Here is a 115,343-nt window from a genome sequence, read left to right on the forward strand (position 1 = left end):
GAAATCGAGCGTGACGAAGAGTTGATCAACATGATTTTTGAAGCCGAAAAGAACTTTTGGGAAAACAATGTGATGGCCGGTGTTGCCCCGAAACTGGACGGAAGTAGCGCAGCCGAGAAGTACCTGGCTGAAAAATATGCTAAATCGGATCCGGATAAAGAGATTGTTCTTCCCAAAGATTTTAATGCCTATTTGAAGGAATACTTGAAGATAAAGGAAAACGAGAAGCTCATCAAAACAGCTAAAACTGAGATCGAGAACAAAATCAAGGCTGAATTGAAGGATGCTGAAATCGGTCAGGTAAGTGATTACCTTGTCACTTGGAAAAAGCAGGTACAAAACCGGGTTGACTCCAAAGCGTTACGAGAAAAGTTCCCAGACATTTACCAGCAGGTTTTGAAAGAAACATCATTCCGCAAATTTGCGGTAAAGGAGGTTAAGTAATGGCTACAAATGCAGCACTAAAAAATCAAATTGCAAACAAACAGGAAGGAACAAAACAAGTATCTGCCCAGTCACTGGGGTTAAAGGCACTGCTGAATACCCCAACGATGCAGAAGAAATTCGAGCAGGTACTGGACAAGAAAGCGCCACAGTTTATGTCTTCACTGCTTAATCTTTACAACGGTGACCCAAACATTCAGGCCGCCGAACCAATGAGTATTATTTCAAGTGCCATGGTTGCAGCAAGCCTTGATTTGCCGGTGGACAAGAACCTGGGTTATGCATGGATCGTGCCATTCTATGATAGCAAGAAAGGCCATAAAGCAGCTCAGTTTCAACTTGGCTATAAAGGGTACATTCAGCTGGCTTTGAGGACAGGACAATATAAGGCAATAAACGTTATTGCAGTCCGAGAAGGCGAGCTTAAGAAATGGAATCGATTGACGGAAGAAATTGAACTGGATCTGGAAGGTGCCACAAGCGATAAGGTAGTCGGCTACTGCGGATATTTTAAGCTGATTAACGGATTTGAGAAGACAGTTTATTGGACCAAAGATGAGATCGAAGCGCACCGGATCCGGCACAACAAAATGAAAGACAAGAAAGCTCTTAATAACGTTTGGAAAAGCGATTATGACGCAATGGCCATGAAGACAGTTATCCGGAACATGCTCGGCAAATGGGGCATCCTGAGCGTTGAAATGCAGACTGCTGTTACTGAGGATGAACGAGAAACGCATGACATAACAGATGAAGTGGATGACGAGCCGGAAGTAATTGATTATCATCCAGAACCGGAAGAAAAGAAAGAAGAAGTTGGACCTGATCCGCAACCGGAAACAGAAAATGAAAAACAGTCAGTTAAGGAAATGAAAGACAACGAGTTTCCATTTTAATAAAAGCGTCCCCTCTTCTTTGAGGGGGCTGCCAATAAAAATAAGGTGGTGAAAACTTTGGCACGGCCAAAAAAAGAAGGAATGGACTATTTTCCGCATGATACAGATGCAGTAAATGATGAAAAAATTGAAGCTTTACGGTTGCTTTATGGGAACGATGGATATGCTTTTTATTTCATCCTGCTAGAAAGAATTTACCGCACCGCAGAATTTGAACTCGACATTTCTGACGCAGAAACTATTCAGATACTCAGCAGAAAAGTAGGGGTTTCTGCTGAGAAATTTGAACAAATGTTGGAAACATCACTCAAACGGAAATGTTTCGACCGAGAGGCATATGAGAACAGGAAAGTTTTGACATCCCCCGGGATAAAAAGCAGGGCGGGGGTGGTGATTGAAAAGCGAAAAAGATGCAGAAACGCTACCAACTATCAAAAAATGAAGTTTCTGCCCCTGTTTCTGATGAGTTTCTGCCGCAGAAACCAGACAGAAACGCCGCAGAAAGTACACAAAGTAAAGTAAAGCAAAGTAAAGTAAAGAAAAGTAAGTATGCTGCTATAGAATCCGCCTTTTTAAATCTTGGCGGAGGAATCATTCTTAATCCTGATGATATTGCTTGCATAAATAGAATGGCCGAATTGGATGTCGAAGTCGAGCAAATTATTTCATGGATGAAAACGAAACATGATGATTTCTACCGAAAAAATCCAAATGGGAAGATATCGTCTATTAAATACTATGAACCATATGTCAATGATATGTATCAAAAACTTAAAAGCAATGTTGTTCCATTTTCCGGATATAGGCCAAAAAAAGAAGAAACGCTGGAGGAACGATGGGAACGGATGAAACGAGAAGGAAAACTTTCTTTTCTTGAGGAGGGCAGTAAATGAACGCTGATCAGATCTTAAAAATATTAAAGACGATCAACTCTGCCTATTCGCGGTTTGACGTTACCGATGATCGGATTGCTTTATGGGGAGACATGCTCAAAGATATGGACTTTAACAAGGTAATGCACCGGCTAAAAGCCCATATCAAAGATAAGCCTTTCCCACCTTCCATATCCGAAATATCGGTCTATGAAACACCTAAAAACGAATTTTTAGAGAAATACAGAAGATGGCAACTCGAGGGGGCTGAACGCATTGCAAAACAACGAAGAGATGAACGTGGACAGTCTGAACAACAGCCTCGCTCCGACAAGTGAGACGCTAGAAGCCGAAAATATGGTTCTTGGGGCCGTGTTTTTGGAACCAGACCTGATAAATGAAATCGTTCTGGAGCCGGAACATCTGAACCATATGAAAAACCGGCTCATTTTGAAAGCAATGAAAGAGCTGCAAAGCGAGAATGTGGGAATTGACACTGCAACGGTTGTCAACAAGATCGGAAACAACTTAGAAAATGTCGGCGGGGTCTCCTACATAACAGAACTAGCTGTTTCATGTCCGTCCACTGCAAATATTGCATCCTATCAAAATATTGTGTTGGAGCAATACAAGACACGGAAACTGGCAGAAGCTGCGGCAAATTTCCTGAACAACAAAACCGATCAAACGGCAGATGACATTTATCGAACGTATGTGGAAATGCAGGAAATTGGGTTAAAAAAAGAAAGCAACAAACGAGAAACACTTATGGAAATCTATGCCGAGATGAACGAAGATCACGGCGAGCTTACCGGAATTGATACGGGTTTCAAAGATTTAAACGACATGACCGGTGGACTAAATGGCGGAGACTTAATCATAGTGGCGGCCAGGCCCTCAATGGGTAAAAACAGCCTTTGCCTTAAACTTGGCAATGAAATGCTGCGTGACTGGTGGTGTAGCAGATGTATTTTCTCTTGAGATGCCGGAAAAGCAGCTGACACAGCGCATGTTAAGTGCAATCGGAAATATTGAAGGTGCCAAGTGGAGAAACCCGTACCGGACATTTTCTGACGAAGATCGAAACAGGGCGATGAAAGCAATCGGAATATATGACAAGTGGCTTATGAACATCCATGATGAATCCACGCAAACCGTCGCAGAGATAAGGGCGGCCGTAAGAAAAACGCAGCGGAAGTACCCGGATCTGAAACACATTGTCGTGATAGATTACCTGCAGCTGATTACGACGCTCGGAAAATTTGACCGGCACGACCTGGCAATTGGCAGCATTACGCGAGAGTTAAAACAGATGGCAAGGCAGTTTAATGTACCTGTAGTGCTCTTATCGCAACTTTCCCGAGGCGTTGAGCAAAGACAGGACAAACACCCTATGATGAGTGATCTGCGCGACTCTGGCAGCATTGAGCAGGATGCAGATATGATTATGTTCTTATATCGCGAAGATTATTATGAACGCGATACAGACGCAAAGAACATTGTTGAAATCAATATTGCGAAGCAACGAAATGGCCCTGTCGGCACGGTACAGCTGGCATTCATGAAAGAATATAGCAAGTTCTTGCCACTAGAAAGGAGATATGAGGAATGAGCGCACAAGCTGTTTTTAAACAGATGCGTAATCACTTTCTGAAGACTGGTGAAATTATGCAAGGTGCTGAATTCACTAGGAAAATTGCAATGAGATATGATGTTGATTCCGTAATTGATGGGCTGTTGATGTTTAATCGGTATCTAGATGAACAGCGGAAGGAAGTGGGGTGAAAAAATGACCAATGCCACAATATCCGAGCTAAAGCGGAGCCACCTACTCCGCCAGCTCGAAAAAGTGAATATCACTGAATTTAATAATCAATCAATCTACAACCTATCTTATCATGATCTCTTGTACGCTTTAACCCTCCAAAAAATACAAATGGGTGAGTGATATGGCAAAGAATCCGGTTATCCAGCAGGCTTATGAGCGTGGCAAGCGTGAAGGAATCGAGATCGGCATGCAGATGGGCATTAGCAAAGCGATTGGATTTATGCAGGCAAGGCTAAACAAACTGGCTGAGACGCCCGGGATCGGGCCCAAGACGATAGAGAAATTCAAACAGGCTTTTGGAAAGGAGTATTTTAAGTGAACCTACAAAAATTATTTGAAGCGCAGGCGGAACTGGATAGGCACATTGTTGAAAAGAAAGGATTGCATGGCGTTAATTTGCTACCGAACTTAATCCTGGCTTTGCAAGTTGAACTTGGCGAATGTGCAAATGAATGGCGAGGGTTTAAGCATTGGAGCAATGATCAGGAACCGAGAACAGAAATACCGATTGATTGTCCGTATTGTTACGGTAAAGGTTACATGAACCACGATGAAGTTTTTGAAGGTGGAGAACCTTGGCCTTGTAAAAGGTGTGATGGATCAGGTGTTTACGGATACAAAAATCCTTTACTTGAAGAATTCGTCGATTGTCTGCATTTTATTTTGAGCATTGGAAACCGTCTTGGGTTGCAAGATATAAATCCTTGGTATTCCAGTGTTGCGGTCAGCTTTGGCGCCGATAAATTAACAATGCAATGGCAAGAAGTATTTGAATGTGCTTCAACTTTTAGACAATATACAGAAGATAGCAGAAAAGCATGGTATGAATTTCTTTTTTCAAACTTCCTTGGACTAGGTGAAATGCTCGGCTTTACCTGGGAACAGATTGAAGCTGCCTATTTCGAAAAGAATGCCGTAAATCATAGACGGCAGGAAAATGGATATTGAGGTGCAAACATGCAGGAACGAATGACAGCAAAAGAATACCGCAAGCAAACTAAAAAAACGAAGTATGGCTCAAAAAAAGTTGAATTGGATGGATATATCTTCGATAGCAAGATCGAGGCCAGATATTATGAACAGCTCAAATGGTTGCAAGCAAACGATCAAATCTTATTTTTTCGGTTACAGCCGCGGTACTTGCTTCAGGAAGCTTTCGAGAAAAACGGAAAAAAATACCGCAAGATTGAGTACATCGCAGATTTCGAGATCCACCATTTGGATGGATCCATCGAAGTTGTGGATGTAAAGGGCGTGGAAACTGAAGCGTTCAAGATAAAGAAAAAGCTGTTCGAACATAAATATCCCCATAAACTCAGCTTGGTTACATACAGCAAGAAGTGGGGCGGCTGGGTTGAGCTTGAAGAGCTGGAGAAGAAGCGGAAGGCAGTAAAGAAAATGGCACAGTTAGGGATTTAGTTTTCTAGCCTTCGTGTTGGCTCATATTCGTGTCTTAAAACTAAGCATGACTATTTATATATAAAACTCTCAAAGCGTCTTATAAACCAAAATAAACAGTTTAGGAGTGGTATGGATGACAGTAACTTACGTTCATGATCCTGAGGACAGATACAATCTCCGAACCAGCACCGGATGGAGAGCCAAACGCCCCGGCAAGGTTACAATCTGGTATCTAACTCCGGAACAGCTGGAGCGGGTAAGACGGGGCGAGCGCACAACGGATGTGATTGGCAATGGCAAGAAGGGTCGTTGAACATCGGGCCTTATCTAAGGACCGTGAAGAATTGGTAGTTATAACAGTCTATGAGGAAGGGTTGAACAAAGAACGGATACGGAAGGATAGCATCTTTAGCAAGAAACATGCCGTGCTGGTAAAACGCGGCGGAAAATATGACTGGAAGTGATGGAGACAATGTCGGTTGACCGGATGATCAAGCTTTTTGAAAAACTGCGATACAGGCACGATATGTTTACTGTCTTTGCGGATTTTCTTGAAATGTCGGCGATATCTATTTCAAACGCGGTGGATTTGCAACATATGAAAGAGCGTGAGGCACGGTACATGGAGATCGTGAAAAAGTATGACAAGAAGGAAATGGAAATATTTCCTCAAATCCTTGGTGAGCTGATTAACTCACTAGACAAGCATCCGTCAGATGTGCTGGGTGATATCTTTATGAAATTGGAACTTTCAAGTTCCTGGCATGGTCAGTTTTTTACACCGATGTCGCTTGCAAATATGTTTGCAGAACTGACAATTAGCGGATATGAGAAGCAAATTAAGAAGAAAGGTTACTTCACATTAAATGAGCCTGCTTGTGGTGGAGGAGCAACCATAATCGGCATGGTCAATGCATTGGAAAAACGAAAGTTAAATTATCAGGCCTGTATGCGGGTTGTGGCACAAGATATCGATGCAAAAGCAGTTCACATGTGTTATCTGCAGCTGAGCCTTCTTGGCGTGGATGCGGTCATTCTGCAGGGCGATACGCTTTCCTATAAATTTTCAGACGTATGGATGACGCCAAACCATATTTTGAAATGGGCACGCTCACGGAAACAGGTACCGGATCCAAAGCCACAATTTGAACAACTAAGCCTTGCGCTTTGAATGGATGTATAAAAAAAACCGGGTTCCCCCGGCGTGGTAAAGGTTGGTTACCTATATTTTACCATAGGGGGAATACCGGTGGAAGAATTAAACAAACAAATGGTCGCTCAAATAGATTTGATGGAAAATGCGGTTTATAGGGTCGTAGATGGCCAACTGATCAAGGTAACAAAGCCAGGGACAGGGTTCGGTGAGCAAATTATCACGTGGCAAAATAATAAGCCGACCCATTGCAAAATCACTTTTACGGAAAAGTAGAACAATGCTGCGATAGAAAGGGTGAGAGAATGGCTAAATCTTTATTATGGTTGATAGTCATCTTGGGGTTTTTATCTTTGGTAATTACTCATTCTAGTGGTGATCATATTGGGGCGTTCCCTCGAGTAATGTTGCTTTCATGCCTGGGAATATTGGCTTTATGCGAGTCGATTGAAAAGGTAAATAAGTAATTCACATTAGACCGAAACTACGCGGGAAGGAGAAACAGATAATTGCAAAGAATCTTAGACGCCTGTTGTGGCAGCAAAATGTTTTGGTTTGATAAGCAAAATGAAGATGTACTTTATATGGACAACCGGCAGCTGAACGATGTCTTGTGTGATGGAAGAACATTGAATATTAATCCAGATGTGATTGCCGATTTCCGGGATATGCCTTTTGCAGATGAATCGTTTTATTTAGTTGTTTTTGACCCACCACATCTTATTCATGCAGGCGTAGATTCCTGGTTGGCCAAAAAGTACGGCCTATTAGATGAATTATGGCAATTCGATATAAAGCAAGGATTTGAAGAATGCATGCGGGTTTTAAAAACAAACGGAACACTCATTTTTAAATGGAACGAGGATCAAGTGCCTTTGAAAGAAGTACTGCAAGCTATTGACCATAAACCTTTATTCGGCAACAGAAGAAGCAAAACGCACTGGCTTGTATTTATGAAGGATTGATCTCACGTACGGGCACCATTGCGGGGGAGTGATAAATCATTGAAAAAACATAAATTTTTTATGAATGTTTTGTATGTTTCTGGTGCTGCATTTGAAGAAATTGTTGAATTACCAGCTGATTTAACTGATGAAGAAGTTGAGGAAGAATTTAAAGAATGGATTTGGAATAACCTTGATGTTTACCGAGAAATAAAAGATTAGTTCGCAGTTAGACCATATTGTGCATAGAAGAAAGGTGATGAATTTGAAAATAAATCGTAGACGGAAAAGAGCAATTAAAAAGGCAGAAAGAGAAATGGAAATACTCGAAGATTGGAAGGAACGTGTGTTACTGGTCGGTGGTTCATTAAGAAAAGACAGAGACGGTAAATATTACGGAGTTGCATATTTCGATTAATTGGCCTGTCACTAGGCAGATTGACGTGGAAAAAATAAATATTGCTACTGGAACAACCAGGGCACTGATTAATCGCTATTATGGCGGTTATTCGGTGCCTTTTTTATTTTGTAAAAAGGGGTGTGGATGATGAAGCCAGATATTAAGGAACAGCTTAGGGAGTGGAAACAGCAGCACCGGGAAGCAACCGGCTACGGCAAGAAAAAGAAACGCCGGCAGAAGGCAGAAAAGGGAAAATCAGAGCGTTTAAGCGAACGTGAGATAAAAGACCTTATGGGATATTACGAGCCTGTATTTAAGCGCGGTAAAGGCGGAGCATGGAGGAATGGAAGATGAATAAAAAAGAGATTTCAGCTGCTTTAAAGGACTACCATTGGATGATTAATGAAATTCAAAGACAGCGCAAAATGTTGGAAAATCAAGTGGGGGGGAATCTTACAGCTCAATATGGTGAAGAGTCGGCTATGCCAAAAGCGAAAGGAGTGAATAGCGATCCGATCTTTCGCGAAGTGATCCGCCGTGAGAAAAAATCGAAATGGATTGCCAGGATTGAAAAGAAAGTGCTGTTTATCCAGGAGCATATTGACTGTGTGCAGGGAGAAAGGGAAAGGGCAGTTTTGGAATGTTTGCTTGATGGAATGAGTGTGATTGCGATAAGCCGGCATATGGGCTTATCTGAACGGAATATTTATAAGCTACGAGAAAATATAATTGAAATGATGATGCAAAATGCAGGAAATGCAGAAAATGCAGAGATTGCATGAAGTTTTTTGCTTCTAATTTTTTTCTGTACAATGGGAGGCAGGAACGGCGCGGCAGGTTGGTCGTGCCACTGTTCGTTGAAAACCTCATTTCACCTTGCAGTGAACAATACAAGAAAGCACTCAGTACGGATCGTTCGGGTGCTTTTTTATTTTGTGTCTAAAAAATATTCGGAGGTGGGGGAGTGATGTGAGATGGCAAAAGGTAAATACCAAGAATGGTTGACGCCTGAAGGCTTAACACTCCTAGAAGGCTGGGCTAGAGAAGGCCTTACTGATGAACAAATAGCCCATAATATGAGTATCTCACGTTCAACGTTAAATGAATGGAAAAAGAAGTATCCGGACATTTCGGACGCCTTAAAAAAGGGCAAGGAGGTTGTTGATCTCCAGGTTGAAAATGCTTTGCTGAAACGAGCATTAGGCTATGAATACACTGAGAAAAAATATGAAACAGTGGAAATGTCAGAGGAAGAATATTATGCGTGCCAAAAAGCTGCAGTAAGCCGTTTCAAATTAGAACATCCGGAAGCAACTTTTGAGGAAATTCAAGCTGTCGAGTTAGGTGTTCCACGCTATAAACCCGTTTTGACAGAAGAAAAAACAAAAGAGGTCGCTCCCGATGTCACGGCCCAAATCTTTTGGCTCAAGAACCGGAGGCCGGATAAATGGCGTGATAAACAGGATATTGAGCATAGCGGATCCATTAAAAATGAAATTGATATGTCCGGTCTGTCCCTCGAGGAGTTGAGACGACTTGCTAAAGACGATCACTCCTAAGATACGGAAAGCCATTGCACAGCAAGCCAAAAGGGAGTTGGCCAGGCGTTCCTATCGTGATTACGTTGAATATGTCCACCACGGCCATTACAGGCATTTTAGGCATACTGAATTGATTTGTGAACATCTGCAGCCGATCGCAGACGGCGAACAGCATTTTATCATGATCGAAATGCCCCCGCGGCACGGGAAGTCCATGACGGTGACGGAAACGTTCCCGTCTTATTTTATTGGCAAAAACCCTGATAAACGGGTTATAACCGCAGCATATTCAGATGGATTAGCAACAAAGTTTGGGCGGGTAAACCGGAATAAGTTCAATGAGTTTGCTCCTGAAATTTTCGGTGTGCAATTATCTGAATCTAATGCTGCTACAAAAGACTGGGGCGTTTCGGGGCATAACGGCGGCATGATTTCAACCGGTATCGGTGGCTCAATCACCGGCCAGGGCGCCGACTTAATGATCATTGATGACCCGATCAAGAACATGAAAGAAGCACAGTCCCAATTGATCCGCGATAACATCTGGGATGAATGGGAAGCGACACTGTCAACCCGTTTGCATGATGGCGCCAGCGTAATTGTCATTATGACTAGATGGCACGAAGATGATCTTATCGGCCGGCTTTTAGCCAGGAGCCCCCGGAAATGGGAACGGCTGAGGCTGCCAGCGATTGCAGAGGATGAAAACGATCTGCTTGGCCGGGAAATTGGCGAAGCTCTTTGCCCTGAACTCGGGTTTGATGAGCAATGGGCAGAAGAAAAGAAAACTGAAGTGGGGTCCCGGACATGGGCGGCACTTTATCAGCAAAGGCCATCCCCAGCCGGCGGCGGTATCTTCAAACGTAAATGTGGAAATTCTACGTACCGGATATTCAGACACGGAACAAGCTGAACCTGGGCGAAGATGTAGCGATTTTGCCGGCGCGGTTTGATGACAATTGCCAATCTTGGGACTGTACTTTCAAAGCAACAGACAAAAGTGACTTTGTTGCTGGCCATGTTTGGGCACGAGAAAAAGCAAACTTCTATTTGCTGGACCGTGAGCATGACCGTCTTGATTTTCCAAATACGATCAGAGCAATAAAGCGTACGTCATCCAAATGGCCACAGATCAATGCAAAGTACATTGAGGACAAGGCAAATGGCTCAGCAGTCATTCAGTCGCTTCAAAATGAGATTGTTGGTATCATTCCAGTCGAACCCGAGGGCGGGAAGGAAGCCAGGGCGAACGCTGTTTCTCCATTGGTTGAGGCGGGAAACGTTTACCTACCGCATCCAGCGTGGCGCCCATGGGTTAATGATCTGATTGAGGAAGCAACAGCCTTCCCAAATGGGGCCCATGATGATGACGTGGACGCTATGACGCAGGCCATCAATCAAATGAATAAGCCGAAAGAGTTTACGAGAATAATGCCGCCGATCTTTGGTGGCATATAAGGGGGGTGAGAACAATCAGTATTCTTGATAGTTTCCGAGCCTGGCAGAATAAGAGAAATGCAAAGAGATATCTTAGCAGTGTCCGTTCGGCAATCAATAGCCAGCTGACGGGCGGCCGGGAGACACTGGATAAATGGGAGCGACAGTTTAGGTGGTATGACGGCATTATTCGCCGGGAACAGCTACGCTCTAAAAACGTAATGGACTCATTAAAAATCATTCGAGACATCAACCCGGATGCAAGCATGGCAATCTGGAACTTCCTGCGGCTCTCCAACCAGGGCCATGAGCTGAATGCTTAAAGCCAACAGGCAGTCCGGATAAACAGGGGTTGGATTATTTAAATAGCCTAGCCGCGAGAGTAGGGAGGCTGTACGGCGGCGGTGCGGATCAATTGATCAATGTGCTTAATTTAACAGGATATACACAGGGAGCCATTGCGCTCGAAGTCGAACTGAATGAGCAGCTGAATGATGTTGTCGATTTTCATGCTGTGGACCCGGCTACGCTAGATTTTCGGAAGAATAAAGACACAGGAGAAATCGAATTGGTTCAGAAACAGCTGGATGGCACATACAGGGTCATGAATCCAAATCAAGTATTCTATCAACCTTTTGATCCGGACATTGGGGATCCATACGGCCGCAGTCCAATATTGCCGGTGCTGCAGATCGTTTTCTTCCAGGTGGAAGTGCTGAAAGATTTGAAGGCAGTCGCCCACCATCAGGGGCATGCCCGGTTTGATATTTCCGTCATGGAGGAATCAATTTTAAAAAACATCCCGCCGCAGGTGGCCGCACAGGGTGAGGATGCGGTACGAACGTTTGTTAAAAAATACATCGGTGACATTGAGAAAGCGTTCAAACAGTTGAAGCCGGACGATAATTTTTTTCACACGGATAGCGTGAAGGTGGACATGGCCGGGGGCACGCAAGGTAAGAGCATGGATGCTACGGCGCTTATTAATGTGATAAACCAGCAAGTGGTCACATCACTTAAACAACTGCCAATCCTGTTGGGCCGTAACGAGGGTACCACGGAAACGCATGGATCCATTCAGTGGCAAATTTATGTGGCAGGGATAGAAAGCATCCAGCGTGGCGTCAAGCGCATAATGGAGCGTGCATATAACGTTGCTTTGCAGGTGCAGGGACGGCAGAGTACCGCACGGCTGACGTTTAACAAGATTCGAACAACCGATAGGCAGGCAGAGGCTACAGCGGCCGCCACCGAAACCAATACACTTATTACCCAGGTTAATCAAGGGTGGGTTACAAATGATGAGGCGGCCATGCAGGCGGTCGGGCATAAGGCTGTTAGTGAGCCAGTATATCGGTTGTCTGCGCCGGCTGAAACCGAAGGAGATGAGGAAACAAACGATTCCCGAGCTGCCCGATTACTTAAAAAAAAAGTACCTTTAACGCGGGCTACTGAAGATGAATATGTCAAGGGTGTGGAAGCACAATGGGCAAGTGACATTGCAAAGGAAACGAGCAAAGCAACAGATGATTTCCATGGCTTTTTGCAAGAAGAAATGGATATCATTGTTGAAAATTTAAAAAACGCACCGGAAATGCCAACAAGATTGTTGGTTGAAATGTACTCTCGAGCAGATATCAACGAACCGATTAAAGCATTCATCGATTGGGTCAAAAAGTATATTTTGAAATCGAAAGACCGCAAGGAAAGCTGGGTAGATAAACTACTCGATTGGTTGAAACGTATAAGCACAAAAACCGGTGAAATCACGCTAGCGGAGTTAACCACGGATATTGAATTTAATGACAAGGATGAGAAACTGCTCCGGGCACTGCAGGAACGATCTTTACGCCAGGCTGAACTTATCCAGGGCGTTACCGATGAGGATGTCATAAAGACTTTGTGGGATGTTGTCATGGATGAAAAATACACCATCCAGAAGGCTACAGCTGCTTTGCAGGAGTCTTTTGCATTCAGCAAGTCCAGAGCACAGACAATAGCAAGAACAGAAATTTTGGGAGCAGCACGCACCGGACAGTTTTATGGAGACGTCCAATCCGGAATGGTAATTGGGAAAACTTGGCGGAGTGCTCACGACAGCAAGACCAGGCACGCTCATGCTGCAGCTGACGGCCAAACGGTTAAATTTGACCAAACATTTATAGTGGGTGGTGAGGAATTGATGTTCCCGGGCGATACGAGCCATGGCGCCAGTGCTAAGAACGTGATTCAGTGCCGGTGCTTCTACACAAGGGTACTGAAAGGCGAGGAAGATACGTTGGAAGAACTGATGAAAGGGGGTGATTAAGTGGGTGAAGAAGCAGAAATCTTACATTTCCCGGTCCGTGTGGCGCCGATTGCCACCAGTACAGATTCAGATCTGGAAAAGATCAACAGATTAACGTTGGAACCATTAGCTTCCGAAGATATTTTTACATTTTCGGGTATTTGTTCAAACGACAATATGGATTCTTATTTTACTCGGATGGATCCAAACACAACGTTAAAAAACTATGTTGAGGATCTTCGGTCCGGTGTAGCCCTGCAGGAAGGCCACAACATTTGGATTAATCCATACGGACGCAGCTATGATGGTCAAATGGAGGCAAATTCAGTTCGTGGTTTTTGGTACATTGTCCGTAATATGATGCTGAATGGCAATAACACTGATGATATGATACGGGCCATTCAAAGCGGTATTGTGAAAGATATGTCTGTTGGCTTTGGCGGAGATGATATCCAATATATTTGTTCAGTCGATGGACAAGACTTATATGATACACCGTATTGGCCGGGAGACCGGGGTCCGGACGGGGAGACAGTATTCTTTTGGATTAAGAATGCAAGATTAAGAGAAGTATCAACCGTTTATAAAGGATCTTGTCCAGGTGCTTATATTGATAAGGCGAGGGCATACGCACAACAAGGTGAATTGGATCCTAAAAAAATGCAACAATTAGAACGGCGCTACAACATCAGGCTGGATGATGGGAAGCGTCGTTTTTATATGCCAAAACCAAAGGGGGAAAACAGTGTGGGATTATTGGATGAAGTTAGAACAGCTATTCGCGAAAACAAAATTGAAAAGCGTGCCGTTTATGATGTATTGGCAGCAGAAGGGGAAACTTTCCGGCAACCGGATGACATTGCCATTCGGAATGAGCTCGGTGAGCAAGCCACCGTAGAAGGCGTGCGTGCGTTAAAAAAAGAAGCAGAGCAAGGGCGGGCATATGTTGCCGATTTGATTGACCAGGCGGTGCAAAGCCGGGTACGGGCCCAGGGTGACAAGTTTAATGCAGATGCCTACAAACAAATGCTGGCACGGTCCGGAGATATTGGCTTTATCAAAGACGAAATCAATTCCTATCAGGAAATGACAAAAGACCGGTTTACGCCTGGGCGCCAAACCAATCCGGATGACCCGGGAGCACGCGGCGCTGATGGCGGCGATACCGAAGATGTAGTGGTTTCAGAATATTTCAAGGGAGATGATGAATAATGCCATATATTAAGACAGGCGGCGTATTGCCGGATGATTATGGATGCTCTATTACAGTATTTGCAAGTCAAGCCACAACAGATGCGCCAATTAAGGCAGGGACGCTATTAAAATTTGATACCAGTGCACCATACACGGCCGTGAAATGTGCGGATGGGGATGCTATTCAAATGGTGGCAAAGCATGATGTACAAAGCCCAGAACAGCCACTTGGCGTATATTTGCTTGGATACAAACGCAATTACAAACTTCCGTATTCTGGTACACTTGCCATTGGTGATTCGGTCGTGGCAGATGGTAATGGCGGGGTTAAAAAAGCAGATGCCGCAAATGGTACGTTTGTTGCTCAAGTAAATTCTGACGGCACTGTAGAAGTATTCGAATAAGGGGAGGAATGCAGAATGAAAAAGATTAAAAACAAGCGTGGCGAAATCGTCGAGCTGAAAACAGGATCGGAGTTGCGCGCTGAGATGAAAAATATTGCTTTGAAAGACAAACGCCTGGCTGTGTCGGCTGATTCTCTTGTAAAAGGGAACAGCTCTTTTTTATATCGGTCATATCTTGACCAAAATGCGGTAACAGTGAGAGATGTAGCCCGGGCATTTGGCTATGACAACATCGGTATGGAGCAGGTCCGTACTTTATACGAGAACGACAACACGAAACCACTTTTCAATACGATCGTTGAAGATGGGATCCGTATTGGATATGCAAAACAGGGACGTGCTGCTCAATTGGTTGCCAAAACGGTTCCAATCGATCAGCAAACCTACCAATGGTATTACATCGATGATCCGGACAAGGATGAGCTGGACTTTTCGTATGTTGGCCAGGCCGCCCCAATCCCGACCGCGGTGATCAAGATCGATGGGAATCGCATTATTCGCGTATTTAAGCGCGGCGCTGGGGTAGAAATCACGGACGAAGCGCGCAGCATGAATATTGATATGCTTGCTTTACATGTACAACTGCGCGGCCAACGTTTAGGCCGAACAGATGAATACAGGGCTGTCGAACGGCTGCTGAATGGCTACTTTGATGATGGAGCAGATGCGGCCCCAACACTCGGCGTGAAAACGGCAAACGAATTAAAATTGACGGATGCCTGGTATGCAGCCCAATACATGCAGGACAAATTCGGGTTTACACCGAAAGTCGCTGTTATGAATCTTAAAACTGCTGAAATGTGGGCAAGCCAAAAAGAGGATTCCGGAAACTTAATCTTCTTACAAGAGGTCCGCAACGGCGATATGCCGGACTTTATTAATGCAGCCCCGTTCGTATCAGATCAAATGCCGGATAACCGAATTATGCTGGTTGATACCGACTATGCGCTTGTAAACTACCAATACAAGCCACTGAGCGTTGAAACTGACCGCAATGTGAAAACACAGGTAGAAGGCAGCTATGCAACTGTAACGGACGAATATGTTCCATTCCAGAAAAATGCCCGCCTAATCTTGACACTGGATCAAGCACGATAAGGAGTGGTCTAAATGGCAGAAGCAAAACAAAAAGCTAAAAAATATAAATTAAAAGACCCATCCACACAGTATGCGGAAGGGTCTTTTACTTTGTCTGGGAAACAGGAAAAAGAGTTGCCAGAACAGCCGTCACATCAACTCTTAAGACGCATCAAAGCCGGCTTTATTGTCGAGGCGAAATGACATGTACGCCACGGTAGATGACGTGAAAAAACGGTCTGCTTTTGCAGAGGTGAAAGCTTTGCCGGATGTAGACATCGACTCCTATCTTTTCAGGGCGGCGCGGTGGATATATTACTCTACGAAAGTAGATTACTCTGAAACGGCAGATCCCGGCATCTTGGAAGATTTAAAGACAGCATCCATCCATCTAGTAGATTTGTTGTGGTACCAGGATAACGTGGATGTGAAAGAAGCAGGCATGGCGAATCTGCAAAGTGAGAGAATTGGATCCTATTCCTACACTGCAATGGAAAAGGCAGCACCTGGGGGAAAAACTGGTATTACCGAATTGGACATGATTTTAGATGGGCTAAAGCCAACGCTTACCGGTTTCGGCTTTTTCAATGTATCAGGGCCGGGTGATTATCAATGAGATTTGAAAGCTTATTAATCCATCGGTGCACACTTGTAAAACATGTCCTTATTGGCAAAGACGACTACAATCAGGATATCTATGAGGATGTCCTGGTTGAAAACGTCCCCTGCCGAGTTGACCAGGTGAAAAAGTTTGTTTCCCGGGATGATAACGGTGAAAACTATATCACTCAAAATGTCTTATTTACCGGCTTCACGCAGGCACTGAACAATGATATGAGAGTGCGTGACATTAAAGACAAGCAGGGCAATATGGTTCTGGCCGGTGAATATACGCTCGAGAGTGCACAGCCGGTCTATGGTCGCGTCAGGCTCCATCACTACGAAGCAACTTTGAAAGGAAGTGAGTAGCTTGGGGGACATGAATTTTAATTTGAAGATAGACAAGAAAACAGCAAAATATTTTCAGAAGACAATGCCACACAAGTTGACGGAAGCGAAAAACCGCGCCGTTGAAGCAATGGGAAAGGTGTGGGCAGACGAAACGAAAGAATTAACTAGAAACGAAGGCCATATACAAACCGGTCTTTATGTCAATTCAATTGGATATAACACTGGTTCTCCTGCTTCTGATGGCGATGTTATTCATAAAATTGTTGATAAAAATGGGAAAACAATTCTTGAAACAGGTTCAAATGTCGCATATGCAGGATATTTGGAAAAGAAATATAACCTTATGGCCCGTGGACTTGATATATCAAGTGAACGGATGCAAAAGGTTGCAAAAACGCAAATCAAAGATACGCTGTTCGGATAGGGGGAGAACTAAATGATCGACTACGTGGATCCGGTTCCTCCTGTCCTAAAGTTTTTCGGGGTATACATGCCGGATGTTCCAACGTACGGTAATTCCATTCCCGCAACAGCTAAGCTACCCGTTCTGCTCGTTAGAAATGCGGGGGGTAGCGATTATACCAGATTACAGTTATTAGCCCGTGCTGACAGTCCTGTGCAGGCCACACAGGTACTTATTAGGGCAATGAATACATTAGAGCGATATGCCGGCAATATTCAGGGGCTAGCCGTTACTTGGTGCCAACATGAAAGCTCTCCAATCGCGGATATGGACGAGGATACCGGTAAGCCAGAAGCATGGTGTTATATGAAATTAAAAAATATCGAAGCATAGGAGGAAATGGCATGGCAAATTTTCAAAAGATTAATAGCAAACAGGCGTCCATTTATGGCGGCCCCGGCCGGCTGCTTGTGGCCCCGTTTGGAATGGCACGTCCAGAAAAGTTGTCTGATATCATCGACTTAACGACATATGAAGCAAAAGACGGATGGAAGGATCTTGGAGCGACCAACGATGGTATTGCTGTTTCTCGCGGATTTAAAGCTGACGACATCGAGGTTGACCAATCCACCGAACCGGTTGACCAAGTCATTACCGGGTTTACTAGCTCACTTTCTACCAAACTTGCGGAGCCAACGATTGACAACCGTCAACTAACTTGGATCGGCAGCCAAATCACAGATGTTCCGCCTGTGTTGGGTTCACCTACTACGCTATCAAATCCTGTTGCTGCTGGAGCTACAGTGCTGACCGTTGCTGCAGTTACCGGATTTACAGCTAATGGATACTTAAAACTTGGTGACGAAGTGAAAAAGATTGCTGCAGTAGATGCTGCAAATACAAAGATCACTTTAAAAGATCCTCTGACAGCAGATCACGAAGCTGGTGCAGAAGTATCACCAGTAACAGAATTGGGCTATAAAAAAATGAGTTACGGTGCACCTTCTGAGGTTCCAGCATTTATGGTTGCCTTGTTATCGCTCAAAAAAGACGGCACATTATATGGCATTGTTTTTTACAATTGCAAAGTAAGTGGGGACGACTCGGAAACTACCTTTGAAAAAGGGCAAAGATTATTACCTCTGCAGATGAATGCCCACACAGTAGACGATCTGCCGGAAGATCAAAATGTCATGATTGAATTTGAACAGGTGATCTAAGGGGGAAAATTAAATGGCAAAGAAAACAATTGAATCGTTGGATTTAGAACCAAAAATCATTGGATCCGTTGAGCTTAGTGACGGATCCTCTTTTAATATTCCGAAGCTGACTAACAAAAGACTGCTGCAGGCCGCCCGGTTTTTAGTAACGGACGGCATGGAAATTTATTCGGCTATTGGCGAAAACCTGGATAATATGTCCGAGGCAGCACTTGTTGTGCAGGCACTTGATGGGTTAGAAGACGAACAAATTATGAAGCTACTCACAATTATGTTTGATGTCCCAGCTGAGGAAGCACTGGAAATGAGTCCAATTGATACGATCTTAATTGTTACAAAATATCTGGAATTAGTAGATTTTAAAAAGGCTTTTACGGCGGTCCGGAAGCTGACGCAGATGTTCAAACCAGCAGCGTAAATTCCGGACAGGAAAATTCATTCTTTGACGATATAGAAATCTTTTTTCAAAACATGGTTGAAATGCTAGAAGTTGTCTCTTCACACTTCGGGTACACGGAAGAATACGTGCTTGACAGGACGCTACCGTGGCTGAAAAGAAAGTACCAGCAGGCCAGCAGAGAAAAGTATGAACAACGGCAGATCATGAGTGAGGAAACCATGCGGGGCGTTCTGGCCGCGGTAACTAACCTATTTGGCGGGAAAAATGTCGAAAAGATTTTGTTGCCGGCATATGAAGAGGAGACGAACGAAAATATAAAATCCACCGATGAATGGGTCACTACACAGTGGTGGAAACCAAAGCCTGCGAGTTAGGCTTTTTTATTTTGTTTTAGACGGGAGGTGGAACTATGGCAAATAATGTCGGCTCGGCTAATGTTGAGATCAGCGTGGATGACGGCAAGGCGAGAGGCAAGATAAAAAGCTTTTTCAGCTTTTTAAAAAGCACTACCAAAATTGCCAGTGGTGTGGCAGCGGGAATCGGTATTTTTGAAGGTATTTCTTCAGCAATTAAGGGCGCCAGTGAATCCACAATTGGTGCCAATGCTGACATGGAAACATACCTAAACACCCTTACTGTCGTCATGAAAAGCCATAAAAAGGCTGCTCAAACGTTAGCTTGGGCCAAAGACTTTGCTAACAAAACACCTTTCGAAACGGATGAAATTGTAGATGCTACGGCAAAACTGCAATCGTATGGCATGAACGCAAAGAAAATATTACCGCAGATTGGCGATATGTCGTCAGTAATGGGCAAGTCGCTTGATCAGGGTGTAGAAGCTATTGCAGATGCTCAAACTGGCGAGCTCGAGAGGTTGAAAGAATTCGGAATAACGAAGGATATGATCGTAAAACAGGCCCAGAAAATGCGTCTTGGGATGGTTGTGAACAACAAGGGACAAATTACCGATCAGAAGAAATTTAACCAGGCATTATTCGGATTAATGAAAGAGCGGTACAGTGGTGGCATGAAGATGCAGTCGCAGACATGGAAAGGGATGTTGTCCAACATCCGTGGCTTTATGTCCACAGCCATGCAGCAGCTGTCTCAACCGATCTTTCAAAAGTTGGAGAACGGATTGCGAAAGATCATGCCACTATTTGACGGGTTAACCGGTTTAATGAGTGGTGATACAAAAGCCTTTGCTGATTCTCTTAACAAAGTTTTCGGTGAAACCGCCGGTCAGAAAATATTTTCCTTTTTTGGATATGTCAAGCAGGGCGTTGACCAGGCCAGGCAAGTACTAGGGACATTTAAGAAATTTGTTTCCGGTGTTTTTGCTATTTTTACCGGCGACACTGGAAAGGGAGTATCAATTTTATCACGGCTCGGATTAACGCCGGATCAGATAGCTTTGGTCGTAAGTGCGGTAAATGTCATAAAATCTGCAATTTCTGGATTTATTGCTTTTACAATCGCAAGATTCCAGGCAGTAAAGTCTTTTATTATTGGACTGATTAGCTTTTTGATGCCGTACATTCAGCCGGCTCTAATGGCGGTATTTGGCTTTATCAAGTCCATAATTAGCCAAATACAAACGTTTTGGCAGCAAAACGGTGCTATGATCATGCAGGCCGTCCGAAATGTAATGACCGTTATTGTGGGCATTATCAAGTTTCTCATGCCGATAATCGCGGTAATCGTGCGGCAAGTCTGGGGCAATGTAAAAGGTGTCATCCAGGGCGCCTTAAATATAATCATGGGCTTGATTAAGATTTTCGCCGGTCTTTTTACCGGTAACTGGAAAAAGATGTGGGAAGGCGTCAAGCAGCTTGTCAAAGGCGCAGCACAGTTTATCTGGAACTTAATCAATCTAATGTTTGTGGGCCGGATAATCAAGACCGCCAAAGGATTTATAAACGGTTTCAAGGCTATCTTTTCCGGTGGATTAAATGCGGTTAAGGGATTCTTTTCCAATTTCAGGACGAATATTACTAATATAATAAGTAAGGCAATAAACTGGGTCGTAAGCTTTACAAAGAACGGCTTCACAAGAATGAAAAATGGTATAGGCTCGATCATGAGTGGAGCCAAAAACCTAGTCTCAAAAGCCTTTTCTAGCATGGTTAGTGGTGCCAAGGCTTTACCGGGGAAAATAGGATCCGGAATAAAGTCGATGGCCGGAAAAGCACTAAGCGGAATCAATCATTTGCGAAATAAAATGATTGACGGCTTGGCTTTTGGCGTTAATGGCGTCATTTCCGGGATCAACTGGGTTTTGGACAAAGTCGGTGTCAAAAAGAGACTGAAAAAATGGACACCACCTGCATATGCAAAAGGCACCGGCGGTCATCCAGGCGGCCCAGCAATCGTAGGAGACGGTGGAAAGAGGGAACTTATCCGTACACCAGATGGGAAGCTGATGCTGTCTCCTAATACAGACACGATGGTAAATCTCCCGAAAGGTTCGGAAGTATTGGATGGCAATACAACTGAAAAAGTATTGTCTGGAAAGCTTCCGTTCTACAAAAAAGGAATTGTCGGGAGCGCATTTTCTTGGATAAAAGACACAGCCCTGGATATTTGGGACTATGCATCGCACCCAGGTAAGTTGTTAAATAAGCTTTTGGATAAAGCGGGCGTAAAATTGCCGGATATTCCTGGTGCTTTCGGATCCATAATGAAAGGTGGATTTTCGCTCGTAAAAAATAAGGCTGCCAACTTTATTAAAAATAAGATGGCAGTCGCTGGTGATCCGCCGGGTAAAGGTGTAAAACGCTGGACAGCAACCGTTAAAAAGGCATTATCAATGAATGGATTGCCGACGACAGCGGAATATGTAAACGCATGGTTGCGGCAGATCCAAACCGAATCAGGTGGTAATGCTAAGGCTGTGCAGCACGGGTACACTGACATTAACACGCTAACTGGCAACCTTGCCCGTGGCCTCGTCCAGGTAATTCCGCCGACGTTCCGGGCTTTTAAATTTAAGGGGTTTGGCAACATCATGCGTGGGCTTGACAACCTGCTGGCAGGGATCAATTACGCGAAACACCGTTATGGTGTTAAAGGCATGTTGAGTGTCATCGGTAAAGGGCACGGCTATGCAAAGGGTACGAAAAACCACCCGGGTGGCGATGCTGTATTAGGAGACGATTATGAGTCTGAATTATATATGCTACCGGATGGAACGGTCGGATTGAGCCCGAACAGGCCGACATTGTTTAAACGGTTTCCGAAAGGTGCTAAGGTGCTCTCGGGAAGCAATACACTGAAATTCTTGAAGTCTATTCCGCAGTACGCTGCTGGAATTGGCACTATTCCGCAGGTAAAACTGCCGAGTGTTTCCGGCATACTTAGCTCAGCAACCGGACAATTAAAGAATTTAACGCAGCAAATTAATATCAATCTTAACGGTGACCAACATTTTTACTATGAATCTGATGTTGATAATTTCTCGAAGCAACTGGCTGATAGGGTTACGGCATCATTGTACCGGAAAGGAGAGAGAGCATGAGGATCCCCGAGTATCTCAGCAGCAACTTTAAGATTATTAGACTGGATGGGACAACCTACGACATGCGTGAATGTGGCATCCTGGTAAAATCCTTCATCGTTGACTCTCCTTCCCCGGTGCATAGTAGAGAGACGATCGAAGGACGCGACGGTTTTATTGACATGGGGACAACATACGACGGACGAACAGCACATGCCGAGCTGCAGTTGATGTCAGTCGATATCCCGGACTTTGCTTTATTCAGAAACGAGGTTTTCCGAATGTTTGACAGTCGGGAATATTTTTATCTGATATGTGACGCAGAGCCCGGGAAACGGTGGCGCTTTAAATATGACAGTAAATATTCAATAGAGCAGAAAGCAAAGAGCGGCACCTTTTCAATTGATTTCATAAGCGACTCTGCATATGCGGAGAGTGTTGGCCGGACAGACACGGACCCGGTTGACATGGACTCGGATGCATGGCAGGCGGTAGGCGGCGGTCTAGTAATGGACGAAGATCTTATCTATAAATGGTCGCAAAGCAGCTTTCGAATTTACAACGGCGGGGATGCTATTGTGGATCCGCGTCAATATGAGCTGATAATCAAATTTGAAGGTGCCTCAAGTGGCCTGCAGATTAAAAACACAACAACAGGAGAGACATTTAAATATAGCAAAAGCACGGCGGCCGGCGATATTCTTACAATAAACGGGCCGCGTGTACTGCTTAACGGTGTATCATCGCTAAGAAATTCCAACCGCCAGCTGTTAAGAATTGTCCCAGGATGGAATGACATACAAATAAGCGGAACCAGCGGATCCTTTACCATTACTTTTGGATTTCGCTGGCTTTATTTGTGAGGTGACTTTATGGATGCATTTGTACGTTCACTGACAACTGGACAGGAAGAAATGATCCTTGATGCAGAAATCACGCGGAAAAACACCGTTAACGGCGAGAAAACACTCGATGTCACGGCGCGACTAACGGAGAGGGGACAGGATGCATTTGCGCTGCTGATGAACGAGAATTACGTGATCTATGGAGATGACGAATATGTCATTAAAAATCTTACACAGTCAACAAAAGGCCGGCGGACAGTAAAGACGTTTACAGCTGAGCACCGTTTTTATGAGGATTTAATCGCGAATTACATTTATGACACGCTGACTGGAACCTATTCGCTGAAACAGCTTTGTGATTTTGCGTTAAAGGGGACAGGCTATTCGGTTGAAATTGATTCTACCGGACTTGATAAATCGGTTGAGGTCGAAAACTTTGGGGATAACAATTCTTCTGCGCTTTTTCAGGATGCAATAGAAAAATTTGCTTGCGAATACGAGATAAATGGCAAGGTATTTAAAATTGCAAAAGAACTGTCTCGACATACCGACAATCAATTTCGATACCGCATGAACGTCCAGGATCCGCAGATGCAAATCGACACGACGAACCTCTGCACGTATATCCGCGGGTTTGGTAAGCAAAATGATAACGGAAGCTACGTAACAACAGCGGAGTATACGAGTCCATTGGCCGCGACTTATGGCATTAGGCATGCAACTCCTATTAGGGATGATCGGTTTACGCAACACGACAGTCTACTGGCATATATAAAATCACAATTGACAGACTCCATACCAATTACTATCACATTGACTGCGCTGCAACTGGCTAGTCTTGGCGTGCAAGATGTCCGTAAGGGTGACTACTGCTTTGTAACAATTGAGCCGTTTGGTATTGATCTCGAACTAAGAATTACGGAGGTTGACGATTACAACAACCCGAATAAGTCCCCTGCCTATACATTTGGTACGCGGCAGAAAAAGGCAGAAGATGTGCTGGCCAAGCTGACAAAAACGGCGTCATCATTTGCCGGCGTAGAGAAAAAGGCATCTGAGGCGCTTACAATGGCAGGGGCTGTAAATGCAACAGCTGTAAGAATCGGAACCGTGGAAGGTGAAGTCAATGACTAATATCAGATCCCTGCAGGATCCTGATGGAAATACATTTTACCCACGTACGCACGCACAGGCAGTAAATGGGCTGTCTGACGCTGTGTCAGAGCAGATTAATTATCCGGTTACAAGCGTCAACGGGAAAACCGGTGATGTAATGGTAAATAAATCGGATGTTGGTTTGAATTATGTCGATAATACGGCAGATATGGACAAACCAATAAGCACAGCTATGCAAGCAGCACTAGACCAAAAGCAAGACAAAATTATAGTATCTCCAAACGGTAATAAATTTGTGCTTACTGTTGCTGATGATGGAACTTTATCAACTACACCATATGTGGAAAGTGGGGGCGAGGCATAATGCGATGGCCATATGAAAAAATTGGAGTCACGACAACAAGGGCATTTCGCAATTTATTAAACAAGATCCATGGAGATATTGCGGACGACATGCAAGAGCATAAAGACCGAGCAGATAACATCCAAGCCCAGGTGAATAATCTTGTCGCGGACGGCGACAGCAGCCCAGAGGCAGCACAGGCAAGGGTTGGGGCAGACGGGACAAATTACACGACTTTAAAGCAAAGGTTGGACGCAGAAAACCAAAGTGTTACCGCGCAGTTGGCGGAAACTGGGGTATATCCAAAAGAATTGGGGGCGGCCCTTGATGGGTCATCGAACGATACTGGTTATATCAATCAAGCAATTGCTTCTGGGAAAAAACTTTACGGAGTAGGCAAAGCAATTGTCACCAGTCTTGAAGCTCCATACGGTTTTGACTCTTCTGACACATTGAAAATAGTAAGACAGTCTGACGGTTATTTGTACAACTCATATGCCGACAAATATAATCGCCTAGTTTTTGGACAGGAATATTTATCTTATTACCATCGTAGGATAGCGTCCGGGAGTAGTACAAAAATCGTAATGACTGGGGATAGTACTACCGAAGGTATCGGCTTATTGAGCGGATATAAAATTACCGATTTAATCGCAACTTTGGCGAAAAACGATGGATTTTATAATGTCAGTGTTGTCAATCGCGGTCAATCTGGAAAGACATCGTGGAATTGGATAAATGATTACCTTAGTGATGATCTTGCTTTTGCTCCAGATTTGATGATCATTCGCTGGGGAATTAACGACCCAGCTATGGGCTCAGATTTAGATGATTACATGAAAAATATGAGGACTGGGCTACAAACGATCCGGAGCAATAAAACATATGCCCAAATGTCAGTTGTGCTAATGATGCCAAACTCTACAAGCGATACAGCACATGGTAGAGACGAGGTTTGGTATGAAAGCATGGTTAATGGGCTAAAAAGACTAGCAAGAGAATTTCAGTGTTGTTTTATCGATACTTATGCATACCTGCAGTCAAGTCGGAATGCTTTTGACTATATGGATAGCGCTTATGGTGGGTCAAGCAGCATCCATCCTAAAGAAATTATGAATATTTGGATCGCTGATATTATTTATGAAACTGTGTTCCCTAGAGCTTTGAAGTTGTTATATGCTCAACCAGAGCCCTCACCTCTTACAGGGAGTTTACAAAACGGATGGTCGGCCTTGAACGATTTCCGGACGCCTGGGTATTGGATAGAAAACGGCTCACTGAAACTTAGAGGCGTTATTACCGGTGGAACAACAACGCCAGGTACTCTTCTTTTCACACTTCCTATAACTTTAGCAACTGCAACATTTTTGCAAGTCGGAACTAGAGGGGGAGGAGGCGTACTTTTAATAGGGGTAGACGGGTCAGTAAAAGTCGAAAATCTGATCGCACCAGCTAGCGGGACCCAGTGGATTTCATTCGATGGATCTGAGGTAAAACTAAACAGAAATGTTATTACATTACCATAGGAGGATTAAAAATGGGCTTATTGAAACATAGCGTTGAACTCGAAAACGGGCTTGTCGCCGAGAATGTTTATTATAAAATCGAATCTTTTCAAGGTAACTCTGAATTCGTCCTGTATATTGTTAGTGCATACAGCTCTCAAGAAGCTGCTAACATCGGGAGTCCAGTCCTGTTCAAAAGGGCATATTCATTTCCGTACGTAGGGACTGATGTTTTTGCTAATGGTTATTCTCAGTTAAAAGCGATACATGAATTTTCTAATGCAGAAGACGTTTAAAGATATTAATAAAATAAACTTTTAAAATTTTTATTGAATTTTCCCCTGAAAACTGTATAATAACTATAGGATTTTATAAGGGGGGAATATTTTTGTGAATAAAGCTTTAAGTGTTATTATAGCTTTTTTAGTATGTATTTTAGCAATAGGTTTTGGATATGTTTATTACGATAATAAAATTACAAGCACAATAGCTGAAGCTTCAGATAAATATAATAATGAGCAACATTCTATTGAGAAAGAACTTGCAGACAATGAGTACAGAAGTGCGGTTGATTGGATAAATTACAGGGCATATAAAAACGGAGATACTGGTATCACTATGGCTGTTTTGGGTAGTAGCGTTACAAAAGGCGCCGGAGCTTCTACTGAAGAAAAAAATTGGAATGGGTTGTTGCAAACATACTTAGAAGGGAGAACAAGTACTCAAATTATACTAAAAAATCACGGATACGGCGGATATACAACAACTCGATTATTAAAGGAAAAGAAGGTAGACGCAATAGTTAAAGATAAACCGGATTTGGTTATTTTCGAGATTACGACTATAAATAACTTCGACCATGGTATATCAGCTTCGCAAACAGAAACGGAAAGTAAAGAAATTTATAATAAGATAAGAAAAGCATTACCAAATTCTTTAATAATTGTTCAAAACTCGCATGAAATCGAGAAGTTAGCATATCGAAATTATGATCAATATGCTTATGATGATTTCAATAGAAAAATTACAGACTACGCAAAAACACAGAATTGGAATTACGTTGATGTTTACGACACCTACAAATCAAAGGTGATGCAAGAAGGGTTGAATTATAAGAATTTGCTTTCGGATGGAATCCACCCTAACGACAATGGATATAACATATGGTTTAGCATATTGAAGTCGTATTTTTCTAATCAAAAAATTAAACAGTAGGATCAAACTGCGCGGTAACGTGACAATTAAAAATAGTATTTTAAGCACTCCCAATGGGGTGCTTTTTCTTATGCTCAAATTAAGGAGGCGGATCGAAAATCGATAGAGAAACAAAGAACGGGGGTGTGGATCCATTGGAGGCGGAGAAGGTTGATATCTGGAAAGAGACAATACAGAAAGATATTGATGCAATCAAGTCAGAACAAAATAACATGAAACTTGATCAAGAAAGAATTAAGGCGGATATATCAGAACTGAAAACGAATGATAAACTGCAAGATCAGCAAATCAGTAACATCCGTGATGACTTAAAAGAAATTAAAGGCGATACAAAATGGCTACGGCACACGATTACGGCGGCAATCATTGTTGCCTTCATTAGTGGGGCCGTGGCTATTTTTTATGCAGCAATACAATAAGAGGAGATGGTTAAAATGATGAAATATTTGTCAGATTCAGACTGGTGGAAGCAATTCTCAACAAATCTTGGTGGGGTGCTAACTGCTCTCATGGGGGCATTAGCCATCCTCAATATCCATTATAAATGGCTAACGGCCAATTCAATCAATGCTTATGTTACGGTTGTCATGGCCGTTGGTACTCTATTTGTTGGATCTTTTGCAACAATCGTGAATACTTATCTCACAAAACGGGCGAAGGAAAAAGCAACTGTGGTTGCTGTCGACTATGCCCAGGAACAGGCAACAAGCGAGGATGCAGAAAGGGAAAAGATTAAAGCTGTCGTAGCACAAGTATTGGCGGCACAAAATGCAGGTATTGCGTCTACAGAAGAAGAAACAAAATCGACAGCAACTACAAAATAAGGAGTGGTAAAGTTGAATAAGATCACGAAAACAATCGGCGCGCTGACCCTCTCTGCAGGGCTGGCGTTTTCTTTTGCGCCGAATACTTATGCCGCGACGCCGAGTGTGGATTTTATCGACGTCAGCCATCATAACGCAGAACAGGGCCTGCCGTTAAGTTTCTACCAGACAATGAAATCCGGAAAAATCAATGCAGTTGTCGTTAAAGTTAGCGAAGGACAGTCTTATGTGGATCCGGCAGCCAGCGTAAATATTGCCAACGCAAAGCAGGCGGGTATGGCTGTGCATGCTTATCATTACTTTAGAGCAAAAACCGTTGCTGACGCGAAGTTAGAGGCACGGTGGTTTGACAAGAAACTGAAATTGGTGGGATTTGACAAAACAAAGGATGGCTATGTTGTAGTTGACGTTGAAGACAGCTCGTTAAAAAGCCTTAGTGCTGCAGAACTAACCAAAGTTACAAATGCATTTGTTACCGAGATGAAATCACTTGGGTATAGCAAAATTGACTTGTACACGGGGTCATCCTTTTATAATACAGAACTGCAGCCATCAAATCTATCAATCTCGCAGCCGTGGTTAGCCAGGTATCCATTATACCCGGAAACTGGACAGCCGACACCAGCCTGGTACAATGGGCAAAAAGGGGCTTGGCAGTGGTCAAGCACTTACAAGTTTACTGGCATTCCCGGCTACTTTGACGTGAGCCAGGACTATGCCGGTAAGTACACAAACGTTGCTAAAGTCGACAACGCAACCAGCACAGGCGTGGTCAAAAAAATCGGGTCCTTAAGCCTGGTCGATTATCTAAAATCCAAGGGGAAGAGCTCAACGTTCAGCGCCCGAGTTAAGTTGGCCAAGCAGTACGGCATCAACAATTATTCAGGTACTGCAGCTCAAAATTTGGCACTATTAAGCAAGCTTAAATCTGGTGTTAAGCCGGCGAAAGTGAACACCACAAACAGCAAGCTGACGACATCCAGCAAGGTTCCAGCTAAAACGTACACGGTTAAGCGTGGAGATACGTTAAGCGGGATCGCGGCAAAATACGGCACAAGCGTCGCAACCCTGCAAAAATTAAACGGTATTAAAAATGCAAACAGGATTTACGTTGGACAAAAGATTAAGATTTCCGGATCCGTGGCTGTCGGAAGCACGAAATATGTAACCGTAAGAAGTGGGGATACTGTTTCGGAGTTGGCCGAAAAATATGGGTCCACAATCTCCAAGATAAAGGCCTGGAATAAGTTGAATAGCAAATATGTCATTTATCCTGGCCAAAAATTGCGTGTAAAATAAGCGTAATTTGGACAAGCTAATAGCTCACCAGGACAAAACAAAAGCCCTCGCATTTGCGGGGGCCTATCTTGTTTCCCAAGCATTAACTCTGCTGCTAGAGTTTTACACAAAAAAATAAAAAATCCCCAAAAATTTTTTTCAGGGGAGATATAGACGAAATAAGCCAATTTTCTTATAATTATGTCGCAGGCGCTTATTTCTAATTGTCCGATCATAATGCAGGAAATACCCCCCTATATTATGCCTGCAAAAAAGAGCAGGCTTTCACCTGCTCTTTTTTCTACTCAATACAGCTGGCTGGCTGTCATCTTTTGAGTTGTTGACGAATTGTTGACGAAATTCATCATTGTTGACCATTTTACTCCCCATAAAATCAGATAACTAATTTTTAAAATCCACTTATACCAATGGTTTTCGATTCATTTCCATCGAGTTCCTAAATTGCCTAACACCTTCCCAAGGTGTGGGTCGCGGGTTCGAGTCCCGTCTTCCGCTTCAAAGAGAAACGCTCAAAACCCTTTTTTATAAGAGGATTTTGAGCGTTTTTTATTTATCTGTAAATTGTTTTAACATCATGTACACTTCATTGTCTGTTAATGGGTGGTTGATGTTTAATCTAGTGGTGCAATTACCTTAGAAGCCCCCACCTGCAAAGCTAAAAAATCAGTGAACAAGAATGTTTGACTGCCGTCTGAAGGAGGATATTTTAACCAATTCCCATTTCTTCTGTATAATTATACAGAATTTTGTACAGTTGAGCCAATTGGAAAACAATTTTACAATGATAGATAGAGAGAAGGGAAGGGGGCAGTCAGATGGAGAAACATATTACAATAATGGGTGTTCCAATGGATCTTGGGCAGCGATATAAAGGGGTGGATCTGGGCCCGCAGGCGATCCGGTATGCAGGTGTGAAAGAAGGGCTCGAGAAACTCGGCTGCGCGGTTACCGATTTGGGTAATATTGAAATCGGCAGGGCGGAGCAGCTCCCTGATGATGAAGCCAATGCGAGAAATTTGAAATCGATTTCAAAAGCAAGCCAGTCCATTGCAGAGCATACAGATGAAATTGTAAAAAGCAACCGGTTTCCGCTTATTTTTGGTGGCGACCACAGTATTGCCATTGGCACAATTGCCGGCATCAGCAAGCATTACAGAAATCTCGGCGTCATTTGGTTTGACGCGCATGCGGATATGAACATTCCTGAGACAAGCCCTTCCGGAAATGTCCACGGCATGCCGCTTGCCGCCAGCCTCGGGCACGGGCATGCTTCTTTAACGGGCGTTTACGGCTATATTCCAAAACTGAAAGCGGAGCATGTTGTCCTGATCGGGCAGCGGGATTTGGACGAAGGGGAAAAGGATTTCATCCGTAATCTGGGCATAAAAATCTACACGATGGCTGAAATTGACCGGTTCGGGATGGAGAGTGTCATGACAGAAAGTATTAACTATTTAAAAGAAAGAACGGATGGCATTCATTTGTCGTTCGATTTAGATGCGCTCGATCCGCAAGAAGCCCCGGGTGTGGGAACGCCTGTATACGGCGGGATTCATTTCCGCGAAAGCAGGCTCGCCATGGAGATGCTGCACGATGCAGATGCCGTTGTTTCAGCCGAGGTTGTTGAAGTAAACCCGATCCTTGACAGCCGCAATCAAACGGCAGAAAAAGCTGTCCGCCTGATTGAAACATTGTTTGGAAAAAAACTTCTTTAAAAATAGCCCCTGCCGGCCGGTATCCGGCACTGCAAATAAAAAAACGGCAAATGATGTTTTGCCGTTTTTTTTATTTAAATCTATTCCATGGGTGTTCTGTTCACTTATCCCTGAAGTTTACTGCTTTTCAATTTGTTAAATTGATTGATGAGCTGGTCCAGATGCCTGCTTGCCTGTAAGACCTGGTCATCCCAGTATGCAGTGGTCGAAGCGAGCTGAATCATTTCACGTCTTTTTTCCTCAATTTCCAACATTAAGGCTCGGCTTTTCTGGTTCATCCCTGACTCCCCGTTCATATTCAAATTTGTAATATTTTATATCCATTTTACTAAAGATTTAAACATTTTTTCCATAACTTTGCTACAATAGACTTGAACATTTTTTTACTTTTTTTTGAAACCTTTTCAGGAGAAAACCGTAAAAATAACGTACCGCACAGGGCGGAGGGGGAAAATGGAAGCAACTGTAAACCGAAAAATTAAGCAGGTCATGAAGGGTGACCAAAATGCTTTTAATGATATCGTTGAATTATATAAAGATAAAGTATTCCAAATCTGTTTCCGCATGATCGGGAGCCGCACCGAAGCGGAGGATCTGGCGCAGGAAACATTTATCCGCGCCTATATCCATATTAAAAGTTTTAAGCAGGAACGGAAATTTTCATCGTGGTTGTACCGGATTGCTACTAATTTGTGTATTGACCGGATCCGCAAGAAGAAACCTGATTTTTATCTGGATGCGGAAATTTCCGGGACGGAAGGGCTGACCCTTTATTCAACCGTACCGGCGGAGGAAAAGCTGCCGGATATGCAGGTGGAGACACTTGAGATGCAGGAAATGATCCAGCGAGAAATTTTAAAATTGCCGGAAAAATACCGAATTATTATCGTTTTAAAGTATATTGAAGAATTATCTTTAAATGAAATCAGCGAAATGCTGGACATTCCGCTGGGAACGGTAAAAACAAGAATCCACCGCGGGCGTGAAGCGCTGCGAAAGCAATTGGGCAGGCTGTGAGGAGGGAAAAATATGGAGGCATGTTCTGAGAGAATTGTACTGTATATGCATGAATACTTAGATGAAGACATTCCGGAAGACCATAAAAAAATGCTCGAGTACCATTTGGAAACATGCCGCGCGTGCCGACAGCATTTTTATGAGCTGCAAAAAAGCATCTTTTACGTGCAAAGCCTTCCGAATGTCCAGGCGCCTCCCGGTTTTACAGGCCGCGTTATGAAAAATCTTCCAAGGGAGAAAAAGCGGGTCGGGGCGGGCCGCTGGTTGAAAATGCATCCGTTTCTCGCCTCCGCCGGCTTGTTCTTCATTTTAATGGCAGGCGCGATGTTTTCCGAGTGGCATAACCCGGACGAGTTTTCCGTAACGAAAAACAAAGACATCATTGTCCAGGGGCATACCGCAATTGTGCCGAAGGGAAAAGTGATTAAAGAGGACATTACGGTAACAAACGGCGATCTCCGGATTGAAGGGAAAGTGGAAGGGAATGTGACGGTGGTCCGGGGAAATGAATATATGGCCTCCGCGGGGGACGTTACCGGAAATGTGGAAGAAATTAATGAAGTTTTTGAATGGATTTGGTATAAAATAAAAGATACAGGACAGGATGCATGGAAGCATTTGAAATGAATATAAATATATTGGAGCGGGGCCGGATCCGGTTCCCGTTTCTTTTTCCAGATATACAAAAGCTGCTATTTCGCCGTGGGAAATGATATAATAGAACAGTTGAAGACAGAGGATATGAAGATTGATGAATTAATGGAGGCAGGGTCATGCATATTGCTGATTTCCCCATCTGGAGCTATCTCTCCAAAATTGTGGATATATTGGTCGTCTGGTATGTCATCTATAAATTATTAATGGTGATCCGCGGAACAAAAGCGGTCCAGCTTTTGAAAGGCATTTTTGTGATCATCATCGTCAGGAGTCTCAGCAGCTTGCTCGGGTTGCAGGCGCTGGCATGGATGATGGATCAGGCACTTACATACGGATTTCTGGTCGTGATTATTATCTTCCAGCCGGAGTTGCGGCGGGCCCTTGAGCAACTCGGCAGGGGAAAATTCTTTTCAAGAACGAACGGCCAGGAAGAAGATGAGCAGGCCCACCTCGTTGAAGCGATCGTCAAGGCGACCAGCTATATGGCGAAACGCAGAATCGGCGCCCTGATCTCGATTGAGCGCGGAACAGGATTAGGCGATTATATCGAAACCGGTATTCCGCTTGATTCTGTTGTGTCGGCTGAACTTTTGATTAATATCTTTATTCCGAACACCCCGCTTCATGATGGCGCCGTGATTATCCAGAAGCGGAAAGTGGCGGCAGCAGCCTGCTATTTGCCACTTTCCGAGAGCCCGTTTATTTCGAAGGAACTGGGGACAAGGCACAGGGCCGCGGTCGGGATCAGTGAGGTAACAGACTGTTTGACGGTGGTTGTATCCGAAGAGACGGGCGGGATAACGGTCACGAAGAATGGCGAGCTTCACAGGGATTTAAGCCTGGAGCAATTGCAGGAAATGCTGGAAGCCGAACTGAACTATACCCAGAAAACAAAGGAGCCTTCCTTGTCGAAATGGAACTGGAGGGTGAGAAAACATGGATAAACTGATGGACAATCGTTGGTTTATGAGGGTGCTGGCGCTTGTTTTAGCCATCCTGCTTTATATTTCAGTTGCGGTGGAAAACGGCGAAGGCAATAAAATTATCGGTTCCGCCACAAAAAACAGCAGTGGCGTAATTGAAAATATGCCGGTCCAGCTGATTTATGATAATAAAAACCTTGTTGTATCAGGCGCACCGAAAACGGTGGACGTGACTGTAACCGGCCCGAAAGTCATCGTCCAGCAGGTGAAAGCCGCTAGGGATTTCACCGTTTACATGGATTTAAGCAATGCACAAATCGGCAAGCAAAAAGCCAAATTGAAAGTAAAAGATCTTTCCGATAAACTGAAATACAAACTCAACCGTACGTATGCTACCGTATCGGTACAAGAAAAAGTATCCAAAATTTTCAACGTTGAGGCAGAATACGACAAAGATATGCTGGCAACCGGGTATGAAGCATCTGTGCCTGCTGTGGAGCCGGGTACTGTGAAAATTACCGGGGCGAAAAACGTCATTGACAGGATCAGTTATGTAAAAGCGACAGTGGAAATCAGCAAGCCGATTACGGAAAGTTTTACGAGGGCCGCGACAGTGAATGTCCTCGACCGGAATTTAAATAAACTGGATGTCTCGGTCAACCCGGATAAAGTGAATGTCTCGGTGAATGTGACCAATCCGAGCAAAACCGTCCCGATTTCCATTAACCCGGTTGGCAGTAACCGCGACAATTTGACAATAACAAGTATCACGACAAATCCGAAGAAGGTGACCATCTACGGCACCAGTGCCCGCCTTGCCGGGATTGAGACGCTGCCGGTTAACATCGACATCAGCAAAATTACGAAAGATACGACCATTGATGTTCCAATTACTCTTCCGGACGGTATCAATAAGGTGGATCCGGAAATGGTCACAGCGACCATCAAAGTGGAAGAAAAAAAGAATGAGGATGAGAAAACGCTGAGCAATATTCCGATTAAGGAAAAAGGACTGGCTGCCGGCTATCAAATGGATTTCCTTTCTCCAAAGAGCGGAACGATTGATATTATTGCAGACGGGAAAAAGAGCGATTTGGACAAGATTTCCGCCTCTGATTTTAACGTTTCGATCAATCTGTCCGGTCTGAAGGAGGGGGACCATGACGTTAGCTATATTGTATCGGGCCCGAAAAATGTAACGTGGAGGCTTTCCGGTGAAAAGGCGAAAATACGCATAAGTGACGCAGCACAAAAGACAGAATAACAGAACTGATATGCGGAAAAGAAGGAGCGAAACCTGATGACGAAATTTTTTGGTACAGACGGAGTAAGAGGCATAGCAAATTCTGAACTCACACCTGAACTTGCTTTTAAACTGGGACGTTTCGGCGGATATGTTTTGACCAAGCATGCGAATGAGCGGCCGAAAGTTCTGATTGGCCGCGATACGCGCATTTCCGGGCAGATGCTTGAGGGGGCGCTTGTTGCCGGGCTTCTGTCTATCGGGGCGGAAGCAATGCGGCTTGGCGTGATTACCACGCCGGGTGTTGCTTATTTGACAAAAGCATTGGGGGCGCAGGCCGGCGTCATGATTTCGGCATCGCATAACCCGGTGGAAGATAACGGCATTAAGTTTTTCGGCCCCGATGGTTTTAAACTGTCGGATGATGAGGAAGCGGAAATCGAAGAACTGCTCAATCAAGACACGGATGACCTGCCGCGGCCGGTCGGGAAAGATCTCGGCATTGTCAGCGACTACTTTGAAGGCAGCCAAAAATACCTGCAGTTCTTAAAACAGACAGTGGATGAAGAATTTACCGGTATTCATGTGGCGCTTGACTGTGCCAACGGTTCGACTTCTTCGCTGGCGACATATCTTTATGCTGATCTTGATGCAGATGTCTCGACAATGGGAGCATCCCCGAACGGTCTGAACATTAATGACGGGGTCGGGTCCACGCATCCGGAAGCGCTTGCTGCTTTCGTCCAGGAAAAAGGCGCGAATGTCGGGCTTGCATTTGACGGCGACGGCGACCGGTTGATCGCTGTTGATGAAAAAGGCCAGATCATAGACGGGGACCAGATTATGTATATTTGTGCCAAATACTTAAAACAAGAAGGGCTTTTAAAGAAAAATACCGTCGTTTCTACTGTAATGAGCAATCTCGGCTTCCATAAGGGCCTTGAAGCGCTCGGCATCAACAGTGTTCAAACGGCTGTCGGTGACCGGTACGTTGTCGAAGAAATGAAAGCAAACGGCTTTAATTTGGGCGGTGAGCAGTCGGGCCATATTATTTTCCTTGACCATAACACGACCGGGGACGGCCTTTTAACCGGACTGCAGCTGATCAACATTATGAAAATCGCGAACAAGCCGCTTTCCGAACTGGCTGCGGAAATGAAAAAGTACCCGCAGAAACTCGTGAATGTAAAGGTAACCGATAAATACCATGTTTTAGAAAACGAAAAAATAAAATCGGTGATTGATGAGGTGGAAAGGGAAATGGCCGGAAACGGGCGTGTTCTTGTCCGCCCTTCCGGAACAGAGCCGCTTGTGCGTGTCATGGTGGAAGCACAGACGGCGGAAGACTGCAGCCGGTTTGTTTCCCGGATTGCCGGGGCAGTGGAAGCGGAAATGGGTTTAAGAGAATAATTTTAAAAAATCCATCCCGGCTTTTCAATTGGTGCTGAAAAGAATTATTTTTTCCTGTGCATAAGGGGGCACGCAACAACCCTCTTATGCATATTTTATGTTGAGAATGGTAAAATATGTTGACGAAGTATCACGCATACGCTATGATAATGATGTTGTTTTCTCTTCACTTTACAGAAAAGGAGGATCGTTTGCGATTTTTTTCTAAAAGCGCCAGAACTGGGCCTGGGACGGATAGGTCCAGTTGACGAGGAGGAGGAGTATCGAGCTTTCGGCGGATGCCTCCCGGCTGCCACACACAGCCGTATGTTTTTCCACAAATCGGCGGGGCGACCCGGCGGACAAAGGGAAAAGCATGTGGGAAGAGAAAACGGATCAGCAGTTTTACAAAAATTTCAAGAGATAAGGGGGCAGGACTGCTCCCGGTAGTTCTTGCCCCCTTGTGATCCGAGGAGGAAGAACAAATGTGTGGTATTGTTGGTTATATCGGTACTGAAGATGCGAAGGAAATTTTGTTAAAAGGCTTGGAGAAGCTGGAATATAGAGGCTACGATTCTGCAGGGATCGCTCTCCGAAATGAAGCCGGCGTGCATGTGTTTAAAGAAAAGGGACGGATTGAAGATTTGCGCCGGATCGTGGATATGCGAATTGCGGCAACGATCGGCGTCGGCCATACACGCTGGGCAACCCACGGGGTTCCGAGCAGAGAAAATGCCCACCCGCACCAAAGTGCATCCGGCCGTTTTACGCTTGTGCATAACGGCGTGATCGAAAACTACACGCTTTTGCAAAAAGAGTATCTCACGGATGTTCCTTTAAAAAGTGATACCGATACGGAAATTATCGTGCAACTGGTGGAAAAATTTGCTTCAGAAGGCCTTGAAACGGCGGAAGCGTTCCGGAAAACGCTGACGCTTTTAAAGGGTTCTTATGCGCTTGCCCTCTTGGACGAAAAAGACGGCAATACGATTTATGCGGCAAAAAATAAAAGCCCGCTTTTGGTAGGCGTCGGCAACGGCTTTAATGTGGTAGCGAGCGATGCGATGGCGATGCTGCAAGTGACAGACCAGTTTATCGAACTGGCAGATGGTGAAATGGTCATCCTTACCCGCGGGCAAGTCACCATCCAGAATCTTGCCGGTGAAACGATCACCCGCCAACCGTATAAAGCAGAAATCGATGCAAGCGATATAGAGAAGGGTACGTACCCGCATTATATGCTGAAAGAAATCGATGAGCAGCCGCTCGTGATGCGGAAAATTATCCAGGCTTACCAGGATATCAACGGCAAATTGTCTGTTGACAGCCAAATTATCGATGCCGTAACCGAAGCTGACCGGCTTTATATTATCGCATGCGGCACGAGCTACCATGCCGGCCTTGTTGGCAAGCAGCTCATTGAGAAGCTGGCGAAAATTCCAGTTGAAGTCCATGTATCCAGTGAATTTGTTTACAATATGCCGCTTTTGTCAGAAAAACCGCTGTTCATTTTTATTTCGCAAAGCGGGGAGACAGCCGACAGCCGTGCCGTGCTTGTAAAAGTGAAAGAATTGGGTTACAAGACGCTGACGATGACCAATGTGCCGGGCTCGACTTTGTCCCGTGAAGCGGATTATACCCTATTGCTTCATGCAGGACCGGAAATTGCGGTTGCTTCGACAAAGGCATATACGGCGCAAATTGCCGTCCTTGCGATCCTTGCTGATGTAGCGGCAAAATCGCGTGGTTTCAGCGAAGACTTCGACCTGGTACATGAACTCGGCCTTGTGGCAAATGCGATGGAAGTGCTGTGTGGTTCAAAAGAAGAAATTGAACAAATGGCATATGACTACTTGACGGTCACCCGCAATTGCTTCTTCATCGGCCGTTCGATGGACTACTTTGTCTGCCTTGAAGGCGCACTGAAGCTGAAGGAAATCTCTTATATTCAAGCGGAAGGTTTTGCAGGGGGCGAACTCAAACACGGCACAATTGCCCTGATTGAGGACGGTACACCGGTTGTCGCGCTTGCTACGCAAAAAGACGTCAACTGGAGCATCCGCGGCAATGTCAAGGAAGTTGTCACCCGCGGGGCCAACCCTTGCGTGATCTCGATGAAAGGCCTGAATGAGGAAGGCGACCGTTTCGTCATTCCTCATGTACACGAATTATTGACACCTCTTATCTCAGTTGTACCATTGCAGTTGCTTGCGTATTACGCAGCACTGCACCGCGGCTGCGACGTCGACAAGCCGAGAAATTTGGCCAAATCGGTCACAGTCGAATAAACAAAAAAGCCCGGGGAAGCCAGAATGACTGGTTTTCCTGGGCTTTTTGTTTAATCAAATGATTGATTGAAGGGATGATACAAGGTAAAACAAGGCGATTTTATTGGCCCGGCTTCTTTGGATGAGGCCTTGTATCTCCCTGTTAAAAAGTCCGTCCCCTGCAAAAAAGTTGGGACCCGCTGTTAAATAGTTGGTACCTGACCGGCAGGAGACCAGGCCAATTCAGCAGGCAAATATGGTTGTTTTCCGGGTCATTTTCAACCCTAATTCAATAGAAAGACAAACTCGGGCTCGATCCAAAACGGGTCCAGTTTTTCTTTTGTACAGCGGCCCCAATCCTTTGTCCCGCATGGGCTCCGCCGTTCTCTAATCCTATAGCGTTAGAAGCTCCACTGTATGGAATTGGGCGATTCTCAGTCCTTTTTCATGTGGTTCCCAGCCAGCTCAGTTCCGTCATTTCTCCAATATTTTTTCTCTAATCAGGGAAGAACTTTTTGACATTTCCAGACTATGCTGAACAACCCAGCAACCTAATTTCTGGTAAAAATCAGGCGTTTTGGGAACCAACTTTTTAACATTGCCAGCGGTCATCAAAATGCGGTTGGAGCCTTGGGGGAGTAAGAGGAAAGGGGGATTTTGGCGGGGAAGGACTTTTTTACAGGGGAATAAATAGTAATATATATCTAAAATATCAAAAAATAGGTACCAATAATATTATTTTATGGTAAAATTTGTTGTGGTACTTCAAGTATCTTTTCAGGATCCGCAGCATTTGCTGCTGAGAAACCGAGTGAAACCACATCTTCTGTAGTACAACAAAGTCAGGCAACTCAAGCTCAAGCTTCATCTCTTGCAGTAGATCCTGGTATTCAATCTATTAACGGTCAGATGTCTACTCAATCAGAACCAACTTACATAAATAAGAAGGCTTTAAGATGGGCAATTGATAGTACTACTCCTATTACTAATCTAGTAGGTAAATATTTTGGTAAAACAGCTGTGAAAAAAGTAGGAAGCGTTATGCATAGTCATGTAAAACCTGCTCTACGTAAATTAGAAGCTTTAGATAAGGTAAACTAAAAGAAACTTTAATACGATGCTATGAAGGGACCACTTGGAGCTACAGCTGCAAGATTTGGTGCTAAAGCCATTGTAAAAGTGATTCAAATCTTTAGTCTCGTTTAAAAAAAGATAGGAGAATAAGTATGGATGCTAAAAATACCTCGCAAGTGATTGAAAATTTGGAGAACCAGGTAGAAAGATTAGATAAAGAAGTTTATAACTTAAATTCTAAGGTTGAACTTTTAGAAGGCCTTTTAATAAAAATTATTGAAAATCAAAAAATATCTCCTAATTTATTATTAGATATTGATTGCATTGCTGTAAAAAAAGATTTAAGTGGTGAAGAGCGAGCTGAGATTTCATTTTTCCTTCTCAAAGTTCAAAAAGAGTATATGCAAGAAGGTAAAGTTCCAAATTTAGAAGAATTTCATTCTGGATTATGTAATGTACTAGGTGTTACTCAAAATGAAAAAGAAGAATATCCAATTGAAATCTCAAAACAATTGCTTCAGAAGTATGACAAAATAGGTGAATTTCCAGTTGCAAAAGAAATTTTATCTAAAAGTTGAAATACCGAAATCTATTCTCACCCCTTGTTCTACAAGGGTTTAAAGCAAAAATAAAAGCATGAACACTCAAAACTCGGTAAGGGGTATTACGATTGCCAAAATATGAGAGTAAAAAAGCCTTGATTGATGAAATTACTAAGAGTGCAAAGTTATTTATTGATGAATTCCGTTCTATTAATAATCTTGATAAAGATGTATTTGTAAACGGAGTGGATAGAACGCCATCCCAGATGATTGCTTACCAACTGGGATGGTTAAATTTAATATTATCATGGGAACAAGATAACAAAGAGGGAAAAAATGTAATAACACCTGCGCCAGATTATAAATGGAATAACCTAGGGGGGCTTTATCAGAGCTTTTATGATAAATATGCAAATGATTCGATTGAAACGTTAATTGAACTGTTTAATCAGGATGTTCATAAAATCATTCAATTGGTTGAAAGCTATAATGACCAAGAATTATTTGGGCAAGGCGGCAGACAGTGGGCGTCTTCAACACCGTCCAATTGGCCAATTTGGAAGTGGATTCATATCAATACAGTAGCGCCATTTAAAACATTTAGAACTAAAATTAGAAAATGGAAAAAGATGAAAGGGATATAATTTTTAATGGATTTGCAGGATCAAATAAATTTAGAGACCTTTCGCAGCCGAAAGTGTACAAAAGGAGTGTCTTGGAGTACCCGGTATTTAAAACCCATCGAGAAAAATTTCCCACATAAGGTAAAGCGCTGTCTCTGCTCGTTTTCGAACGAATATGGTAAAATAAGGGCAGCTTATTTTAAGGGAGTTTTCAAAATGGCAAACGGATCATCTCTATATAAAGGACAGTATCATATAGAACTTAGGGATGTTGACTTTACGAAGAAGTTAAAGCTAAGCGCATTGTTCAGCTTGTTTCAAGACATTGCCAGCCTCGCTGCCGAGGATCTTGGTTATGGCATTGAGACATTGGAGAAGAAGTATAAGGTGGCATGGATTTTAACCCGCATTCGCGTGGATATCCTGCGCCATCCTACTTGGGATGAAAACATCACGATTGAAACGTGGCCGCTTCATCCAAGCAAGATTGATTTTGACCGCGACTTTCTTGTCAAAGATCACACCGGAGCGGTCATCACAAAAGCGGCATCAAAATGGGTCGTCATGGGTTTAAACGATCGGAAAATTAAACGAACAGAATCAATTAACATCCACTACCCTGAAAACCGTACGGAACGCGCTATTGAAGGGAAATTTGGGAAGTTCAAAGATTTTGGCGGATTAGAACCCGCTTATCAAAAAGTCATTGGGTACAGTGATATCGATTTTAACGGCCATCTCAATAACTCCAAATATGTCGATTACATCATGGATTGCTTTCTTCCGGATTTTCACAAAAGGCACCCCATTCATACAATAGAGATCAATTTCAATCAAGAAGCCTTGCCGGGAGATTCCATTACACTATACAAAGATATTTCCAAAATGGACGAGCACGAGCTTTATGTTGAGGGGATCAATCAAACCGATCATCATACCATTTTTAAATCGCACATCACGATTCATTAAGGGGCTCTCAATCAGGTCCAAGTTCATAAATTCCTTTAAATCATGGTGTCTGTGTTGTCTTATTTTTCAAAAGGATGAACCAATTGGCCATAACCAAGTTAATTAAGTCTGGCAGAACGAGTTTTATTGTTAAAGTTTGGTTTCAGAAATGACCGAATCCTATTGAGATTCGGTTATAATCGTTAGCCATATCATCACTTTTGCGATTGATCATGCAGAATGATTGGTTTATTATCTCGCATCGTCGCTTGATATAAACTTATGTCGCCGGTTTTCGGCACTCCAGATAATGCGGGAACGACAAAATTATCATTGAGTGAAATCGTCCAAACCGCCTGCTTTTGTTTCTCTAAAACGATGGCAAGCGTACCAAATTGTTTGATATGGCGCCAATCAAAAAATTCTGTACGCCCGCCCACAATAACCGTTATCCCTTTTGTATCGCTTACCACTTTGGTATTTTTTCCTTGCCACTTGCCTTGGATTTCCGACCCGACATAATAATAGGAACGACCATCTGACCGGTCACCGTATGTCGCAATGAATTGCTCGATCTTTCCGTCAGCTGTCTTATAAGTCACTGCGGCGATATCGTTGGCGAGCCATTTGACCTTAAACACCCCGTCTGTCTTATAGGGCAGTCTTTCTTTTGGCCGCGCAAGGATACCGAAATAAGACCTTAGATAGACGGCGTCGCCGGACTTCGTCTTTTCTTTGATCGACACCACATGTTTGTAATCGGGCGAGAGGCTTGTGATATTTTTTATTTCCTTGTTACTCGCAACAAGCAAGCCTCCACTTGCAAGGATGAAGACGACAGCCAAGCCACTGATAGCCCAAAGCCATATTTTTGAAGGTTTCAGGAGAAGTATAATGGCCAGCGCTAAAAAGATGAAGCAAAGGATATTGATGAAGTAAAAGAGCCTGTCATCGACATACTCCGCTTGAAATCTTTCATGCGCATATAGGCAGCCCATTTGCAAACAAAAGAAACCAACGGCGAAAAGAAGCAGCATCCACCCGGTCACTTTGATATATAATCCTTTTACCTGGCTCATTCGCCTACCTCCGTCGAAAACTCCCATGTCAACCCATTATCTTTTGATATGAACTTGCCTTTAACTTTTCCACCCTTATAATCGCCATTGGGACCTTGATTAACAAGTAGGACCAGGTGATCGCCTTCTTTTTTGGGGATTTCAGCCGTCACAAAGATCTTATGATACTTTGCCGGTATATTTATTTCCGCCCTCTTCCACGATTTTCCGCCGTCTTGCGTCACATGGAAATCCGGTTCCTCAGGATCAATCGTCCCATAAGACATAAATCCGGTTGATTCATCGATAAATCCACCGTCAGAAAGCAGCCGCGAATCCCCTGTAAAGCCGGTGATATGCCAAGTCTTACCGCCATCATAGGTTAAATAAGCATTTGAACCTTCTTGTGACATGGTCCGATAGCCGGTAAGAATCACATAACCGAAACGATCATTCAGAAACGCGACTTTTCGAATTCGTATGCCGGGAAAGTCTTTTTCAACAACCGCGCGCTGCCACGTTTTGCCTTGGTCAAGCGTATAAATGAGTAACGTTTCCTTATCTTCTGATCCATCCGAATAGAGGAATGCCGCCCGTTTTGCCGTGAGAACATAGCTATTTTCGATGAGTTCTTGTTCATTGCCGTTATATTCTCCCTTAAATAACTGATCTTTTTTTACCGGGACGGTGACCCAATGGCCGCCCTTATCAAACGTAATCTTAAGCTGATTGTTTGTTAACGCATAGCCATTCTTTTCATCCATATAATGCGGCTGAAGTGGCGTTGTTTGTTTAGGCTTTAATGGCGCGCCGTCGCCGTTTTGTTCATCAATCGTTTGATCAAATGGAGGAGAGAGCAATCGCTGGGACTTATAGAACGAGATTGTCATGATGATGAAACCAATGATGATCACTCCGGCCACCATAAAGACGAATTTTTTCATCTTATACACCTTCATTTTTTAATAGTCCGAAGGCTTAAAAACGTCAAACGTAAGAACGCTTTTTAAGTGTTTAGTACTTAAAATAAGCGGCCGAATTCGGTTAATCACGGTCACTTATTCTTGGTATCAGATAAACAAAAATACGATCATTTTCAAACCGCGCCTGCAATTTTCAATCGGGTCAATTCGGTAGAAAAGAATTTGTATGTTAAGCCTTTGCCAGTTTTTTTCTTCTGAATTACGAAAGTAAAATAGAAGCTTAAAATAAAAAGGTGCCTCGAACCTCTGGTATCAGCTCTGAGGAGTAAAAATTTTTCGTGATAATTTAACTATTCCCCCCCAAAAATGCGGCTAAATATGTAATAATTTAAATAATTAGAGCTTGCTGGACGAATATTTTGGCATGGCTTAGTGACAAGTCGAATACAAGCTAAAATTTGATTCGTTCAGCAAGCCCTAATTAAACTTGGCTGTTTTGAGGGGGTTTTTATTTTGGTTACTAGAAAAGAAAAAAGAAATCGTGAAAAAGAAGCAAATTATTTTTTCGAGTTCCTTAAAATTCAGAAGCATTTTTTCAAAGACCTGATGAATAACCTAAAAAAGGTAGCAGACCACCGACATCAAAGCTATATCACTTATGGTCCAGAGGTCCTTTTATTTACGATGATGTTGAAACCCACATTTCGCACGTCTTAAATATAGTTCATTCTAATTTTTGAATGAACTATATTTAAATGGCTTGGTGGGATGATATCTTCTTATTTTTGAGGAATTTTCGATAAAATTCTTTTCAATTCGACATTCTTTTCATGAATTCCTCCTATTGTGTGTTATTCGCCTTTGTTTTCGACATTTTTTGACACGTATATTGATACATCATACCCGCATAATTCAATGATTTTTTTGGCTTGTGAATCAATATTATCGGGTAAGAGCCTTATTTTTTGTTGATTTTGATTTATAAGGATCACGGTAATATCTTCTAATTGCTCTAACAATGCTTGGCCTGTGGGTTGATAGAGTTTCCTTTTTCCTTTCAAGATTAGAGATAGGTTCTTTTCTTTCAGTTCTTTTCTAACTCGATATTCTAAAATTCCATAGATTAATAAAGCCATCACATACACAATACCTAAGGCCTCAACCCTTTCTGGGGTTTTCAAGTAAATGGCATCAATCATTTGTGAATCTTTGATTAATCGGAAACGGGTCTCAGCGGCCGACTGTCCTTTATAAACCCTCAAAACTTCTTGATTGGATAGTGTCTCCTCGTCTAATTTATTTGTGATTAAAACAAAAGTGCTGAGCATTTTTTTCTTATTTTCGATAAAATCATGATCTTTTTCAAACGATTCCAGTTGTATTTGATAGATTTGTTCTTGTTTTGTCTGTTCGTCCTTTTTAGGTCTTCCTCTCTTTTTTCGTTTGATAGGTTGATCACTCATCTGGACGTTTAGTTTATAACAGAAATATGAAGCCTTTTGTTTTTTCTTAAAAGATTGAATTGCTTCTAGTGCGTCCTCTTTACAATGAAAGATAACTTTACTCAGTTTTTCTATCTCTTTTTTTAATTGTATTTCTTCCTTTTCGATCGCCCGATTTAGGGTTTTCTCTTTTCGTTGATCTAAATTGTTTGAGTGGACAACAAGAAACCGGTAAGGAAGGTTTTGAATTTGTCTTTCAAAAGCTTGAATTTGGTAAATAGCTGCGTCTTTTTTATTGCTAAGTGAGCCTACCCTTTCCCAGTTGTTGAGCAACCATGCCTCTTTCTTTAGTTCTGTGCTTAAACCGAATGTATCAGGTAAACGGGAAATAAACGATAAATTTTGTTGTTGAATTTCCGCTAGATTTTCCGTTGTGATTAATGCAGAATCGGCTTGATAAATGAGATTTTTCCAATCTTCATGGGAAAGGATTTTTCTCATCTTTTGAATAAATTCCACATTCCAAGATTTATCCGAAGTATTCCCATTTTCTACTTTTGCAAGGATAGGAATTCGTTCAGGTGTGACCCCCATCCCCAGAACGATTTGTTTTAAGTCAGGCCTATGGGCCTTACTATACCCGTACGTAATTTGCAGTCCATCTTCCTTCGGTTGCTTATATTCGCCGTAAACAGAAATTGAGGTTGTATCGTTATGCAGTACACCAATAGGAAGATTCAATTTTTTTAGTGCTTTTAATGCAAGGGTGGAATAGACTTTCCATGCTTCGGCTTCATACAAGTAATCTAATGCTCTTCCTAATGCATCATCATTTAATTGATCGGGTGAAACCGATGTATCGAAAAGCATCTCAGAATCTAGGTTTTGATAGAATTCATGAACCTTATAAAGGGGCTTGCCACTGCATAAAATGTTTAAGACAAGGGCTTTAATCCTTGTTCCGGGTGAGATATGACAACGGACAGAATCCCATTTGACTAAATCATTAATGGTCTTTTCGAGTTCTATTTCATCACACAGTTTAGATAAAAGTTGAGACGGCCCCACATGTAAGGTTAAAATTTGATCTGACATAAAAATTTCCTCATCTTCCTCTAGTTAGATAATCATTCAATTCTACAAAGAAGGAGAAAATTCCTTTAAAAAAATCACAAAATGGAAAAATTTACGTGCGGAATATGCGTTGAAAAATATGACCGGCCTAAAATCCATGAGAAACATGAGTGAGCGTTTTAATAAAGAAGAATGTATTAAAAATGTAGGGAAGGTGTTAGGCTTAGATTCTCTTGAAGAACTTCCACATTATGATACAATTAACGACTTTTTATCTGGCTTAGATGTAAATGAATTAGAAAAAATTAGAACGTATATGATTAAAGAATTATTGAAAAAAAGGTCTCTCGAGTCTTATCGAATTGAAGGAAAGTACTGGGGTGTCATCATTGATGGAACTGGATTACACACCTTTCATAAGAAACATTGTAAACACTGCCTGAGACGGGCATATACAAATAAAGAAACAGGAGAAACGAACGTACTTTATATGCACCATGTACTTGAAGCCAAGCTTGTCGTGGGGGATATGGTCTTCAGTATTGCCTCCGAATTTATCGAAAATGAATCAGAAAATGTTTCTAAGCAAGATTGTGAATTAAAAGCCTTCGACAGGCTGGCAAAGAAAATAAAAAAAATATTTAAAAGACTACCGATTTGTATCTTGGGAGATAGTCTCTATGCATGTGAAACGGTATTTAATCTGTGCAGGGCGCACAAATGGAAATATATATGCAGATTTAAGGAAGGGAGAATTAAAAGTATCTCGACGGAGTTTAAGGCAATAAAAGAGCTGGAACAAAGTAAGGATCAGAATTCATTAGTTTGGGTGAATGATATTGCCTACAAAGACAGAACGGTCAATCTGATGGAGGCCACAATGAAAACAGAGGATGGGAAATCGAAAGAGTATGTATTTATAACGGATATTAAAATCACGAAAAAGAACGTGGAACGACTCATCGCTGCAGGAAGAAGCCGCTGGAAGATTGAAAATCAAGGATTTAACGAACAAAAAAATAATCGTTACAATATAGAACATGCCAATAGCCAAAACTACACAGCCATGAAAAATCATTATTTATTAGTTCAAATAACAGATATTATTAGACAGCTGTTTGAAAAAGGTTCGTCAATCTTAAAAGCACTCAAAAAAACGGCAAAAGAAAAATCCTCAAATCTGTTGGAATCGTTTCGGACACGCATTTTAACAGACGAGGATTTCACCCATTTAAGTAAGCCAATACAAGTAAGGTTTACTTAATGGTTATATTATAGCAAAGGATGTGATGTAAAAAAAGGTTTTTTTGAAGTTATCCACAATTTTAAAAAAGAAATTTGCAAATTCGGCTCTTTTTGACTTTGAAAGCAGAAAAAATAGATGGAAAAATTTTCTAAATGTGGATAAGTCATTTTATCATAAAACATCTAAAAATTGATGAATTTACTCTTCAGAGCTGCTCTGGTATAATTAGGTTTGACAAAAACTACTAAACCAGAAAGAGGAACCTTTAAGGTGAATTATATCACTTCTGTCTTGAAAATCAAATGTGTTTTTTATTTAAAGAAGAATACAAATTTTAGTCGGCTTCCCTCAATTTTGTAGTTTTTGAAAAAATGGAGTTGCGGAATATAGTCAAGAAAAAAGAAACTCTGCCCAAAATTAACCCTGGATCCTCTTTAGAGTAATAAGGGGGATGGCAACGATTCGTAAAATATATGGTCATTTTGGTGTTTTCTGCCGATAACCATGTTACCGGCAGCGTTTTTGGTGGCTTTCTCCAAAGAGTTTGACATATTCTCCTAAAGGTTTTTTGTTATATTCTCTATCGGGATATCTGATTTTATCTTAAATGAAGAATAAAACAAGGTAATCCGTAAGATGGCCATAACGGCGATTATCATACAAGTTATAAATATCCCAAAGGTTTCTATTAATCCCCAAGAAATGATCATAAAAGAAAGGGTGCCTAGATCTGCTGATGCCTCCATCACGCCCATTACTTTACCTTTTTCATATTGGGGGATCGCTTTAAAGGTTTCAGCTGAGAGCAAATTATTTATTACGGGGTTTCCCATCGTCATAATGGCAAATCCAACTATAAAGAATATCCAGTTTAAGGAGGCTCCCATCATAACAATGCCCCCACATACCAAAAAGACAGTTAGAAAATACAAAAATACCTTTGAAGCGAATAAAAGACTGGATCTTGATAATATCATATTGGATAAAATCACAAAAACACCACCAACGAGCCAAAAAATCGATATTTCAAAGTCAGCTACTTTAAAATGTCCTTCCAAAATATACACCGAAAGGCTCGTCATTACGGGACCAATCATGCCACCTAGTAAATGTGAGAAAAAGTAAATCCGCAGTATTTTATCTTTTAAAGTCCTTTTCAAATATGCTAAGGAAAACCATGCAGTATCATGCGAGTGTTCGATTTGAATTTTTTCATCAAACCTCATGATTAAAAACGCGCACACGAGAAAAGAAGCAGAGTCTATGAGAATGGCGTACGAACTTAAAATACCAAAAATGAGTGGCCCGATAGTAAAACCTACAGTCTTACAAGTTGTAGTAAACGTGTTTTTCTTGCTTATTGCCCTTGCTAATCCTATGTTTGGATCTTTAATTGTCAAATCTCTAAACCATACTTCAAGACACAGATTAGCAAAATGCCCAAGTGATTGGGATAAGATCATCAAAGGGAATAAAAAAATAATAAAATGTTTAAATGATAGTAATGAAAATAATGTTATCATAACAAAGCAATTAAGAAAAAAGGAAGTAAATATCATCTTTTTAGAAGATACTTTGTCTATAAAATGTCCGCTTACAATGGTAGATATTATTCCCGCAATCGTTTCTGTAAGGTACAAACTTCCGGCATAAAGGAATGAGCCTGTTAGATTGAGGGCAAAAATGGGAAGACCGGTCCATGTTATTGCGGTACCTAGCGTATTAATGGTATCAACAAGTATTAATCTGTTTACTGCGTTGTTTAACATATTGGCACCCCCAAAAAATGCTTTTATGGCCAAAGGCAAGCCTAAATTAAAATAGGCTTGCCTTATAAACAATCGTTTGCTGACTTTTCACCTTAAATCTGAACCTTGGCTTGTTCAGTTTTTAATGGTTCGTTTAAGCAAGTCTTTTTTTCTTGTTCACCTTTCAACGGTTCATTATAGCAGGTTGCAGCTTTCAACGGTTCATTATAGCAGGTTCCAGCTTTCAATGGTTCATTGTAGCAGGTCGCAGCTTTCAACGGTTCATTGTAGCAGGTTCCAGCTTTCAATGGTTCATTATAGCAAGTCTTTACTTCAGCATTCGTGCTATTTTTGGCTAGTTCTTTAACTTTATCCTGAATCCGTGACGAAATTTTCACTTAACGTTAACCCATTCGCATGAAATCTAGTATAATAAGCATATCCATTAAATTTAACTCATTCCACATTCAGGTGATCTAATGAAAAAGTTAGTGATAGAAGCCACGAAAGAACGAATTGTTGCCCAAAGCGGTTTAGCGATAGTAGGAAATTTACTAAATCTAACGAATTTAGCTTCCAGGTTAAATGCCTATCGACTCCCTGATATTTCCCGAAATCCCGTCTGTTCCAATGCTGATGTGGCCAAATCCTATATTGGCCTGCTTTGCCAAGGAGAAAGTGATTATGACAATATTGAAACCTTCCGCGAAGATGCCTTTTTTGCACTGGCTTTGGATATCCAAAGGGTTCCTTCCAGCCCGACTTTAAGGCAGCGATTGGACCAAGCTGCCTTGACGGAAAAATGGAAAGCGATCTTGCATGAAGAATCGCTGAATCTGATCCGCAATACAAATGCGGAAATTAGCCCAGTTTACGCCAAAGACAAACCGTATATCCCGGTTGATCTGGATGTCTCCCCTTTTGATAACTCCAAAACAAAAAAAGAAGGAGTGGAAAGAACCTATAAAGGCTGCGACGGTTATGCACCTATGTTCGGTTACATTGGGCAGGAAGGCTACTGCCTGCATGTTGAGATGCGAAAGGGAAATAACCACTGCCAAAAAGGTACGCCGAATTTTATCAAGGAAACCATCCAATCTGCCAGGAGATTAACGGATCAGCCATTGCTTTTCAGGCTTGATTCCGGAAATGACAGCCGGGATAATCTCATCATTTTCTTGGAAGAACATGCAAGCTTTGTTATCAAACGCAATCCTCGTAAGGAAAAAGCAGAAGACTGGCTTCATATTGCCCAAAAATATGGGATCTGCTGTGAAGAACGGGAAGGAAAGAAGGTTTACCTTGGATCCATCCCCGAAACCATTCAATTAAAAGACCAGATACGAACCATCCGAAAAGTCTTTAAAGTGATCGAAAGAACCATCTCAAGAGACGGCCAGATTTTTTTAATTCCTGAATATGAATTTGAAACCTACTGGACAGATCTTGAAGTGCCGCCTCATGTGGTGATCTCTCTCTATCATGACCATGGCACATGCGAACAGTTTCACAGTGAAATTAAATCAGAACTGGATCTGGAACGGTTGCCATCGGGCAAATATGAAACGAATGGCCTTGTGCTCCATTTTGGTGTATTTGCGTATAATTTACTTCGTTTGATCGGACAAGAAAGCTTGAAAAAACAAGATGCACCATTGAAAAAGAAAGCAACACGAAGAAGAATCCGAACTGTCATCCAGAATATGATTACACTGGCTTCAAAGCTTGTTTACCAAGGTCGGCAATGGAAATTAAAAGTGACAGCGACCAACAAATGGTTGCCGACTTTTGCTCGCTTATACGATGCCTTTTACTAGACAACCAGGGTAATAAGCGATAAGAAGAAAAGCCGAAACAAACCAGAAAACTTGCAAAAAATGGAAATTTGCAGGTTTATTTGTCATGCCCTAAAATAAATGAAATAGGGAAATATTTACCTACTAAAACTACAAAAGTATATTTATTGAGTATTGAGATACATCTAGATATCCCCTCTTGGGAAAACTGCCTATTACCGACGTTTGTTAGATTTTCGTCACGGATTCAGGTTTATCTGATAACGGTATATTATAGTCTTCTTTAAATTCAACGGACCATTTTTTCAAAGACTCCCTATATATATTCAATAAATGAGGAAGCTCAGATTCTTCTTTGCCATAACCAGGATTATGATCTAAAATACAACCAAAGTAATCCATGCAATCATTATAATATTTCTGTGGATGAAGAATATGAAGGTGCCACATTTCGTCAATATCATACGTAGGGCAGATTGAGGTGTAAGGATATTTTTTCACTAAATATAGGAATTTCAAGTATCTGTTTTTTATACATGTAAGTTCCTCTTCTGATAACCTACTTAAAACCCCATCACTCCTCCTAGCCGCCTCGATTAAGTCCACGCTCACATTTGGAAAATGTTTGCTCATATACTTTACCTCCCATATTTTATTTCCTACATCACTATAACTATGAGGGCTTACCGAAATTTATGTGTATGTTCATCAAATAAATGTCAACCTTATAGGACTTGCCTCAGTTCTGAAGAGTAAATTCATCAATTTTTAGATGTTTTATGATAAAATGACTTATCCACATTTAGAAAATTTTTCCATCTATTTTTTCTGCTTTCAAAGTCAAAAAGAGCCGAATTTGCAAATTTCTTTTTTAAAATTGTGGATAACTTCAAAAAAACCTTTTTTTACATCACATCCTTTGCTATAATATAACCATTAAGTAAACCTTACTTGTATTGGCTTACTTAAATGGGTGAAATCCTCGTCTGTTAAAATGCGTGTCCGAAACGATTCCAACAGATTTGAGGATTTTTCTTTTGCCGTTTTTTTGAGTGCTTTTAAGATTGACGAACCTTTTTCAAACAGCTGTCTAATAATATCTGTTATTTGAACTAATAAATAATGATTTTTCATGGCTGTGTAGTTTTGGCTATTGGCATGTTCTATATTGTAACGATTATTTTTTTGTTCGTTAAATCCTTGATTTTCAATCTTCCAGCGGCTTCTTCCTGCAGCGATGAGTCGTTCCACGTTCTTTTTCGTGATTTTAATATCCGTTATAAATACATACTCTTTCGATTTCCCATCCTCTGTTTTCATTGTGGCCTCCATCAGATTGACCGTTCTGTCTTTGTAGGCAATATCATTCACCCAAACTAATGAATTCTGATCCTTACTTTGTTCCAGCTCTTTTATTGCCTTAAACTCCGTCGAGATACTTTTAATTCTCCCTTCCTTAAATCTGCATATATATTTCCATTTGTGCGCCCTGCACAGATTAAATACCGTTTCACATGCATAGAGACTATCTCCCAAGATACAAATCGGTAGTCTTTTAAATATTTTTTTTATTTTCTTTGCCAGCCTGTCGAAGGCTTTTAATTCACAATCTTGCTTAGAAACATTTTCTGATTCATTTTCGATAAATTCGGAGGCAATACTGAAGACCATATCCCCCACGACAAGCTTGGCTTCAAGTACATGGTGCATATAAAGTACGTTCGTTTCTCCTGTTTCTTTATTTGTATATGCCCGTCTCAGGCAGTGTTTACAATGTTTCTCATGAAAGGTGTGTAATCCAGTTCCATCAATGATGACACCCCAGTACTTTCCTTCAATTCGATAAGACTCGAGAGACCTTTTTTTCAATAATTCTTTAATCATATACGTTCTAATTTTTTCTAATTCATTTACATCTAAGCCAGATAAAAAGTCGTTAATTGTATCATAATGTGGAAGTTCTTCAAGAGAATCTAAGCCTAACACCTTCCCTACATTTTTAATACATTCTTCTTTATTAAAACGCTCACTCATGTTTCTCATGGATTTTAGGCCGGTCATATTTTTCAACATCATCGTAAATAAAAGGACCTCTGGACCATAAGTGATATAGCTTTGATGTCGGTGGTCTGCTACCTTTTTTAGGTTATTCATCAGGTCTTTGAAAAAATGCTTCTGAATTTTAAGGAACTCGAAAAAATAATTTGCTTCTTTTTCACGATTTCTTTTTTCTTTTCTAGTAACCAAAATAAAAACCCCCTCAAAACAGCCAAGTTTAATTAGGGCTTGCTGAACGAATCAAATTTTAGCTTGTATTCGACTTGTCACTAAGCCATGCCAAAATATTCGTCCAGCAAGCTCTAATTATTTAAATTATTACATATTTAGCCGCATTTTTGGGGGGGGGAATAGTTAAATTATCACGAAAAATTTTTACTCCTCAGAGCTGGACTTGCCTTAAAGGGAGATACTTATCTGCTCAAAAGTAACGGAGAGCTTTTTGTACCAAATAATTCCAATGGTCTCCGTGTCCCATTTTACATATTGAAACTATTTGCCGACAGCTTTCCTTACACATTATATTCGCGAAAAGTAGCCGAAATCCTTCTTTAATCTGTAATTTTTGCTTATTCAACAGGTCCTAAATAGCCAGTCCCGGATTCAACAGGAAAACAGTCCGATTTGGCAGGCAAAATTCAATTGAAAACCAAATTCAAACTGGATCCAAAACGGGTTCAGTTTTTCTTTTGACCAGTGTAATTTCTATCCTCGATGCAGATTAGGAGGGGAATTGAAAAAGTTTTTTAAGACTGTCGGTGAATGACATTGCATTGGCATTCATCATGATCTGGACCCAAGAAAAAGGTCATTTACGACATAAGACCATTTTATTAAGAAAGGTTGCGGGGTTGATCCTTTTCTAAGAGGAGGCAAGAAAGACCATCCTTTTTCGTTTTCAAGATGGTCTTTTTTAATCAAAATTCAATTTTTCTATCCCTTTCTTTTTGTTGATAAAATCACCAATTGTCCTAGTAAAGCCACTAGCACAAGACAGCCGGCTGCAAATGGAAGTTGGGAAGGTGTCAATCCAGCTACCATAACAACCCCTCCAAGCGCAGACCCTACTGAGCTCCCTAAATAATTGGCGGAACTGTTTAAAGCGACAACAGCGGGTCCGTGTTTAGGCTGTAGCTCGAGTAATACATGCTGTTGAGGGGCTAGTGAAGCCCATCCCATTGCACCCCAAATAAAGAAGGGTAGAAACATTAGAATAGGAACTCTAAGACCTAACGGCAGACTGAACATGGCTAATGCTAATAGAATTAATATACCGCCCGTAATCCAGCCTGGACGTCCTATTCGATCAATAAGAGTACCAATGAATAAGCTGCCGACAACACCACCAATGCCCCACGCCCAAAGATATGGTGTAACAGAATGGATTCCATCCAAGTTCTGCAAGATTGGAGCGATATACGTATAAAGCCCCAAACTTGCAATGCCTGTCACAAAAGTAATGCCAACCGTTGCTGTTACTCTTCCATTGGCCAGCATTGCAAGACGTTGCCGTAATGACGGTGGGGGCGAAGCTGGAATGTTTGGAAACCAGATGACAATCCCAATCATAGCAATGAGACCAAGTATCGTAATGAGCCATAACGTCCCATCCCAACCTGCATGCGCAGCAACTATCAATCCGAGTGGAACCCCCACGACCGTCCCCATGCTCATACCGCCTAATGTCATACCTAAGGCACGTCCGCGCTTCTTATCGGAAACAAGAGATGAAGCGGCTGCCGTGGCAAGCGGAGAATAAAGACCAGCTCCGATCCCTGCAATGGCACGAGCAATAAGCAGAAAGAGAAAATTCGGTGCCAGTGCACTGCCCGCATTGCCTAATGAGAACACCGCAAGTGCCAGTACCAATATGCTACGTGTTGGTTTTCCGGCCAATAATGTTGCGAAAATCGGAGCGGCGAGCGCAAAGCAAAGTGTGAAGATGGTCACAGCCTGTCCCGTCTGCGAATCGATGATTTTAAATGTTGCCCCGATATCGGGTAACAAACCAGCCATTACATAGGCATCAAACCCAAGCGTAAACATCCCTATGGTAAGAAGAAATACCCTCCTCATGTTACCCCTCCTCAAATCTTCTATTATATACTTGTTAAATATTTAACTATTTGGATATTTCTTCGTATAGGATAAACCAATATGTTACAATGAATGGGTCCCTATATGTGCAAGATTACTACAAGGACAGGATAAAAGGAATAATCATTGTGTTAGATGGATATAACAAATAGTTATAACGGAATAAGGTGAAGTGAATGAATACGGAGTGGCTGCAAAGTTTTGTGGAGGCTGCGAAACAAAAAAGTTTATCTAAAGCCGCAAAATCCAACAACATCTCTCAACCAGCATTGAGCAAGCATATACGAAATTTGGAAAATGAACTTGGCGTCGTGTTGTTTCATAGAACGTCAACCGGCATTGAACTAACGGAGGCTGGTCAACATTTCCGCACCCGGATTTTACCAGTCATAGATGAGCTAGCTTCGATTCGTCAAGAATTACGACAGTTTTCCCGGACGGCACCAATAGCGATAGGAAGTCTACCTAGTTTGGCCACTTATTATTTACCCTCGAGAATTAAGGAGTTACGTTCTTTGGATCAGCCAACAACATTAATGATTCAAAACACTTCAGATGAACTTGTACAATCATTAGAGGAAGGAAGACTTGACGTTGTCTTAATCGATACCCTGAGTACAAAGGAATCGTTGTGGAGTTGGGAATTGTTTACGGAGCCTTATTATGCGGTGTTTCCCATAGACCACCGTCTTCGATCACGAAAAACGGTTCAGCTTGTTGATCTATGCAAAGAACCCCTCATTGTTCATCAAGCTCCTTGTGATACAAGAAGGCGGATTAAAGAACAAATGGATTCGCTGGGTTACAAGCCTAATATCATTAGTGAAGTAGCTTTTGGTGATTTTATTTTTGGAGCCGTAATGGCTGGAATGGGCATCACAATTGTTCCTGAAATAAGTGCTAAACATATCGATCATCAACAACTTTTCGCTTTGCCGATTATAGATTTTGGGAAAAAGAGGTCAATTTCACTGGCTACTAAAAATGCTAAACTTGGATTAAAACTTTATCAATTTTTGGCGAAGCATGCTAATGAGAAGATCTAGGTATAGTCGTCTTAAATTGATGAATACTTGTTCTATTAACTACACGATTGTGGAATACCAGAAGTAAAAAATGATCAAACTTTTTTTAAAAAATTTATTTGAGATCTTTAAAAAAGAATACTGTACGCCAGCGTATCGCTCTTATACGATCAATCGTTTCCAAAGGGAATTTATCTATGCGGCTGGCGTACGAATGTCATCTTGAACATTTGTGAAATATACGCTCATAAAAAGGCATTCCGGCAAATATTTCAAAGTATACGGCTGATTGACTGGGTGTCGAAGCTGAAACGGAATACTGGAAATTGAAACGCCTGCAAATGTGGGGAGGGGGGAGTATGGCCATAACAACCCGAAAACAGGCAATTATAATTCCACTTTTAGCAATACCTTCAAACATATAATTCTAATTACTAAATATTTACCTATCGAATTTTCACACTTTTTTAATTGGGGATGATATCTTTTTATCCAGTTCTATAAGTAATTGACCGATCTTTTTATCATGAATCACTTGATCGGCATACCGATCAAATTGGGTCGGTTCCATGTTCACAATCACTAATTTTGCACCGTTCTCTTTGGCGATTAAAGGAAATTGGTTGGCAGGTGTAACGGATAAAGAGGAACCTAAGACGATAAAAAGGTCTGCTTTCTCTGCTTCCTCCAGAGCAAATTGAAAAGCTTCTTGTGGCAGCGCTTCACCAAATAATACGATATTTGGTCGTAGCACCCCGCCGCATTCACAGTAGAAATCGTTATTGACATAGTTTTCACTACTATATTCTCTTCCACACGTTTGGCAATGGACTTTTTGAAGGGTCCCATGCAATTCAGCGACCCGCTTACTGCCCGCTTCCTGATGAAAGCCGTCCACGTTTTGAGTAATAATTGAGCGAATGAACCCTTGCTGTTCCCATTTGGCTAAAATATAATGACCTTGATGCGGTCCAAATTCTTTTACACCTAATACGCGTTCCCGATAAAACGCGATAAATGCTTCGACATTTTCATTCAGGGCTTTCGTACTGGCAATTTGACTTGGATCTTTCTTTTTCCACAGTCCGTTATGTCTTGAACGAAAATCCGGTAGTCCGCTTTCGGTTGACATCCCTGCTCCGGTAAAGACGACCGTATGACGGGATGACTTTAACCAATCTTCTAACATGAAATCCGCTCTCCTTATTTATGTTAGATAAGTTTCCCTACAAATCATTGTACGCTACCTGCCAGAAAACTTCAAAAAGCGAATATAAACCTCCTACATTTTCATTTCAAAGTGTACATTTAGATGTCAGAGTGCCCTCCCATTTTTTTGCTCATCTACCCCTTCGAGTAATATACAGAGTTTCTACTTTTTTAGTGAACCTTGCGTCATATTTTTGGCATACAATAGGACTTTAAGTTCATTTCTATTCGCCAAATATAGACAGAATATTGAATGGAAACGCTTGACTTGTGACTTTTTTCCTGTGAAAATAGTAATAATGTGGAAATCAATGGAAAGAGGGAGAGTGTTATGGGGATCTTTTTAAAAAAGTTAAAATCATGGGACCAGTACATGCATTATTGCGATGATACGGATATAACGGAAATTGGAGGAAGGGCACGGGAAAAATTAAATTACCTCGGTGTGGATCAGGAAACATTACAAAATGTTCGGGAAGCGGCAGCGATTATAGAGCCTTATAAGGAAAAGATGGTTCAAATTTTTTATGAAAGGCTTACTTCAGTTGAACAATTTCATAAACTCATTATGCGATATTCCACCCTCGACAGGCTGTATGAAACTTTAAAAACATATGTGGAGCAGTTTTTTCAAGCAGAAGTGGATCAAACCTATGTGCTTACAAGAATTAAAATTGGCAAAGTCCATAGCAGGATTAATTTAACGGCTGATAATTTTATTGCAGCCCACCATTTTTTGATTCAATCGATGGGATCTATACTCATGAAGCATTTACATCATACGCCCGACAAAATGACAAAGGTTGTCCTTGCTGTTCAGAAGTTAGCTGCGTTTGACCAACAATTAATTGTGGAAGTTTATATGGAAGAAACGTTCAGAACTTTTTTGTTTGGTATGTCAGATATGCTGAATGAGACAACGAAAATTAATGAAACCAAACAATTAATTGAATCGATGAACAGGCAAATAGAAGAGACGGATAATGTTTCGGCGGCAACGGAAGAAATGAGCGCATCCATTCAGGAAGTGGCCCAATATGCAACCAAAGTTGCGGAAGGGACCGACCAGGCAGTCCAGTCTGTGTTCACAAGCAAAAGAGTAGTAGATCATGCGCTTGGAGATATTCAAATGGTCGGGCAAGTATATGAAAACGTGTTTGAAAAAGTAGAGCTGCTGGATAAAGAAATTCATAATACGAAAGATGTTATAAATGTGATCAGGGGGATAGCTGACCAAATCAATCTTCTTGCTTTAAATGCCAGCATTGAAGCTGCAAGGGCTGGAGAAAACGGGCTTGGCTTTGCCGTTGTTGCCTCAGAAATCCGGGAGCTGTCAGAACATACGAAAGTTCAAATTTCCAGTATTACATCGAACATGGAAGCGCTGCAAAAAGTGGCCAATGAGGTCATCCAAGAAATACAGCAAACAGGCAAAATTGTAAAGGAAAGTGTCGGCCATGCCGAACTTGCCGGTACAGAAATTATGGAAATTGTAAAAATGATGGAAAACATCAATGAATCGATTACACAAATTGCCTCAATGAGTGAAGAACAGTCCGCAACCATTAACGAAATTGCAAATTTAAATAGTACGATAAGAAATCACAGTCAGCAGTCCCAGGAGATTGCACGAAAAACAGCAAAATTAGTATTTGATTTAAGCAAAAAAATGGATCACTTTAGGAAAAACTTTTTTACGATTAACATTAAGTTTAGCTCAAAAGATATTGTAAGAATCACGAAAACGGATCACCTGCTTTGGAAGTGGAAAGTATATAACATGCTGATGGGACTGGGAAATATTGATGAAAACGAGTTGACTTCTCACGAAACTTGCCGGTTAGGCCAATGGTATTACGGAAATTTGCCTGAAAATATCAGGAAAATAGATGCTTTTAAACAATTGGAAAAGCCTCATAAAGAAGTCCATCATTATGCAAGACAGGCAGTGGAAAGTTTTAAAAGGGGAGAGATGAAAACTGGAGAAGGTGCGCTAAAACAGTTGGAAGAAGCCTCCAACCAGGTCTTAGAATTGCTGTCAAATATTGAAGCACAACTCCGGTAGCTTGTGCCCGGATTTAATAAATGCGAAAACACTATAGAAAGAGCGGGACATCACGAACGTCCCGCCGTTTTTAGAAATTCACTTTGTTTTTTCCACAGTGACACTTCCATCTGCAGTGAAAAGCTGGATCATAGATTTTCCCCTGCCGAACGTCATATTTCTGTTAGAGCTGCCAAAAACGTTAACTTTTCCATCTACTGTACTTGCACTGATTGTAGCATTATCCGGTTTTTTCTCCGTTTGTATTTTGATATTGCCGTCAATTGCTCGCAGTTCTACCGGATGATTCAAGTGACGAGTGATAAAAAGGATACTTCCGTCAGTGGTTTTACCCGAAACCCGGCTATCCAAATGCTTTAAAACTATTTTTCCGTCATCCGATTTTACTTTGACTAGGGAGGCTTTCACATTTTCAAGGGTGCTTGATCCGTCACTTGCCTCTGTCGTAATCGTATCCGCGTTGATACGGTTCAGTTCAATTTTTCCATCCCTTACATGGATGCGCATCTCTCTTGCCCGAAAATCCCCCGCCCGGACGCGCCCGTCGTTACTATTAATTTGCAATGATTCATACCATTTTTTCGGCACATACACTTTTAAAGACGAGGATGAAGGGAAGAAGTTGACGAAATTTCGTTGTTTATATTTTACATTGATGGAGAGCACAGCGTTCTTAACATCCGTAGACAAGTGATATGCAGAACCTTTTTCGGCCCTGCCTGATACTGTGATTTTTGCTGCCGAACCAGTCGCTGGTAAAATCTCAATTGCGGTATTATCGGTTGCGATCTGAATTCGGCTGAACTTTTCGTGGATGACTTTTTCTTCCAACTTGGCTTCTTGCCGGAAGACGGGCCTGAATGTAAGGAGGCTTCCAACAATCCCTACAAGTAACAGTACCAACGCCACAAGTGACATTTTCTTTATTTTATCCATTTTTCAGCCCCCCTTTGATCAGATTTACATTCCATCTTAAATAGCGGATAAAGCCTTGCATTAATGTACGGGTCGCAAAATACATCCCGATGACGACAAAAAATCCGATCCCGCAAGTGGCAATGGAAACAAATAAGTAAAAAAGCGTGAATGTTTCCGGATACAGGAGGATGTTTATGAGAAACAGGAAAGGAGAAGCCAAAAACACAATTCCTGTAATCCAGCCGGAAAAAATAATGCCGGCCAACGCAATAAATGGCCCCAGTACAATGGCCAAGTTGAAAAATCCCAATCCAATCGTGGCCCATACTGCGCGCAAAATATTTCCGAACGTTGCCTTTGTCTCCACTCTTTCCAGATGGTAGGCCGCAACCATGTCTTTTGCAATCTGGTGCGGGGAACCAAGGGAAGTTGAAATTTGTTCTTCTGTTTTTCCCTCCTGCAAGCCAATGGTGAAATGTTCTTCAAAATCCTGCAAAATATCCTGGCGTTCATTGGCAGGAAGGCTTTTCAACGAAGATTCCAATTTGGATAAAAATTGTTTTTTATTCATGAGTCACACCTTCTTTTATCAGTTGATTCACCCCATCAGAGAATGCCTTCCATTCCAGGAGCAGTTCGTGGAGAAAAGTCCTCCCACTGTCTGTTAGTTTGTAATATTTGCGCGGTGGCCCCTCCGTAGATTCCTTTAAATACGTTGTAGAGTAACCTTCTTTTGTTAACCGCCTCAGCAGGGGGTAGATAGAGCCTTCGGAAATGTCAATCTGCTCCGAAATTTTTTGGACAAGTTCATATCCGTAGCGGTCCTGTTTATCTAATAAAACGAGCACACAGAGGTCCAAAACCCCCTTTTTAAACTGGACATTCAAACTTTCTTCACATCCTTCCCGTTGCACACCGGCCAGTACTGTTTAATATTCAGTACTGCCTTTAACGAGAGAATAACACACAGTATTAATTATTGCAAGGTACCGGAATCATTTTTTTCAAAAATCCGGAAAAAATTTTGGCAGTTGGTGCCGGGGAAGAAAGCGGCAGTGTAAAAACCCATTTTTGGAAAACATCCACTAGGACGAGGTTGGAACGATGGTCAGAAAATTATAAAAGTAAAGGATTTCAAACTTTATCCGATAAAACAGGGTAGAAAACCGAATATTCTTGACCAAACGCGAGGTCTAAGAATGATTCTGAAAAAAGAGGGATAGCAAAATGAAGATTGCCAAATTGAAAGACTTTCACTCCATCCGGCAAAAGCTTATGGCCATTTCCATTGTTCTTTTGGTGGTGCCAATGCTTATTTTAGGTTTCTTAAGCTATAACCGCAGTGCCGCCAGTTTAAATGAACTGGGAAAAACCAATCTAAAAAATAATGTCAATGAAACAATCCGGTTGATAGCTGTACTGGATGAGGAAGTGAAAAGCGGGAAAATTTCTTTAAGTGACGCACAAGAAAAAGTAAAAATTGCCATTCTCGGTGAAAAGAAAAAGGATGGCACACGTCCGGTTAATAAAAGCATTGATTTGGGAAAAAACGGATACATGTTTATTTTGGATGATACAGGAACTGAAGTGGCGCATCCTTTTATAGAAGGAAAAAATATTTCAAATGAAAAAGATGCTGACGGGAATCATTATGCCAATAAAGTCCTTGGAGCCGGGAAAACAGGCGGATTTACCTATTTCTCATACAGTTACCCGAATGATCAACACAAAGTCGGCAAAAAAGTGGTGTATGCAAAAAAGGATCCTTACTGGGGATGGACGGTTTGTGCAGGCGCCTATATGTCAGATTTTAACCAGCCGGCCGAACAAATCCTTCACTCACTTTTAATCGTTATGGGCATCACACTTCTCGTCGGGCTGTTCATCATATGGCTGTTCACGAGAAGTATTGCAGCCCCGCTTGGAATGGTAATGGATCATATCAGAAAAATTTCGGGCCATGATTTAACGGCCGGGCACATCAAGGTCAAGACGAAAGATGAGATCCGCAAGCTGTCGGACGGCATTAACCATATGCAGGATGAACTGAAGGGCCTGATCCATGAGATTGCAGATTCTTCAGGGCTGTTGTCAAATTCCAGCGAGGAGCTTGCGCAAGCGGCAAATGAAGTAAAAACAGGGTCGCAGCAAATCACCGCAACGATGGAAGAACTGGCATCCGGAGCTGAAGAACAGGCAGATCAATCCGGAAAGCTGTCTGAAAATATGAAGCAGTTCACATCCAATGTGCAGGAGGCGAATGCACAGGCGGATGAGGTTCATCAATCTACAAATGAAATTATGACATTGGCGCATAAAGGGAATGAACTAATGGACCGCTCTTCGGGCCAAATGGAAAAAATTGATCAGGTCATCCAATCAGTTACCGGGAAGCTGCAGTCTTTGAATGAGCATTCGGAAAAGATTTCCAAACTGGTGACGGTCATTAAGGAGATTTCCGATCAAACAAATTTACTTGCTTTAAACGCAGCAATTGAAGCAGCGCGGGCAGGAGAAAGCGGAAGAGGATTTGCCGTTGTCGCAGAAGAAGTCCGGAAGCTGGCTGAACAAGTTGCAAGTTCCATTAGTGAAATTAGCGGGATTGTTGCAGGAACCCAAAAAGATGTGAAAGAAGTAACGGATTCTTTGCATGAAAGCTATGAGGAAGTACAGCAAGGCACAGAAACCGTTCGCGTAACAAAGGAAACCTTTACGCAGATCAATGAGCGGATTTCAGACATGGTTGCCCATATTCGAAAAGTGGCTGCCAATTTGTCAGGAATTTCCGGCACAACCGAAAAAATGAATGGTTCTATACAAGAAATCGCAGCGATTACTGAACAATCAGCAGCAGGTGTTGAGGAAACGTCAGCAGCAACCGAGCAAATTGGAAGTTCTATGGAGGAAGTGGCTGAAAGCGCGCATAAACTGGTGGAAATTGCGGAGCATCTCCATTCCCTTGTTTCAAAATTTAAGTTATAAGTGAACTGGTTTTTAAATAGCAAGCGGCATAGGCATTTAAGCGAAGGAAAGCAGACAACATCCGGCCAAAAGTTCACGCGGAAGGATTCTACATATCCCGCTGCACATGGCCAGAAAGAAACGGCATTTGCCCGGTTTAATCAAACGTTTGATTAAACCGGGCATTTTTAACTTTACCTTTTCACTCCGGCTTTATCGTTTACGATGCTTAACGAATGATCCAGCACGGTAATCAGGATGAGGAGCAAGGTGACGCCGCCGCAAAATAAGCCGATATGATGAATTCCCGGCGTATTTGCCCCGGATTTTAAAAACAGCCCGTTTGCCGCCGAAGCAAGAATGGCACCCAAGTACATAAATGTTCGGAGCAAACCGGCTGAAGCCCCGATTTGTTGTGGATTCGCCTGATAATAGACGGCATTCTGGTTGCCCAGATTCAAAAGACCCTGTGGAATCCCCAGCAGAAGGACAATAAAGGCGATCAAAACAACACTCGTTGTATGATGAGTAAAAAGCAGCAATGAGACGGCGATAAACTGAACAATACTGCCAGCTATTAATTTTAAACGGATGGCGGGGCTTTTCCCTGTCACCCGGGTTACGGCAATGGCGGTTAAAGACATCGGCAACATCAGCAGCCCGCCGCTAGATGCGGATAAACCCCTTCCGTCTTCCAGCCATTGTGGAAACCCATAAATGAAGGAATAAGCAACCAGACCTGAAAGCAACCCTCTTGCATAAGTGAGAACCAGAGGGATATTCCCGCTGAATACCCGAATATCGATAAAAGGATTTTTTATTTTTAACTCGGCCGCAGCAAAAATGGCCCCTGCAATCCCTGCTACTATCAAAAAAGCAATCTTCGACAAGCTTGGATGCATGAGAAACAGCAAAAGGGAAGTTAATGTGATGCCAAATAAGGCAATGCCCGTAAAATCAATGGCAAGAAGCTTTTTCCCTTCCACCGCTTCTGGCGGGGCTTTAGGAAATCGGAAGTATCCCAATAAAATGCAAGCAAGCGATAATGGAATATTGACGATAAAAATGCTTTTCCAACCCCCGGCACCGATGAGTACACCGCCTAGGGCAGGCCCGATCACGGCAATCGTTTGGCTTGCAATTCCGAGTGTCGCCAGGATGCTTCCCGGGCTTGCTTCGCCTGTTCGTTCAGCTTCACTGCGAATCAGGTACATAGATGCGGGATACCCGGCGCACGTACCCAATCCGAGCAAAATTCTTGCTGCAACAAGCCACCAAAAATCCAGGGCAAAAATGGCAATGAAACTTGAAATTCCGACCAATGAAGTCGCTGTTAAAAAAAGGGAACGGGGTCCGAACAGATCGATCAGCTTCCCAACTACCGGCTGCCCAATGGCAGTAGCAAGATATAAAGCGGCAACAAGCCATGCGGTTTCTGAAGGCGGAACATGAAATGCCTGTCCGATTGGAATTAGCGCCACTGACATAATAGAAGAGTTGATGGGGTTGAGAATGGAACCCAAAATCATTGGCAATATCAGTTTTTGATTAAAGTGATTTTCAATTGCAGCTTCGTTTTTCTTTTTACCAGTGTGGAACAAGTTTCATTCCTTCCTTCGACTTGGTTGGCAGGGCCTGTTCTGCTGATTTCAAAACAGGCCCTTTTTTTAATCCAAAGTGCCGGCCCAGGTACTGACCGTCATTACTTTTGCCTGGACAGGGAATAATTTTTCCATCAGCATGTGGTGAATGTCGGGATTGCCATCATGGCAGGCATCCCGGAGTACGATTAAGGAATAATCTTTATCAGCGGCCTCCCGCAATGTCGATAAAACGACACCGCTTGTGGTAATGCCGCTAAGAATGAGTGTGTCAATTTCCTGGGCTTTCAAGATCATTTCGAGATTGCTGCCGGAAAAGGCGCTTATCCGGTATTTTGTAACAACCGGTTCATTTTCTAAAGGTTGAACGGATGGGTGGATCTGTGTCGCTTCATCGAAAATGGTCATGTCGCCGTATTCAGCAACTCGGGCATAAGTTGGATGGCCTTGGTTAATTTCAGGGTAACCTTTACTAAATCCAAGACGGACGAAAATAACCGGGATATGATGTGCACGGGCGCTTTCGATTGCTTTTTGATTCGGGCGCAGCATTGTTTCATTTCCGGCAAAACGGGATACCATGCCGTTTTGCATATCCAAGACCAACAATGCAGCTTTACTGGATTGATTTTGCATGAATTGTCAACTCCTGTTCATTTGGTTAATATTAAGAAGTGGAGAGCTCTCCAGTTCATATTAAACGGAGATGTCTCCGCTTGTCAACGATTTTTTCCGGGAGTGATAAAGTTGAAGGATGAAAAACCAGGCTCCGCACGGGCGGAACGGCGTGATGCAGCTGAGAATCGCCAACGTATATTGGCTACCGCAATCCGGCTGTTTGAGCAGTTCGGGGTTGAACAAGTCAGCATGAATCAAATTGCCACAGAAGCCGGGATTGGGCCGGGAACGCTGTACCGCCGTTATCGAAATAAAGGAGAATTATGTCTGGATTTGATAAAAGGCAATGTGGTTTCGTGTTTCAAAGACATTCAAACGTATTTGGAACACAATCGGAAAGAGCCGCCGGAACAGCGATTAAAAGGCGCTCTCCGTATATTTCTCCGTTTCAGGGAAAGCAAAATGCAATTGCTTAAAGGTGTGGAGGACGCCGGTACAACAAATCGAAAAAAGGCAGGAACACGCAGCCCTTTATATGATGAATTGCACCGGTTGCTGGTAGAACTGTATCATGAGATGAATAATGAAAAAGAAGCCGTTCGAAACAATGTCTTCAAAGCGGACATGCTGCTCGAGGCATTAAAAAGTGATGCCTACTTGTATCAACGGGAAGTGCGCGGATATTCCCCCGAGGAAATATTGGACCTGCTCTATATCACATTTGTTTCATGACGGATAAATTTATGGTCACTCGCCATGCATGTACACTTGTTGAGAGAATGGCAAGGGGAAGGGAAAACACTGCGGAATGTTTTTCACGATGTAAAGAGAGGCCATCCCCTTGGCAATGAGTATGGCCTGTTTGTACTTACAAAACCCATTATTTTAATTTTGCTACCCCTAATGCAAAATGGCTCCAAAGTATATTTTCAACCGATTCTGCTTGTGACAAATCACATTCAACAATTAAAATGATTTCAGCGTGTTTCCCTTTTAAAACACGCTTCTTTTTCTTTATGAACAGCTCCATTACAAGCCGGATGGCAAAACCCACAATAAACCCGGCAAATGCACTAATCAGCCCCCAGTAAATGGGCCCCCAGGCGAGTTTAAAGCCGATGCTTGCGCCGATTACAGAAAATGCAGTGGCGATCCCCATGCCGATATCAATTAGGCTTGTACCGTCCGAGCGGTGGAGCGTATCAAAAATTTTCCGTTCTTCTTTTCGGTTATCCAGCGGGACCGCAAATATATTTTCTTTCGGAATCCCTTTCTTTTCCAGTGTTGAAATGGCCATTTCCAAAAATCCGTTACTTTCGAATGTAGAAAAAAGCTGCAAACCAATCACTTCACTTTTTGTCCTTTTCGTATCCGGAAACCGTCCGGCTGGTAATGCCGGGTTAAATATTGTCGTAATTCTTTATCGAAAAGTTTGTTGTTTTCGACTGTATTCATATACGAATCATAAGCGGCAAACCCAAAGTGTGAAGGGATGAAAAGAAGCCATTCCGGGTTTATAACCGAAGTTGCTTCTTTTATTTTGCCCCAAAATAAAAGTATAACCGCTTCCTGGAAATGGGACTGGTAATAAAACACCACCAGCCATACAATGACAAAAATTGCTGTTAAAACTCTGTGTATATAGAGCTGCCCCAATCCTGGGACAAATAATGACCACATAACGGAAAGTAGGGGGTTGCGCTTATCCAGGTAGTTAATCTCCAATGCGCCCAATGAAAAAGAATTAAAACGGTGTTCCTCCCGCTCTGCTAACAGATAAATTTTATTCATATCCACGGTTGTGCGATAACTGTCCCAAATGCCAAAAAGGTAAACAGGAATATACATGAGAAGCCATCTTGTGTCCAGTACGGCTTTTGCCATGTCAATATTTCCTTGAAACGAGTAAATCATGGAAAGGTTCACATTTGCTTTCAAATTAACGACAACTTCCCAGATAAATAAAGCATATCCCCTGATATATTTGGATAACAGCAAATGCCCGAATCCGGGAAACGCGGCGGACCACCATGCAATGATATAAGGATTTCTTAAATGCAATTGCGTAGTCCCTAAAATACTAACATGTGCTTTATATCGCCTGGCTGTATTATCGTTACGATAATTGTCCATCTTATCCACCTTTAAAAAGCCCATTTAAGTTAGCTTGCCGAATACGGAGGACATTTATACGCGCGGTATTCTGACCGGGGTAATGGGATGAAACGGATTTGATTCTTAACATAACGGCATCCCCATAATGAAATGGTTGCTGTTCTTTACTGGTAAAAAGGGAAACCCCAAAAGCGGCCGCGCTTCATTGACAGTAATTTAACGGTTTTTGTACGTTTTATGGTTGACGTGTTGTTTCACGCTTTATATAATTGATTGTGTAATTGTACAATTGCGCAATCATGAAAATAAAGGAGATGACATGTTATGACTATGCCCTTAGAAAACCGGCGGAAATGGATGAGGCGCATTGAAACAGAAGCCCTCTTATTGCCGGAAAAAAAGCGTATGTCCTCCAGTGCAAATGATAGTGGGATTTCCTTATACAATTTAATCGAATTGGGTAAGAAAAAAGGGCTCCTATTATTTCCCCGGTTACCCGACATTGTACGGATTGTTGTTCACCGAAACATATCGGAGGAGCAAGTTGAACAAGCAGCCCGCATCATAAAAGATGTTTATGCAAGTTTTAAGAGGAGCGCCTTATATGTTTAGAAAAGTGAACGAAGGATGGATGTCCTTTTTAGTAAGATTTTTCAATTCCCTGGGGTTCTATATCTTTACCCCGCTTTTGGCACTATGGCTAACCGAAACCAAGTCCTTGGATTTGTCCAAAGCCAGTATCATTGTTGCCAGTCTGACTTTGTTTTCAAAAGCCGGGGGTGCATTCGTTGGCGGGTTGATCGACCGGCTGGGGGTGCGTTTAAGCCTCATCCTTGGATTATGGTCCAGCGGTGGTATACTGATGCTTATTCCCATCGTTCCATATTTTCCGTTATTCATTGCCCTGTCCGCATTGCTCGGTACTACCATCTCTTTATACAATGTCGCCTTGAAAACGCAAATATCGTTTATGAATGAGCATAAGCGCCTGCGCGCATTTGCGTTATTAAATATAGCCGTAAACCTCGGAGCTTCGATTGGGCCTTTGGCAGGCGGCTGGATCTTGGATTTAAAATCATTGTGGCTAATGTTTTTAGCCGCTGGCAGTTACTTTATAGCGGGAGGAGTGGCCTGTCTACTTCCTGAACCACCCATGGAAAAAGAAGAGAATCGTTTAAATCTATTTAAATACCTGTATTTAGAGAGATATCATTTGCTGAAAAGTCCGTTTTTCCGTTTTTTATTCGGATCAGGCTTACTCTGGTTCTTTTATATTCAAATGTTTTCCACTCTGCCTGTATATGTATCGGGTGAAATCAGCGGCAAGACAACGGGGCTTGTCTTCACACTGAATGCTGTAACGGTTATTGCCTTCCAAGGAATCTTTCCTTCCGTTCAGCCAAAGCTGAAAAAGGAACAATGGTATGCGTTGTCTTTTTTGTTGTTTGGTAGCTCCTTCTTTCTTCTTTGGATTGACCGAACAGTGTTTTCTATCTTTTTATCTATGTTCTTGTTCAGCCTGAGTGAAATCATTTGGACACCATTGATAGATACAGAGGTTTTACAAAAACATGGGAATTTGAGCTCTTCATGGGCCTTTGGCATTGCCGGCGTTGTATGGGGGCTATGGGAGTCCTTTGGAAGTTATGCAGGGTTAAGTTTGTTGAAATTCTTTCCGGGGAGATTATACTTGCTGTTGACTGTCATGACTGTGATAATCGGTTTAAGTTTGATTTTGCGATCACTGTCCATGAGAAAAGGTGAAAAAATATTCAGAGGTGAAAGATAATGGACCACTTTCTTTTCATTGAAACCAATACAACGGGTACCGGGACAAAAGCGATGAAAATAGCGAAATTAAAAGGATACCAGATTCATTTTTGGACAAATGATCCTGATCAATATAAACAGGTGGCAGCTAATCACCCTCTCCAATTGGCAGATTATGTGAAAATTGTCGATACCTATGATGTTGATGCGATGATAAATCTGGTTCAAACAGCATCCTACCACTTTGCAGGCATTCTCGCATTCGATGACTACCATTTAATCCCTGTTAGCCGAATGGCTCATTTTCTTGGGCTTCCCGGCCATCCATTAGAAGCTTTAACCATTGCACGCTATAAAGAAAAAACCCGGCACTTTTTACAAAAAAATGATATCGGTTTCCGGCAACCTGCTTTTCATACCATTGAGAATCCTTCTGAATTAAGCAAAGATATCCCCTATCCATGTGTCCTTAAACCAGTTGATGACAGTGGCAGCTGCGGGGTGACCATTTGCCAAAATCAAGGGGAACTCATGCAGGCTCTCTCAAAAGAAATGAAGCGGTTGAGGAATAAAAGAGGTTACAAATTAAAAAGAAAATGGTTGGTTGAAGAATTTATCAATGGTGAAGAATATTCCGCTGAAATGTTGTACACTGCAAATGGTTGGGAACTTATTTCCACTACCAGGAAAAAACGATAGGCTTGCATTCAGTCGAAGTAGGTCATGTTACAGGAAAAGGGATTGAACCTGTCCCCCAGCTTGAAGAAAAAGGTAAAAGACTGTTGGATTTGATGGGGTTGCGTTTTGGGGCAGCCCATATCGAATTTATTGTTCGGGGAAACGTACCTTACCTGGTGGAAATCAATCCAAGATTAGCGGGAGATTGTATTCCCGATTTAGTTGAGTTGTCTACAGGCATTGACATGGTTGAACATGTAATGGACCAGGCAGTAGGTGAAAGGAAATCAGTAACAAAATCGTCGCGTCTTTCGGCTGCCATTCAGTTTGCCATCCCAAAAATAAAAGGGACCTATGTAAAGGTGAGCGGCGTTGAGGAAGCAAAAAAATCGAACGGCGTGATAAGCGTATCGGTTGCTGCTTTGCCGATGCATGCCGATCATGTATCAAGCAGCTATGACCGTTTGGGTTATGTGATTGCGACAGGAGATACCCCGGATGAAGCTTCCGGGCGGGCAGAACAAGCCATTCAGAAATTGCGATGGGGGGTTGGAAACATTGAAGCGGCTCATCTTATTGGGCGCGAGTGAGGAGGGAATTTCAGCTGCTCACGCATGCGGGTATCATGTTATCGTAATTGAGCGTCCAAAGAAAAGCATTTCTGAAAAAGTAACTGCATTAGCGGAGGCCATCTATTTTGCGGATATTTGGGATACCGATGCCGCGCATAAAGTGGTCGAAAAAATTTTTTCCCAGTATGAAGATATTAAACTCATCCTTAGTTTTACGGAACTGGGACTTGAAACAGCAGCTTACTTGAGTGAGCGATACAATTTAAAAACCAATCCGTTTGAAACAGTAAGGCGGACAAGAAACAAAAATCTGATGAGAAATGCTTTTGCATCTCATGATGATTTGAAACTGCAAACTTTTTGCGGAAAGGCAGACAGACTCCCCGAAAAAATTTCCGGTCTGTTGCCGATGATCATCAAGCCCAATGACGGATTTGGCAGTCAAAATGTTGCTTATATAAAAAACCAATCGGATTGGGAAAAATGGCTGCGGACTCATGCCCAAAGTAAACTTGAGTGGATTTTGGAACCTTTTATTGAAGGCCCGGAGTTTAGCGTAGAAACAGTTTCATCTGAAGGGACGCATACGGTACTTGGCATTACGGAAAAGGAAACGAGTGGTATGCCAAATTTTATCGAAACCGGGCATATTGTGCCTGCGCTCCTGGAAACTGAGCAAAAACAGCAAATAGAAAAGATCGTCAAAAAAGCACTGACTGTTCTGGGCGTTCAATACGGTCCCGGGCATGTTGAAGTAAAATGGGATGTTGTCAACAAACGCCCGGTTGTAATTGAAGCACATACGAGACCGGGGCGGGGACTTTATTCCGTTTCTGCACTTTCTGTCCAGCGGTCTCAACCAATACGAACTTGGCATATTAAGCTTTGAAGGGAAACACAATCTTGATATGCAGCCACAGCATACAAAATTTTCACAAGTGAAGTTTTTTATGCTTGAAGAAGGGCGATTGAGTGCTTTGGAGCTGAGGTCCTCTGTCCCGGAGCCTGTTGTGGAATGGAAAATTGCTTATCAAGTAGGGGAGCACATCCCCGGAAGCCGTGACTCGTTTACAAGAGGCGGGTACATCATTGCTTCATCCGATTCCAAAGCACTTGTCGCTAAAGCCATCGATGATTTTTATTCTCGTATTGTATGGAAAATAGATAACTCAACTTTCGCAGACTGAAACAGGTAGGTATACCTTGATATAATTCGGCAGACCCGCAATCCATTGTTGTAGTTGACTTTTGATCAGTTGTTGAATTTTCTTATTACTTTTATCCAGAGTATCTTCAAGAATCTCGACTAACTGCTGCAATGCAACAGCCCAATCAAGGTCATCTATTTCATCACATAATTCATAAAACATGCCACCTAATGTTCTGTCATCTACACTGCAACGGTTTTGCCATGACAAGACAATATACCTTGCAAACACAATGGTCGTGTGGCTGATAAGCGCGTCATATGAACGACTCTGGAATTCCTTTTGTAGTTTTAATAGGGACTTTGTTGTTTTGAAGAAAACCTCAATATCCCAACGCATCCCGTAAATACGGATGATTTCCTGGTCACTCAGTGTACAGTCTGTACTCAAAATCGCCAACCAGTCGCTTTTCTTGTTGCGGTTGCGAACAAAGACAACTTTAATTGGCACGCCATTGGCCTGCGTTGTATGGATGGAACGCAAGATTCCTTTCTTTCCACTAGTCGGTTTAGCTAGACGATACAATTCATCTAGGCTAACACGCTTACCATCGACAAAATAGCGTTGTTTTAATTTTTTGACCATACCAATTACGTCAAGACCTTGTTCTGTAATCTCCTTGATGAGAGGTTGTTGGGTGAACCACGAATCCATTAGAACATAGGAAGCATCGATACCAGAATTCATCGCCCGGGCAATCATGCCAGGAATCTGTTCTGGTGCCGTTTGTAATGCTTCTTTTCGGCGCTTATAACCGGAGCTGCGTTTATCGATATTTTCGGATATGCCGTTGATCTGGCTCTTTTTCGAACTCAATAATGAGAAGTCAACGGGTAGGAATGTTGCGCCATCAGACCATCCTAATGTCAACATGCGGAATCCTTTGTAAAAACGCATTTTTTGAGATGCATGATCAAAGCAGCGAGCCAGAAGCTCAACGTGTTTGCTTCGGTTCCGGTCATAAGATGAATCATCTAAAATCAATACTTTCGGACGGTCATGACGTGTCAATTTCGAAACTTTTCCAATCACTGAGGCAACCAGTGAAAGGAGGAAACGACGCCAGTTGAACGTTGATTGGTTGAGAAACCGATAAACGGTATCTTTGGCTGGAATGTCTGTAGCTTTCTTACTTTCCAACATCCTGAACCAGTTTTTGTTTTCAAAGATCATACAAAAAATCAATTGAAAAATGTAGGCACAAGAAAAACCAAAGGACTTCGTAATACCGGCGATTCGCAAGTGTTTCAACATATTCAACTCTTTAAATGTTGATTTTATTTCATTTGGTAGTTGATTATTCAGGCTGTTTTTCGCTATCATAGTAGGAGACACCTCTTCTATTTGGTAGTGATTTTCGATAAATCAACTATACCAAAAGTAGAGGTGTTTTTTCATATATTAATTTTACTGTCAAGTGCTGTATCTGAGACGTAATAGACATTAGCCAGCACTGAATTTATTATGATTTTCTAGGTGCGAAAGTTGAGTAGATAAAATATAAGAAAGTTGTGGTCATATGGCAGTATTAACCCCTGATTCAAATGAATTTCAAATTAAATTGGAGTTTTTAACCTCTCCTGTCTTTGAAATGATGGCATCTTTAAGAAAATGCTATCTCATGCAAGGGCGGTTGGAATGGGAAGATATAAACTTGCAAAATTTTTATACGGAAAATCAAGGATTACTCAAAAGGTACTACGGCGGTTTTGAGATGGGGGCCCAGCTTGCTGAGCTTGTGATTGGGCTAAGCCAGCCCCATTCTATTCAGGATTTTATCCATTGGGTTCAACAGATGGATCGTCCCCGTTTTCTTTATTACTTATTGGGCCGGTATCTGGAGGTGGAGGAAATTGAAACCATTTTTGAAAACTCGCCCGAACCGTCAAATGAAATAAAGCAAAGAATTGAAAAAAAGGGCGGATTCGTGCACCAGGAACAGTTGGCTTTTGCGGAAAATTGGCCTGTTTGGCATCAAGAGTTGGTCGATTTATGGTCTGCATACTATGAGGAATATTTTTTTAAAATAGCAAGGCATGTGGCGTCTTTTTGGGAGCAAGCGAATGACAAACTGGCAAGGGACCTGAATACGAAAGGGCTAAATGAGGTTTTGAGAAGGCTGCTGAAGGGAAAAACGATTCCTGAACAATTTCCTGAGAATAAGCAAACCGAAGTGGTTCGCTTTTTTCCTTCTTACTTTGTTTCACCAAAGTTCATCCTGATTTGGGGATGGGGCGAATTAAATCTCGTTTATGATCTTACAGCATATGTGGACCAGCCATTGCCCGCTCCTTCCCCTTTTGAGATCAATGACACGCCGGCCACATTGGATGAAATCTCCTTTTTTGGCAAAGCGTTATCAGAGCCGATGCGTATACGGATTTTGTCTTTGATTGCAAGAAAGGAAGGAATCAAAGCCCAGGAGATGGCCGAAAAATTAGACCTGAACCCTGCCACGATCTCCAGGCACCTGAACATTTTGAAAAGTTGCAAGCTCATCACGGAAACCAAGCAAAAAAGCCATAATATTTACTTTATCAATCATAGCGAGTTCAGGCGCTGGGCAAAACAACTAGAAGGGGAGCAATTTTTAAAGGCTTTCGATTGATGCTTGATTCGGCCGGTTTGTTTTAGAAAGCAGCTAAGGTGCATTTCAAGCGCAACGGGTTGCTTTAGTCTGGGCACGTCCCTCGAGAAACACCGGCCGCACGGGCAAGCCTCTCTCCTGTACTTGGTGCAGCCGTGCATGTAGACTAAAAGGAGACAAAAGGTGAAAGCAGGTGTTGTTTTGGTATCCTATATCGTATTAAACAAACGGAAGATTGATGTGGAACGTTATCGGGAAGAGGACGTACAGGGGCTGAAGCAGATCGTGGTTGACTTCAAGGTCACAAGCGATGATTATCATGATATTGCCACCTTGCTGTATCAGGGAAAATTTGATGTGGAAGTGCCTGAAAAGGGGCTTGCTTTCAGGGGTGCGATCCGGGAATATTCTACTTCCATTACGAATCTATATGAAAAAGGCCAGGTCGGCGACTACCATTTAGCATTGCTGGAAGTGAAAGAAGGAGAGAACAAAGCGTGAAACTCAGTATTTTAGACCAGGCGCCTATTTCTTCCGGTCAAACAGCGAAAGACGCCCTGAACAACGCGATGGAACTGGCCCGTGCAGGAGAGTCATTCGGATACACGCGGTACTGGATTGCGGAACATCATGATTTGCCGGGTCTTGCCAGCAGTGCGCCCGAAGTGATGCTTGGATTTATCGGCGCGCATACGAGCACAATCCGGATCGGCTCCGGGGCCGTGCTTTTGCCGCATTATAAACCGTACAAAGTCGCGGAAGTGTTCAATTTGCTCTCCGTATTGTTTCCAGGCCGCATTGACCTCGGCATTGGCCGGGCGCCGGGTGGTTCTGCCGAAGCAACCAGCGCATTATCCGATCAATTTTTGCAAAAAGTGTACAAGATGCCGGAACTGGTGGAAGAATTGCTTCATTTTCTCCATCACGATTTTCCGGAAGACAATATTTTTTCCCGCGTCAAGGCTGCCCCTGTCCCGGCCGATCCGCCGCGTGCCTGGCTGCTTGGCACAAGTGGCAAAAGTGCCGTGTTGGCTGCCCGGTACGGCATGTCGTATGCGTTTGGCCAGTTCATGAGCGAACAGGATGGCACGGCAATTTTAAAGCAATATGAGCAGGCTTTTACGCCCCGTAAGCCGGGGGATGTGCCACAAACTTTGTTAACCGTTTCCGCAGTATGTGCCGAAACAGCTGAGAAAGCGGAAGAAGTGGCATGGAGTTCCCTGATATGGCAGCTGCAGGCGGAAAAAGGGGGACAAGCATCCGTGCCGTCTATTGAAGAAGCAAAATCTTATCCATTAACCGGAAAAGACAAAGAGAAATTGGCAAAAATGAAGCAAAACATGGTAATCGGGAATCCGCGACAAGTACACGCGGCATTCACCAGGTTACAGGAAAAATACGGAACGGATGAAATCATGATTTTGACGATTGCCCATTCTCCCCAGGACCGGATCCATTCTTACAGGCTTATTGCGGAAGAAGTGCTGGGGTGAAGCAAAGTACTGAATGGCCTTTAGCGGCAATAAAAGCCCACTTTTCCTAATTGATGGAAGATGTGGGCTTTTATCTATATGCTCCCCTAACTCGCCAAATGTCTAATGAAGGCTTGCTGAACGAATCCGATTTTAGTTTTCACCCAATTTATCAGCAAGCTCTAGAACTTTTTGCCAAAGCTGTCAGCATACTGTAAAAATCTGGGGATTTTGGTTATTCAGTAAGCCCTATGTTAAGGAAGCGCGGAAAAATGACATTGTTCCTTTACATAGAGGCTGTCTATGTTAAGGAAGTGTGGAAAAAAGACGTCCTTTCTTTACATAGAGTGCGTCTACGTTAAGAAAGCGTGAAAAAAAGACGTCCTTTCTTTACATAGAGCGCGTCTATGTTAAGGAAGCACGAAAAAACGACGTCCTTTCTTCACATAGGGCGCGTTTCAAAGTGTAAGCTTTTCCCTTCATTTTTTATAAAACCCTTGCATTAATTCTTGCCAAAGCTGCCAGCATCCTTGCCAAATCTAGAAATTTTGCTTATTCAATTCAGCAAGCCCTAATTAGAGGTTTTATCGAGACAGTTCTATCTAACCAGCGGATTGTCAATTAAACGCTCTCGTGCTTCAAGGTAATTTAATATTCGGGAAAAGTTCTAAGCATGTAAAGGAAGTATGGGATAAACCAAGTCAAGAGAAAGTCAAAGTACATTACGTGAAAGGCACAGATGTTTACTATTATTGGGGATATTCTCATGAAAATAACGAAATATCTTGTTTCATCATTTATTTTTAGTAGTATTATAGCCGAAAAAATAAATGGATCCAAAGAAGCATTGTTTAATAAAAAATACACTACAACTATAACCCGTCTTTAGAAACAGAGGCAGTGCCTTTTCTCGTAGATCCATCCATTTCATGACAAAATCGGAATTGGGAGAGGTGAAAAGGGTCTAATATCCCCAGCGTTGTTAACCCAAGTATGAACAGAACAACGCATGCAAAGAAAGGAATCGGCCAGGTTATTCCCGTCACCAAGTCAATGTTTTCCAATGAGTTTGGAAATCCTAAGACAACTGGTTAGGAGTGTGATCAAGTGGGATTGATGCAAATGGTTTTAATACTTGAACACCTAGCAATCCAAATACCACTTCAATAACCGCAAATTTTTTCAACCAGATCTCCTCCTGATCCAATCTTCCCGCCTTCCCGCTTTATCACCCGAATTGGCAAAAACCTGCTCGAAGTGAGAGCAGGTTTCTATTTTACTGTACATCTGAGGTGGTTTCATGCTGTTCCGTGATTAAAGTATTTTTCTTTTTTAAAAGAATAACAAAAGAAATCATCAAAAGCACGGATGCACCGATGAATGTAAAAATAATGTTGAACCGGTCTGAGACTGCCCCGGCCGCCACGGTAGAAAGCCCGAAAACGAGTGTGACCAAAGCATTTTGGGTGGAATAGATTTTCGGCAGCATCCGGTCGTCTGCAGTAGTTTGCAAGATCACTTGTAAAGAGATACCTTTAAGCTGGTCGAATATCCCGTTGGCCGCAATGAGCAGCAATGCTACCCATGGAACGGTATTGAAACCGAAAAACAGTGTGGTCAGGCACACCATCCCACTACCGGTGACCACAGTCAGGATCGGCCGGTTTTTGATGAGGGCGGACCTGTAGCCGACAAAGCCGGCCAGCAACATGCCGATAAAAAAGGCCGTGTTTAAGTACCCCCACCACGCAACCCCTGTTTTCAAGCGTTCCCGAATAAAAACATACAGGACGGCAGACAGCCAGGCCGTACTCGCAACTGTTTCAAAAACCATCAGCAAGTGAATCGTTCTTAACGCCCTGTTTTTAAAAATGATCTGCCATCCTTCCACCATTGCTTTCCTCAAAGCATTACCCTGTTTTTCCTGCCAGTTTGCGTGCTTCCTGTCCACAATGAAACCCATCATCAAGGTGGAAAGCATATACACACTAAAGGTGATCCAAAACATCCCGGTTGAACCGAATGAGGACAGGATGATCCCGCCAAGCGCCCAACCCCCTAATTGGATGGACTGGTCTGTAATAGAGACAAGGCTGTTTGCTTTTACGAGCTGATCCCGTGGAACAAGCCGGGGGATCATGGAACTCCTGGCAGGTGAAGCCCACCCGTCAAAAAATGAAATCAGCCCAACGAGCAGAAACAGCAAGGTAATTGTAGCAGGCTGAATGAAAACCATTGCGTAAACAGCTAATGCCATTAAGAGCAATGTTTTGATCAACTGCGAATACACCAGCACCTTTTTGAGCGAAAAACGGTCCAACAATATCGGTGCAATCAAGCCGCTGACAAACATCGTCAACGTGTTGGTGAATGGAACAAGCGACACAAACAGCGTCGATCCCGTGACAGAATAGACAAGGGAAATCAATGCGACAATATAAAACACATCCCCTGCATTCGCCAGGCACTGGCCAAACACCAGACATCCGAATGAGCGTTGCTTCACTGTGATCAAGCCCCTTTATTCAGTTTTTATAGCTGTTTAAGAGGCTTACATCACATTGGACAACGGCTCCTTTGGAAAGAATTTTTTGATAATAAATATTATAAAGTGTTTGGCGTTTGGCATCAATGCCAAAGTTGCCGCCTTTTAAATGTTTTAAGTCATGCATTGTACGGGATGTTAAGGATAAATCATAGTAATAAAGTTGGTGTATCTGAATGATTTTTTCCCTGTAGGAAAAGGGGGGTAATTTTCTCAATGGGTAATATTTTACACAACAACAATGTCTTATCATTCGTTCTTGTGTCACCTTTTCATTATAATAGACTCAAATATTTAAAAAATGAGGGATCATATTATGCCATTATTAGCAAATAATAAAATTATATTGAGGAGCATATCTGAAAAAGACTTAGACGGTTTATTCAGTTTATATGCTAATGAAGAAGTCATGAGATTTTTTGGAAGAATGGCTGCTAAAAACAAGCAGGAGGTTTTAAAAATTATAGAACAAAATATTCAAATGAAAAAAGAAGGAACCGGCATAAGATATGCAGCTTATTTAAAAGCTACAGACGATTTTGTCGGAATCATCACGCTCAAAAGATACAATGCAAGAAATATGCGAGCTGAAATTGATTATATTGTAGCGCCTGAGCATCAGAGAAAAGGGTTGGCTACTGAAATGCTAGGGCTGTTTCTGAATGAAATATTTAACAAGTGGAATCTGGAACGAATCTCGGCATATGTTTTTTTGGAGAATACTGCATCATGTAAGCTACTGGAAAAGTTCAACTTCACAAGAGAAGGAATATTGCGCCATTGGACTTGTGTAAATGGTAAATTTTACGATTCTTACTCTTATAGTTTACTTTCTTCTGACCGGACACAAAAATAGTAAAAAAGAGTTGGGCGGTAACATGGAACTAAATTGGGGACTTCTGTCATGCATGGAATCGGGAAACGCGAAAGCCCTGAAGTATTCATTTGTTTTTTACTCCAAAACGAAAGAATTTCCGCAATTTGTCAGAGCAAATTCGCACTAGAAAATGCTTATGATTTTTTTAGGAGAGAAAAAGCAATTTCGTTTGACAAGTGATGATTTATTCAAGGTTCGATGGGAATATGAGGCATACGTCATGCTGCAACCGGGCGGTTCAGTTTTTTAGAAAGCCCGGCCGGTTTAATAACTGTATATTGTGAGGTTTTTACAATGGAAGAAATTCATTTAGAAAAGTTCGGATCTGATGATTTTGATGATTATTTAAAACTTTACTCTAACCCGGATGTAATGGCAATGATAACGGAACGGGCGTTGTCAATAGAGGAAGCAATGCAAAAATATCAAAAAGTATTAGATCGAAACCAAAAGTTTAAACAGTTTGGGACATTTAAAGTTTATGTCGGCTTAAAAAAATTCATCGGGCTCGGAAGCCTGGTTTTAAATGAAGAAGTGCCGAGTGAGGCTGAAATTGGATATATGTTACTCCCTGAATATTGGGGAAAAGGTTACGGCGGTCAAATTGCCAGTAAATTAATCAACGCAGCCAATCATGCCGGTCTGCATAAGCTTACTGCAATCATAGATCCAAATAACACTGCTTCAAAAAAGATTCTGTTAAAAAATGGTTTCTGTACTGTAAAGATTTGTGAGATGGATGGGCTTCCGGGAGAGATATTAGAAAAGCAGCTTAGTCAATAACAGGTAGTATTAACGGCCTTTCTCCCTTTTCTTTTTTTAATGCTTCAACAGGGTCACCCGGTATAAGACGAAGCCGGTCTGAATCTCCAAGACCTTGCACGTAAACAGGCCCATTTGTGTTATTAAGAATGGGCCTAAAACTATTTTAACTCACTGATGGTGCAGGCTCTCCAGCTTTTATTGTATTGGGGTGGGGGCTTTGTCCAACCTCATTTTTGTAGATCTCGATTGTTTTCGTCTGGTCACTTCTATTTCAAATCCTTGGGCTACAAGGAGCCTGTAACATCGTAAATACTCTCATATAAAATCGAAAACAGCATGCTGACAAACCGGATACAATCCAAAATTAGATTCGTTTAGCAAGCCCAAATTATAAGGGTTTGCTGACTATCCTTTTTTTTCGTAAACCAATTTTGCCGCCGCTGTTATTGAATGCCTGTATCCTTCTGGTATAAGTTCGTTTTCTAAATGGTTTATTTTAATCCATTTGTATTCTATATGTTCCTCGCTTATCTGAATATCAGCTCTGAGGAGTAAAAATTTTTCGTGATAATTTAACTATTCCCCCCCAAAAATGCGGCTAAATATGTAATAATTTAAATAATTAGAGCTTGCTGGACGAATATTTTGGCATGGCTTAGTGACAAGTCGAATACAAGCTAAAATTTGATTCGTTCAGCAAGCCCTAATTAAACTTGGCTGTTTTGAGGGGGTTTTTATTTTGGTTACTAGAAAAGAAAAAAGAAATCGTGAAAAAGAAGCAAATTATTTTTTCGAGTTCCTTAAAATTCAGAAGCATTTTTTCAAAGACCTGATGAATAACCTAAAAAAGGTAGCAGACCACCGACATCAAAGCTATATCACTTATGGTCCAGAGGTCCTTTTATTTACGATGATGTTGAAAAATATGACCGGCCTAAAATCCATGAGAAACATGAGTGAGCGTTTTAATAAAGAAGAATGTATTAAAAATGTAGGGAAGGTGTTAGGCTTAGATTCTCTTGAAGAACTTCCACATTATGATACAATTAACGACTTTTTATCTGGCTTAGATGTAAATGAATTAGAAAAAATTAGAACGTATATGATTAAAGAATTATTGAAAAAAAGGTCTCTCGAGTCTTATCGAATTGAAGGAAAGTACTGGGGTGTCATCATTGATGGAACTGGATTACACACCTTTCATAAGAAACATTGTAAACACTGCCTGAGACGGGCATATACAAATAAAGAAACAGGAGAAACGAACGTACTTTATATGCACCATGTACTTGAAGCCAAGCTTGTCGTGGGGGATATGGTCTTCAGTATTGCCTCCGAATTTATCGAAAATGAATCAGAAAATGTTTCTAAGCAAGATTGTGAATTAAAAGCCTTCGACAGGCTGGCAAAGAAAATAAAAAAAATATTTAAAAGACTACCGATTTGTATCTTGGGAGATAGTCTCTATGCATGTGAAACGGTATTTAATCTGTGCAGGGCGCACAAATGGAAATATATATGCAGATTTAAGGAAGGGAGAATTAAAAGTATCTCGACGGAGTTTAAGGCAATAAAAGAGCTGGAACAAAGTAAGGATCAGAATTCATTAGTTTGGGTGAATGATATTGCCTACAAAGACAGAACGGTCAATCTGATGGAGGCCACAATGAAAACAGAGGATGGGAAATCGAAAGAGTATGTATTTATAACGGATATTAAAATCACGAAAAAGAACGTGGAACGACTCATCGCTGCAGGAAGAAGCCGCTGGAAGATTGAAAATCAAGGATTTAACGAACAAAAAAATAATCGTTACAATATAGAACATGCCAATAGCCAAAACTACACAGCCATGAAAAATCATTATTTATTAGTTCAAATAACAGATATTATTAGACAGCTGTTTGAAAAAGGTTCGTCAATCTTAAAAGCACTCAAAAAAACGGCAAAAGAAAAATCCTCAAATCTGTTGGAATCGTTTCGGACACGCATTTTAACAGACGAGGATTTCACCCATTTAAGTAAGCCAATACAAGTAAGGTTTACTTAATGATTTCATTATAGCAAAGGATGTGATGTAAAAAAAGGTTTTTTTGAAGTTATCCACAATTTTAAAAAAGAAATTTGCAAATTCGGCTCTTTTTGACTTTGAAAGCAGAAAAAATAGATGGAAAAATTTTCTAAATGTGGATAAGTCATTTTATCATAAAACATCTAAAAATTGATGAATTTACTCTTCAGAACTGTCTGAATATGTGACAAATTGTCGCATACACAGAAATATGTTACAATAAACACAAATTTATTTGGAAGGACTTCATATACCCACGAATCAATAATATTTTCAACGCTGCACTTTAAATTCAGTTCTTCTTTGATTTCACGTTTCACGCATGTTTCTGGACTTTCGTTTTTCTCGAGTCTTCCTCCCGGCAACTCCCATTCATTGCGTTCGTTTTTTAGCAGTAATACGTGACCGTTATGTATGATAATGCCTTTAACGGAAACAGGCAAAACAAAACTCATGTTATACCTCCAGTGGCAGTCATCTGTTTTTTATGCTCATTTTACTGCCAGGATTTTCACGTTCTTATTGTCTTTCCTGCTGCAAAAATAACACTGTTGTGGATGTAAATCAAGATTTGGAAAAACCAATAAGGAAAAAGTAGTTACGAGCCTGATAAGCGGTTTTCATTGCCTTTAAGCCAGTTCGGCCGTCATATGGCGGTCAAAAGCGTCATCTACAAAAATCAAGCAGGCAAGTCCATTGTGTAAGCCGGTATGCACCAGACATGATCAAACGAGTTTTATTTGCTAAAGATCTTTTTGACTGGTGTTTCAGCTTACCACCATTAAGTTTTTTTCTTTCGCCTTCGTTTTCCATATCGCAATCCTTCGTTCCACAGCCAATATACAATACTTTTCATTCTTCTATTCCTTGTCGAGGGAACAAGATTTAAGTTGAAAAATTTCTTAATAATATTTAGAATATATGATAAAATGAATACAAAAAACAGGATTTAATGAATAATCCGGCCATAGTGTTTAACGAAAAAGGGGACTGTTTTGCAGAATCTTTTACCAAAGGAGTTCTTGGTTCATTTAAGCGTACCGGGAAATACATACAAATCCAGCCTGCCCTGCCAGCTCAGTGTTAGAATCTGTACTTGATTTTAGAGTAATTTGGGAAAACTTGAGGAGGGTTCATATGCTGCTATTCCATTATCATTTTTGGACACCTCATTTAGAGGAAACAGAAAAATTCTATGTAGAGAATGGTTTTCGAACTTCACTTCGGACGGGGAAATACCAAGGAGAATATCAAACTTTCAATCCTCCTTTGGAATGGGATGATTTCCGGAACAAACCTATTACTTTCAGGATAATTGAAGTCAGGAGAGGTGCAATGAACATCACTTTTGGATTTGGGAAAAAGGTTATGTTTGATCACATTGGATTTTTAGTAACAAAAAAAGAACTCGATAAAATTTGTCACAATGCCCGGAGCATGAACTGGCCAGTTAACACGAATGATAGAAGAACTTTTATAGGAACGCCCTATGGTTTTAGAATTGAGCTTCAAAGTAATGCCGACTCAATAGATGGAACACGATCCAGTGAAAAAATGGAGGGATTGGAGTTAATTTTAAAAAAAGAGGGATTCGAAAGAGATTTATCTAAATTATTAAACAGTCCAGTTCATTTTATTCGCTCAAAAATAGGAGAAACCCCTACAATAAGTAAAGCAGTGATGAGTGGTATCCTTATTTCAAATCAAAAAGATCCCAATGGTGTAAATGTGATTGGGAAGGTTGGAGAAACGAATTAACAATAGCAGTACCCTGAAATGCAGCACAAAGCATTTAAAACAAAGCTATTAAAGAATAAGTGGGGAAGAAAAAGCGGAGGCCAAACTGATTATACGCTGTACCATCCCGGATGTGCACGATGTGATGCTGGTTGAAGACATATGAATCATTCGCTTAGGAATCATTTATAAACTTACCGAATCAGATTTTATGGCCTTGAGAGGATCAAATTATGAAATTTAGAGATTTTCACGTTAATATAAAAGTAAGAATTTTCGAATTATTTGCCAGCAGGTTAGTGGGTAACATGGTACTTCCCTTTATGTCTATATACTTGGCTGATCATTTTGGAACGAAAATTACCGGCTTACTGATCCTCATCAATGTATTTACCGGTATTACAATGTCACTTTTAAGTGGGTATATTGCGGATCAGTATGGCCGAAGAAATGTAATGATCACAGCTGAGTCTTTAAGACTTTGTTCATTTTTTATAATGACAGTGAGTAATTCCCCTTGGTTTGAATCTTATGGATTAACATTTATCGCAATGTGTATGAATAGTGTTTGCTGGGGACTTGCCGGACCTGCAAATCAGGCCATGCTTATTGATGTCAGTACGCCTGATCAGCGCAAGACGATTTATTCTATTATGTACTGGGCAAATAATATCTCTATGTCTATAGGCGGGATTATCGGAGCCTTTTTCTTCAAACGGTATCTGTTTCAGCTATTTTTAATTCTTACACTTATGACAGCGATCATCCTTATCGTCATTTTCTTGTTTATAAAAGAGACCCACAAACCTAGCAAATCGATAGCAACACCAAAAATGACGCCTAGAAAACATATTTTAGAAGTCTACTACACCTACAAGAAAGTAGTCCAGGACAGACTTTTTATAAGTTTTTTAACTGCAGCTGTCCTTTTGTTATCATTAGAAAACCAATTGACCAATTACATTGGAATAAAGCTGGATAAACATATGCCTATACAAGATTTTTTATTGTGGAAGATTGATGGATCCACCATGATGGGGCTATTAAGAAGTGAAAACACGATATTAGTAGCATTAATCGCTTTGTTTTCGGCCAAATTAACACAAAAATATAAAGATAAGAATATATTAGTAGTCAATTGTTTTATATATACAATTGGATTTTCCGGGATTGCGTTTTCAAATAATATTTGGGTTTTATTTATCATGATGGCGCTTCATACTTTAGGAGAAGTACTATTGGCTCCTGTTCAAGAATCTTACATGGCAACCATTCCTCCTGAAAACGCCAGAGGTGCATATTTAGCATTTTATAATTTACAATACGACTTATGTATGATCATAGTCGGAATAACTGTCTCGTTAAGTGGATTCCTGTCACCCTTCGTTATGGCTTGGATATTAACTGTAATCGGACTTTTAGGGACCTTTATTTTCTATTTCATCACGCCTAAGTTAGATATTTTAAAAGATAAAGCTATCAAAGAAGAAATGAGGATTTAGAGATTAATCATTGTAAAACAGTATAAGTGCAAGCAAGATACGTCTGTGGTATTTTCTTTCATTATGGTAAAGATGAAAAGCAGTTTTAGCGAATTTCTCGTGGAGAAAACGATGTACCAAGAAAAATATCGAGAGGATTAAAAATGGCCCTCAAGATTGGGGGATTTCAGTTCTATTGATCCGAGGGAGAGGGATAAATGGAAATAAGATTGCCGAATCAATTGGAAATGAAACAAATTCAACGTCTTACTTCGCAGGCGATTTATGAGGGGACAATGGGCGAAACAAAGCCAAATCTTGAAAAAGCAAAGGAAATCGTTGCATCCCTTTTAAAAAAGGGATGCAGCTACTTTGTTGCGGTTGAGGATCAGCAAGTTTTAGGATGGATACTAACCGGTATAAGCAAAGATTCTTTTACGGAGAAATCAGTCGGGTTTATTTATGAATTGTTTGTAAAGGAAGAGTTTAGAGGAAAAGGGATAGCGAAAGAATTAATGCTATACGCAAAACATTCCTTAAAAGAAGAAGGACTTACGGAGATACGCTTAAATGTATATGAGGGTAATCCGGCTATAAGATTATATGAAAAATTGGGGTTTCAAGTTAGAAGTGTTTCAATGGCTTTGAAATTGGAATAGCCAGCACTATTCTAAAACGTCCATTGGCGCTTAACCGGGTAAGATTTTGAGCAATGATAGAGGGAGAAATCATGGTTTTAAGTTGTTGGTAGCTAAATTGGTTTAGTAAAATGAAAGTTGAGCTTTGTGGCACCAAAGACTATGGAACAGAAGATAGAAGGGCTTGAATGGGAAGGATTGTCCGACGATCATTTACCCCAGGAGGTGGAAATATGGCCTTACAGATGATCATTGTGTTCATCTTGAATTTCATCATATCCTTGATTGGAACCCTAGCTTATTCGGTCAGAATGGTAGGGGTAAGAACAGGGAAGATTGCAGTATCTTTTGCCGTCTTCAATATTTTAACCTTGATTTCCAGGATTGCAGTGACATTTCAAGTACCGCTGCTGACGAAATATGTTGAAGGTCATACGGAGACAAGCGGCTTATTACATATTTTTAACCTTATCATCATTATTTCCGGAGTAGCCACTGCAGTTGGCGCTTTGCTCATTCCAACTTTCCAAAGACTATTTTACCGGGGCGTTTTGTACTTCTCGGCTGACCGGTCTATTCCTAAGCTGGTTCTGCACAGTTTTTCCAAGGCAGGTCTTCATTATATGAAGGACTGCGTTGCTGTACCTGTAAAAGAAAATATTTTACAGCTCAACTTTAGAAAGCTGCCGGTGAAAATTATTATTTACAATCTGGTAACAGTTGCTTTATTAACAGTTGGTTCTTTGGCGCCGATTTATGCGGGCAGTCTTGAACCGGATTTAAGGGCAACATGCATCACTTTATCTTCCATTATTAATGGAGTTGCAACCATTTTGATGTCGATCTTCATTGATCCGCAGCTATCCATCATGACCGATGATGTGATCGATGGCAAATGCAGTGAAGAGGATTTTAGAAAAGTGGTTGTTGCAATGGTAGGTAGCAAAACAGTGGGCACATTCGCATCGCTATTCCTGCTTATTCCTTCTGCCTATGCCATCGTTTTTGTAGCTAAAATGATTTGAAAATGGCCAAAAAGGGGCTTCCTAAATGTTCATTACAGCGGGATGCTAGAGGGTTGCTAGCATTTAAGAATGTTTCTTTTTTCCTTGATCAGCCATATGACACAGCTTATAAAAAGCGAACGCCGGAATACAGCCTGAGATTATGTTAAAATCATATTTGGTTTGAAAAATGATACGAATGGCTGGTGGGCGTTCATGAGAAAAACGCGTGATTGTTGGGTGATGATTTGTTCGATGGCATGGGTTGCCTTTGTTCTAATTTGTTTAAGATTCACCTTTGTCGCAAATTTTGGAGACATCACGAAAGTATTTGTTGAAGAATTGGTACTGCTTGTAAGTGTTTTCTTTTTAAATGTGTTGTTTTTAAAACAAAAAGTAACATGGCGGATAAAGTCTTCTTTTAAAGAAACACTGCTGATCATGATACCCGTTTTCTTTTTCTTTATGATTGATATATTGGTATCTTCCGGTCATGCATTGCTAAATATATTAAAGGCCGGCGGGATTTCAGTGATTGTCGCGCTCTTCGAAGAATATTATTTCAGGGGAATTATTTTTTCTAAAATCAATTTCTATTTAAACGAAGGAAAAGCGGCTTATGCAGGGAGAATAAAAGCCTGCCTGTATTCCGGGTTGATTTTTGGCGGATTTCATTTTATTAACCTTTTTCATCAATCATTTTATATTACAACGTTGCAGGTCATCCAGGTTACTTGTTTAGGCCTAGTTTTATGTGCCTTATATCTTCGCTCGGGAAGTTTAATACTCCCGATCATGCTTCATGCAGCAATCGATTTTATTAGTTTTATCAGTAGCGGGCCGGAAGTGGATGCCCATCTCACATTAAGAGGATGCCTTACGGGGGCAGTGGTTTATATTGTTATTGCATTTCTACTGTTAATTGGAGGCAGAAGGCGTATAGCTGCAAGGACATAACCTGCAAATGATGAAGGCATACTCCTCGCTTTATCTGTCTGCTGGTCCCATATAGTGAATCAGCAGCCGGTTAAATAAATGAGGGACTCCCATCAGCCATTGATCGACTATTGGGACAGCTCCTGTGCAGCCAACAATCTTTAGGAATATTTCTTTTTTCCTTGATGAGTTGTTCAAGTTCATTCAGATCTTCTTCTGTTGCCATGTTACGAATAAAAGAACGGGCGGAGGAGCGCAGGGGTAAATAGCGCCTGTGCTCTCTGTTTTTGTTATTATAAGAGGCCTGGTCGAACTTTTTATTTGTCATATGATTCCCTGCGTTTAAATAATTTTACGAAATACCATACAACAACGACTGTACCGATTACGGATAAAACAGCTCCGGAAACAAGATGAAGTGTTTGATTAAATCTGTCTCCGAAATAAAGATACAATGCAACAGCTGCCCAGAAGAAAATCAACAGTATTTTTTTCATAGTGTTTGTGCGATGCTAAGATATCGTTTTAGCGAGGAAGAAGATAATCCTCTCCACCTCTTTTCGGTTTGGCGGAAGGGTTTGATACAACCGTGTAGCGTTAATCTCCGCTGGTATTTATGCATCGGTGAAGTGATCCAGCATCGCTTTTCCCACTCCCTTTCTAAGATTAATTATACGAATGTATGATAAAACCGCCATAGAAAATAACAATTTTCTTATATCTTTTAACCCACATTTCGCACGTCTTAAATAAAATTCATTTTAATTTTTGAATGAACTATATTTAAACATTTTGGTGGGATGATATCTTCTTATTTTTGAGGAATTTTCGATAAAGTTCTATTGAATTCGACATTCTTTTCATGAATTCCTCCTGTTGTGTGTTATTCGCCTTTGTTTTCGACATTTTTTGACACGTATATTGATAGATCATACCCGCATAATTCAATGATTTTTTTGGCTTGTGAATCAATATTATCGGGTAAGAGCCTTAATTTTTGTCGATTTTGATTTATAAGGATCACGGTGATATCTTCTAATTGCTCTAACAATGCTTGACCTGTGGGTTGATAGAGTTTCCTTTTTCCTTTCAAGATTAGAGATAGGTTCTTTTCTTTCAGTTCTTTTCTAACTCGATATTCTAAAATTCCATAGATTAATAAAGCCATCACATACACAATCCCTAAGGCCTCAACCCTTTCCGGGGTTTTCAAGTAAATGGCATCAATCATTTGTGAATCTTTGATTAATCGGAAACGGGTCTCAACGGCCGACTGTCCTTTATAAACCCTCAAAACTTCTTGATTGGATAGTGTCTCCTCGTCTAATTTATTTGTGATTAAAACAAAAGTGCTGAGCATTCTTTTCTTATTTTCGATAAAATCATGATCTTTTTCAAACGATTCCAGTTGTATCTGATAGATTTGTTCTCGTTTTGTCTGTTCGTCCTTTTTAGGTCTTCCTCTCTTTTTTCGTTTGATAGGTTGATCACTCATCTGGACGTTTAGTTTATAACAGAAATATGAAGCCTTTTGTTTTTTCTTAAAAGATTGAATTGCTTCTAGTGCGTCCTCTTTACAATGAAAGATAACTTTACTTAGTTTTTCTATCTCTTTTTTTAATTTTATTTCTTCCTTTTCGATCGCCCGATTTAGGGTTTTCTCTTTTCGTTGATCTAAATTGTTTGAGTGGACAACAAGAAACCGGTAAGGAAGGTTTTGAATTTGTCTTTCAAAAGCTTGAATTTGGTAAATAGCTGCGTCTTTTTTATTGCTAAGTGAGCCTACCCTTTCCCAGTTATTGAGCAACCATGCCTCTTTCTTTAGTTCTGTGCTTAAACCGAATGTATCAGGTAAACGGGAAATAAACGATAAATTTTGTTGTTGAATTTCCGCTAGATTTTCCGTTGTGATTAATGCAGAATCGGCTTGATAAATGAGATTTTTCCAATCTTCATGGGAAAGGATTTTTCTCATCTTTTGAATGAATTCCACATTCCAAGATTTATCCGAAGTATTCCCATTTTCTACTTTTGCAAGAATAGGAATTCGTTCAGGTGTGACCCCCATCCCCAGAACGATTTGTTTTAAGTCAGGCCTATGGGCCTTACTATACCCGTACGTAATTTGCAGTCCATCTTCCTTCGGTTGTTTATATTCACCGTAAACAGAAATTGATGTTGTATCGTTATGGAGTACACCAATAGGAAGATTCAATTTTTTTAATGCTTTTAATGCAAGGGTGGAATATACTTTCCATGCTTCGGCTTTATACAAGTAATCTAATGCTCTTCCTAATGCATCATCATTTAATTGATCGGGTGAAATCGATGTATCGAAAAGCATCTCAGAATCTAGGTTTTGATAGAATTCATGAACCTTATAAAGGGGCTTGCCACTGCATAAAATGTTTAAGACAAGGGCTTTAATCCTTGTTCCGGGTGAGATATGACAACGGACAGAATCCCATTTGACTAAATTATTAATGGTCTTTTCGAGTTCTATTTCATCACACAGTTTAGATAAAAGTTGAGACGGCCCCACATGTAAGGTTAAAATTTGATCTGACATAAAAATTTCCTCATCTTCCTCTAGTTAGATAATCATTCAATTCTACAAAGAAGGAGAAAATTCCTTTAAAAAAATCACAAAATAGAAAAATTTACGTGCGGAATATGCGTTTTAACGAAAATCTCCGGCTTTTTTCGGAGATACCGAGAAAAAGGCAAAATTTTTATAATTCAACTATGAAGTGGAGAGCACCCCGTTTCTTCTGAGTAAACTAAATTATTAAAAAATTATCTACGTGGCTATTAAGATAAAAAAACGCACGAAGGAAGATGGCAAGCTGGAAAATTGTATGTGTAAAATTTTACTCGAAGGGGCAAATGAGTGGAAAAAAATGGGAAGACGCTCTATCATCTAATTGTACACTTCAAGATGAACATCTAGAGAGAGAGGTCTTCCCATGGATATTATATCAATAATTGCTGGATTATTAAAGGATACAAAGAGTCTTATCGAATTTGAAGAACAGCTTAAACTTCTGATGCAGAAGGCTTTTACACAATGGGTTGGGGAAATATTTGAAGAGTTAGATAAAACAATTAAACAGGAGAAGTTAGAGGAGGGCTGGGTGTACTGCCGGAGTGATAACAGAAACATTCAGTTTCTATTTGGAAGTGTGACCTTTAAACGCTCATTAATGCATGACAAGAGAGGAAATTCCCATTATCCTCTGGATGAATGGTTAGGGCTGGTACCACACCAACGATACAGCCCGTTAGTGGAATTAAAGGTGGCAGAGTTGGCAAGTGAGAACACCTATCGGGAAGTAGCTGATATTTTAAAAGAGTGGACAGCAGTGAGTCTTAGTCACACAACTGTAGGGAACATGGTAAAACACGTAGGGAAAACTCAGGCGGAAGCCGATAAGGCACTTGTAGAAGAGCTAGAAATAGCTGTTTCCCTGCCTGAGGGGAAGAAGGTAGACTACCTGTTTTCTGAAGCAGATGGTGTATTCGTTCGGGGACTAAAAAAGAAACAGAGTATGGAAGTCCACCACGCCATTCTCTATGAGGGATGGGAAACCAATGGTAAAAGGGTCTCCCTGCGTCAGCCCACAGTCATCATGACGACGGAAGACATTCAGACATTTTGGGATGAAGTCCAAGCCACAGCTGCCAACACCTACTCCCTCGAAAAAACGCATGTCATTACAAACAGTGATGGAGGTGCGGGATACACAGCTGAACGGTTTCAAACAGCTTTCTCACAGTCGGAATTTCCGGTGCTCAACCAGCTGGATACCTACCACGTTGCACAAGCCATCATAAGGACATTTGGGGGCGGAAAGAGCGAGATCAAGGAGCAAATTAGAAAAGCGATTAGAACGCATGACCTGGACCAATTCACGTTATATTTGGATACGCACGAAAGCACCTTGACGGATAAAAAGGCTCTCAAGAAAATCAAGGAATTCCGTTCGTATATCTTGAAAAACTGGGACCGCATTTTTGACTGGAGAGACAGGGTGAAAAACGTGCCGGAAGGTGCGAGAGGCCTAGGAGCGATGGAATCGAATCAAAGGCATATCTCCTTCAGGATGAAAAAAAGGGGCATGCATTGGAGTGAACTTGGCGCAGAAGCCATGGTGAAAATCAAACAAGGCATACTCAATGGGACATTGAGAGAAGCCTATCTGAAACACCGTTCAAGAAGCGAGAGAAAGCAACGGAACTTGAAACAATTCATCAGGATGTCTCAACTACTCAAGCAGCCTGTACGCCCGTCAGTGGGCGTAAAGCACGGATCAGTTGCCCTGCATTAAGAAAATCAAGGAATTCCGTTCGTATATCTTGAAAAACTGGGACCGCATTTTTGACTGGAGAGACAGGGTGAAAAACGTGCCGGAAGGTGCGAGAGGCCTAGGAGCGATGGAATCGAATCAAAGGCATATCTCCTTCAGGATGAAAAAAAGGGGCATGCATTGGAGTGAACTTGGCGCAGAAGCCATGGTGAAAATCAAACAAGGCATACTCAATGGGACATTGAGAGAAGCCTATCTGAAACACCGTTCAAGAAGCGAGAGAAAGCAACGGAACTTGAAACAATTCATCAGGATGTCTCAACTACTCAAGCAGCCTGTACGCCCGTCAGTGGGCGTAAAGCACGGATCAGTTGCCCTGCATTAAGAAAATCAAGGAATTCCGTTCGTATATCTTGAAAAACTGGGACCGCATTTTTGACTGGAGAGACAGGGTGAAAAACGTGCCGGAAGGTGCGAGAGGCCTAGGAGCGATGGAATCGAATCAAAGGCATATCTCCTTCAGGATGAAAAAAAGGGGCATGCATTGGAGTGAACTTGGCGCAGAAGCCATGGTGAAAATCAAACAAGGCATACTCAATGGGACATTGAGAGAAGCCTATCTGAAACACCGTTCAAGAAGCGAGAGAAAGCAACGGAACTTGAAACAATTCATCAGGATGTCTCAACTACTCAAGCAGCCTGTACGCCCGTCAGTGGGCGTAAAGCACGGATCAGTTGCCCTGCATTCAAGCAGTTCATCGGCAATGGGACATTTAAGCAAAATATTAGAGCTTTCGTTTTAAGCCTGGCTCAGTGGGGACTGATCGTTGAGGCGCGCGAAATTTACGAGACTCCTGCGGGAAAAGCGAGCCAGGAAAGACCCCGCAGCGAGGTACGAGCGAGGAGGCTCGCCGGCCGCCCGCGGAAAGCGAGTGAATTTCGCGCGCCTCAACATCCCCGTTATCCATCTTTATACGGAAATATTACATCTTTTCCGAAAATTACACCGAGCAAGTAAAGCACGGTAGCCGAAAGTGTACAAAAAGAGTGTCTTGGAATACCCGATATTTAAACCTTGTCGAGAAAAACTTGACACATACGGAAAATTGGATGGCTGGTTTTCCCCCTGAAATGCGTTAAAATAAATGTATGCACTTTATCGCGCACAGAGGAGGAAAATATGGAAAAGCAACCTTTGCATAAATTTTACGAAAAAAACCGGCTTGAAAGAATCAAGGCGCTGGAACAGGCGAAGGCCATTTCAGCCGAAGATGCCGCGCTGCTTGAAAAAGGGCTTGTGCTGCCGGATGAAACGGCGGACCATATGATTGAAAACCAGATTGCCAAATATGAATTGCCATATGGTACGGCATTGAACTTTCTGATTGACGGAAAAGAGTATGTCGTCCCGATGGCGATTGAGGAGCCTTCTGTTGTGGCGGCGGCAAGTTCGGCGGCAAAAATCATCAACAAGGCAGGCGGTTTCCGAACGACAGTGAGCAATCGTATGATGATCGGGCAGGTGGCGTTAATGGAAGTTCCGGATCCGATCCGTGCGAAAACGGTGGTGATGGCCCATGAGGAAGAACTTTTGCAAACGGCAAATGAAGCCAAGCCTTCGATTGTGAAGCGGGGCGGCGGGGCCCGGAAATTGGAAGTCCGTCTGATCCCGGCTGATGAAAAAGCCGGCACACCTGCTTTTTTTGTTGTCCATCTCCATATTGATACGCTGGAAGCAATGGGTGCGAATATCATCGATACCATGGCGGAGGCGATCAAACCGCATTTGGAAGAGTGGACAGGGGGACGGGCATTAATGGGCATTCTCTCCAATTATGCCACTGAATGCCTGGCAACGGCCGAATGCCGGATTCCCGTGTCATTGCTTGAAAAAAACGGCATGTCCGGTGAAGAAGTCCGCGACCGGATCATTGAAGCCGCCCAATTTGCATACGCGGATCCTTACCGGGCTGCAACGCATAACAAAGGCATTATGAACGGCGTTGATGCCGTTGTGATCGCAACCGGAAACGATTGGCGCGCAATTGAAGCGGGTGCCCATGCCTATGCAGCAAGGTCCGGCAAGTATCGTTCCCTTTCTATTTGGAGCAAGGCAGAAAACGGAGACCTGCTTGGCAGCCTCACCCTTCCGCTTCCGGTCGGGACAGTCGGCGGCCAGATCAGCATCCACCCTGCTGCCGGTTTCAGCAAGCGGCTGCTGGGTTACCAAAATGCAAAAGAACTGGAATCGATCATTGTCTCCGCTGGGCTTGGCCAGAACTTTTCCGCCATCAAAGCTCTTGTAACAGACGGGATTCAAAAAGGGCATATGGCACTGCACGCCAAATCGCTCGCTATCACAGCAGGTGCCTCCGGAAGCGAAATTGACCGGGTTGCAGAAAAACTAAAACAAAGCGGGACAATTGATCTTGCTACGGCAAAGGAAATTTTAAAAGAAATCAGAGGATGACAGGCGGGGGCACTGAACACAGATAGGAAGAAAAAACACGCGGGTATGAAAAACGGCGCCAAGAATACCGAGGTACTGAACAAAATATAGAAAAAAAACGGTGAGACACGATTATGGTGATGTCCCACCGTTTTCTTCTTTTGGAGCTTTTCAGCGGCTTCTGGCAGGCAGGCGGTTTTTCCTAAAGCTGGATGGAACCACTGAGGCCCGTGCTTACGGCGACATCTCCGTTTTTGAAAAGTGGCCTGCGCTTATTCTCTTTAGCAAAAACGAGAGGCACGCTTTAAGCATGCCTCTCGTTTTTACAGTGCGCCGTGCATGGCGATTCGCTAGGCGGTGTAAGTCCGCTATGGGGGTAGGTAGCGACCAACCATTAGCCAAGAGCAAGGGTGTCCATCGTGAGATGGAATCTGAAGGAAGCTGGAGGCAAAATTCTGACCCGAGGAACACGAACATCATTAGGCGTACTCTCACAGGGTAAGGCTGCTGAACAAGTCAAAGCCCAAAAGCTATCCGGATGTGGAAACGTAAATGGTGCGGGTACATGGAATGAAAGTGAATCACCTTACCACGGGAGGTCTCATGGACAGGTGGAAACAGAGTATGAAACCTGGTTGAAACAAGATTTGCCGTGAGAAGTCAGCAGAAGCCATAGTACGGAGATGCCTGGAGCATCGAAGGAAGGGCTGAACTAAAGGAAGTGGAAGTCAATGAAAGTTACCGAAGAAACGAACAAATGCAGAAAACAGGAAGAAACCTGCTGTCAAAAAGATACTGCGGAACAGGAAGGATATGGCAGAGGGCATAGTTTCAAGAGGATAACTGAAAACAACACCACTAACACCAACAGACAGAACGAATGGATGCTCGAACGAATCCTTTCAAGTAATAACCTGCACCGTGCCTATAAAAAGGTAAAGAAAAACAAAGGTGCGGGCGGTGTCGATGGAATGAAAACAGGTGAACTTTTGGCATACCTAACTGAACACCAGAGGGAACTCGTCCTCTCCATTCGAAATGGGACATACAAGCCCCAACCCGTTAGAAGGGTAGAAATACCAAAAGACAACGGGAAAACAAGGAAACTTGGAATACCAACGGTAGTAGACCGAGTCATCCAACAAGCCATTTCGCAGGTCCTAGTCCCTATATATGAAAGAAAGTTCTCAGACAATAGCTACGGTTTCCGACCACATAGAAGTACACATCAGGCACTTCTCAAGTGCCAAAAGAATGTAAATGAAGGATACCAGTATGTAGTAGACCTGGACTTAGAACAGTACTTTGACACGGTAAACCATAGTAAGCTTATCCAGATATTGAGTGAAACAATTCACGACGGACGTGTAATCTCCTTAATCCATAAATTCCTAAATGCAGGTGTTATGATCAAAGGAATAAGGACAACAAATGATTTCGGTGTTCCACAAGGAGGACCACTAAGTCCGCTTCTTGCCAATGTAATGTTAAACGAATTGGATAAAGAAATGGAAGCAAGAAATCACCGATTTGTCCGTTACGCTGATGATGTGATCATATTCTGTAAGAGCCGAAGAAGCTGCGAAAGAACATACCATAACATTCTCCCATTCATTGAGAGGAAATTGCGACTCAAAGTGAATCGAGAGAAGACGATGATCACACATATTAGAAACATCAAGTTCCTGAGTTATGGATTCTACCTTTATGAAGGAAAATGCAAATTCCGGGTACACCCGAAGGGTGTTCAAAAATTAAAGGAGAAAATTCGCAGAATCACAGGAAGAAGCAACGGATTAAGCGTAGAGGAAAGAAAGAAAAGGCTAAACGACACTGTCCGAGGATGGGTAAATTACTACAAGCTAGCGGATATGAAAAGTCTGGTAACCAGACTGGATCAATGGACACGAAGAAGAATGCGAATGGTAACTTGGAAAAGATGGAAGAGAGTACGCACAAGATTTTATTGGCTCGTGAAATTAGGGATCAATAAAAGAAAGGCGTGGGAATGGGCTAACACAAGAAAAGGCTACTGGAGAATCTCCGGCAGCCATATATTAGCCAGAACCCTTACAAACGAACTCTTCCGAAGAGCAAGATATATAAGTTTTCTGGATTATTATCTGTCTGTACGGTCGTAAACTTTAGAACCGCCGTGTACGGAACCGTACGCACGGTGGTGTGAGAGGTCGGCTAATCAAATAATGATTAGCCTCCTACTCGATTGTTTTTATTAACGTATTGCCGCTTGTGCCCTTCGATTCCGGCAAGGCAAACGGTGGCCGGATCCTCGTTCACCGGCAAGGTAACGGCCGACCCGTCGTTTGGAAGCGATGTGGTAAAAATGGCTTCGTATTCGGCAACGCTAATTTCTTTTCGTGCCTCGAGCATTTGCTGATGGCGGGCCGGCTGCAAGGCTTTACGGTAGCCCGGCTGCAGGATCCCTGAGAAAAATTCCCCGACTGCGCCGGAACCGTAGCTGTACAGGCCGATCCTCGCACCTGCTTCTATATTTGTATTTTGTTCGAGCAGGGAAAGCAGGCTCAAATACAAAGCGCCGGTATAAATGTTCCCGACTATTTTGTTATAACTTTTGCTTGTTTCATAATGGGCCAGGAGTCTTTCGCGCCCGTCTTCATCCGTTTCATCCAACACCGTTCTCAGCGCTTTTAAGCCCATTTTTGTATACGGCATATGGAAGCAAATGGCTTTGAAATCACTTAGCGTAAAGCCGGTTTTTTCTCTGTACTGCTTCCAGACATTTTGGAAGAAACTGATGTATTTTTCATTGGAAAACTTGCCATCCACATAAGCGGAATCCGAATAGACCGGCCGCCAAAAGTCCATGATGTCTTCCGTATGATACACACTCGGTTCTTCAATCGCAAGAATTTTCGGATGGGCGCTTACGACCATAGCGACGGCGCCCGCCCCTTGGGTAACCTCTCCTGAAGTATTCAATCCGTATCTTGAAATATCGGACCCGAGCACGAGCACTTTGCTTTCCGGATGCAGGGCGATATGCCCTCTTGCCATTTGCAGCCCTGCCGTAGCACCGAAGCATGCTTCTTTCACTTCAACGGCCCGCACTTCCGGTTTTAAACCGAGCAGGCGGTGCACATAAATTGCAGCTGCCTTCGAGTGGTCGACGCCGGATTCCGTGCCGAAAATAACAAAATCGATCTTTTCTTTATCTTCGTCTGTTAAAATTTCGAGCGCCGCATTGGCTGCGAGCGTCACCGCATCCTGGGTCACCGGGGCGACGGCCATTTTTTCCTGGCCGATTCCGATTAAAAATTTTCCAGGGTCCTCATTCCGGGCAAGTGCCAGTTTTTCCATGTCAACATATAAATGCGGGGTATAAAACCCGATCTTGTCTATTCCGATTTGCAACTGCTATTCACACCTTTTTTACAGGAATTGTTAGTATGTGTAAAATTTTACTCGACGGGGCATATGAGTGGAAAAAAATGGGAAGACGCTCTATCATCTAATTGTACACTTCAAGATGAACATCTAGAGAGAGAGGTCTTCCCATGGATATTATATCAATAATTGCTGGATTATTAAAGGATACAAAGAGTCTTATCGAATTTGAAGAACAGCTTAAACTTCTGATGCAGAAGGCTTTTACACAATGGGTTGGGGAAATATTTGAAGAGTTAGATAAAATAATTAAACAGGAGAAGTTAGAGGAGGGCTGGGTGTACTGCCGGAGTGATAACAGAAACATTCAGTTTCTATTTGGAAGTGTGACCTTTAAACGCTCATTAATGCATGACAAGAGAGGAAATTCCCATTATCCTCTGGATGAATGGTTAGGGCTGGTACCACACCAACGATACAGCCCGTTAGTGGAATTAAAGGTGGCAGAGTTGGCAAGTGAGAACACCTATCGGGAAGTAGCTGATATTTTAAAAGAGTGGACAGCAGTGAGTCTTAGTCACACAACTGTAGGGAACATGGTAAAACACGTAGGGAAAACTCAGGCGGAAGCCGATAAGGCACTTGTAGAAGAGCTAGAAATAGCTGTTTCCCTGCCTGAGGGGAAGAAGGTAGACTACCTGTTTTCTGAAGCAGATGGTGTATTCGTTCGGGGACTAAAAAAGAAACAGAGTATGGAAGTCCACCACGCCATTCTCTATGAGGGATGGGAAACCAATGGAAAAAGGGTCTCCCTGCGTCAGCCCACAGTCATCATGACGACGGAAGACATTCAGACATTTTGGGATGAAGTCCAAGCCACAGCTGCCAACACCTATTCCCTCGAAAAAGCGCATGTCATTACAAACAGTGATGGAGGTGCTGGGTACACAGCTGAACGGTTTCAAACAGCATTCTCACAGTCGGAATTTCCGGTGCTCAACCAGCTGGATACCTACCACGTTGCACAAGCCATCATAAGGACATTTGGGGGCGGAAAGAGCGAGATCAAGGAGCAAATTAGAAAAGCGATTAGAACGCATGACCTGGACCAATTCACGTTATATTTGGATACGCACGAAAGCACCTTGACGGATAAAAAGGCCCTCAAGAAAATCAAGGAATTCCGTTCGTATATCTTGAAAAACTGGGACCGCATTTTTGACTGGAGAGACAGGGTGAAAAACGTGCCGGAAGGTGCGAGAGGCCTAGGAGCGATGGAATCGAATCAAAGGCATATCTCCTTCAGGATGAAAAAAAGGGGCATGCATTGGAGTGAACTTGGCGCAGAAGCCATGGTGAAAATCAAACAAGGCATACTCAATGGGACATTGAGAGAAGCCTATCTGAAACACCGTTCAAGAAGCGAGAGAAAGCAACGGAACTTGAAACAATCCATCAGGATGTCTCAACTACTCAAGCAGCCTGTACGCCCGTCAGTGGGCGTAAAGCACGGATCAGTTGCCCTGCATTCAAGCAGTTCATCGGCAATGGGACATTTAAGCAAAATATTAGAGCTTTCGTTTTAAGCCTGGCTCAGTGGGGACTGATCGTTGAGGCGCGCGAAATTTACGAGACTCCTGCGGGAAAAGCGAGCCAGGAGAGACCCCGCAGCGAGGTACGAGCGAGGAGGCTCGCCGGCCGCCCGCGGAAAGCGAGTGAATTTCGCGCGCCTCAACATCCCCGTTATCCATCTTTATACGGAAATATTACATCTTTTCCGAAAATTACACCGAGCAAGTAAAGCACGGTAGCCGAAAGTGTACAAAAAGAGTGTCTTGGAATACCCGATATTTAAACCTTGTCGAGAAAAACTTGACACATACGAATTGTTATTGAAATTTGAGAAACTGTACTAAATAATTTAATATAAACGGTGTCGAAATACAACTTATCACGATGCACGGACACCTTCCCATTATAGTACAAGTTGCTAGGATTGTGGATGGGAAATGACAGAGAGGGAGTAAACGTATATGCATGAAGTTGCGATTATCAGCGCCGTCCGGACCCCGATCGGGAAATTCGGCGGCAGTTTAAAAGATATATCTGCTGTGGAACTGGGTGCGATTGCCGCAGAAGAAGCGATCCGGCGCACCGGCGTTTCTGCACAGGAGGTCGATTATGCCGTTTTTGGCAATGTTCTGTCGGCGGGTCTCGGTCAAAATCCGGCCCGGCAAATGGCAGTCAGAGCCGGCATTCCGTATGAAGTGCCTGCCGTAACCGTGAATGAAGTATGCGGCTCTGGATTGAAAGCTGTGCTGCTTGCTGCCCAGATGATCCAGCTTGGTGAGGCGAAAATAATAGTTGCCGGCGGGGCGGAAAACATGTCGCGTGCGCCCTTTCTTGCAGAACAGGCACGCTGGGGCCATAAGCTTGGCAATATGGCGATGGCAGACAGCATGCTGCGCGACGGCCTGACGGATGCATTTGAAGGCATCCATATGGGTTTGACGGCGGAAAATGTGGCGACAAAATTCGGCATTTCCCGCGAGGAACAGGACCGTTTTGCGCTTCGATCCCAGCAAAAAGCCGCACAGGCACAAAAGACCGGCCGCTTCAAAGACGAAATTGTGCCGGTAAAAGTAAAACAGAGAAGAAGCGAGATGCTGTTTTCCGAGGATGAGCATGTCCGCCCCGATACGACGCTTGATGGGCTCGCGAAGCTGAAACCCGCTTTTCTCGAAAACGGTACTGTCACAGCAGGGAATGCTTCGGGGATCAATGACGGCGCAGCTGCTGTTGTTTTAATGGAAAAATCACTTGCGGATGAAAAAAAGATTCCTTATTTCGGGGTCATTAAAGGGTATGCAGAAGCAGGAGTGGACCCTTCCATCATGGGTTATGCCCCTTATTATGCAATTCAAAAGCTGCTTGAAAAGACTGGTGCATCCCTTGAAGAAGTGGATTTAATCGAGCTGAACGAAGCTTTTGCTTCCCAAAGCCTTGCCGTTATCAGGGATTTGGGGCTTGATCCGGAAAAAGTCAATGTTAACGGCGGGGCGATTGCACTGGGGCATCCGATCGGGGCATCCGGCGCAAGAATTCTCGTTTCACTTTTACATGAAATGGAAAAAAGAAATGTGCGCACCGGCCTTGCCTCGCTTTGTGTCGGCGGCGGCATCGGCATTTCGATGCTGGTCGGGCGCACCTGACACCACCGGGATTTTCCGGCTTTTTGGAAAAGTGAGGAAAAAATCTGTCAGACGCAAAACTTTTCCGCTGTTGCTCTTGCATGAAATGAAAAAAAGAAATGTGTGCACCGGCCTCGGTATTTCGAAGCTGGTTAGGCGCACGTGACATCGCCGGGATTTAGCAAGAACAGAAAAAGCCCTGCCTGATGCAGGGCTTTTTCTCTATTTTTTAGTCCGAATGAGATTTTCCCACCTGGTCAGGATAATGTAAGGACTTCATATTTGGATGCTAATTCTGCAAATTGTGCCATGCTGCTGATTTTTCCAGCTGTAAGTTTTTCGTTTAGCCCATAAAAGTCCACACAGGTTTTACAAGCAAGAACGTCCACGCCTTTTTCCTCCAATTCTTTCAATTGAAGGGAAACAAGCGAGCCTTCTGTTAACGTAAACACACCGCGGTTTACGCAAAAAACAGCGGCCGGCAGTTCTTCCTTTTGTTTCAGGATGGTAAAGAAGGTTTCCAACAATCCTTCCCCCAATTCTTGTTCTCCTTTTCCAAGCTGATCCGATGCAAGCAAAATAACTTTGTTTTTCAGTGTCTCCACCTCAATGACTTTCTTTCTATTTTAGCAAATCCTGCCAGTCTTTTCTCGTGCCAGATACGGCGGCTGTCACAAGCCCGGAGCGTTCAGTGCCGCGGTTTCTTTCACCATTTATTTGGGTACCTAGCGGTTGAGCGTATATTTGAGCAAAAGCAGGTGAACAAGCTGATAGAATAACGCCAGGATGCAAAAGAGAATAGGATACGCAATAGCAGAATACCAAGGTTTCCACCCATTGTAGTAAAACGTACCTGTCTTGATAAATAAAAACTCAAAAACCATCGCCACGATCGTCCATCCTGCAATATAGAGGAACCGGGTACGAAACCGGTTTGGAAAAAAGTTGATAAAGGTAATATTGATGGCCGGATAAATCCCAAACAAATAACAAAGGCTTCTCCAGTCGACTCCTTTTGTAAAGTATCCAAAAAGATCATACTTGAGATCCAGAAATAAATTGACGATTAATTCAAGGTACATGGCAAACAGGGTGGTGCACAGCATTTCAATGCCACTAAATTTTTTTGGCATGAGAAAAGCAAACAGATTCAGGACAATCATCAAAATGATAAGGAATACCATGCTTCAACACCCCGATTCCAGGATTGGCTTTTTCTTATCCTCTCCTATTTTGGCCGGGAGATTACAAAAAATCGCACATTCCGGAAACCCGGTTAAAGGACGCTCGCCTTATTCTTTGTTATAATTTTACAAGAATAACGTAAACAAAGGGGGATGGCTCATTTGGCGAAAAAAGTATTGGTATACAGCGAACTGCCTGGGGATTTGATTGAAAAGCTGAAGGAAACATTTGAAGTACGCTACATACCAGGGGGCAAGGATATTTCCGATCTTCTGCCTGACTTAACGGAAGCGGACGGGCTGCTTGGTTCCTGGCTCCGGGCGGGAAAAGAATTGCTGGACCACGCACCGGCCTTGAAAATCATCAGCAATATAACGGTCGGATATGACAATCTCGATATCCCGTTGCTAACAGAGCGGGGGATTATGGCAACCAATACGCCGGGTGTGCTCGATGAAACAACAGCGGATACCATCTTTGGCTTGATGCTTGCAGCGGCGCGGCGATTTACGGAACTGGACCGGCTTGTCAAAAACGGCAATTGGAAAGCGCCTGTTTCCACTGAGCATTACGGCATTGATATTCACCATAAAACGCTGGGCATTATCGGAATGGGCAGAATCGGAAGCAAAATTGCGAAACGGGCCCATTTCGGTTTTGATATGGACATTTTATACCATAACCGTTCCCGCGACCCGGAAGCCGAGCAGCTGTATGATGCGGGATACTGTGAGCTTGATGAACTGCTGGAAAAATCGGATTTCATTTGCCTGATGGTGCCGCTTACCCCGGAAACGCACCGGTTAATCGGGGAACGGGAATTCAGAATGATGAAGAAAACGGCCGTTTTTGTCAATGGTTCAAGGGGTAAGACAGTAGATGAAGCGGCGCTTGTCAAAGCCCTTCAGGAAAAAATCATTTATGCGGCCGGCCTTGATGTATATGAACAGGAACCTGTTTCGCCGGATAACCCGCTTTTAAAAATGGATAATGTCGTCACCCTTCCGCACGTTGGCTCTGCTACACACGAAACACGCTATGCAATGGCAAAACTGGCGGTTGAAAATCTCACGAAAGGGCTGCTTGGAGAATGTCCGCCCAATTTGATTAACCGGGAAGTTTTTCGCAGCCGGGCGTAATCACGTACACTTGCTGAACGATTCCGATTCGGTCGGCATGTGCAGGAAAGTTTGAAGACACGGGCACGGGCAAAAAACCTGATGGCAATGGAACGTTTCTAATAAACATGATTGCTGTATTTTTACAATGGGCGTTCCCCGGCCGGGTTGCTTGCCGGGGAACGCCACTGTTTTTACGGCGGGGCATCCGCTTTTTTTATTTTCCAAGGGGTATATCAATGAGTAAGCGAGGATGTAGACAAACCGTAAGTCTATGTAATAGAATGAGAAACAATTGTTCTTTTTTTGGCAGATTTATTTTAAAAAAATATCCAACGCCGGCCTGATTCGACCAAGAGAGATCCTTATAAGGAATGGAACCGAGTGTAAAACGGTTGTCAGTGTGGAAATCCCGCAAAATTTTGGTTGAAAGGTGAATCTAGAGTGGCTCTACGTTAAGGAAGCAGCTGAAATTTTCCTTGTATCTTAACATAGAGAGGCTTTACGTTAAGGAAGCAGCTGAAATTTGCCGCGTATCTTAACATAGAGAGGCTCTACGTTAAGGAAGCAGCTGAAATTTGCCGTGTATCTTAACATAGAGAGGCTCTATGTTAAGGAAGCAGCTGAAATCTGTCTTGTATCTTAACATAGAAGAGCTCTACATTAAGGAAGCAAGCCAAATCTGCCGCGTATCTTAACATAGAGTGGCTCTACGTTAAGGAAGCAGGCGAAAACTGCTGTATATCTTAACATAGAAGGGCTCTACGTTAAGGAAGCAAGCCAAACCTTCGTATGTGTCAAGTTTTTCTCGACAAGGTTTAAATATCGGGTATTCCAAGACACTCTTTTTGTACACTTTCGGCTACCGTGCTTTACTTGCTCGGTGTAATTTTCGGAAAAGATGTAATATTTCCGTATAAAGATGGATAACGGGGATGTTGAGGCGCGCGAAATTCACTCGCTTTCCGCGGGCGGCCGGCGAGCCTCCTCGCTCGTACCTCGCTGCGGGGTCTCTCCTGGCTCGCTTTTCCCGCAGGAGTCTCGTAAATTTCGCGCGCCTCAACGATCAGTCCCCACTGAGCCAGGCTTAAAACGAAAGCTCTAATATTTTGCTTAAATGTCCCATTGCCGATGAACTGCTTGAATGCAGGGCAACTGATCCGTGCTTTACGCCCACTGACGGGCGTACAGGCTGCTTGAGTAGTTGAGACATCCTGATGGATTGTTTCAAGTTCCGTTGCTTTCTCTCGCTTCTTGAACGGTGTTTCAGATAGGCTTCTCTCAATGTCCCATTGAGTATGCCTTGTTTGATTTTCACCATGGCTTCTGCGCCAAGTTCACTCCAATGCATGCCCCTTTTTTTCATCCTGAAGGAGATATGCCTTTGATTCGATTCCATCGCTCCTAGGCCTCTCGCACCTTCCGGCACGTTTTTCACCCTGTCTCTCCAGTCAAAAATGCGGTCCCAGTTTTTCAAGATATACGAACGGAATTCCTTGATTTTCTTGAGGGCCTTTTTATCCGTCAAGGTGCTTTCGTGCGTATCCAAATATAACGTGAATTGGTCCAGGTCATGCGTTCTAATCGCTTTTCTAATTTGCTCCTTGATCTCGCTCTTTCCGCCCCCAAATGTCCTTATGATGGCTTGTGCAACGTGGTAGGTATCCAGCTGGTTGAGCACCGGAAATTCCGACTGTGAGAATGCTGTTTGAAACCGTTCAGCTGTGTACCCAGCACCTCCATCACTGTTTGTAATGACATGCGCTTTTTCGAGGGAATAGGTGTTGGCAGCTGTGGCTTGGACTTCATCCCAAAATGTCTGAATGTCTTCCGTCGTCATGATGACTGTGGGCTGACGCAGGGAGACCCTTTTTCCATTGGTTTCCCATCCCTCATAGAGAATGGCGTGGTGGACTTCCATACTCTGTTTCTTTTTTAGTCCCCGAACGAATACACCATCTGCTTCAGAAAACAGGTAGTCTACCTTCTTCCCATCAGGCAGTGAAGCAGCTATTTCCATCTCTTCTACAAGGGCCTTGTCGGCTTCCACCTGCGTTTTTCCTACGCGTTTCACCATTTCCCCTACAGTTGTATGACTAAGACTCACGGCTGTCCATTCTTTTAAAATATTCGCCACCTCCCGATAGGTGTTCTCACTTGCCAACTCTGCCACCTTTAATTCCACTAACGGGCTATATCTCCGGTGGGGTACCAGCCCCAAGCATTCATCCAAGGGATAATGTGAGTTCCCTCTCTTATCACGCATTAATGAACGTTTAAAAGTCACACTTCCAAATAGAAACTGAACGCTTCTGTTATCACTACGGCAGTACTCCCAGCCTTCCTCCAACTTCTTTTGTTTAATTGTTTTATCTAACTCCTCAAATACATCCCCAACCCATTGTGTAAAAACCTTCTGCATCAGAATTTTAATTTGTTCTTCAAATTCCATAAGACTTTTTGTATCCTTTAATAATCCAGCAATTATTGATATAATATCCATGGGAAGACCTCTCTCTAGATGTTCATTCAAGGTGTACATTTAGATGATAGAGTGTCTTCCCATTTTTTTCCACTCATTTGCCCCTTCGAGTAAAATTTTACACATACCAAACCTTCGCCGTATCTTAACATAGAGTGGCTCTACGTTAAGGAAGCAATCGAAAACAGCCGTGTATCTTAACATAGAAGCGCTCTACGTTAAGGAAGCGCGCGAAAACTACCGTGTATCTTAACATAGAAGGGTTCTATGTTAAGGAAGTAGCTGAAATTTGCCGTGTATCTTAACATAGAGTGACTCTACGTTAAGGAAGCAGCTGAAATTTGCCGTGTATCTTAACATAGAGAGGCTCTACGTTAAGGAAGCGAGCTAAATCCGCCGTGTATCTTAACATAGAAGGGCTCTATGTTAAGGAAGCAGCCGAAATCTGTCTTGTATCTAAACATAGAGTGGCTCTACGTTAAGGAAGCAGCTGAAATCCGCCGCGTATCTTAACATAGAAGGGCTCTACGTTAAGGAAGCAGTCGAAAACAGCCGTGTATCTTAACATAGAAGGGCTCTACGTTAAGGAAGCAAGCCAAACCTTCGCCGTATCTTAACATAGAGTGGCTCTAAGTTAAGGAAACAAGCGAAATTTTGGTTAAAAGTAAGCACAGACAGGTTATATATATATGAAGGAACAGGCCGATATTTTGCCAAAAATAAACGCGGACCGTGCTTAGTCTACGAATTCACCAAAAATTTGCCGGAAAATGAACGCAGAAGCATTTTATTCCGAAAACCCGGTGCAGTTCAAGTGCCGGATAATCGAGAATTCATTGATAAAGGAGAGATAAAATGATCCGGTTTGAACATGTATCGAAACAGTTTCCGAACGGGACCCTTGCTGTAAAGTCTCTGGATTTGGAAATAGAAAAAGGGGAATTTTTCGTTCTGATCGGCCCGAGCGGCTCGGGGAAGACGACAACATTAAAAATGATCAACCGCCTCATCGAACTGTCAAAAGGCTGGGTCCGAATCAACGGAAAGAAAATCAGCGATTATGACATTCATGAACTTCGCTGGGATATCGGATACGTGCTCCAACAAATTGCGCTTTTCCCGCATATGACCATCGCGGAAAACATTGCGGTTGTGCCGGAACTGAAAAACTGGGACAAAAAAAGAATCCGTACCCGTGTCGATGAACTGCTGGAAATGGTGGGCCTGGACCCGAAAGAATACCGGAACCGAAAACCCCATGAACTTTCCGGAGGGCAACAGCAAAGAGTGGGCGTTCTACGGGCTTTGGCTGCCGACCCGGAAATCATTTTGATGGATGAGCCATTCAGCGCGCTCGATCCGTTTAGCCGGGAAAAATTGCAGGATGATGTGCTTGAAATTCAACAGAGGCTGAAAAAGACAATCGTTTTTGTTACCCATGATATGCGGGAAGCATTGAAACTCGGGGACCGGATTTGTCTCATGAAAGACGGGGAAATCGTTCAGGTCGGGACGCCACATGCATTTTTAACCAACCCCGCGAACGATTTTGTACGCGAATTTGTCGGGAATAAACAGGTACCGGTCCGCCTGGAGGAACTCATGGTCCCGGTTACAGATGAACAGGCAATATTGCCCCAAACGAAAACCGTTTCTTTACAGGCTCCATTGGCAGAGGTATTCGAACAGCTGGCCTCGTTTGAACAGATTGCCGTTGAGGATGGCGGAAAAATGGTCGGGGTGATCAACCGCCCGCACGCCATGAAAGTCATGTCACAATACTTAAGGGATGGAGGCCGGATGCATGAGTAGTTTCATCACCACCTTTTCAAACCGGAGAGCCCAGCTTTTGGACGCCCTTTTACAACATATAGAGATTTCATTAATCGCGCTTTTTTTCTCATTATTGATCGCGATCCCGCTTGGTATTTATTTAACGCGGAAACAAAAAATCGCGGAAACCATTATTGGCATAACCGGCGTGCTGCAAACCATTCCTTCTTTGGCTTTGCTCGGCCTGTTAATCCCGCTTTTTGGCATAGGGACCGTCCCGGCCGTGATTGCGCTCGTCGCATATGCGCTGCTTCCGCTTTTGCGCAACACCTACACTGGCATTAAAGAAATCGACCCTTCATTATTGGAAGCAGCAAGGGCGATGGGAATGAACAGAAGAATACGGCTGATAAAAGTGGAGCTCCCTCTGGCCATGCCCGTAATCATGGCGGGGATCCGGACGGCTGCCATTTTGATTATCGGAACAGCGACGATTGCGGCGCTGATCGGGGCCGGCGGACTAGGTGACATTATCCTGCTTGGCATCGACCGGAATGATTATGCCCTTGTCATCCTCGGTGCCATTCCTGCCGCCTTGTTGGCCATTCTTTTCGATGTTTTGCTCAGGCAGCTTGAAAAAGTTTCTTTTAAGAAGATGATGGTGGCATCCGGCATTTTTATCTTGATGATCGTGTTGATCGTTGGTTCACTGGTTGCGCCAAACTTGCTTCATAAAGACGGGCAAAAAACGATTGTGATTGCCGGCAAGCTGGGGTCGGAACCGGAAATTCTGGACAATATGTACAAGTTGCTGATTGAAGAGAACACAGATTTAAAAGTGAAGTTAAAAACAGGGTTGGGCGATACAACCTTTGTTTTCAATGCGTTGCAGTCAAAGGATATCGATCTTTATCCGGAATTTTCCGGGACAGCCATCGTCAACATGCTGAAAGAGAACCCTGTCAGCACAGACGGCAAGGAAGTGTACGCGCAAGCAAAAGCAGGCATGGCCAAAAAATACAAGATGGCATTGTTACGCCCAATGAAATTTAATGACACTTATGCGATTGCAGTTCCGCAAAGTTTTGCAAAGAAATACCATTTGAAAAAGATATCGGACCTTGTAAAAGTCGAACAGGACGTAAAAGCCGGATTTACCCCCGAATTTGCCGATATCAAAGACGGATATCCCGGTTTGTCAAAAAAATACGGGTTGCATTTTCATGTGGTGACAATGGATCCGTCTGTACGGTACCATGCCATCCAACAAGGCAAAGTGAATCTAATGAACGCCTACTCCACAGATGGCGAACTGCAAAGGTATCACCTGGTCGTTCTTGAAGATGACAAGCATTTCTTCCCGCCATACCAGGGTTCGCCTTTATTGCGGCAGGAAACGGTTGACAAATATCCGGAAATTGTGCCGGCATTGAACAAGCTGGCCGGGAAGATTACAAACACCCAAATGCAGAAAATGAATTATGAAGTCGGTGTCAAAGGTAAGAAAGCGGAAGATGTTGCAAGAGCCTTTTTAGTAAAAGAAGGGCTCCTGAAAAAGTGACCGGATTATGCCGGGGCGTGCCGCGGAAACGTTACGGTGCATCGTTGAATGCGTGAACCTCTTGTTGCAAAGGTAGTCCAAAGTTTTAATCTGTGCCGGGAATTTCGCCCCGTATCGGGTGGAAATTGCCCGGCACGAAATTTGTCTGCGATATAAAATGCACAAAATATTGCAGCCTGTTGCCTGCTGTAAAATGGAGTTATCATGCAAATGGGTGCTTGAGCTTATGGTAAAAACTTAAGTTTATTTTTGCCCTCGTCCATCGACATGTTAGGTTATTCCACGATCCTGCCACAATTTTTCAATTCCCTGCCCTAGCATCAGCATATCTAGTAGTCTGCCCCTTGCCTCTTCAATCAATGCCTGAATCGTATTTTCCCACCCCATGGAACACCGGCAGCATTTTATTTCTGGGAAAAAGAAAGCGCTATTGACAAACTTGTATATACAGGATATGATGAGAATGTAAGATGTATATACAAGATTACGAGTAAATGAAAACGGTTTTGTGAAATAAAGTGAGGTGGCAATCATGTTTAAATTATTTCAAAAGAAGCCAAAGGAAGAACGTATTTTTGCTCCGGTAAGAGGGCAGGTTGTTGCCATTGAAGAAGTGCCGGACCCAACTTTTTCCGAAAAAATGATGGGGGACGGCATTGCGATAAAACCAACCGAAGGCCTCCTCGTGGCGCCATTTGACGGGGAAGTGGTGCAAGTCTTTCCGACGAAGCATGCCATCGGGCTGCGCGGCGCATCCGGGCTGGAACTTTTAATTCATATTGGGTTGGAAACGGTGACATTAAACGGGGAAGGATTTGAAACCGCTGTAAAAGCAGGCGATAAGGTGAAAAAAGGCGATACGCTCATCACCTTTGATCTGGCATTGATTCAAGAAAAAGCGGCGGATACCATCACATCCATCGTGGTGACAAACGGCGAGGCAGTTCATCTTGACAAAAAAATAAATTTGGATGCTATGCCGAAAGAAACGGTGGTCATGGTTGCCCAGTTGTAAGATCGCCAACAAGACAGGAGGAATGACAACATGGCGAAAATCAGCAATGAATCTGTAAAACAAATTGTTGAAGCAGTAGGCGGAAAAGACAATATTGCCGTGGCAACGCACTGTGTGACACGGCTGCGGTTTGCATTAAAAGATGAAGGAAAAGTAGACAAAGAAAAACTGGGGAAAATCGATCTTGTCAAAGGTTCTTTTTCAGCAAACGGACAGTACCAGGTTGTGATCGGCCAAGGGACAGTGGACAAAGTATATGACAAAATGGTTGAACTGACGGGTATCGGGCACGCTTCAAAAGAAGATGTGAAAAACGAAGCCGCAAAGAAAATGAATCCGCTTCAACGATTTGTCAAAATGCTTTCCGATATTTTCATCCCGATTTTGCCGGCAATCGTGACAGCTGGTTTGTTAATGGGATTGAACAATCTTTTGACAGGCCAGGGCATTTTTTACGCCCATAAGTCTTTTATTCAAGTTCACGAAAGCTGGGCCGGGCTTGCGGACATGATTAACATCATTGCCAATACCGCCTTCACGTTCCTGCCGATCTTAATCGGGTGGTCGGCTGTGAAACGGTTTGGCGGCAATCCGCTTCTCGGGATTGTGCTCGGCGCGATGATGATCCATCCGGACTTATTGAATGCTTATTCATACGGTGAAGCACTGAAAAGCCACTCTATCCCGGTATGGAATCTGTTTGGCTGGCATGTCAATAAAATTGGCTATCAGGGGCAGGTGCTGCCGGTCCTCGTATCGTCCTTTATTCTGGCGAAACTTGAACGATGGCTGAAAAAACGGATCCCGGATGCCATTCAGTTGCTGCTTGTCGCCCCCATTGCTTTACTTGTAACCGGATTTGTGACATTCGTGGCAGTCGGGCCGCTGACTTTTGGCATCGGGAACTGGATTACAGGCCTTGTCGTATATGTATTTAACCATGTACCGGCAATCGGCGGCCTGCTTTACGGCGGCTGCTATGCGCTCCTTGTCATTACAGGGATGCACCAGGCTTTTCTTGCGGTCGACTTCCAGTTGATCTCGAGCGCTGGCGGCACGTATTTGTGGCCGATTCTCTGCATGTCCAATATTGCACAAGGTTCGGCTGCGCTTGCCATGATGTTTTTGGCAAAGAACAAAGTGGATAAAGGGATGGCCGGCACATCTTCCGTTTCTGCTTATCTCGGTATTACGGAACCGGCGATGTTCGGTGTCAATCTCCGCTTCAAATATCCGTTTGTTTGCGCACTGATCGGCTCAGCCATTGCAGGGATTGTACTGGCAACCGGACATGTGAAAGCCCCGGCCATCGGCGTCGGCGGGATCCCTGGATTCTTGTCCATCTTCCCGCATTCGTGGGGAACGTTTTTTACCGGTATGGCGATCGTCATTGTCGTGCCGTTCGTGCTGACCTTCTTGTTCGGTAAATTAAAAAGACAAAAAGCGTAAAGGACAGGAAAGCGGACTGTACAATGGCAGGCCGCTTTCCGGCTATATAAAATTGGATCGCTTTAACATCCAAATCATATTTCGACCCTTCATGGCATTACGACGATAGCAATTTGGGAGTGGAAAAAATGGAACAACCTTGGTGGAAAAAAGCAGTTGTCTATCAAATTTACCCTAAAAGCTTTAAAGATACAAACGGGGATGGCATTGGCGACCTTGAAGGGATTATTGAGAAACTAGATTATTTGAAAAAGCTTGGCATCGATGTCATTTGGTTGACGCCGGTTTATCCGTCCCCGCAGCGCGATAACGGGTATGACATCAGCGACTACTATGCCATTGATGAGACGTACGGTACGATGGAAATATTTGAGCAACTGCTTATAGAAGCGCATGCACGAAATATAAAAATCATGATGGACATCGTTGTCAACCATACTTCAACCGCGCACAGATGGTTTATCGAAAGCGCATCATCGAAAGACAACCCGTACAGGGATTACTACATTTGGCGGGACCCGAAAGACGGGAAAGAACCGAACAACTGGGTCTCCAAGTTCGGCGGGCCGGCATGGCAATACGATGAAAAAACCGGGCAGTACTACTTGCACCTGTTTGATGTGACACAGGCGGACTTGAACTGGGAAAACGAAAAAGTCCGGGAAGCAGTCTACACCATGATGAAGTTTTGGCTTGAAAAAGGGGTTGACGGCTTCCGCCTTGATGTCATCAATTTGATTTCCAAAAACCAGGATTTCCCCGATGATGACGGATCAGTCCCGCCGGGCGACGGGCGCAAATTTTATACGGACGGCCCGCGCATCCATGAATTTTTGCATGAAATGAACGAGAAAGTGTTTTCAAAATATAATGCGATGACTGTCGGGGAAATGTCTTCAACCACGATTGAAAACAGCATCCGCTATACGAACCCGGCTTCCCGTGAGCTGGACATGGTGTTTCAGTTTCATCATTTGAAGGTCGATTACGAAAACGGCGACAAGTGGACGGCTGCCGATTTTGATTTTCTAGCACTGAAAAAGATTCTGTCCACATGGCAGACGCGCATGCATAAAGGCGGCGGCTGGAACGCCTTATTCTGGTGCAACCACGACCAGCCGAGAATCGTATCAAGATACGGCGATGACGGCAAGTACCGGGTGGAATCGGCGAAAATGCTGGCAACGGTGATCCATATGATGCAGGGAACGCCTTATATTTACCAGGGAGAAGAAATCGGCATGACCAATGCGCATTTTGACCGGATTGAACAGTACCGGGATGTCGAGTCCCTTAATATGTACAACATTTTACAGAGCCGTGGAAAAAGCCATGCGGAAATCATGGAAATATTAATGCGGAAATCAAGGGACAATTCGCGTACGCCGATGCAATGGGACAGTACGAAAAACAGCGGGTTTACCGAAGGCACGCCATGGATTGCAGTCGCTTCCAACTATCCTGATATTAACGTAGAAAAAGCGCTGAAAGATCCGAACTCCGTTTTTTACCATTATCAAAAACTCATTCAGTTAAGAAAAACGTATGACGTCATCACAGATGGGGACTTTCAGCTATTGCTTCCGGACCATCCGCGAATCTTTGCTTATTTGCGGACAAGTGAAGACGGCAAGCTGCTGGTGGTGAATAATTTTTACGGAGAACCGGTGCAGTTTGAGCTGCCGGGTACACTGGACGGGGTAGCTGAAATATTGATTTCCAATTATCCCGATTCTCCTCTGGATTTTCATTCTTTCACTCTGCGTCCGTATGAATCTGTTGTGTACTTTTTGACAGAATCGTAATGCCGGTTTTGCCATGGTACAATACAAGTGGTGATCCCAAATGAAAGAAAACAAGTATTACACGATTTACCATCAGCTTGCTGAAAAAATCGAAAACGGGGAAATGGAAGCAGGTAGCCTCCTGCCATCCGAGCATATTTTGGCGGAACAATTCGGGGCTTCAAGGGAGACGATCCGGAAAGCCCTCAATCTGTTATCCCAAAATGGCTATATTCAAAAAATCCGGGGAAAAGGTTCTGTTGTACTGGACGTGAAAAAATTTGATTTTCCGGTTTCGGGCCTTGTCAGCTTCCGTGAAATTGCGGAAAGCTCAGGGAAGGCATGGCGCACGAATGTCCATGAACTTGTCCTTATTAGACCTGACGATGCCCTGGCCCGGCAGTTGAAAATATCCGGAAAAGAAGAAGTATGGCAGGTGGTCCGGTCGCGGGAAATTGACCATGAGAACATCATTTTGGATAAGGATTACATCCGGAAAAAGTTTGTCCCGTCGATTACAAGAGATATTTGTGAAATCTCGCTTTACCAGTATTTTGAAAAAACGCTCGGCCTTGTGATCAGCTTTGCGAAAAAAGAAATCACAGTCGAAAAAGCAACAGAGGAAGACTACAAGTATCTGGACATGGGCGAGTACAATCATGTCGTCGTTGTCCGGAACCATGTTTATTTGGATGATGCAAGCCTTTTGCAATATACCGAATCGCGCCACAGGCTGGACAAATTCCGGTTTGTCGATTTCGCGAGGCGGGAGCACCGGTAAGCGGATTTGTTTAAAGCCAAGTGCAAAAAATACCCTGGCGATGTGCGCCAGGGTATTTTTGTGCATGGAGGAATCCTCCCGTGTTTTTCCTGATTATACAAACAGATTGATGATCAGGACAATAAAGAATGCTGCAAACGACAACAAGGTTTCCAATACGGTCCAGGTTTTAAACGTCTGTTTGACAGACAGCCCGAGATATTCTTTAACAAGCCAAAAACCGGCATCGTTGACATGGGAGAACATGAGCGATCCCGCGCCGGTTGCAATAACCAACAGCGGAAGATTGATCCCTGTCATGTGGACAACAATCGGATCGACGATGCCTGCTGCCGTGGTCAGTGCGACCGTTGCAGAACCGGTTGCGATCCGGATCAGGCCGGCTACAACAAAGGCCATGACAAGCGGGGAAAGCTGCCATTGCGTGGCAACCTGGGCAATCGCATCACCGACACCAGAGGAAATCAGCACTTGTTTAAATGCCCCGCCTGCACCGATGATCATCATGATCGAGGCAAGAGGAGCGAGGGACTCCCCGGTCAGTTTATTGATCAAATTCCGCCCGATGCCCTGTCTGGTTCCAAGCAAATAATAGGCGACAAACACTGAAATCAATAATGCAATCAGTGGGTTTCCGATAAAATTTAAAAAGTGGGCCAATTGGACAGGCATCCGGACGAACGGAACAATAACC

General features: G+C 42.6%; 115 protein-coding genes and 3 pseudogenes (2 of these 118 only partly in view). 91 read left to right on the forward strand and 27 right to left on the reverse strand.

Features of this window, described 5'->3' with window-relative positions; all coding sequences use genetic code 11:
- The 44 genes from OF158_RS01210 to rocF all read left to right on the forward strand — a co-directional run.
- Positions 1-444 carry the 3' portion of a YqaJ viral recombinase family nuclease gene (locus OF158_RS01210; protein ID WP_088775933.1) on the forward strand. It extends 504 nt beyond the left edge of the window, so only the last 444 of its 948 coding nucleotides appear in the window; its start codon lies off the left edge, out of view; it ends in the stop codon at positions 442-444.
- Complete coding sequence (locus tag OF158_RS01215; protein ID WP_035182880.1) at positions 444-1,340, forward strand: recombinase RecT; 897 nt, start codon at positions 444-446, stop codon at positions 1,338-1,340. The genes OF158_RS01210 and OF158_RS01215 overlap by 1 nt, the downstream gene beginning before the upstream one ends.
- Before the next feature lie 81 nt (positions 1,341-1,421).
- Entirely contained in the window at positions 1,422-1,862 is a 441-nt protein-coding gene (locus OF158_RS17595; protein WP_368043837.1) for a DUF4373 domain-containing protein, read from the forward strand.
- On the forward strand, positions 1,751-2,233 hold the full coding sequence (locus tag OF158_RS01220; RefSeq protein ID WP_264302943.1) for a hypothetical protein: 483 nt from the start codon (positions 1,751-1,753) through the stop codon (positions 2,231-2,233). Before OF158_RS17595 ends, OF158_RS01220 begins: the two co-directional genes overlap by 112 nt.
- Positions 2,230-2,550 carry a replicative helicase loader/inhibitor gene (locus tag OF158_RS01225; RefSeq protein ID WP_043052535.1) on the forward strand — a complete coding sequence of 107 codons (321 nt, stop codon included), beginning with the start codon at positions 2,230-2,232 and terminating at the stop codon, positions 2,548-2,550. Before OF158_RS01220 ends, OF158_RS01225 begins: the two co-directional genes overlap by 4 nt.
- Positions 2,489-3,193 carry a replicative DNA helicase gene (locus tag OF158_RS17600; RefSeq protein ID WP_368043838.1) on the forward strand — a complete coding sequence of 235 codons (705 nt, stop codon included), beginning with the start codon at positions 2,489-2,491 and terminating at the stop codon, positions 3,191-3,193. The genes OF158_RS01225 and OF158_RS17600 overlap by 62 nt, the downstream gene beginning before the upstream one ends.
- Positions 3,147-3,824: a DnaB helicase C-terminal domain-containing protein gene (locus tag OF158_RS17605; protein WP_368043846.1), complete on the forward strand. Its 678-nt coding sequence runs from the start codon at positions 3,147-3,149 to the stop codon at positions 3,822-3,824. Before OF158_RS17600 ends, OF158_RS17605 begins: the two co-directional genes overlap by 47 nt.
- Positions 3,821-3,997 (forward strand): hypothetical protein, encoded by a 177-nt coding sequence (locus OF158_RS01235; RefSeq protein WP_155375946.1) that lies wholly within the window; start codon positions 3,821-3,823, stop codon positions 3,995-3,997. The genes OF158_RS17605 and OF158_RS01235 overlap by 4 nt, the downstream gene beginning before the upstream one ends.
- A gap of 164 nt (positions 3,998-4,161) precedes the next feature.
- Positions 4,162-4,359, forward strand: coding sequence for a hypothetical protein (locus tag OF158_RS01240; protein WP_035182878.1), 198 nt, complete (start codon positions 4,162-4,164; stop codon positions 4,357-4,359).
- Entirely contained in the window at positions 4,356-4,988 is a 633-nt protein-coding gene (locus OF158_RS01245; protein WP_035182875.1) for a dUTP diphosphatase, read from the forward strand. Before OF158_RS01240 ends, OF158_RS01245 begins: the two co-directional genes overlap by 4 nt.
- 9 nt (positions 4,989-4,997) lie before the next feature.
- Positions 4,998-5,459: a DUF1064 domain-containing protein gene (locus OF158_RS01250; RefSeq protein ID WP_043052534.1), complete on the forward strand. Its 462-nt coding sequence runs from the start codon at positions 4,998-5,000 to the stop codon at positions 5,457-5,459.
- A 454-nt stretch (positions 5,460-5,913) separates the two neighbouring features.
- The gene (locus OF158_RS01255; protein ID WP_052498234.1) at positions 5,914-6,612 is read left to right on the forward strand and encodes an N-6 DNA methylase; all 699 of its coding nucleotides are present in this window, start codon (positions 5,914-5,916) and stop codon (positions 6,610-6,612) included.
- 78 nt (positions 6,613-6,690) lie between these two features.
- A complete protein-coding gene (locus OF158_RS01260) occupies positions 6,691-6,870 on the forward strand; it encodes a DUF3954 domain-containing protein (RefSeq protein ID WP_035182869.1) in 180 nt (59 codons plus the stop codon).
- 233 nt (positions 6,871-7,103) lie between these two features.
- On the forward strand, positions 7,104-7,559 hold the full coding sequence (locus OF158_RS01265; protein ID WP_035182866.1) for a class I SAM-dependent methyltransferase: 456 nt from the start codon (positions 7,104-7,106) through the stop codon (positions 7,557-7,559).
- A 39-nt stretch (positions 7,560-7,598) separates the two neighbouring features.
- Positions 7,599-7,760 carry a DUF7167 family protein gene (locus tag OF158_RS01270; RefSeq protein ID WP_155375945.1) on the forward strand — a complete coding sequence of 54 codons (162 nt, stop codon included), beginning with the start codon at positions 7,599-7,601 and terminating at the stop codon, positions 7,758-7,760.
- Between the two features lie 37 nt (positions 7,761-7,797).
- Positions 7,798-7,956: a hypothetical protein gene (locus OF158_RS01275; RefSeq protein WP_155375944.1), complete on the forward strand. Its 159-nt coding sequence runs from the start codon at positions 7,798-7,800 to the stop codon at positions 7,954-7,956.
- 129 nt (positions 7,957-8,085) lie between these two features.
- Positions 8,086-8,292, forward strand: coding sequence for a hypothetical protein (locus tag OF158_RS01280; protein ID WP_035182863.1), 207 nt, complete (start codon positions 8,086-8,088; stop codon positions 8,290-8,292).
- The gene (locus tag OF158_RS01285; RefSeq protein WP_035182861.1) at positions 8,289-8,720 is read left to right on the forward strand and encodes a LuxR C-terminal-related transcriptional regulator; all 432 of its coding nucleotides are present in this window, start codon (positions 8,289-8,291) and stop codon (positions 8,718-8,720) included. Before OF158_RS01280 ends, OF158_RS01285 begins: the two co-directional genes overlap by 4 nt.
- Before the next feature lie 192 nt (positions 8,721-8,912).
- Positions 8,913-9,497 carry a hypothetical protein gene (locus tag OF158_RS01290; RefSeq protein ID WP_035182859.1) on the forward strand — a complete coding sequence of 195 codons (585 nt, stop codon included), beginning with the start codon at positions 8,913-8,915 and terminating at the stop codon, positions 9,495-9,497.
- On the forward strand, positions 9,475-10,392 hold the full coding sequence (locus OF158_RS01295; RefSeq protein WP_264302944.1) for a terminase large subunit domain-containing protein: 918 nt from the start codon (positions 9,475-9,477) through the stop codon (positions 10,390-10,392). The genes OF158_RS01290 and OF158_RS01295 overlap by 23 nt, the downstream gene beginning before the upstream one ends.
- A 23-nt stretch (positions 10,393-10,415) precedes the next feature.
- Positions 10,416-10,937, forward strand: coding sequence for a phage terminase large subunit (gene terL, locus OF158_RS01300; protein ID WP_264302945.1), 522 nt, complete (start codon positions 10,416-10,418; stop codon positions 10,935-10,937).
- A 331-nt stretch (positions 10,938-11,268) separates the two neighbouring features.
- Positions 11,269-13,224 (forward strand): phage minor head protein, encoded by a 1,956-nt coding sequence (locus OF158_RS01305; RefSeq protein ID WP_264302946.1) that lies wholly within the window; start codon positions 11,269-11,271, stop codon positions 13,222-13,224.
- A complete protein-coding gene (locus tag OF158_RS01310; protein ID WP_035182854.1) occupies positions 13,225-14,415 on the forward strand; it encodes a hypothetical protein in 1,191 nt (396 codons plus the stop codon).
- Positions 14,415-14,801 (forward strand): hypothetical protein, encoded by a 387-nt coding sequence (locus tag OF158_RS01315; RefSeq protein ID WP_035182852.1) that lies wholly within the window; start codon positions 14,415-14,417, stop codon positions 14,799-14,801. The genes OF158_RS01310 and OF158_RS01315 overlap by 1 nt, the downstream gene beginning before the upstream one ends.
- A 15-nt stretch (positions 14,802-14,816) precedes the next feature.
- Positions 14,817-15,899: a phage major capsid protein gene (locus OF158_RS01320; RefSeq protein ID WP_035182850.1), complete on the forward strand. Its 1,083-nt coding sequence runs from the start codon at positions 14,817-14,819 to the stop codon at positions 15,897-15,899.
- 12 nt (positions 15,900-15,911) lie between these two features.
- Entirely contained in the window at positions 15,912-16,082 is a 171-nt protein-coding gene (locus OF158_RS01325; RefSeq protein WP_155375943.1) for a hypothetical protein, read from the forward strand.
- 1 nt (position 16,083) lies between these two features.
- The gene (locus OF158_RS01330) at positions 16,084-16,494 is read left to right on the forward strand and encodes a head-tail connector protein (protein ID WP_035182849.1); all 411 of its coding nucleotides are present in this window, start codon (positions 16,084-16,086) and stop codon (positions 16,492-16,494) included.
- Positions 16,491-16,847, forward strand: coding sequence for a putative minor capsid protein (locus OF158_RS01335; RefSeq protein WP_035182847.1), 357 nt, complete (start codon positions 16,491-16,493; stop codon positions 16,845-16,847). Before OF158_RS01330 ends, OF158_RS01335 begins: the two co-directional genes overlap by 4 nt.
- 10 nt (positions 16,848-16,857) lie before the next feature.
- The gene (locus OF158_RS01340) at positions 16,858-17,253 is read left to right on the forward strand and encodes an HK97 gp10 family phage protein (protein ID WP_225621012.1); all 396 of its coding nucleotides are present in this window, start codon (positions 16,858-16,860) and stop codon (positions 17,251-17,253) included.
- A 12-nt stretch (positions 17,254-17,265) separates the two neighbouring features.
- A complete protein-coding gene (locus OF158_RS01345; RefSeq protein ID WP_035182846.1) occupies positions 17,266-17,625 on the forward strand; it encodes a hypothetical protein in 360 nt (119 codons plus the stop codon).
- A gap of 11 nt (positions 17,626-17,636) precedes the next feature.
- Positions 17,637-18,452 carry a phage tail tube protein gene (locus OF158_RS01350; RefSeq protein ID WP_035182843.1) on the forward strand — a complete coding sequence of 272 codons (816 nt, stop codon included), beginning with the start codon at positions 17,637-17,639 and terminating at the stop codon, positions 18,450-18,452.
- 13 nt (positions 18,453-18,465) lie between these two features.
- Complete coding sequence (locus OF158_RS01355) at positions 18,466-18,870, forward strand: hypothetical protein (protein WP_035182840.1); 405 nt, start codon at positions 18,466-18,468, stop codon at positions 18,868-18,870.
- Positions 18,871-18,932: 62 nt separating this feature from the next.
- Positions 18,933-19,226, forward strand: a complete 294-nt coding sequence (locus OF158_RS01360) for a hypothetical protein (RefSeq protein WP_142743400.1) — start codon at positions 18,933-18,935, stop codon at positions 19,224-19,226.
- 35 nt (positions 19,227-19,261) lie between these two features.
- A complete protein-coding gene (locus OF158_RS01365) occupies positions 19,262-22,369 on the forward strand; it encodes a tape measure protein (protein ID WP_052042120.1) in 3,108 nt (1,035 codons plus the stop codon).
- Positions 22,366-23,211, forward strand: a complete 846-nt coding sequence (locus tag OF158_RS01370) for a phage tail family protein (protein ID WP_043052531.1) — start codon at positions 22,366-22,368, stop codon at positions 23,209-23,211. The genes OF158_RS01365 and OF158_RS01370 overlap by 4 nt, the downstream gene beginning before the upstream one ends.
- 9 nt (positions 23,212-23,220) lie before the next feature.
- Positions 23,221-24,327, forward strand: a complete 1,107-nt coding sequence (locus OF158_RS01375; RefSeq protein ID WP_052042118.1) for a phage tail protein — start codon at positions 23,221-23,223, stop codon at positions 24,325-24,327.
- Positions 24,320-24,673: a hypothetical protein gene (locus tag OF158_RS01380; RefSeq protein WP_035182834.1), complete on the forward strand. Its 354-nt coding sequence runs from the start codon at positions 24,320-24,322 to the stop codon at positions 24,671-24,673. Before OF158_RS01375 ends, OF158_RS01380 begins: the two co-directional genes overlap by 8 nt.
- Positions 24,673-26,178, forward strand: a complete 1,506-nt coding sequence (locus OF158_RS01385) for a GDSL-type esterase/lipase family protein (RefSeq protein ID WP_035182831.1) — start codon at positions 24,673-24,675, stop codon at positions 26,176-26,178. The genes OF158_RS01380 and OF158_RS01385 overlap by 1 nt, the downstream gene beginning before the upstream one ends.
- A gap of 11 nt (positions 26,179-26,189) precedes the next feature.
- Positions 26,190-26,453 carry a hypothetical protein gene (locus OF158_RS01390; protein ID WP_035182828.1) on the forward strand — a complete coding sequence of 88 codons (264 nt, stop codon included), beginning with the start codon at positions 26,190-26,192 and terminating at the stop codon, positions 26,451-26,453.
- A gap of 94 nt (positions 26,454-26,547) precedes the next feature.
- A complete protein-coding gene (locus OF158_RS01395; protein ID WP_035182826.1) occupies positions 26,548-27,372 on the forward strand; it encodes an SGNH/GDSL hydrolase family protein in 825 nt (274 codons plus the stop codon).
- Between the two features lie 134 nt (positions 27,373-27,506).
- A complete protein-coding gene (locus OF158_RS01400; protein ID WP_035182823.1) occupies positions 27,507-27,791 on the forward strand; it encodes a hemolysin XhlA family protein in 285 nt (94 codons plus the stop codon).
- 15 nt (positions 27,792-27,806) lie between these two features.
- Positions 27,807-28,196 carry a hypothetical protein gene (locus OF158_RS01405; protein ID WP_035182820.1) on the forward strand — a complete coding sequence of 130 codons (390 nt, stop codon included), beginning with the start codon at positions 27,807-27,809 and terminating at the stop codon, positions 28,194-28,196.
- Positions 28,197-28,208: 12 nt separating this feature from the next.
- Positions 28,209-29,495: a LysM peptidoglycan-binding domain-containing protein gene (locus OF158_RS01410; protein WP_048339792.1), complete on the forward strand. Its 1,287-nt coding sequence runs from the start codon at positions 28,209-28,211 to the stop codon at positions 29,493-29,495.
- 815 nt (positions 29,496-30,310) lie between these two features.
- Complete coding sequence (gene rocF, locus OF158_RS01415) at positions 30,311-31,210, forward strand: arginase (RefSeq protein WP_014096460.1); 900 nt, start codon at positions 30,311-30,313, stop codon at positions 31,208-31,210.
- 104 nt (positions 31,211-31,314) lie between these two features.
- Here the strand turns inward: rocF and OF158_RS01420 are convergent, their stop codons facing one another.
- Positions 31,315-31,488, reverse strand: a complete 174-nt coding sequence (locus tag OF158_RS01420; protein WP_014096459.1) for an aspartyl-phosphate phosphatase Spo0E family protein — start codon at positions 31,486-31,488, stop codon at positions 31,315-31,317.
- Between the two features lie 175 nt (positions 31,489-31,663).
- On the opposite strand from OF158_RS01420, the gene sigW reads away from it, so the two are divergent.
- The 9 genes from sigW (at position 31,664) to OF158_RS01465 (ending at position 41,914) form a co-directional block, all read left to right on the forward strand.
- Positions 31,664-32,227 carry an RNA polymerase sigma factor SigW gene (gene sigW, locus OF158_RS01425; protein WP_014096458.1) on the forward strand — a complete coding sequence of 188 codons (564 nt, stop codon included), beginning with the start codon at positions 31,664-31,666 and terminating at the stop codon, positions 32,225-32,227.
- 12 nt (positions 32,228-32,239) lie between these two features.
- Complete coding sequence (locus OF158_RS01430) at positions 32,240-32,854, forward strand: anti-sigma factor family protein (protein ID WP_014096457.1); 615 nt, start codon at positions 32,240-32,242, stop codon at positions 32,852-32,854.
- 146 nt (positions 32,855-33,000) lie between these two features.
- Positions 33,001-33,828, forward strand: a complete 828-nt coding sequence (gene cdaA, locus OF158_RS01435) for a diadenylate cyclase CdaA (RefSeq protein ID WP_014096456.1) — start codon at positions 33,001-33,003, stop codon at positions 33,826-33,828.
- Positions 33,821-35,071 (forward strand): CdaR family protein, encoded by a 1,251-nt coding sequence (locus OF158_RS01440; protein WP_014096455.1) that lies wholly within the window; start codon positions 33,821-33,823, stop codon positions 35,069-35,071. Before cdaA ends, OF158_RS01440 begins: the two co-directional genes overlap by 8 nt.
- 36 nt (positions 35,072-35,107) lie before the next feature.
- Positions 35,108-36,460 carry a phosphoglucosamine mutase gene (glmM, locus tag OF158_RS01445; protein WP_014096454.1) on the forward strand — a complete coding sequence of 451 codons (1,353 nt, stop codon included), beginning with the start codon at positions 35,108-35,110 and terminating at the stop codon, positions 36,458-36,460.
- Positions 36,461-36,924: 464 nt separating this feature from the next.
- Positions 36,925-38,727, forward strand: coding sequence for a glutamine--fructose-6-phosphate transaminase (isomerizing) (gene glmS / locus OF158_RS01450; RefSeq protein WP_035182814.1), 1,803 nt, complete (start codon positions 36,925-36,927; stop codon positions 38,725-38,727).
- Positions 38,728-39,932: 1,205 nt separating this feature from the next.
- A complete protein-coding gene (locus OF158_RS01455) occupies positions 39,933-40,358 on the forward strand; it encodes a hypothetical protein (protein ID WP_026683805.1) in 426 nt (141 codons plus the stop codon).
- A 92-nt stretch (positions 40,359-40,450) separates the two neighbouring features.
- Positions 40,451-40,966 carry a ClbS/DfsB family four-helix bundle protein gene (locus OF158_RS01460; protein ID WP_026683804.1) on the forward strand — a complete coding sequence of 172 codons (516 nt, stop codon included), beginning with the start codon at positions 40,451-40,453 and terminating at the stop codon, positions 40,964-40,966.
- 195 nt (positions 40,967-41,161) lie between these two features.
- Positions 41,162-41,914 (forward strand): acyl-[acyl-carrier-protein] thioesterase, encoded by a 753-nt coding sequence (locus tag OF158_RS01465; protein WP_035182811.1) that lies wholly within the window; start codon positions 41,162-41,164, stop codon positions 41,912-41,914.
- A gap of 194 nt (positions 41,915-42,108) precedes the next feature.
- On the opposite strand, the gene OF158_RS01470 is transcribed toward OF158_RS01465, so the two are convergent.
- Entirely contained in the window at positions 42,109-42,972 is an 864-nt protein-coding gene (locus OF158_RS01470; protein ID WP_035182809.1) for a hypothetical protein, read from the reverse strand.
- Complete coding sequence (locus OF158_RS01475; RefSeq protein WP_035182807.1) at positions 42,969-43,895, reverse strand: WD40/YVTN/BNR-like repeat-containing protein; 927 nt, start codon at positions 43,893-43,895, stop codon at positions 42,969-42,971. The genes OF158_RS01470 and OF158_RS01475 overlap by 4 nt, the downstream gene beginning before the upstream one ends.
- Before the next feature lie 492 nt (positions 43,896-44,387).
- Between OF158_RS01475 and OF158_RS01480 the strand changes: the two genes are divergently transcribed.
- Entirely contained in the window at positions 44,388-44,591 is a 204-nt protein-coding gene (locus OF158_RS01480; RefSeq protein ID WP_043052530.1) for a hypothetical protein, read from the forward strand.
- A 134-nt stretch (positions 44,592-44,725) separates the two neighbouring features.
- On the opposite strand, the gene OF158_RS01485 is transcribed toward OF158_RS01480, so the two are convergent.
- The gene (locus OF158_RS01485; protein WP_013858307.1) at positions 44,726-46,411 is read right to left on the reverse strand and encodes an IS1634 family transposase; all 1,686 of its coding nucleotides are present in this window, start codon (positions 46,409-46,411) and stop codon (positions 44,726-44,728) included.
- A 145-nt stretch (positions 46,412-46,556) separates the two neighbouring features.
- Between OF158_RS01485 and OF158_RS01490 the strand changes: the two genes are divergently transcribed.
- Positions 46,557-47,654, forward strand: a complete 1,098-nt coding sequence (locus OF158_RS01490) for a transposase (protein ID WP_237340658.1) — start codon at positions 46,557-46,559, stop codon at positions 47,652-47,654.
- A 539-nt stretch (positions 47,655-48,193) separates the two neighbouring features.
- On the opposite strand, the gene OF158_RS01495 is transcribed toward OF158_RS01490, so the two are convergent.
- Entirely contained in the window at positions 48,194-49,405 is a 1,212-nt protein-coding gene (locus OF158_RS01495) for an MFS transporter (protein ID WP_014096450.1), read from the reverse strand.
- A 92-nt stretch (positions 49,406-49,497) separates the two neighbouring features.
- Entirely contained in the window at positions 49,498-49,782 is a 285-nt protein-coding gene (locus OF158_RS01500; RefSeq protein WP_035182800.1) for a hypothetical protein, read from the reverse strand.
- An 81-nt stretch (positions 49,783-49,863) separates the two neighbouring features.
- Between OF158_RS01500 and OF158_RS01505 the strand changes: the two genes are divergently transcribed.
- Entirely contained in the window at positions 49,864-51,201 is a 1,338-nt protein-coding gene (locus tag OF158_RS01505; RefSeq protein WP_128890985.1) for an IS1380 family transposase, read from the forward strand.
- A gap of 207 nt (positions 51,202-51,408) precedes the next feature.
- Here OF158_RS01505 and OF158_RS01510 read toward each other — a convergent pair whose 3' ends face one another.
- From OF158_RS01510 to OF158_RS01520, 3 genes are all read right to left on the reverse strand, one after another.
- Positions 51,409-51,813: a glycine-rich domain-containing protein gene (locus OF158_RS01510; protein WP_048339794.1), complete on the reverse strand. Its 405-nt coding sequence runs from the start codon at positions 51,811-51,813 to the stop codon at positions 51,409-51,411.
- Positions 51,814-52,116: 303 nt separating this feature from the next.
- A complete protein-coding gene (locus tag OF158_RS01515) occupies positions 52,117-53,427 on the reverse strand; it encodes a transposase (RefSeq protein ID WP_014095824.1) in 1,311 nt (436 codons plus the stop codon).
- 744 nt (positions 53,428-54,171) lie between these two features.
- Complete coding sequence (locus OF158_RS01520) at positions 54,172-55,314, reverse strand: MFS transporter (RefSeq protein WP_035182786.1); 1,143 nt, start codon at positions 55,312-55,314, stop codon at positions 54,172-54,174.
- Between the two features lie 197 nt (positions 55,315-55,511).
- On the opposite strand from OF158_RS01520, the gene OF158_RS01525 reads away from it, so the two are divergent.
- On the forward strand, positions 55,512-56,381 hold the full coding sequence (locus OF158_RS01525) for a LysR family transcriptional regulator (RefSeq protein WP_035182783.1): 870 nt from the start codon (positions 55,512-55,514) through the stop codon (positions 56,379-56,381).
- A gap of 70 nt (positions 56,382-56,451) precedes the next feature.
- Positions 56,452-56,690, forward strand: a pseudogene (locus OF158_RS01530) (hypothetical protein); the annotation flags it as partial.
- Between the two features lie 127 nt (positions 56,691-56,817).
- Here the strand turns inward: OF158_RS01530 and OF158_RS01535 are convergent.
- Positions 56,818-57,549: an NAD-dependent protein deacylase gene (locus OF158_RS01535; protein ID WP_014096447.1), complete on the reverse strand. Its 732-nt coding sequence runs from the start codon at positions 57,547-57,549 to the stop codon at positions 56,818-56,820.
- A gap of 351 nt (positions 57,550-57,900) precedes the next feature.
- On the opposite strand from OF158_RS01535, the gene OF158_RS01540 reads away from it, so the two are divergent.
- On the forward strand, positions 57,901-59,634 hold the full coding sequence (locus OF158_RS01540) for a methyl-accepting chemotaxis protein (protein WP_014096446.1): 1,734 nt from the start codon (positions 57,901-57,903) through the stop codon (positions 59,632-59,634).
- 78 nt (positions 59,635-59,712) lie between these two features.
- On the opposite strand, the gene OF158_RS01545 is transcribed toward OF158_RS01540, so the two are convergent.
- Genes OF158_RS01545 through OF158_RS01555 form a run of 3 tightly spaced genes read right to left on the reverse strand, consistent with a single transcriptional unit; the run spans position 59,713 to position 61,439 of the window.
- Positions 59,713-60,570 carry a DUF4097 family beta strand repeat-containing protein gene (locus OF158_RS01545; protein WP_014096445.1) on the reverse strand — a complete coding sequence of 286 codons (858 nt, stop codon included), beginning with the start codon at positions 60,568-60,570 and terminating at the stop codon, positions 59,713-59,715.
- Positions 60,563-61,123 carry an HAAS signaling domain-containing protein gene (locus tag OF158_RS01550; protein ID WP_014096444.1) on the reverse strand — a complete coding sequence of 187 codons (561 nt, stop codon included), beginning with the start codon at positions 61,121-61,123 and terminating at the stop codon, positions 60,563-60,565. Before OF158_RS01550 ends, OF158_RS01545 begins: the two co-directional genes overlap by 8 nt.
- Positions 61,116-61,439 carry a PadR family transcriptional regulator gene (locus tag OF158_RS01555; RefSeq protein ID WP_014096443.1) on the reverse strand — a complete coding sequence of 108 codons (324 nt, stop codon included), beginning with the start codon at positions 61,437-61,439 and terminating at the stop codon, positions 61,116-61,118. The genes OF158_RS01550 and OF158_RS01555 overlap by 8 nt, the downstream gene beginning before the upstream one ends.
- A 340-nt stretch (positions 61,440-61,779) precedes the next feature.
- Here OF158_RS01555 and OF158_RS01560 point away from each other — a divergent pair, with 340 nt between their 5' ends.
- Positions 61,780-63,534, forward strand: a complete 1,755-nt coding sequence (locus OF158_RS01560) for a methyl-accepting chemotaxis protein (protein WP_014096442.1) — start codon at positions 61,780-61,782, stop codon at positions 63,532-63,534.
- A 173-nt stretch (positions 63,535-63,707) separates the two neighbouring features.
- Here the strand turns inward: OF158_RS01560 and OF158_RS01565 are convergent, their stop codons facing one another.
- Positions 63,708-65,114 (reverse strand): MFS transporter, encoded by a 1,407-nt coding sequence (locus OF158_RS01565; RefSeq protein ID WP_035182780.1) that lies wholly within the window; start codon positions 65,112-65,114, stop codon positions 63,708-63,710.
- Between the two features lie 66 nt (positions 65,115-65,180).
- On the reverse strand, positions 65,181-65,750 hold the full coding sequence (locus OF158_RS01570) for a cysteine hydrolase family protein (RefSeq protein ID WP_014096440.1): 570 nt from the start codon (positions 65,748-65,750) through the stop codon (positions 65,181-65,183).
- A 102-nt stretch (positions 65,751-65,852) separates the two neighbouring features.
- On the opposite strand from OF158_RS01570, the gene OF158_RS01575 reads away from it, so the two are divergent.
- The gene (locus OF158_RS01575; RefSeq protein WP_225620934.1) at positions 65,853-66,464 is read left to right on the forward strand and encodes a TetR/AcrR family transcriptional regulator; all 612 of its coding nucleotides are present in this window, start codon (positions 65,853-65,855) and stop codon (positions 66,462-66,464) included.
- A gap of 148 nt (positions 66,465-66,612) precedes the next feature.
- Here the strand turns inward: OF158_RS01575 and OF158_RS01580 are convergent, their stop codons facing one another.
- Positions 66,613-67,071 (reverse strand): hypothetical protein, encoded by a 459-nt coding sequence (locus tag OF158_RS01580; protein ID WP_026104499.1) that lies wholly within the window; start codon positions 67,069-67,071, stop codon positions 66,613-66,615.
- 5 nt (positions 67,072-67,076) lie between these two features.
- Positions 67,077-67,865: a hypothetical protein gene (locus OF158_RS01585; protein ID WP_026104498.1), complete on the reverse strand. Its 789-nt coding sequence runs from the start codon at positions 67,863-67,865 to the stop codon at positions 67,077-67,079.
- A gap of 586 nt (positions 67,866-68,451) precedes the next feature.
- Between OF158_RS01585 and OF158_RS01590 the strand changes: the two genes are divergently transcribed.
- From OF158_RS01590 to OF158_RS01610, 5 genes are all read left to right on the forward strand, one after another.
- On the forward strand, positions 68,452-69,636 hold the full coding sequence (locus OF158_RS01590) for an MFS transporter (protein WP_017550286.1): 1,185 nt from the start codon (positions 68,452-68,454) through the stop codon (positions 69,634-69,636).
- Positions 69,636-70,316: an ATP-grasp domain-containing protein gene (locus OF158_RS01595; protein WP_225620935.1), complete on the forward strand. Its 681-nt coding sequence runs from the start codon at positions 69,636-69,638 to the stop codon at positions 70,314-70,316. Before OF158_RS01590 ends, OF158_RS01595 begins: the two co-directional genes overlap by 1 nt.
- Positions 70,317-70,318: 2 nt before the next feature.
- Positions 70,319-70,885, forward strand: a complete 567-nt coding sequence (locus tag OF158_RS01600) for an ATP-grasp domain-containing protein (protein ID WP_225620936.1) — start codon at positions 70,319-70,321, stop codon at positions 70,883-70,885.
- Entirely contained in the window at positions 70,854-71,756 is a 903-nt protein-coding gene (locus OF158_RS01605) for an ATP-grasp domain-containing protein (protein ID WP_014096436.1), read from the forward strand. Before OF158_RS01600 ends, OF158_RS01605 begins: the two co-directional genes overlap by 32 nt.
- A 61-nt stretch (positions 71,757-71,817) precedes the next feature.
- Positions 71,818-72,054 (forward strand): hypothetical protein, encoded by a 237-nt coding sequence (locus OF158_RS01610; protein ID WP_264302947.1) that lies wholly within the window; start codon positions 71,818-71,820, stop codon positions 72,052-72,054.
- Here OF158_RS01610 and OF158_RS01615 read toward each other — a convergent pair.
- On the reverse strand, positions 72,037-73,398 hold the full coding sequence (locus OF158_RS01615; protein WP_043052472.1) for an IS4 family transposase: 1,362 nt from the start codon (positions 73,396-73,398) through the stop codon (positions 72,037-72,039). The genes OF158_RS01610 and OF158_RS01615 overlap by 18 nt on opposite strands.
- Positions 73,399-73,594: 196 nt before the next feature.
- On the opposite strand from OF158_RS01615, the gene OF158_RS01620 reads away from it, so the two are divergent.
- The 3 genes from OF158_RS01620 (at position 73,595) to OF158_RS01630 (ending at position 76,155) form a co-directional block, all read left to right on the forward strand.
- Positions 73,595-74,683: an ArsR/SmtB family transcription factor gene (locus OF158_RS01620; protein ID WP_014096435.1), complete on the forward strand. Its 1,089-nt coding sequence runs from the start codon at positions 73,595-73,597 to the stop codon at positions 74,681-74,683.
- Between the two features lie 180 nt (positions 74,684-74,863).
- Positions 74,864-75,163 carry a YkvR family protein gene (locus OF158_RS01625; RefSeq protein ID WP_026104497.1) on the forward strand — a complete coding sequence of 100 codons (300 nt, stop codon included), beginning with the start codon at positions 74,864-74,866 and terminating at the stop codon, positions 75,161-75,163.
- Positions 75,160-76,155, forward strand: coding sequence for an LLM class flavin-dependent oxidoreductase (locus OF158_RS01630; RefSeq protein WP_014096433.1), 996 nt, complete (start codon positions 75,160-75,162; stop codon positions 76,153-76,155). The genes OF158_RS01625 and OF158_RS01630 overlap by 4 nt, the downstream gene beginning before the upstream one ends.
- A 1,255-nt stretch (positions 76,156-77,410) precedes the next feature.
- Here OF158_RS01630 and OF158_RS01635 read toward each other — a convergent pair.
- A complete protein-coding gene (locus OF158_RS01635) occupies positions 77,411-78,640 on the reverse strand; it encodes an MFS transporter (RefSeq protein WP_014096432.1) in 1,230 nt (409 codons plus the stop codon).
- A gap of 355 nt (positions 78,641-78,995) precedes the next feature.
- Between OF158_RS01635 and OF158_RS01640 the strand changes: the two genes are divergently transcribed.
- From OF158_RS01640 to OF158_RS01650, 3 genes are all read left to right on the forward strand, one after another.
- Positions 78,996-79,535, forward strand: a complete 540-nt coding sequence (locus OF158_RS01640; protein WP_014096430.1) for a GNAT family N-acetyltransferase — start codon at positions 78,996-78,998, stop codon at positions 79,533-79,535.
- A 315-nt stretch (positions 79,536-79,850) separates the two neighbouring features.
- Positions 79,851-80,339, forward strand: a complete 489-nt coding sequence (locus tag OF158_RS01645; RefSeq protein WP_014096428.1) for a GNAT family N-acetyltransferase — start codon at positions 79,851-79,853, stop codon at positions 80,337-80,339.
- A 721-nt stretch (positions 80,340-81,060) separates the two neighbouring features.
- Positions 81,061-82,371 carry a transposase family protein gene (locus OF158_RS01650; protein WP_043052509.1) on the forward strand — a complete coding sequence of 437 codons (1,311 nt, stop codon included), beginning with the start codon at positions 81,061-81,063 and terminating at the stop codon, positions 82,369-82,371.
- A gap of 164 nt (positions 82,372-82,535) precedes the next feature.
- Here the strand turns inward: OF158_RS01650 and OF158_RS01655 are convergent, their stop codons facing one another.
- On the reverse strand, positions 82,536-82,847 hold the full coding sequence (locus OF158_RS01655; RefSeq protein WP_035182769.1) for an NUDIX hydrolase: 312 nt from the start codon (positions 82,845-82,847) through the stop codon (positions 82,536-82,538).
- A 682-nt stretch (positions 82,848-83,529) separates the two neighbouring features.
- Here OF158_RS01655 and OF158_RS01660 point away from each other — a divergent pair.
- From OF158_RS01660 to OF158_RS01680, 5 genes are all read left to right on the forward strand, one after another.
- Positions 83,530-84,150, forward strand: a complete 621-nt coding sequence (locus OF158_RS01660) for a hypothetical protein (RefSeq protein WP_017550280.1) — start codon at positions 83,530-83,532, stop codon at positions 84,148-84,150.
- Positions 84,151-84,362: 212 nt separating this feature from the next.
- Positions 84,363-85,631, forward strand: a complete 1,269-nt coding sequence (locus OF158_RS01665) for an MDR family MFS transporter (protein WP_014096424.1) — start codon at positions 84,363-84,365, stop codon at positions 85,629-85,631.
- Positions 85,632-85,828: 197 nt separating this feature from the next.
- On the forward strand, positions 85,829-86,269 hold the full coding sequence (locus OF158_RS01670) for a GNAT family N-acetyltransferase (protein ID WP_014096423.1): 441 nt from the start codon (positions 85,829-85,831) through the stop codon (positions 86,267-86,269).
- A 212-nt stretch (positions 86,270-86,481) separates the two neighbouring features.
- A complete protein-coding gene (locus OF158_RS01675; protein ID WP_014096422.1) occupies positions 86,482-87,273 on the forward strand; it encodes a lipid II flippase Amj family protein in 792 nt (263 codons plus the stop codon).
- A 195-nt stretch (positions 87,274-87,468) separates the two neighbouring features.
- On the forward strand, positions 87,469-88,209 hold the full coding sequence (locus OF158_RS01680) for a CPBP family intramembrane glutamic endopeptidase (protein ID WP_014096421.1): 741 nt from the start codon (positions 87,469-87,471) through the stop codon (positions 88,207-88,209).
- 70 nt (positions 88,210-88,279) lie between these two features.
- Here the strand turns inward: OF158_RS01680 and OF158_RS01685 are convergent, their stop codons facing one another.
- Both OF158_RS01685 and OF158_RS01690 read right to left on the reverse strand, forming a co-directional pair.
- Positions 88,280-88,516 (reverse strand): hypothetical protein, encoded by a 237-nt coding sequence (locus tag OF158_RS01685; RefSeq protein ID WP_014096420.1) that lies wholly within the window; start codon positions 88,514-88,516, stop codon positions 88,280-88,282.
- A gap of 555 nt (positions 88,517-89,071) precedes the next feature.
- Positions 89,072-90,757, reverse strand: a complete 1,686-nt coding sequence (locus OF158_RS01690; RefSeq protein ID WP_014096930.1) for an IS1634 family transposase — start codon at positions 90,755-90,757, stop codon at positions 89,072-89,074.
- A 397-nt stretch (positions 90,758-91,154) separates the two neighbouring features.
- Between OF158_RS01690 and OF158_RS01695 the strand changes: the two genes are divergently transcribed.
- The 5 genes and pseudogenes from OF158_RS01695 (at position 91,155) to ltrA (ending at position 97,085) form a co-directional block, all read left to right on the forward strand.
- Positions 91,155-92,516, forward strand: a complete 1,362-nt coding sequence (locus tag OF158_RS01695; protein WP_264302948.1) for an ISLre2-like element ISBco6 family transposase — start codon at positions 91,155-91,157, stop codon at positions 92,514-92,516.
- Positions 92,512-92,817: pseudogene (locus OF158_RS01700) on the forward strand (UPF0236 family transposase-like protein); the annotation flags it as partial. The gene OF158_RS01695 and the pseudogene OF158_RS01700, both read left to right, overlap by 5 nt.
- 58 nt (positions 92,818-92,875) lie before the next feature.
- A pseudogene (locus OF158_RS01705) lies at positions 92,876-93,298 on the forward strand (UPF0236 family transposase-like protein); the annotation flags it as partial.
- Positions 93,299-93,675: 377 nt separating this feature from the next.
- Positions 93,676-94,965: a hydroxymethylglutaryl-CoA reductase, degradative gene (locus OF158_RS01710; protein ID WP_014096418.1), complete on the forward strand. Its 1,290-nt coding sequence runs from the start codon at positions 93,676-93,678 to the stop codon at positions 94,963-94,965.
- A 710-nt stretch (positions 94,966-95,675) separates the two neighbouring features.
- The gene (gene ltrA / locus OF158_RS01715; protein WP_017552042.1) at positions 95,676-97,085 is read left to right on the forward strand and encodes a group II intron reverse transcriptase/maturase; all 1,410 of its coding nucleotides are present in this window, start codon (positions 95,676-95,678) and stop codon (positions 97,083-97,085) included.
- Between the two features lie 67 nt (positions 97,086-97,152).
- On the opposite strand, the gene OF158_RS01720 is transcribed toward ltrA, so the two are convergent.
- A complete protein-coding gene (locus tag OF158_RS01720; protein ID WP_017552043.1) occupies positions 97,153-98,337 on the reverse strand; it encodes a hydroxymethylglutaryl-CoA synthase in 1,185 nt (394 codons plus the stop codon).
- Between the two features lie 143 nt (positions 98,338-98,480).
- On the opposite strand from OF158_RS01720, the gene OF158_RS01725 reads away from it, so the two are divergent.
- Together OF158_RS01725 and OF158_RS01730 are read left to right on the forward strand one after the other, a co-directional pair.
- Positions 98,481-99,896 (forward strand): ISLre2-like element ISBco6 family transposase, encoded by a 1,416-nt coding sequence (locus tag OF158_RS01725; protein ID WP_048339795.1) that lies wholly within the window; start codon positions 98,481-98,483, stop codon positions 99,894-99,896.
- 447 nt (positions 99,897-100,343) lie between these two features.
- Positions 100,344-101,522, forward strand: a complete 1,179-nt coding sequence (locus tag OF158_RS01730) for an acetyl-CoA C-acetyltransferase (protein WP_014096414.1) — start codon at positions 100,344-100,346, stop codon at positions 101,520-101,522.
- 236 nt (positions 101,523-101,758) lie between these two features.
- Here the strand turns inward: OF158_RS01730 and OF158_RS01735 are convergent, their stop codons facing one another.
- A complete protein-coding gene (locus tag OF158_RS01735) occupies positions 101,759-102,097 on the reverse strand; it encodes a DsrE family protein (RefSeq protein WP_014096413.1) in 339 nt (112 codons plus the stop codon).
- Positions 102,098-102,226: 129 nt separating this feature from the next.
- Positions 102,227-102,685: a CBO0543 family protein gene (locus OF158_RS01740; RefSeq protein ID WP_035182763.1), complete on the reverse strand. Its 459-nt coding sequence runs from the start codon at positions 102,683-102,685 to the stop codon at positions 102,227-102,229.
- A 162-nt stretch (positions 102,686-102,847) separates the two neighbouring features.
- Between OF158_RS01740 and OF158_RS01745 the strand changes: the two genes are divergently transcribed.
- A complete protein-coding gene (locus tag OF158_RS01745; RefSeq protein WP_035182760.1) occupies positions 102,848-103,825 on the forward strand; it encodes a 2-hydroxyacid dehydrogenase in 978 nt (325 codons plus the stop codon).
- A 1,066-nt stretch (positions 103,826-104,891) separates the two neighbouring features.
- Here OF158_RS01745 and OF158_RS01750 read toward each other — a convergent pair.
- Positions 104,892-106,307 carry an ISLre2 family transposase gene (locus tag OF158_RS01750; protein WP_048339796.1) on the reverse strand — a complete coding sequence of 472 codons (1,416 nt, stop codon included), beginning with the start codon at positions 106,305-106,307 and terminating at the stop codon, positions 104,892-104,894.
- A gap of 834 nt (positions 106,308-107,141) precedes the next feature.
- Here OF158_RS01750 and opuFA point away from each other — a divergent pair.
- The 6 genes from opuFA to treR all read left to right on the forward strand — a co-directional run bounded on the left by opuFA (position 107,142) and on the right by treR (position 114,649).
- Entirely contained in the window at positions 107,142-108,098 is a 957-nt protein-coding gene (gene opuFA, locus OF158_RS01755) for an osmoprotectant update ABC transporter ATP-binding subunit OpuFA (protein WP_014096409.1), read from the forward strand.
- Positions 108,091-109,620 carry an osmoprotectant update ABC transporter permease/substrate-binding subunit OpuFB gene (gene opuFB, locus OF158_RS01760; RefSeq protein ID WP_014096408.1) on the forward strand — a complete coding sequence of 510 codons (1,530 nt, stop codon included), beginning with the start codon at positions 108,091-108,093 and terminating at the stop codon, positions 109,618-109,620. Before opuFA ends, opuFB begins: the two co-directional genes overlap by 8 nt.
- A gap of 532 nt (positions 109,621-110,152) precedes the next feature.
- Positions 110,153-110,635 carry a PTS sugar transporter subunit IIA gene (locus OF158_RS01765; protein ID WP_014096407.1) on the forward strand — a complete coding sequence of 161 codons (483 nt, stop codon included), beginning with the start codon at positions 110,153-110,155 and terminating at the stop codon, positions 110,633-110,635.
- Between the two features lie 30 nt (positions 110,636-110,665).
- Entirely contained in the window at positions 110,666-112,084 is a 1,419-nt protein-coding gene (treP, locus tag OF158_RS01770) for a PTS system trehalose-specific EIIBC component (protein WP_035182749.1), read from the forward strand.
- 128 nt (positions 112,085-112,212) lie between these two features.
- On the forward strand, positions 112,213-113,889 hold the full coding sequence (gene treC / locus OF158_RS01775; protein WP_014096405.1) for an alpha,alpha-phosphotrehalase: 1,677 nt from the start codon (positions 112,213-112,215) through the stop codon (positions 113,887-113,889).
- A gap of 40 nt (positions 113,890-113,929) precedes the next feature.
- Positions 113,930-114,649, forward strand: coding sequence for a trehalose operon repressor (gene treR / locus OF158_RS01780; RefSeq protein ID WP_014096404.1), 720 nt, complete (start codon positions 113,930-113,932; stop codon positions 114,647-114,649).
- Positions 114,650-114,742: 93 nt separating this feature from the next.
- Here the strand turns inward: treR and OF158_RS01785 are convergent, their stop codons facing one another.
- Positions 114,743-115,343, reverse strand: partial view of a GntT/GntP/DsdX family permease gene (locus OF158_RS01785; RefSeq protein WP_014096403.1) — the final stretch only. 728 nt of this gene lie beyond the right edge of the window; the window shows 601 of its 1,329 coding nt (coding positions 729-1,329); its start codon lies beyond the right edge, outside the window; it ends in the stop codon at positions 114,743-114,745.

Origin of the sequence: Weizmannia sp. WK01 (assembly GCF_025905465.1) — a bacterium.
GTDB classification, from domain to species: domain Bacteria; phylum Bacillota; class Bacilli; order Bacillales; family Bacillaceae_C; genus Weizmannia; species Weizmannia faecalis.

Coding starts and splice junctions, on each gene's coding strand:
- OF158_RS01215 (WP_035182880.1), top strand. CDS start 444: ATGGCTACAAATGCAGCACTAAAAAATCAAATTGCAAACAAACAGGAA.
- OF158_RS17595 (WP_368043837.1), top strand. CDS start 1,422: ATGGACTATTTTCCGCATGATACAGATGCAGTAAATGATGAAAAAATT.
- OF158_RS01220 (WP_264302943.1), top strand. CDS start 1,751: ATGCAGAAACGCTACCAACTATCAAAAAATGAAGTTTCTGCCCCTGTT.
- OF158_RS01225 (WP_043052535.1), top strand. CDS start 2,230: ATGAACGCTGATCAGATCTTAAAAATATTAAAGACGATCAACTCTGCC.
- OF158_RS17605 (WP_368043846.1), top strand. CDS start 3,147: ATGAAATGCTGCGTGACTGGTGGTGTAGCAGATGTATTTTCTCTTGAG.
- OF158_RS01235 (WP_155375946.1), top strand. CDS start 3,821: ATGAGCGCACAAGCTGTTTTTAAACAGATGCGTAATCACTTTCTGAAG.
- OF158_RS01240 (WP_035182878.1), top strand. CDS start 4,162: ATGGCAAAGAATCCGGTTATCCAGCAGGCTTATGAGCGTGGCAAGCGT.
- OF158_RS01250 (WP_043052534.1), top strand. CDS start 4,998: ATGCAGGAACGAATGACAGCAAAAGAATACCGCAAGCAAACTAAAAAA.
- OF158_RS01255 (WP_052498234.1), top strand. CDS start 5,914: ATGTCGGTTGACCGGATGATCAAGCTTTTTGAAAAACTGCGATACAGG.
- OF158_RS01275 (WP_155375944.1), top strand. CDS start 7,798: ATGAATTTGAAAATAAATCGTAGACGGAAAAGAGCAATTAAAAAGGCA.
- OF158_RS01280 (WP_035182863.1), top strand. CDS start 8,086: ATGAAGCCAGATATTAAGGAACAGCTTAGGGAGTGGAAACAGCAGCAC.
- OF158_RS01285 (WP_035182861.1), top strand. CDS start 8,289: ATGAATAAAAAAGAGATTTCAGCTGCTTTAAAGGACTACCATTGGATG.
- OF158_RS01290 (WP_035182859.1), top strand. CDS start 8,913: ATGGCAAAAGGTAAATACCAAGAATGGTTGACGCCTGAAGGCTTAACA.
- OF158_RS01315 (WP_035182852.1), top strand. CDS start 14,415: ATGCCATATATTAAGACAGGCGGCGTATTGCCGGATGATTATGGATGC.
- OF158_RS01320 (WP_035182850.1), top strand. CDS start 14,817: ATGAAAAAGATTAAAAACAAGCGTGGCGAAATCGTCGAGCTGAAAACA.
- OF158_RS01325 (WP_155375943.1), top strand. CDS start 15,912: ATGGCAGAAGCAAAACAAAAAGCTAAAAAATATAAATTAAAAGACCCA.
- OF158_RS01330 (WP_035182849.1), top strand. CDS start 16,084: ATGTACGCCACGGTAGATGACGTGAAAAAACGGTCTGCTTTTGCAGAG.
- OF158_RS01335 (WP_035182847.1), top strand. CDS start 16,491: ATGAGATTTGAAAGCTTATTAATCCATCGGTGCACACTTGTAAAACAT.
- OF158_RS01340 (WP_225621012.1), top strand. CDS start 16,858: ATGAATTTTAATTTGAAGATAGACAAGAAAACAGCAAAATATTTTCAG.
- OF158_RS01345 (WP_035182846.1), top strand. CDS start 17,266: ATGATCGACTACGTGGATCCGGTTCCTCCTGTCCTAAAGTTTTTCGGG.
- OF158_RS01350 (WP_035182843.1), top strand. CDS start 17,637: ATGGCAAATTTTCAAAAGATTAATAGCAAACAGGCGTCCATTTATGGC.
- OF158_RS01355 (WP_035182840.1), top strand. CDS start 18,466: ATGGCAAAGAAAACAATTGAATCGTTGGATTTAGAACCAAAAATCATT.
- OF158_RS01360 (WP_142743400.1), top strand. CDS start 18,933: ATGCTAGAAGTTGTCTCTTCACACTTCGGGTACACGGAAGAATACGTG.
- OF158_RS01365 (WP_052042120.1), top strand. CDS start 19,262: ATGGCAAATAATGTCGGCTCGGCTAATGTTGAGATCAGCGTGGATGAC.
- OF158_RS01370 (WP_043052531.1), top strand. CDS start 22,366: ATGAGGATCCCCGAGTATCTCAGCAGCAACTTTAAGATTATTAGACTG.
- OF158_RS01375 (WP_052042118.1), top strand. CDS start 23,221: ATGGATGCATTTGTACGTTCACTGACAACTGGACAGGAAGAAATGATC.
- OF158_RS01380 (WP_035182834.1), top strand. CDS start 24,320: ATGACTAATATCAGATCCCTGCAGGATCCTGATGGAAATACATTTTAC.
- OF158_RS01385 (WP_035182831.1), top strand. CDS start 24,673: ATGCGATGGCCATATGAAAAAATTGGAGTCACGACAACAAGGGCATTT.
- OF158_RS01390 (WP_035182828.1), top strand. CDS start 26,190: ATGGGCTTATTGAAACATAGCGTTGAACTCGAAAACGGGCTTGTCGCC.
- OF158_RS01405 (WP_035182820.1), top strand. CDS start 27,807: ATGATGAAATATTTGTCAGATTCAGACTGGTGGAAGCAATTCTCAACA.
- rocF (WP_014096460.1), top strand. CDS start 30,311: ATGGAGAAACATATTACAATAATGGGTGTTCCAATGGATCTTGGGCAG.
- OF158_RS01420 (WP_014096459.1), bottom strand. CDS start 31,488: ATGAACCAGAAAAGCCGAGCCTTAATGTTGGAAATTGAGGAAAAAAGA.
- sigW (WP_014096458.1), top strand. CDS start 31,664: ATGGAAGCAACTGTAAACCGAAAAATTAAGCAGGTCATGAAGGGTGAC.
- OF158_RS01430 (WP_014096457.1), top strand. CDS start 32,240: ATGGAGGCATGTTCTGAGAGAATTGTACTGTATATGCATGAATACTTA.
- cdaA (WP_014096456.1), top strand. CDS start 33,001: ATGCATATTGCTGATTTCCCCATCTGGAGCTATCTCTCCAAAATTGTG.
- OF158_RS01440 (WP_014096455.1), top strand. CDS start 33,821: ATGGATAAACTGATGGACAATCGTTGGTTTATGAGGGTGCTGGCGCTT.
- glmM (WP_014096454.1), top strand. CDS start 35,108: ATGACGAAATTTTTTGGTACAGACGGAGTAAGAGGCATAGCAAATTCT.
- glmS (WP_035182814.1), top strand. CDS start 36,925: ATGTGTGGTATTGTTGGTTATATCGGTACTGAAGATGCGAAGGAAATT.
- OF158_RS01455 (WP_026683805.1), top strand. CDS start 39,933: ATGGATGCTAAAAATACCTCGCAAGTGATTGAAAATTTGGAGAACCAG.
- OF158_RS01465 (WP_035182811.1), top strand. CDS start 41,162: ATGGCAAACGGATCATCTCTATATAAAGGACAGTATCATATAGAACTT.
- OF158_RS01470 (WP_035182809.1), bottom strand. CDS start 42,972: ATGAGCCAGGTAAAAGGATTATATATCAAAGTGACCGGGTGGATGCTG.
- OF158_RS01475 (WP_035182807.1), bottom strand. CDS start 43,895: ATGAAAAAATTCGTCTTTATGGTGGCCGGAGTGATCATCATTGGTTTC.
- OF158_RS01485 (WP_013858307.1), bottom strand. CDS start 46,411: ATGTCAGATCAAATTTTAACCTTACATGTGGGGCCGTCTCAACTTTTA.
- OF158_RS01490 (WP_237340658.1), top strand. CDS start 46,557: ATGAGTGAGCGTTTTAATAAAGAAGAATGTATTAAAAATGTAGGGAAG.
- OF158_RS01495 (WP_014096450.1), bottom strand. CDS start 49,405: ATGTTAAACAACGCAGTAAACAGATTAATACTTGTTGATACCATTAAT.
- OF158_RS01505 (WP_128890985.1), top strand. CDS start 49,864: ATGAAAAAGTTAGTGATAGAAGCCACGAAAGAACGAATTGTTGCCCAA.
- OF158_RS01510 (WP_048339794.1), bottom strand. CDS start 51,813: ATGAGCAAACATTTTCCAAATGTGAGCGTGGACTTAATCGAGGCGGCT.
- OF158_RS01520 (WP_035182786.1), bottom strand. CDS start 55,314: ATGAGGAGGGTATTTCTTCTTACCATAGGGATGTTTACGCTTGGGTTT.
- OF158_RS01525 (WP_035182783.1), top strand. CDS start 55,512: ATGAATACGGAGTGGCTGCAAAGTTTTGTGGAGGCTGCGAAACAAAAA.
- OF158_RS01535 (WP_014096447.1), bottom strand. CDS start 57,549: ATGTTAGAAGATTGGTTAAAGTCATCCCGTCATACGGTCGTCTTTACC.
- OF158_RS01540 (WP_014096446.1), top strand. CDS start 57,901: ATGGGGATCTTTTTAAAAAAGTTAAAATCATGGGACCAGTACATGCAT.
- OF158_RS01545 (WP_014096445.1), bottom strand. CDS start 60,570: ATGGATAAAATAAAGAAAATGTCACTTGTGGCGTTGGTACTGTTACTT.
- OF158_RS01550 (WP_014096444.1), bottom strand. CDS start 61,123: ATGAATAAAAAACAATTTTTATCCAAATTGGAATCTTCGTTGAAAAGC.
- OF158_RS01560 (WP_014096442.1), top strand. CDS start 61,780: ATGAAGATTGCCAAATTGAAAGACTTTCACTCCATCCGGCAAAAGCTT.
- OF158_RS01570 (WP_014096440.1), bottom strand. CDS start 65,750: ATGCAAAATCAATCCAGTAAAGCTGCATTGTTGGTCTTGGATATGCAA.
- OF158_RS01585 (WP_026104498.1), bottom strand. CDS start 67,865: ATGGACAATTATCGTAACGATAATACAGCCAGGCGATATAAAGCACAT.
- OF158_RS01590 (WP_017550286.1), top strand. CDS start 68,452: ATGTTTAGAAAAGTGAACGAAGGATGGATGTCCTTTTTAGTAAGATTT.
- OF158_RS01595 (WP_225620935.1), top strand. CDS start 69,636: ATGGACCACTTTCTTTTCATTGAAACCAATACAACGGGTACCGGGACA.
- OF158_RS01610 (WP_264302947.1), top strand. CDS start 71,818: ATGCTTGAAGAAGGGCGATTGAGTGCTTTGGAGCTGAGGTCCTCTGTC.
- OF158_RS01615 (WP_043052472.1), bottom strand. CDS start 73,398: ATGATAGCGAAAAACAGCCTGAATAATCAACTACCAAATGAAATAAAA.
- OF158_RS01620 (WP_014096435.1), top strand. CDS start 73,595: ATGGCAGTATTAACCCCTGATTCAAATGAATTTCAAATTAAATTGGAG.
- OF158_RS01640 (WP_014096430.1), top strand. CDS start 78,996: ATGCCATTATTAGCAAATAATAAAATTATATTGAGGAGCATATCTGAA.
- OF158_RS01645 (WP_014096428.1), top strand. CDS start 79,851: ATGGAAGAAATTCATTTAGAAAAGTTCGGATCTGATGATTTTGATGAT.
- OF158_RS01655 (WP_035182769.1), bottom strand. CDS start 82,847: ATGAGTTTTGTTTTGCCTGTTTCCGTTAAAGGCATTATCATACATAAC.
- OF158_RS01660 (WP_017550280.1), top strand. CDS start 83,530: ATGCTGCTATTCCATTATCATTTTTGGACACCTCATTTAGAGGAAACA.
- OF158_RS01665 (WP_014096424.1), top strand. CDS start 84,363: ATGAAATTTAGAGATTTTCACGTTAATATAAAAGTAAGAATTTTCGAA.
- OF158_RS01670 (WP_014096423.1), top strand. CDS start 85,829: ATGGAAATAAGATTGCCGAATCAATTGGAAATGAAACAAATTCAACGT.
- OF158_RS01675 (WP_014096422.1), top strand. CDS start 86,482: ATGGCCTTACAGATGATCATTGTGTTCATCTTGAATTTCATCATATCC.
- OF158_RS01680 (WP_014096421.1), top strand. CDS start 87,469: ATGAGAAAAACGCGTGATTGTTGGGTGATGATTTGTTCGATGGCATGG.
- OF158_RS01685 (WP_014096420.1), bottom strand. CDS start 88,516: ATGACAAATAAAAAGTTCGACCAGGCCTCTTATAATAACAAAAACAGA.
- OF158_RS01690 (WP_014096930.1), bottom strand. CDS start 90,757: ATGTCAGATCAAATTTTAACCTTACATGTGGGGCCGTCTCAACTTTTA.
- OF158_RS01695 (WP_264302948.1), top strand. CDS start 91,155: ATGGATATTATATCAATAATTGCTGGATTATTAAAGGATACAAAGAGT.
- OF158_RS01710 (WP_014096418.1), top strand. CDS start 93,676: ATGGAAAAGCAACCTTTGCATAAATTTTACGAAAAAAACCGGCTTGAA.
- ltrA (WP_017552042.1), top strand. CDS start 95,676: ATGAAAGTTACCGAAGAAACGAACAAATGCAGAAAACAGGAAGAAACC.
- OF158_RS01725 (WP_048339795.1), top strand. CDS start 98,481: ATGGATATTATATCAATAATTGCTGGATTATTAAAGGATACAAAGAGT.
- OF158_RS01730 (WP_014096414.1), top strand. CDS start 100,344: ATGCATGAAGTTGCGATTATCAGCGCCGTCCGGACCCCGATCGGGAAA.
- OF158_RS01740 (WP_035182763.1), bottom strand. CDS start 102,685: ATGGTATTCCTTATCATTTTGATGATTGTCCTGAATCTGTTTGCTTTT.
- OF158_RS01750 (WP_048339796.1), bottom strand. CDS start 106,307: ATGGATATTATATCAATAATTGCTGGATTATTAAAGGATACAAAAAGT.
- opuFA (WP_014096409.1), top strand. CDS start 107,142: ATGATCCGGTTTGAACATGTATCGAAACAGTTTCCGAACGGGACCCTT.
- opuFB (WP_014096408.1), top strand. CDS start 108,091: ATGAGTAGTTTCATCACCACCTTTTCAAACCGGAGAGCCCAGCTTTTG.
- OF158_RS01765 (WP_014096407.1), top strand. CDS start 110,153: ATGTTTAAATTATTTCAAAAGAAGCCAAAGGAAGAACGTATTTTTGCT.
- treP (WP_035182749.1), top strand. CDS start 110,666: ATGGCGAAAATCAGCAATGAATCTGTAAAACAAATTGTTGAAGCAGTA.
- treC (WP_014096405.1), top strand. CDS start 112,213: ATGGAACAACCTTGGTGGAAAAAAGCAGTTGTCTATCAAATTTACCCT.
- treR (WP_014096404.1), top strand. CDS start 113,930: ATGAAAGAAAACAAGTATTACACGATTTACCATCAGCTTGCTGAAAAA.